Source organism: Kitasatospora sp. NPDC032150 (assembly GCF_055579945.1).
In genome coordinates, this window is record NZ_JBVIMH010000015.1 from 57672 (window position 1) to 171249 (window position 113578).

General features: G+C 72.0%; 98 protein-coding genes, 3 pseudogenes and 3 riboswitches (2 of these 104 only partly in view). Of the genes and pseudogenes, 44 read left to right on the forward strand and 57 right to left on the reverse strand.

Annotated elements, in window-relative coordinates; translation table 11 throughout:
• The 7 genes in view from ACZ5ON_RS19200 to ACZ5ON_RS19230 are tightly spaced (at most 48 nt apart) and all read right to left on the reverse strand, a layout consistent with a single transcriptional unit that may run on beyond the window.
• Window positions 1-625, reverse strand: the 5' portion of a protein-coding gene (locus tag ACZ5ON_RS19200) for a questin oxidase family protein (protein WP_465593590.1). The gene continues 578 nt to the left of window position 1, outside the view; 625 of the gene's 1203 nt are visible here — the first part of the coding sequence; it begins with the start codon at window positions 623-625; the stop codon falls past the left edge of the window.
• The gene (locus ACZ5ON_RS19205; protein ID WP_465593593.1) at window positions 618-1070 is read right to left on the reverse strand and encodes a DMT family transporter; all 453 of its coding nucleotides are present in this window, start codon (window positions 1068-1070) and stop codon (window positions 618-620) included. Before ACZ5ON_RS19205 ends, ACZ5ON_RS19200 begins: the two co-directional genes overlap by 8 nt.
• Before the next feature lie 3 nt (window positions 1071-1073).
• Window positions 1074-1562, reverse strand: a complete 489-nt coding sequence (locus ACZ5ON_RS19210; protein WP_465593596.1) for a DMT family transporter — start codon at window positions 1560-1562, stop codon at window positions 1074-1076.
• A gap of 16 nt (window positions 1563-1578) precedes the next feature.
• Entirely contained in the window at window positions 1579-2250 is a 672-nt protein-coding gene (locus ACZ5ON_RS19215) for an HAD family hydrolase (protein WP_465593599.1), read from the reverse strand.
• Window positions 2247-3242 carry a pseudouridine-5'-phosphate glycosidase gene (locus ACZ5ON_RS19220; RefSeq protein ID WP_465593601.1) on the reverse strand — a complete coding sequence of 332 codons (996 nt, stop codon included), beginning with the start codon at window positions 3240-3242 and terminating at the stop codon, window positions 2247-2249. The genes ACZ5ON_RS19215 and ACZ5ON_RS19220 overlap by 4 nt, the downstream gene beginning before the upstream one ends.
• A gap of 48 nt (window positions 3243-3290) precedes the next feature.
• On the reverse strand, window positions 3291-3515 hold the full coding sequence (locus ACZ5ON_RS19225; RefSeq protein ID WP_465593604.1) for a tautomerase family protein: 225 nt from the start codon (window positions 3513-3515) through the stop codon (window positions 3291-3293).
• Between the two features lie 18 nt (window positions 3516-3533).
• Window positions 3534-7448 carry an amino acid adenylation domain-containing protein gene (locus ACZ5ON_RS19230; RefSeq protein WP_465593607.1) on the reverse strand — a complete coding sequence of 1305 codons (3915 nt, stop codon included), beginning with the start codon at window positions 7446-7448 and terminating at the stop codon, window positions 3534-3536.
• A 707-nt stretch (window positions 7449-8155) separates the two neighbouring features.
• Between ACZ5ON_RS19230 and ACZ5ON_RS19235 the strand changes: the two genes are divergently transcribed.
• The gene (locus ACZ5ON_RS19235) at window positions 8156-8836 is read left to right on the forward strand and encodes a response regulator (protein ID WP_465593610.1); all 681 of its coding nucleotides are present in this window, start codon (window positions 8156-8158) and stop codon (window positions 8834-8836) included.
• A 162-nt stretch (window positions 8837-8998) separates the two neighbouring features.
• Here the strand turns inward: ACZ5ON_RS19235 and ACZ5ON_RS19240 are convergent, their stop codons facing one another.
• From ACZ5ON_RS19240 to ACZ5ON_RS19250, 3 genes are all read right to left on the reverse strand, one after another.
• Entirely contained in the window at window positions 8999-10453 is a 1455-nt protein-coding gene (locus ACZ5ON_RS19240) for a hypothetical protein (protein ID WP_465593613.1), read from the reverse strand.
• 399 nt (window positions 10454-10852) lie between these two features.
• Window positions 10853-11617 carry an anti-sigma factor family protein gene (locus tag ACZ5ON_RS19245; RefSeq protein ID WP_465593616.1) on the reverse strand — a complete coding sequence of 255 codons (765 nt, stop codon included), beginning with the start codon at window positions 11615-11617 and terminating at the stop codon, window positions 10853-10855.
• Entirely contained in the window at window positions 11614-12186 is a 573-nt protein-coding gene (locus ACZ5ON_RS19250) for a sigma factor-like helix-turn-helix DNA-binding protein (RefSeq protein ID WP_465593619.1), read from the reverse strand. The genes ACZ5ON_RS19245 and ACZ5ON_RS19250 overlap by 4 nt, the downstream gene beginning before the upstream one ends.
• Before the next feature lie 214 nt (window positions 12187-12400).
• On the opposite strand from ACZ5ON_RS19250, the gene ACZ5ON_RS19255 reads away from it, so the two are divergent.
• Window positions 12401-13288 (forward strand): oxygenase MpaB family protein, encoded by an 888-nt coding sequence (locus tag ACZ5ON_RS19255; protein WP_465593621.1) that lies wholly within the window; start codon window positions 12401-12403, stop codon window positions 13286-13288.
• A 65-nt stretch (window positions 13289-13353) separates the two neighbouring features.
• Here the strand turns inward: ACZ5ON_RS19255 and ACZ5ON_RS19260 are convergent, their stop codons facing one another.
• The 4 genes from ACZ5ON_RS19260 to ACZ5ON_RS19275 all read right to left on the reverse strand — a co-directional run bounded on the left by ACZ5ON_RS19260 (window position 13354) and on the right by ACZ5ON_RS19275 (window position 21496).
• Window positions 13354-16188, reverse strand: a complete 2835-nt coding sequence (locus ACZ5ON_RS19260) for a helix-turn-helix transcriptional regulator (protein WP_465593624.1) — start codon at window positions 16186-16188, stop codon at window positions 13354-13356.
• Window positions 16189-16248: 60 nt separating this feature from the next.
• Window positions 16249-16779, reverse strand: coding sequence for a sigma-70 family RNA polymerase sigma factor (locus tag ACZ5ON_RS19265; protein WP_465593627.1), 531 nt, complete (start codon window positions 16777-16779; stop codon window positions 16249-16251).
• A 388-nt stretch (window positions 16780-17167) separates the two neighbouring features.
• The gene (locus ACZ5ON_RS19270) at window positions 17168-19930 is read right to left on the reverse strand and encodes a helix-turn-helix transcriptional regulator (RefSeq protein WP_465593630.1); all 2763 of its coding nucleotides are present in this window, start codon (window positions 19928-19930) and stop codon (window positions 17168-17170) included.
• A 198-nt stretch (window positions 19931-20128) separates the two neighbouring features.
• Window positions 20129-21496 carry an FAD-binding oxidoreductase gene (locus ACZ5ON_RS19275; RefSeq protein ID WP_465593633.1) on the reverse strand — a complete coding sequence of 456 codons (1368 nt, stop codon included), beginning with the start codon at window positions 21494-21496 and terminating at the stop codon, window positions 20129-20131.
• Window positions 21497-22066: 570 nt separating this feature from the next.
• On the opposite strand from ACZ5ON_RS19275, the gene ACZ5ON_RS19280 reads away from it, so the two are divergent.
• Together ACZ5ON_RS19280 and ACZ5ON_RS19285 are read left to right on the forward strand one after the other, a co-directional pair.
• Window positions 22067-22588: a hypothetical protein gene (locus tag ACZ5ON_RS19280; RefSeq protein ID WP_465593636.1), complete on the forward strand. Its 522-nt coding sequence runs from the start codon at window positions 22067-22069 to the stop codon at window positions 22586-22588.
• Window positions 22589-22838: 250 nt separating this feature from the next.
• Complete coding sequence (locus tag ACZ5ON_RS19285; RefSeq protein ID WP_465593638.1) at window positions 22839-23411, forward strand: hypothetical protein; 573 nt, start codon at window positions 22839-22841, stop codon at window positions 23409-23411.
• A gap of 58 nt (window positions 23412-23469) precedes the next feature.
• On the opposite strand, the gene ACZ5ON_RS19290 is transcribed toward ACZ5ON_RS19285, so the two are convergent.
• From ACZ5ON_RS19290 to ACZ5ON_RS19310, 5 genes are all read right to left on the reverse strand, one after another.
• A complete protein-coding gene (locus ACZ5ON_RS19290; RefSeq protein WP_465593640.1) occupies window positions 23470-23817 on the reverse strand; it encodes a YidH family protein in 348 nt (115 codons plus the stop codon).
• 191 nt (window positions 23818-24008) lie between these two features.
• A complete protein-coding gene (locus ACZ5ON_RS19295; RefSeq protein WP_465593643.1) occupies window positions 24009-24683 on the reverse strand; it encodes a hypothetical protein in 675 nt (224 codons plus the stop codon).
• 69 nt (window positions 24684-24752) lie between these two features.
• Window positions 24753-25220 (reverse strand): hypothetical protein, encoded by a 468-nt coding sequence (locus tag ACZ5ON_RS19300; RefSeq protein WP_465593646.1) that lies wholly within the window; start codon window positions 25218-25220, stop codon window positions 24753-24755.
• Between the two features lie 670 nt (window positions 25221-25890).
• Window positions 25891-26403: a DUF6114 domain-containing protein gene (locus ACZ5ON_RS19305; RefSeq protein ID WP_465593875.1), complete on the reverse strand. Its 513-nt coding sequence runs from the start codon at window positions 26401-26403 to the stop codon at window positions 25891-25893.
• A gap of 599 nt (window positions 26404-27002) precedes the next feature.
• On the reverse strand, window positions 27003-29360 hold the full coding sequence (locus tag ACZ5ON_RS19310; protein WP_465593649.1) for an arylsulfatase: 2358 nt from the start codon (window positions 29358-29360) through the stop codon (window positions 27003-27005).
• 539 nt (window positions 29361-29899) lie between these two features.
• Between ACZ5ON_RS19310 and ACZ5ON_RS19315 the strand changes: the two genes are divergently transcribed.
• Both ACZ5ON_RS19315 and ACZ5ON_RS19320 read left to right on the forward strand, forming a co-directional pair.
• Window positions 29900-30847 (forward strand): formylglycine-generating enzyme family protein, encoded by a 948-nt coding sequence (locus ACZ5ON_RS19315; RefSeq protein WP_465593652.1) that lies wholly within the window; start codon window positions 29900-29902, stop codon window positions 30845-30847.
• Between the two features lie 15 nt (window positions 30848-30862).
• Complete coding sequence (locus ACZ5ON_RS19320; protein WP_465593655.1) at window positions 30863-31432, forward strand: nucleoside-triphosphatase; 570 nt, start codon at window positions 30863-30865, stop codon at window positions 31430-31432.
• Window positions 31433-31497: 65 nt separating this feature from the next.
• Here ACZ5ON_RS19320 and ACZ5ON_RS19325 read toward each other — a convergent pair whose 3' ends face one another.
• Both ACZ5ON_RS19325 and ACZ5ON_RS19330 read right to left on the reverse strand, forming a co-directional pair.
• The gene (locus ACZ5ON_RS19325; protein ID WP_465593658.1) at window positions 31498-32547 is read right to left on the reverse strand and encodes an adenosine kinase; all 1050 of its coding nucleotides are present in this window, start codon (window positions 32545-32547) and stop codon (window positions 31498-31500) included.
• 161 nt (window positions 32548-32708) lie between these two features.
• The gene (locus ACZ5ON_RS19330; RefSeq protein WP_465593660.1) at window positions 32709-32930 is read right to left on the reverse strand and encodes a hypothetical protein; all 222 of its coding nucleotides are present in this window, start codon (window positions 32928-32930) and stop codon (window positions 32709-32711) included.
• A 157-nt stretch (window positions 32931-33087) separates the two neighbouring features.
• Here ACZ5ON_RS19330 and ACZ5ON_RS19335 point away from each other — a divergent pair, with 157 nt between their 5' ends.
• Window positions 33088-33831 carry a Mut7-C RNAse domain-containing protein gene (locus ACZ5ON_RS19335; RefSeq protein ID WP_465593663.1) on the forward strand — a complete coding sequence of 248 codons (744 nt, stop codon included), beginning with the start codon at window positions 33088-33090 and terminating at the stop codon, window positions 33829-33831.
• Window positions 33832-33972: 141 nt separating this feature from the next.
• Here ACZ5ON_RS19335 and ACZ5ON_RS19340 read toward each other — a convergent pair whose 3' ends face one another.
• Together ACZ5ON_RS19340 and ACZ5ON_RS19345 are read right to left on the reverse strand one after the other, a co-directional pair.
• On the reverse strand, window positions 33973-34401 hold the full coding sequence (locus ACZ5ON_RS19340; protein WP_465593666.1) for a CBS domain-containing protein: 429 nt from the start codon (window positions 34399-34401) through the stop codon (window positions 33973-33975).
• The gene (locus tag ACZ5ON_RS19345; RefSeq protein WP_465593669.1) at window positions 34398-35564 is read right to left on the reverse strand and encodes a slipin family protein; all 1167 of its coding nucleotides are present in this window, start codon (window positions 35562-35564) and stop codon (window positions 34398-34400) included. Before ACZ5ON_RS19345 ends, ACZ5ON_RS19340 begins: the two co-directional genes overlap by 4 nt.
• Window positions 35565-35722: 158 nt before the next feature.
• On the opposite strand from ACZ5ON_RS19345, the gene ACZ5ON_RS19350 reads away from it, so the two are divergent.
• A complete protein-coding gene (locus tag ACZ5ON_RS19350) occupies window positions 35723-36496 on the forward strand; it encodes a uracil-DNA glycosylase (protein ID WP_465593672.1) in 774 nt (257 codons plus the stop codon).
• Window positions 36497-36540: 44 nt separating this feature from the next.
• On the opposite strand, the gene ACZ5ON_RS19355 is transcribed toward ACZ5ON_RS19350, so the two are convergent.
• The 3 genes from ACZ5ON_RS19355 to ACZ5ON_RS19365 form a co-directional block, all read right to left on the reverse strand.
• Window positions 36541-37467: a CHAD domain-containing protein gene (locus ACZ5ON_RS19355; RefSeq protein ID WP_465593675.1), complete on the reverse strand. Its 927-nt coding sequence runs from the start codon at window positions 37465-37467 to the stop codon at window positions 36541-36543.
• 115 nt (window positions 37468-37582) lie between these two features.
• Window positions 37583-37969, reverse strand: coding sequence for a hypothetical protein (locus ACZ5ON_RS19360; RefSeq protein WP_465593678.1), 387 nt, complete (start codon window positions 37967-37969; stop codon window positions 37583-37585).
• Window positions 37966-38184, reverse strand: coding sequence for a hypothetical protein (locus ACZ5ON_RS19365; RefSeq protein WP_465593680.1), 219 nt, complete (start codon window positions 38182-38184; stop codon window positions 37966-37968). Before ACZ5ON_RS19365 ends, ACZ5ON_RS19360 begins: the two co-directional genes overlap by 4 nt.
• 477 nt (window positions 38185-38661) lie before the next feature.
• On the opposite strand from ACZ5ON_RS19365, the gene ACZ5ON_RS19370 reads away from it, so the two are divergent.
• The 3 genes from ACZ5ON_RS19370 (at window position 38662) to aspS (ending at window position 42182) form a co-directional block, all read left to right on the forward strand.
• A complete protein-coding gene (locus ACZ5ON_RS19370) occupies window positions 38662-39294 on the forward strand; it encodes a hypothetical protein (protein WP_465593683.1) in 633 nt (210 codons plus the stop codon).
• Between the two features lie 194 nt (window positions 39295-39488).
• Window positions 39489-40316 carry a DsbA family protein gene (locus tag ACZ5ON_RS19375; protein ID WP_465593686.1) on the forward strand — a complete coding sequence of 276 codons (828 nt, stop codon included), beginning with the start codon at window positions 39489-39491 and terminating at the stop codon, window positions 40314-40316.
• Window positions 40317-40907: 591 nt separating this feature from the next.
• A complete protein-coding gene (gene aspS, locus ACZ5ON_RS19380) occupies window positions 40908-42182 on the forward strand; it encodes an aspartate--tRNA(Asn) ligase (protein WP_465593689.1) in 1275 nt (424 codons plus the stop codon).
• Window positions 42183-42225: 43 nt separating this feature from the next.
• On the opposite strand, the gene ACZ5ON_RS19385 is transcribed toward aspS, so the two are convergent.
• Together ACZ5ON_RS19385 and ACZ5ON_RS19390 are read right to left on the reverse strand one after the other, a co-directional pair.
• Entirely contained in the window at window positions 42226-42711 is a 486-nt protein-coding gene (locus tag ACZ5ON_RS19385) for a GNAT family N-acetyltransferase (protein WP_465593692.1), read from the reverse strand.
• Window positions 42712-42755: 44 nt separating this feature from the next.
• Window positions 42756-43205, reverse strand: coding sequence for an ankyrin repeat domain-containing protein (locus ACZ5ON_RS19390; protein WP_465593695.1), 450 nt, complete (start codon window positions 43203-43205; stop codon window positions 42756-42758).
• 310 nt (window positions 43206-43515) lie between these two features.
• Here ACZ5ON_RS19390 and ACZ5ON_RS19395 point away from each other — a divergent pair, with 310 nt between their 5' ends.
• The 3 genes from ACZ5ON_RS19395 to ACZ5ON_RS19405 all read left to right on the forward strand — a co-directional run bounded on the left by ACZ5ON_RS19395 (window position 43516) and on the right by ACZ5ON_RS19405 (window position 46050).
• Window positions 43516-43710, forward strand: coding sequence for a hypothetical protein (locus ACZ5ON_RS19395; protein WP_344634676.1), 195 nt, complete (start codon window positions 43516-43518; stop codon window positions 43708-43710).
• Window positions 43711-43805: 95 nt separating this feature from the next.
• The gene (locus tag ACZ5ON_RS19400) at window positions 43806-45434 is read left to right on the forward strand and encodes a P-loop NTPase family protein (protein ID WP_465593698.1); all 1629 of its coding nucleotides are present in this window, start codon (window positions 43806-43808) and stop codon (window positions 45432-45434) included.
• Between the two features lie 241 nt (window positions 45435-45675).
• Entirely contained in the window at window positions 45676-46050 is a 375-nt protein-coding gene (locus tag ACZ5ON_RS19405) for an RNA polymerase-binding protein RbpA (protein ID WP_465593701.1), read from the forward strand.
• A 179-nt stretch (window positions 46051-46229) separates the two neighbouring features.
• Here ACZ5ON_RS19405 and fxsA read toward each other — a convergent pair whose 3' ends face one another.
• The 4 genes from fxsA to ACZ5ON_RS19425 form a co-directional block, all read right to left on the reverse strand.
• Window positions 46230-46799, reverse strand: a complete 570-nt coding sequence (gene fxsA, locus ACZ5ON_RS19410; RefSeq protein WP_465593704.1) for an FxsA family membrane protein — start codon at window positions 46797-46799, stop codon at window positions 46230-46232.
• 85 nt (window positions 46800-46884) lie between these two features.
• Window positions 46885-48672, reverse strand: a complete 1788-nt coding sequence (gene lnt, locus ACZ5ON_RS19415; protein WP_465593707.1) for an apolipoprotein N-acyltransferase — start codon at window positions 48670-48672, stop codon at window positions 46885-46887.
• Between the two features lie 256 nt (window positions 48673-48928).
• On the reverse strand, window positions 48929-50530 hold the full coding sequence (locus ACZ5ON_RS19420) for an amidohydrolase (RefSeq protein WP_465593710.1): 1602 nt from the start codon (window positions 50528-50530) through the stop codon (window positions 48929-48931).
• A 50-nt stretch (window positions 50531-50580) separates the two neighbouring features.
• Entirely contained in the window at window positions 50581-51021 is a 441-nt protein-coding gene (locus ACZ5ON_RS19425) for an Lrp/AsnC family transcriptional regulator (protein WP_344634680.1), read from the reverse strand.
• 320 nt (window positions 51022-51341) lie between these two features.
• On the opposite strand from ACZ5ON_RS19425, the gene ACZ5ON_RS19430 reads away from it, so the two are divergent.
• On the forward strand, window positions 51342-51800 hold the full coding sequence (locus ACZ5ON_RS19430) for a hypothetical protein (protein WP_465593713.1): 459 nt from the start codon (window positions 51342-51344) through the stop codon (window positions 51798-51800).
• A gap of 199 nt (window positions 51801-51999) precedes the next feature.
• On the opposite strand, the gene ACZ5ON_RS19435 is transcribed toward ACZ5ON_RS19430, so the two are convergent.
• Complete coding sequence (locus tag ACZ5ON_RS19435) at window positions 52000-53160, reverse strand: acyl-CoA dehydrogenase family protein (protein ID WP_465593716.1); 1161 nt, start codon at window positions 53158-53160, stop codon at window positions 52000-52002.
• Window positions 53161-53344: 184 nt separating this feature from the next.
• Between ACZ5ON_RS19435 and ACZ5ON_RS19440 the strand changes: the two genes are divergently transcribed.
• The 3 genes and pseudogenes from ACZ5ON_RS19440 to ACZ5ON_RS19450 all read left to right on the forward strand — a co-directional run.
• A complete protein-coding gene (locus tag ACZ5ON_RS19440) occupies window positions 53345-54031 on the forward strand; it encodes a uridine kinase family protein (RefSeq protein ID WP_465593719.1) in 687 nt (228 codons plus the stop codon).
• A gap of 419 nt (window positions 54032-54450) precedes the next feature.
• On the forward strand, window positions 54451-56493 hold the full coding sequence (locus ACZ5ON_RS19445) for an AAA family ATPase (RefSeq protein ID WP_465593878.1): 2043 nt from the start codon (window positions 54451-54453) through the stop codon (window positions 56491-56493).
• A gap of 88 nt (window positions 56494-56581) precedes the next feature.
• Window positions 56582-56738 (forward strand): annotated as a pseudogene (locus tag ACZ5ON_RS19450) (oxidoreductase); the annotation flags it as partial.
• A 73-nt stretch (window positions 56739-56811) separates the two neighbouring features.
• On the opposite strand, the gene ACZ5ON_RS19455 reads toward ACZ5ON_RS19450, so the two are convergent.
• From ACZ5ON_RS19455 to ACZ5ON_RS19495, 9 genes are all read right to left on the reverse strand, one after another.
• Window positions 56812-57855 (reverse strand): hemolysin family protein, encoded by a 1044-nt coding sequence (locus tag ACZ5ON_RS19455; protein ID WP_465593722.1) that lies wholly within the window; start codon window positions 57853-57855, stop codon window positions 56812-56814.
• Window positions 57852-59183, reverse strand: a complete 1332-nt coding sequence (locus ACZ5ON_RS19460) for a hemolysin family protein (protein WP_465593725.1) — start codon at window positions 59181-59183, stop codon at window positions 57852-57854. Before ACZ5ON_RS19460 ends, ACZ5ON_RS19455 begins: the two co-directional genes overlap by 4 nt.
• Window positions 59184-59455: 272 nt before the next feature.
• Window positions 59456-59926, reverse strand: a complete 471-nt coding sequence (locus ACZ5ON_RS19465) for a PH domain-containing protein (protein ID WP_465593728.1) — start codon at window positions 59924-59926, stop codon at window positions 59456-59458.
• Between the two features lie 187 nt (window positions 59927-60113).
• Window positions 60114-60962, reverse strand: a complete 849-nt coding sequence (gene hisG / locus ACZ5ON_RS19470) for an ATP phosphoribosyltransferase (protein ID WP_465593732.1) — start codon at window positions 60960-60962, stop codon at window positions 60114-60116.
• A gap of 59 nt (window positions 60963-61021) precedes the next feature.
• Window positions 61022-61294: a phosphoribosyl-ATP diphosphatase gene (locus ACZ5ON_RS19475; RefSeq protein ID WP_344634688.1), complete on the reverse strand. Its 273-nt coding sequence runs from the start codon at window positions 61292-61294 to the stop codon at window positions 61022-61024.
• Between the two features lie 333 nt (window positions 61295-61627).
• Window positions 61628-62101 (reverse strand): 6,7-dimethyl-8-ribityllumazine synthase, encoded by a 474-nt coding sequence (ribH, locus tag ACZ5ON_RS19480; protein WP_344634689.1) that lies wholly within the window; start codon window positions 62099-62101, stop codon window positions 61628-61630.
• A 29-nt stretch (window positions 62102-62130) separates the two neighbouring features.
• Window positions 62131-63414 (reverse strand): bifunctional 3,4-dihydroxy-2-butanone-4-phosphate synthase/GTP cyclohydrolase II, encoded by a 1284-nt coding sequence (locus tag ACZ5ON_RS19485; RefSeq protein WP_465593736.1) that lies wholly within the window; start codon window positions 63412-63414, stop codon window positions 62131-62133.
• The gene (locus tag ACZ5ON_RS19490; RefSeq protein WP_465593739.1) at window positions 63411-64058 is read right to left on the reverse strand and encodes a nicotinamide mononucleotide transporter family protein; all 648 of its coding nucleotides are present in this window, start codon (window positions 64056-64058) and stop codon (window positions 63411-63413) included. Before ACZ5ON_RS19490 ends, ACZ5ON_RS19485 begins: the two co-directional genes overlap by 4 nt.
• Window positions 64055-64732, reverse strand: coding sequence for a riboflavin synthase (locus ACZ5ON_RS19495; RefSeq protein ID WP_465593742.1), 678 nt, complete (start codon window positions 64730-64732; stop codon window positions 64055-64057). The genes ACZ5ON_RS19490 and ACZ5ON_RS19495 overlap by 4 nt, the downstream gene beginning before the upstream one ends.
• 208 nt (window positions 64733-64940) lie before the next feature.
• Window positions 64941-65068, reverse strand: a riboswitch (FMN riboswitch).
• A 731-nt stretch (window positions 65069-65799) separates the two neighbouring features.
• On the opposite strand from ACZ5ON_RS19495, the gene ACZ5ON_RS19500 reads away from it, so the two are divergent.
• From ACZ5ON_RS19500 to ACZ5ON_RS19535, 8 genes are all read left to right on the forward strand, one after another.
• Window positions 65800-66048: an SCO4226 family nickel-binding protein gene (locus ACZ5ON_RS19500; RefSeq protein WP_465593745.1), complete on the forward strand. Its 249-nt coding sequence runs from the start codon at window positions 65800-65802 to the stop codon at window positions 66046-66048.
• 152 nt (window positions 66049-66200) lie between these two features.
• Window positions 66201-66866 (forward strand): MSMEG_1061 family FMN-dependent PPOX-type flavoprotein, encoded by a 666-nt coding sequence (locus tag ACZ5ON_RS19505; RefSeq protein WP_465593748.1) that lies wholly within the window; start codon window positions 66201-66203, stop codon window positions 66864-66866.
• Between the two features lie 812 nt (window positions 66867-67678).
• Window positions 67679-67984 (forward strand): urease subunit gamma, encoded by a 306-nt coding sequence (locus tag ACZ5ON_RS19510; RefSeq protein ID WP_465593751.1) that lies wholly within the window; start codon window positions 67679-67681, stop codon window positions 67982-67984.
• Between the two features lie 101 nt (window positions 67985-68085).
• Window positions 68086-68646 (forward strand): urease subunit beta, encoded by a 561-nt coding sequence (locus tag ACZ5ON_RS19515; protein WP_465593754.1) that lies wholly within the window; start codon window positions 68086-68088, stop codon window positions 68644-68646.
• Complete coding sequence (gene ureC, locus ACZ5ON_RS19520; RefSeq protein WP_465593757.1) at window positions 68646-70370, forward strand: urease subunit alpha; 1725 nt, start codon at window positions 68646-68648, stop codon at window positions 70368-70370. The genes ACZ5ON_RS19515 and ureC overlap by 1 nt, the downstream gene beginning before the upstream one ends.
• Window positions 70371-70435: 65 nt before the next feature.
• A complete protein-coding gene (locus ACZ5ON_RS19525) occupies window positions 70436-71122 on the forward strand; it encodes an urease accessory protein UreF (protein ID WP_465593881.1) in 687 nt (228 codons plus the stop codon).
• Window positions 71123-71155: 33 nt separating this feature from the next.
• On the forward strand, window positions 71156-71908 hold the full coding sequence (gene ureG, locus ACZ5ON_RS19530) for an urease accessory protein UreG (protein ID WP_465593760.1): 753 nt from the start codon (window positions 71156-71158) through the stop codon (window positions 71906-71908).
• Window positions 71905-72849: an urease accessory protein UreD gene (locus tag ACZ5ON_RS19535; RefSeq protein ID WP_465593763.1), complete on the forward strand. Its 945-nt coding sequence runs from the start codon at window positions 71905-71907 to the stop codon at window positions 72847-72849. The genes ureG and ACZ5ON_RS19535 overlap by 4 nt, the downstream gene beginning before the upstream one ends.
• A 4-nt stretch (window positions 72850-72853) precedes the next feature.
• Here the strand turns inward: ACZ5ON_RS19535 and ACZ5ON_RS19540 are convergent, their stop codons facing one another.
• The 3 genes from ACZ5ON_RS19540 to ACZ5ON_RS19550 form a co-directional block, all read right to left on the reverse strand.
• Entirely contained in the window at window positions 72854-74239 is a 1386-nt protein-coding gene (locus ACZ5ON_RS19540; RefSeq protein ID WP_465593766.1) for a uracil-xanthine permease family protein, read from the reverse strand.
• An 860-nt stretch (window positions 74240-75099) separates the two neighbouring features.
• Complete coding sequence (locus ACZ5ON_RS19545; RefSeq protein ID WP_465593769.1) at window positions 75100-77109, reverse strand: GTP-binding protein; 2010 nt, start codon at window positions 77107-77109, stop codon at window positions 75100-75102.
• Between the two features lie 270 nt (window positions 77110-77379).
• Window positions 77380-77763, reverse strand: coding sequence for a hypothetical protein (locus ACZ5ON_RS19550; RefSeq protein WP_465593772.1), 384 nt, complete (start codon window positions 77761-77763; stop codon window positions 77380-77382).
• Window positions 77764-78062: 299 nt separating this feature from the next.
• Here ACZ5ON_RS19550 and ACZ5ON_RS19555 point away from each other — a divergent pair, with 299 nt between their 5' ends.
• Window positions 78063-78746: a DUF5995 family protein gene (locus ACZ5ON_RS19555; protein ID WP_465593775.1), complete on the forward strand. Its 684-nt coding sequence runs from the start codon at window positions 78063-78065 to the stop codon at window positions 78744-78746.
• Window positions 78747-78815: 69 nt separating this feature from the next.
• On the opposite strand, the gene ACZ5ON_RS19560 is transcribed toward ACZ5ON_RS19555, so the two are convergent.
• Window positions 78816-80255 (reverse strand): GuaB1 family IMP dehydrogenase-related protein, encoded by a 1440-nt coding sequence (locus ACZ5ON_RS19560; protein WP_465593778.1) that lies wholly within the window; start codon window positions 80253-80255, stop codon window positions 78816-78818.
• A 495-nt stretch (window positions 80256-80750) separates the two neighbouring features.
• On the opposite strand from ACZ5ON_RS19560, the gene ACZ5ON_RS19565 reads away from it, so the two are divergent.
• Both ACZ5ON_RS19565 and ACZ5ON_RS19570 read left to right on the forward strand, forming a co-directional pair.
• Window positions 80751-81434, forward strand: a complete 684-nt coding sequence (locus ACZ5ON_RS19565; RefSeq protein ID WP_465593781.1) for a PadR family transcriptional regulator — start codon at window positions 80751-80753, stop codon at window positions 81432-81434.
• Window positions 81431-83050 (forward strand): MFS transporter, encoded by a 1620-nt coding sequence (locus tag ACZ5ON_RS19570; protein ID WP_465593784.1) that lies wholly within the window; start codon window positions 81431-81433, stop codon window positions 83048-83050. Before ACZ5ON_RS19565 ends, ACZ5ON_RS19570 begins: the two co-directional genes overlap by 4 nt.
• Window positions 83051-83340: 290 nt before the next feature.
• On the opposite strand, the gene ACZ5ON_RS19575 is transcribed toward ACZ5ON_RS19570, so the two are convergent.
• Entirely contained in the window at window positions 83341-85407 is a 2067-nt protein-coding gene (locus ACZ5ON_RS19575) for an N-acetylmuramoyl-L-alanine amidase (RefSeq protein WP_465593787.1), read from the reverse strand.
• Window positions 85408-85823: 416 nt separating this feature from the next.
• On the opposite strand from ACZ5ON_RS19575, the gene ACZ5ON_RS19580 reads away from it, so the two are divergent.
• The 4 genes from ACZ5ON_RS19580 (at window position 85824) to ACZ5ON_RS19595 (ending at window position 88591) form a co-directional block, all read left to right on the forward strand.
• Window positions 85824-86327 (forward strand): LURP-one-related/scramblase family protein, encoded by a 504-nt coding sequence (locus ACZ5ON_RS19580; RefSeq protein WP_465593790.1) that lies wholly within the window; start codon window positions 85824-85826, stop codon window positions 86325-86327.
• A 278-nt stretch (window positions 86328-86605) separates the two neighbouring features.
• Window positions 86606-87466, forward strand: a complete 861-nt coding sequence (locus ACZ5ON_RS19585; protein WP_465593793.1) for a polysaccharide deacetylase family protein — start codon at window positions 86606-86608, stop codon at window positions 87464-87466.
• 122 nt (window positions 87467-87588) lie between these two features.
• Window positions 87589-88032 (forward strand): large conductance mechanosensitive channel protein MscL, encoded by a 444-nt coding sequence (locus tag ACZ5ON_RS19590; protein WP_465593796.1) that lies wholly within the window; start codon window positions 87589-87591, stop codon window positions 88030-88032.
• Window positions 88033-88240: 208 nt separating this feature from the next.
• The gene (locus tag ACZ5ON_RS19595; protein WP_465593799.1) at window positions 88241-88591 is read left to right on the forward strand and encodes a hypothetical protein; all 351 of its coding nucleotides are present in this window, start codon (window positions 88241-88243) and stop codon (window positions 88589-88591) included.
• Window positions 88592-88663: 72 nt separating this feature from the next.
• Here ACZ5ON_RS19595 and ACZ5ON_RS19600 read toward each other — a convergent pair whose 3' ends face one another.
• Window positions 88664-89656, reverse strand: coding sequence for a GlxA family transcriptional regulator (locus tag ACZ5ON_RS19600; protein ID WP_465593802.1), 993 nt, complete (start codon window positions 89654-89656; stop codon window positions 88664-88666).
• A 52-nt stretch (window positions 89657-89708) separates the two neighbouring features.
• Here ACZ5ON_RS19600 and ACZ5ON_RS19605 point away from each other — a divergent pair, with 52 nt between their 5' ends.
• Window positions 89709-90122 carry a cupin domain-containing protein gene (locus ACZ5ON_RS19605; protein ID WP_465593805.1) on the forward strand — a complete coding sequence of 138 codons (414 nt, stop codon included), beginning with the start codon at window positions 89709-89711 and terminating at the stop codon, window positions 90120-90122.
• A 129-nt stretch (window positions 90123-90251) separates the two neighbouring features.
• Here ACZ5ON_RS19605 and ACZ5ON_RS19610 read toward each other — a convergent pair whose 3' ends face one another.
• The 3 genes from ACZ5ON_RS19610 to ACZ5ON_RS19620 all read right to left on the reverse strand — a co-directional run bounded on the left by ACZ5ON_RS19610 (window position 90252) and on the right by ACZ5ON_RS19620 (window position 92000).
• On the reverse strand, window positions 90252-90692 hold the full coding sequence (locus ACZ5ON_RS19610; RefSeq protein ID WP_465593808.1) for a MarR family winged helix-turn-helix transcriptional regulator: 441 nt from the start codon (window positions 90690-90692) through the stop codon (window positions 90252-90254).
• Between the two features lie 118 nt (window positions 90693-90810).
• Window positions 90811-91230: a DUF3037 domain-containing protein gene (locus tag ACZ5ON_RS19615; protein ID WP_465593811.1), complete on the reverse strand. Its 420-nt coding sequence runs from the start codon at window positions 91228-91230 to the stop codon at window positions 90811-90813.
• Window positions 91224-92000: a HipA family kinase gene (locus tag ACZ5ON_RS19620; RefSeq protein ID WP_465593813.1), complete on the reverse strand. Its 777-nt coding sequence runs from the start codon at window positions 91998-92000 to the stop codon at window positions 91224-91226. Before ACZ5ON_RS19620 ends, ACZ5ON_RS19615 begins: the two co-directional genes overlap by 7 nt.
• 241 nt (window positions 92001-92241) lie before the next feature.
• Between ACZ5ON_RS19620 and ACZ5ON_RS19625 the strand changes: the two genes are divergently transcribed.
• Window positions 92242-93600, forward strand: coding sequence for an NAD(P)/FAD-dependent oxidoreductase (locus tag ACZ5ON_RS19625; RefSeq protein WP_465593816.1), 1359 nt, complete (start codon window positions 92242-92244; stop codon window positions 93598-93600).
• Between the two features lie 156 nt (window positions 93601-93756).
• Complete coding sequence (locus tag ACZ5ON_RS19630) at window positions 93757-95202, forward strand: glycoside hydrolase family 47 protein (RefSeq protein WP_465593819.1); 1446 nt, start codon at window positions 93757-93759, stop codon at window positions 95200-95202.
• Window positions 95203-95212: 10 nt separating this feature from the next.
• Here the strand turns inward: ACZ5ON_RS19630 and ACZ5ON_RS19635 are convergent, their stop codons facing one another.
• Together ACZ5ON_RS19635 and ACZ5ON_RS19640 are read right to left on the reverse strand one after the other, a co-directional pair.
• Entirely contained in the window at window positions 95213-96382 is a 1170-nt protein-coding gene (locus ACZ5ON_RS19635; protein WP_465593822.1) for a GDSL-type esterase/lipase family protein, read from the reverse strand.
• Between the two features lie 238 nt (window positions 96383-96620).
• Window positions 96621-97958, reverse strand: a complete 1338-nt coding sequence (locus ACZ5ON_RS19640; protein WP_465593825.1) for an aminotransferase class I/II-fold pyridoxal phosphate-dependent enzyme — start codon at window positions 97956-97958, stop codon at window positions 96621-96623.
• 35 nt (window positions 97959-97993) lie between these two features.
• On the opposite strand from ACZ5ON_RS19640, the gene ACZ5ON_RS19645 reads away from it, so the two are divergent.
• The 3 genes from ACZ5ON_RS19645 (at window position 97994) to ACZ5ON_RS19655 (ending at window position 101136) form a co-directional block, all read left to right on the forward strand.
• Window positions 97994-98713, forward strand: coding sequence for a pyridoxamine 5'-phosphate oxidase family protein (locus tag ACZ5ON_RS19645; RefSeq protein ID WP_465593828.1), 720 nt, complete (start codon window positions 97994-97996; stop codon window positions 98711-98713).
• Between the two features lie 167 nt (window positions 98714-98880).
• Window positions 98881-100293 (forward strand): sugar porter family MFS transporter, encoded by a 1413-nt coding sequence (locus tag ACZ5ON_RS19650; protein ID WP_465593884.1) that lies wholly within the window; start codon window positions 98881-98883, stop codon window positions 100291-100293.
• Window positions 100294-100443: 150 nt separating this feature from the next.
• The gene (locus ACZ5ON_RS19655) at window positions 100444-101136 is read left to right on the forward strand and encodes a dienelactone hydrolase family protein (RefSeq protein WP_465593831.1); all 693 of its coding nucleotides are present in this window, start codon (window positions 100444-100446) and stop codon (window positions 101134-101136) included.
• 360 nt (window positions 101137-101496) lie between these two features.
• Here the strand turns inward: ACZ5ON_RS19655 and ACZ5ON_RS19660 are convergent, their stop codons facing one another.
• Both ACZ5ON_RS19660 and ACZ5ON_RS19665 read right to left on the reverse strand, forming a co-directional pair.
• The gene (locus ACZ5ON_RS19660) at window positions 101497-102291 is read right to left on the reverse strand and encodes a CPBP family intramembrane glutamic endopeptidase (RefSeq protein WP_465593834.1); all 795 of its coding nucleotides are present in this window, start codon (window positions 102289-102291) and stop codon (window positions 101497-101499) included.
• Window positions 102292-102501: 210 nt separating this feature from the next.
• Window positions 102502-104001, reverse strand: coding sequence for a glutamate-cysteine ligase family protein (locus tag ACZ5ON_RS19665; RefSeq protein WP_465593837.1), 1500 nt, complete (start codon window positions 103999-104001; stop codon window positions 102502-102504).
• Between the two features lie 361 nt (window positions 104002-104362).
• On the opposite strand from ACZ5ON_RS19665, the gene ACZ5ON_RS19670 reads away from it, so the two are divergent.
• Together ACZ5ON_RS19670 and ACZ5ON_RS19675 are read left to right on the forward strand one after the other, a co-directional pair.
• Window positions 104363-104962: a hypothetical protein gene (locus tag ACZ5ON_RS19670; RefSeq protein WP_465593840.1), complete on the forward strand. Its 600-nt coding sequence runs from the start codon at window positions 104363-104365 to the stop codon at window positions 104960-104962.
• 530 nt (window positions 104963-105492) lie between these two features.
• Entirely contained in the window at window positions 105493-105681 is a 189-nt protein-coding gene (locus ACZ5ON_RS19675) for a DUF5999 family protein (RefSeq protein WP_344634729.1), read from the forward strand.
• Window positions 105682-105875: 194 nt separating this feature from the next.
• Here the strand turns inward: ACZ5ON_RS19675 and gcvP are convergent, their stop codons facing one another.
• The gene (gene gcvP, locus ACZ5ON_RS19680; RefSeq protein ID WP_465593843.1) at window positions 105876-108749 is read right to left on the reverse strand and encodes an aminomethyl-transferring glycine dehydrogenase; all 2874 of its coding nucleotides are present in this window, start codon (window positions 108747-108749) and stop codon (window positions 105876-105878) included.
• A 104-nt stretch (window positions 108750-108853) separates the two neighbouring features.
• A riboswitch (glycine riboswitch) is annotated at window positions 108854-108984 on the reverse strand.
• A 1-nt stretch (window position 108985) separates the two neighbouring features.
• Window positions 108986-109093, reverse strand: a riboswitch (glycine riboswitch).
• A gap of 225 nt (window positions 109094-109318) precedes the next feature.
• Here gcvP and ACZ5ON_RS19685 point away from each other — a divergent pair.
• The 3 genes and pseudogenes from ACZ5ON_RS19685 to ACZ5ON_RS19695 form a co-directional block, all read left to right on the forward strand.
• Window positions 109319-109687: pseudogene (locus tag ACZ5ON_RS19685) on the forward strand (PRC-barrel domain-containing protein); the annotation flags it as partial.
• 369 nt (window positions 109688-110056) lie between these two features.
• Window positions 110057-110455, forward strand: a pseudogene (locus tag ACZ5ON_RS19690) (YsnF/AvaK domain-containing protein); the annotation flags it as partial.
• Between the two features lie 213 nt (window positions 110456-110668).
• Window positions 110669-112150 carry an MFS transporter gene (locus tag ACZ5ON_RS19695; protein WP_465593846.1) on the forward strand — a complete coding sequence of 494 codons (1482 nt, stop codon included), beginning with the start codon at window positions 110669-110671 and terminating at the stop codon, window positions 112148-112150.
• Between the two features lie 191 nt (window positions 112151-112341).
• Here the strand turns inward: ACZ5ON_RS19695 and ACZ5ON_RS19700 are convergent, their stop codons facing one another.
• A protein-coding gene (locus ACZ5ON_RS19700; protein WP_465593849.1) for a DNA polymerase IV crosses the window boundary here: on the reverse strand, window positions 112342-113578 show its 3' portion. 182 nt of this gene lie beyond the right edge of the window; the window shows 1237 of its 1419 coding nt (coding positions 183-1419); its start codon lies off the right edge, out of view; the stop codon is at window positions 112342-112344.

A 113578-nucleotide genomic window follows, 5' to 3' on the forward strand; every position in this document is an offset into this window, starting at 1 on the left:
CCGCGGCCAGACCGGCCTCCGTGTCGGTGGTAACCGCCCGGACCTGCTGCACCAGCGCCTCGCGGTCCTGCTCCCAGGCCCCGGCGATCCGGAGCAGGGAATCAGCCGCGGACTCGTCCCCGAACTCGCCGTCCGCAGGTGGGGTGAGCCGCTCCGGGTGGCAAGGGACGTATGAGTAGGCCATGTAGGCGAGGCCTTCGACGGTCATCCATCGGTGGCCCGCGTCCAGTGCCCAGCCCAGGTGGATGGTGGCGTGGGTGAAGGCACCGACCCAACCCGGGACCAGCTTCGGCAGGTACCGCCGCAGGAGTTCGTCGGCGCCCAGTTCCTTCTCCTGCCGGTCGAAGAAGTCGCTGTAGGAGCCGAAGCTGGTGCGCTGTCCGAGGTGCCGGTCCCAGTTGTCCTCGGTGATCTCGTACGTGGATGCCCGGGGCGGCTCGAGGCCGAAGCCGTACGTCGTCATCCTCGCGTAGTTCCGGTAGTACGCCTCGATCCTCTCCGACGGCGCCCCGAGACCGGCCAGTGCGACCACCGCGTGCTTGACGTGGTTGGAGAGGTGGCCGTTGAACTCGATGTGGTAGGTCCGATCGTCCAGGAGTCGGTCGATCAGCTCGGAATCAGTCATCTGTCTGGCCCTCCTTGCGGGCTGAACTCGATACGCGGGAAAGGTGGACGCCCAGCAGCACGATGACGACGCCCAGGCACCGCGGCGCGGAGGGGGCGGAGTGCTGGTTCAGGCAGTCGATCGCTACGGCGCAGATCATCTGACCGCTGATCACCAGCAGCGCGGCGTTCATCGCGCCGAGCCTGGGGAAGACATAACTGTTGACGGCCACGAAGAGCGTTCCGAAGAATCCGCCGAGACAGGCGGAGAACGGCACCGTGGAAACAGCGTTGAATCTCCAGGCACCCACCACGGCCGCCGCTGCCGTGAGGAAGAGGAAACCCACGATGTGGTTCCACAGCGAGGCCCGGAATGGGCCGACACCGGTGCCGAGCCGCCCGTTGATGGCGCGGCTGGTGCCGATGAGGATCCCGTTGAGGAAAGCCAGCAGGATGTACAGGATCACCGGTCACACCCCGCCGAAGATGATGAGCGAGCTTCCGGCGAGGACGCAGAGCACCACCAGGAAGTCCGCGACGGCGATTCGCCGCTTCGGGGTGTGGAACAGCCCGAAGCGGTCCGAGGCGATTCCGAAGAGCATCTGACCCGCCAGCATCAGGGCGATGCTGCCGGCCAGCGAGAGGCCGCCGTTCACCGTGATCGCGGCCAGGATCACGGTGAACGCGCCGGGGACGCCGCCCAGGTAGTACCAGAGCGGCGCCTTCGCACGCTGCTGCCCGCTCCGGTCCTCGGAACGCCCACCGGCTGCGGATCGACGGAAGACCCGTGTGGACAGTACGACGAGGATGAAGGCCGCCATGGCTCCCAGGCCGTGTGCCACCCAGGAGGCGAAGACCGGGTTGGTGTGCTTCGCCAGCAGGCTGTTGTAGTTGGTCATCAGCGCGAGGAGTACACCTCCCGCTATCGCCAGAAGCCGGTCTTTCGAACGTCCGATCACGACCGCCGTACCCCTGTCATCCGTCCGACAGGCCGTCGGATATGTACGTCACCACATCGTCGAAAGAACCGGTCATCCAGGTCGGACCGGCCGACCCCAACTCCTGTTCGCTGTGCACGCCGTAGGTGACCGCGATCGAGCGCATCCCGACCGCCCTGGCCATCAGCAGGTCGTGCGTGGTGTCCCCGACCATCACGGCGCGCTCGGACGGCACGCCCAGCCGCTCCAGGATCAGGTTCCCCACCTCGGGGTCCGGTTTGGGTCGCGTCACCTGGTCCGCACCGACCACCAGGCGGAACCGGTCCCGGAGCCCCGCCGCGGTCAGCAGCACCTCGGCGCTGGCGTGGAACTTGCTGGTCGCCACTGCCAGGGCGATTCCCCGCTCGTGCAGGGCGGTCAGGCCGTCCGCGACACCGGGGAAGACCAGTTCCTCGGCCCGGGGAAGGACGATCTCCCTGAACTGGATCTGGTACTGCTTCATGCCGAGTGCCACCAGCTCGTCGTCCGACGGGACTCCCAGGAGTCTGCTGAACGCCTGCTCCAGCGGAAGCCCGATGGTCGCTCGCACGGCCGAGGGCTCCCGGGCCGGGGCGTCCATGGCGGCGAAGGCGGCCGTGAAGGTCTCCACGATCGCGCGGGGAGTGTCGACCAGGGTTCCGTCCAGGTCGAAGAGGGCTGCGTGAGTCATCGCGATCCGTTCCGAGTCGGGGTGTGGTCACCGCGGGAGGCCGGTACGGCTTGCAGCCCCGCACGGTACTGCGCGTGTGCGACCGCGAGTCGGCCGGCCACCTCCGCCGTGGTGACCAGGACCGCCGTGTTGGCCTTGGCGCTCCTGCCCTCGGTCGCCCGGTCGACGGCGTGCATCAGGTACTTGGTGAGCGCGTTGCCTCTGACGCCCTCGCGCCCGGCGGCGGCCACGGCCTTCCCGATCACCGTGTCGACCTCTGCACTGTCGATCGCGTCCTCCTCCTTGGTGGGCGTGGTGATCAGCACCGAGCCGTTGTTGCCGAGCGCCCAGTGGTATTCGAGGGCGCCGGCGATCTCGGCCTCGTCGTCCAGGCGGTGCGGGCTGCGCAGGCCGCTGGTGCGGCAGTAGAACGCGGGGAAGTCATCGGAGCGGTAGGAGATCACCGGCACGCAGTGCGTCTCCAGGAACTCCATGGTCAGGCCCAGATCAAGGATGTTCTTGGCCCCGGCGCAGACGACCGCCACCTTGGAACGGGTGAACTGGATCAGGTCCGAGGAGATGTCCATGGTGGTCTCCGCCCCCCGGTGCACCCCGCCGATACCGGCCGAGGCGAAGAACGGGAGGTTCGCCAACTCCGCGGCCACCAGCGAGGATGCGACGGTGGTGGCCCCCGTTCCGCCTCTGGCCAGCACCACCGGCAGGTCCCGGCTGCTGACCTTGGGGATACCCGGGGTCGCCGCGAACCGCTCGATGTCCGTGTCCGTCATCCCCACCAGGATGCGGCCGTCCTCGATCCCGATCGTGGCCGGGACCGCGCCACCGGCCCGGACGGCCTCCTCGACCTTCCGCGCGGTGGCCGCGTTGTCCGGGTACGCCAGCCCGTGGGTGATGACGTTCGACTCCAGCGCCACCACCGCCCGTCCTTCGGCGATGGCCTGGGACACCTCCTCGCTGAACACCAGCGGGACGTCTCCATGGTGATTGCGGTGCATTCTCGCTCCTTGTTCCGCAGGGGATTACGTGGCAGATGGTGGCCGGGTTCAGTAGTCCGGCGTTTTGCGCAGCAGGTTCTTCCGGTTCACGATCTCCGGCAGATAGACCAGGTCGTTCCAGAGCTCCGGCTCGACCGGCTCCAGGGCGACGGAGATCACGCCCTCGTCGCAGCCGAGAGAAGCCTGCACCGCCCTGGTCACCGCGGCCACCAGCTCGGACGCCTGCTCCTCGCCGAGCGGCATCGGGAAGTACTTGATGTTCACGTGCGGCATGACGAAATCCCCCGGTCCTCAGTGGATCAACTGGCCTGCGGTGCCGAGGCGGTGACGGATGAGGTGCACCAACTCGTCAACGCCCGGGTTCCTGAGCAGGCCGTAGTGGTCCGCCGAGAGCTCGACGACCGTGGGCGCCTCGGCCGAATATCCGGCGCTGTTCTCGATGAACGAGTAGTCGTCGCCCCTGGCTTTGAAGACGGTCACCGGCGCACTGAGCCGCCGCTCGGCCAACTCGTGGAAGCTGTAGGTGAATTCGTACGTCTGGCGCACGATCGCGGTGATCCGCTTCACCAGCTCCAGGTCGAGGTTCCGGAAGTTCGCCGCGATGAAGGCGGCGAAGCTCTCCTCGTCCGCAGCCGCCCTCAGGCACTCGTCCAGGAGCGGACCGGTGATCGTACCGGCGAAGACCGAGAAGAGGATGGTCACGAAGGCACGGTTGCGGTAGCTCGGCTCGCTCCCGTGCACGGCCGCGTCCTCCCCCCGAACCCTCGGCGCGCCGGGAGCGATCAGGAAGAGGTGTTCCACCTTCTCACCGGCCTGCTCCAGCCGGTACGCCGCCTCGAAGGCGACCCGCGCGCCGAAGGAGTAGCCCCAGAGCGTGTAGGGGCCCTGCGGCTGGAGCCGCCTGATCGCCCTGATGTCCTCGGCGGCCATCTCCCTGATGGTGGGGTACGGGATCTCGCCCTGGCTGATCCCGTGTGCCTGCACCCCGTAGAAGGGTCGGTGGGTGCCGATACGGCCGGCCAGCAGCCGCAGGTTCATGGTGTAGCCACCGAGGCCCGGCCAACAGTAGACCGGGTTCCCGGCGCCCTCGGCCTGCAGCCGCACCAGGCGCGAGACGTGTTCGGTGTCCGCACCGTCGACCTTGAGCGCCAGCTTCTCGATGGTCGGGGAGTCGAACAGCACCTGCAGCGGAAGCGAGCTGCGGAACTCCCTGTTGATCCGGTTGACGAGCCCGACCGCGATCAGCGAGTTGCCGCCGGACGCGAAGAAGTCGTCCTGGACCGAGACGGCCTCCCGCTTCATCGCCTTCTGCCAGATGGCGGCGATCCGCTCCTCGGTCCGGGTCCGCGGTGCGACGAAGGGCCGGTCCAGGAGGCCCGAGTCCAGACGGTCGGAGGTCTCCAGCGCCTTGACGTCGACCTTCCCGTTGGCGGTGAGCGGGAGGCCGTCCAGCACGACGACCTGGTTCGGCACCATGTAGTCGGGCAGGAAGTTGACCAGGTCCTCCCGGATCATCTCCGCCGGGCCCTTCATGTGGACGGTGTCCTCCTTCATCCCCTCGCTCAGCAGCTGCCCGCTGCTCACCCGGCCGCCCACGAAGAAGTAGGAAGGGCCGGCCTCCAGGCCGAGGGAGCTCAGGATTCCGGTGATCCGCTTGGCCGACGGCAGGTCGTTCCCGGACTTCGAGCTGTACCCCGAGGACATGAAGCCGAGGCCGAAATCGTTCATCTGCAGGTGCTGGAGCTTCCGGCCGAGGTCGATGTAGCTCCTCCAGTCCTGGCTGGTCCGGCTGATGACGGTGATACCGATGCTCGACCGCTCGTAGACCTGCTGGTTGATCGCGATGACGTGCTTCTTCAGGATCAGTTCGTCCGATATCCGCTCCAACCGGCCGTCCTCGTAGCGGTACTGGCCGGCCGGCAGATCGGCGACCGCTCCCGGGTGTGCCTGGACGTAGATCTCCAGCGAGTCGTCCGACTCCGGCTCCGCGTACGGAACGATCTCGAACGTGCCCAGGTAGTAGTCCTCCTCGGCGCACTCCAGGCCGTCCTTGACGGCCGGCGTGAAGTCCCGGGCCCTGATCCCCAGGCCGTAGCCGGGGAGGATCTCCTCGAACAGGCCGACCATGTGGCCGGTCTCCATCTCGAGGACCTCCCGGATGTTGTTCCGGTAGACCGGTTCGATCGCCCGCTTCTTCCCGATGAAGTGGAGCCCGATCCGGGTCGCCGCCGCAGGGGCCGTCTCACGGATCAGCACCAGCTGGTGGTGCACCGGGTGGTAGTAGTAGCAGCCCGGCCGCACCTCGCCCATACCGCTCAACTCGACGTACAGCTGGGTCGCGTACAGCGAACCGGGCGAGGCGTAGGCGTACTTCGGCAGCAGCCGCTCGCTGCTGAGGTACTGGCCGAAGTAGCGCAGCACCTCCCCGAGTTCGGCGAGGTCCAGGGCCTCCAGGGGGCGGGGGCCGGTGCCGGTGACCTGCCGCGCGAGCAGCCGCAGCACATCCTCCCGCCGGACCTCTCCACCCTCGAAGAACCGGTAGGTCTTGCGTGCGAACACCCGCCGCCGCTGCTCCTCGGTCGCCTCCCGCCCGGGGAGGTCGACCACCGCTCTGCCAGTGAGCTCCTCCGGCTCCCGGCAGCCCGGGTCCGACAGCTGCGCCCTGACCTGGAGCCTGCTCTCCTTCGACTGGTGGTGGGCTCCGTGGTTGCCCTGGTCCATCAGAGCCGCTTCCTTCGGGCTCAACTCGACGCAGGCGACGAGGTTCTGGAATCCGGTGCGGGGGTCGTCCCTGACGAGTACGGCCGCGTTCTTGACCCAGTCGTGGGTCTCGATCGCCAGCCTGATCTCGTCCAGCTCGACCCGGAAGCCGCGCAGCTTCACCTGGTTGTCCGCGCGGCCGGCGAACTGGACGGTCCCGTCCGGGTTCCAGTACGCCAGGTCACCGGTCCGGTAGAGCCTGGCGTGTCGGCCTTCGGTGCAGAACGGGTTGTCGACGAACCGGTCCGCGGTCAGATCGGGCCGGTGCAGGTACCCGCGCGCGACCTGGACCCCGCTGATGTACAGCTCGCCGATCTCGCCCACGGCCACCGGATCGTGGGAGCTGTCGAGGATGTGGTACCGGGTGTTGAACACCGGAGCGCCGATCGAGATCGCCTGCGGACCGTCCTCGACGGTGCGGCGGTCGACGGTGTGGGCGGAGGCGTTGATGGTGCACTCGGTCGGCCCGTACAGATTGACCAGGTCGCACTCCGGCAGCTCCTGGAGACACTGCAGTGCGAGCGTCCTGGAAAGCGCCTCACCGCCGCTGAAGATCCGGGTGAGCGAGGTGCAGGTGTGCAACTCCTCGGTGTCGAGCAGTGCTTGGAGCAGCGTCGGCACGCACTGCAGAGCGGTCACCTGGTGCCGCGTGATGATCTTGATCAACTGCTCCGGATCCCGGTACACCCCGGGACCGCCCACCACGACCGTGGCGCCGCAGGCGGGGGCCAGGATCTCCCACTGGGCCGCGTCGAAGCTCATCGGGGTCTTCTGCAGCACCACGGTGCTCCGGTCGAGACCGTAGGCGGTCCTGAGCCAGTGCATCTGGTTGACGATGCTCCGGTGCTCGACCATCACGCCCTTCGGCTTTCCGGTGCTGCCGGAGGTGTAGATGACGTACGCCAGGTCGGCGGGGCTCGGGCCGGCCCACTCTCCTTGGGCCTGCAGCTCCGCTGTGATGCGTGGTCGTCCCCCGATCCGCAAGACGGTCCGGGCGAACTCCGCGACGTCATCCGGTGTGACGATCCTCGTTCCCGGCGGCGCCAGTTCCTCCAGACGCACCCTGAGCCGCTCCTGGGAGAAGACGACCTTGGTGCGGGCATCCTCGATCATGTAGCGCAGCCGCTCCTCCGGATACTCCGGCGACAGCGGCAGATAGGCACCGCCGGAGCCCAGAATCCCCCAGGCACCCACCATGAGTTCGAGTGACGGCTCGACGAACATGCCGACGCAGTCGTCCACGGCCACGCCCAGATGGCGCAGGTACGCGGCCAACTCCTCACTTTGAACGACCAGTTCGCCATAGGTGAGGCTCTCGTCCCGGTAGACCGCGGCAGTGCTGTCGGGGTGCTCCTGCGCCTGCTCCCGGAGCAGGTCGGGGAGCGACCTGTCGCGGGGAAACTCGTGTTCCGTGTCATTGGACTTCCGGGTGACCAGATTCTTCATTCTCGGCCCAATCGAGCGCACGTGTCCGAGCGCCGGTGTCGTTGTCGTCAGAAGGCGGTGCCGACTGTGGGGCACGCACGCGACGGGAGTTCTCACCGTTCGCCGCTCAGGCTATGGAGTGCCTGCGCAGGCGGGTTAGGACCTCCGGTACTCGGTTGCCGGGACGGTCCGCAGCAGGTCGGTACCGCGGGTACCGGGCGGGACGGGGCGATCCGGTCGCCACCCCTGGAGCCCGGATCCGTCCGGCCGCAGCGTCCGCCGGGGGGCGGGTGGTTGTCGTGCCGGCACCTGCGCACAGGATGTGCGGCGAGTGAACCTGTTCTCCCCCAGGGCCGTAAAGCGGGGCGGACCGACTGCCGGTCAGGCCGGTCAAGGCCGCCGGATGCTCTCCACGCCCGGCCTGGTGCGAAGGTGCCGGTGGCCGACCAGAGGAGCGGGAACGCGATGACCACAGGTCTGGCACACGGAAGCCGTCGGCCATTCGTCGGCGGCGTCGACACCACGCCGGGCATTCCTGTGCTCGACGTACTCGGCTCCCCGCTGCGCAGCGACCTGCGGGCCACGGGTGGGCTCCCCGCCCGCGGACCGGTCGAGCGGCCGTACCGGTCGCAGCCGCCCGAAGGTCCTCAGGGATGCGGCGGGTCACCCCTGGGGTGTCGTCGGTGTCACCGACGAGGTCATCGGAGTACGAGGGACGGTGGAACGGAATGACGGACTACAGGAAGCCGGCGGGGACGGCGGGACTGCAGGCGCTGGTCGTGGACCGGTGGCCGCTGTCGAGATGGGCGATCTCCGAACTGCTGCGGGGTGCCGGGCTGTTCGAGTCGGTGGCCGTCGCCGCCAGCACGGAGGGTGCCTGGCGGATGTGCCAGAGCCGCCGGCCTGACCTGGTGGTGACCGACTGCGATCTCCAGGCCTCGGGTGACGGGCTCCAGCTCGGACGGCGGTTGACGAGCCTGCCCTCCTCGCCTCAGGTAATGGTCTACGCCGAGCGCGACGCCGCCGACGTGATCATCGAGTGCCTCAAGGGCTCGGCCCACAGCTTCGTCCACCGCTCCGTCGAAACCCCGGTGCTGGTCGATGCCGTGGAGCGCCTGCTGGCCGGGCGCCCGGTCTGGCTCACCGGCCAGGAACAGCCGTCCGCCTCCCGGAAATGGCCGACGGCCGGTACCCGGACGGACGGCATGACCGTCCGCGAGCAGGAGGTACTCGGCCTCCTGCTCCGGCGCTACTCCAATGACGAGATCGCCCGTGAACTCCACCTGGCCAGGCAGACGGTGAAGAACTACGTCAGCACCGTGCTCCAGAAGCTGGACGTCTCCTCCCGTCGGGAGCTCTACGGCCGGGTGTGGCTCCCCACCGCCCAGGCCTTGGCGCCCGCAGGGTGAGCCCGCGGCGTCCTGGGCCTGACAAGTGACGTCAGGGCGAGCTCGGTCATCGCTGTCCTTCGACGGATGCTGGTCCGCCCCCGGCCGGCCGGGGAGCGATGCGTCCCGTCCCCCGCGACCAGCGGCCGCAGGGGGCGGGTCGCGCCTCGCACCGGGACCGGCTCAGCCGCCGAACCTGATCGACTCGATCTTCTTGTCGAACCCGATCGTGCCGAGGTCGGCGATGCTGCCGGTCACCACGGTCGAGGTGCCGGTGCAGTCGTGTCCGGTCCAGATCTTGACCGGGCCGCCGCTGAGGTCCAACGAGGAGGCCGAGTCGGGGATCGCGACGTTCTTGCAGCCGGGGCCGGTGAGGTTCTCCGAACCCTTGGGCTCGGTGAAGTTGGTGCCGGTGTCCAGCGTGACGACGCCGTTTCCGAGGCTGACCGGGGCGGCGGCCGACGACGCGGCGGCAGCGGCACTGGGCGTTGCGCTTGCGCCGCCGCTGCGGTCCGCGCCCGTGTCCGCCGAAGCCGCGCTCGACGGGGCAGCGCTGCCGCCGCCCGCCGGGGGGACCTTCGCGCCGTGCGGGGAGACCGCGAACCAGGTGCCGCCCACGCCCTCGCCGTTGGTCTGCCCCGGCGTGGTGTCCTTGCTGAAGCGGTAGACCGGCCAACCGCCGACGGTGACCTGGTGACTGCCGTCGGAGCGGGTCACCACGCCGATCTCGGAGGCCGGTACGCCGTCGACGAAGATCCGCGAGCCGGACTGGACCAGCACCGGCGGCCAGGTCGTCGCGCAGGCGCCGTCGCAGGAGGACTTCGACGGCTTCGCCGAGTCCTTGTCGAACCGGTAGAGCGTGAAGCCGGCGCCGTCGTGCACGATCGGGGTCAGACCGCCGGCCGAGCCGGCCGTCAGTTGCACCCACTTCATCGCGTCCGGGGAGTTGCGCGGACCGGTGTAGAGGTCACCGGTGTTCGGCGGCGCGTTGTTCTGCGCCGCGGTGCCGTTCCGGTAGTCGAGGCCGGTGTTGGCGTCGGCGCCCTGCGCGGACTCTCCGGCCTTTCCGCCTTCCGGCGTGACGCCGAACCAGGTCCCGCCCACGCCCTGGCCGTTGGTCTGGCCCGGCACGGTGTCCTTGCCGTACCGGTAGAGCGGCCAGCCGCCGAGCGTGACCTGCCAGGTCCCGTCGTCGCGCTTGACCACGCCGACGTCGGACTTCGACACGCCGTCCAGGAAGATCCGCGAGCCGGGCTGGACCAGCACCGGCGGCCAGGCTGCGGCGCAGGCGCCGTTGCAGGCCGACTTCGAGGGCTTCGCCGAGTCCTTGTCGAACCGGTAGAGCGTGAAACCCGCGCCGTTGCGGACCACCGGGTTGAGTGCCCCGGCCGCACCGGCGCTGAGCTGGACCCACTTCGTCGCTGCCGGGCTGCCGGCCGGACCGGTGGCGAAGTCGCCGGTGTCGGCGGGGGCGTTGTGCTCCTTTGCCGTGCCGGGCAGGTAGTCGAAGGGTGCAGCGGCCGTCGTGGCGTCGCCTGCGCTCGGCTTCGTCACCGTCCCGTCCGACGAACAGCCCGTCAGAGTGGCCAGGCCGGCCGCCAGTACGGCCGCGATTACCACCACGCGGGTTCGAGTCATATGCCATTCCCCAGTTCAGCGGGCCGCGTGCTGTCCGCGGCCGTTCGAGCTCAGATACGGGCGGTAGTGACGGAGTTCTCAATCGGATCCCGAATTGCCAGCGTGATGTGAATCACGGGCATCGGTGGTGAACCGCGGAGCCACGCCGTTCGTAAAGCCCGGCACCCGGCAGGTCCCGAGGCGGGCCGACGCGAAGGACAGCACGAGCAGCACCAGGTGGGGTTTCTCGTTCGACGACGGTCATTCAGGCGTAGGGCTGTGGAGTGGTGACGGTGAATCAGCAGGCCGTGCCGTGTGGTCGAGCCCGTACGAGGCAGTCGTGCGCGGACATCCGCGGGCACCGGCGACGGCGGAGGGGCCAGGCCCGACTGGACCGGGCCCTCCTTCGGGCGGGCGTCGCTAGACGGGGATCGACAGCAGCTGCCGCCCGTCCGCCGTCCGCACCTCGAAGTGGTCGAGCCGCCCACGGGACCACGAGGTGCCGCCGTGCACCACCAGGGCATCCGGGTGGCCGGGCACGCCGTAGCCGGCGGGCGGCACGGACCAGTTGGTCACCGTCTCCCGCTGGCCGCCCTTCGACACCGCGACCAGCGAGCAGGTGAGGGGGCCGCCGACCCCGCTCAGCTGGAGCGCGACATGGGTTCCCCACACCTTGTCCTCCAGCCCCACCGAACCGTAGACCCGAGTGGTGGGGTCGGCGGCCCGGTGCTGCTCGCCGGTCATCATCAGCATCACGGCGGGGCTCGGGGCGGGACTCACGGCGGGCGAGGCCTCCATGTGTCCGGAGCCCGCGCGCAGCGCGACGAACGGCAGCGCGACGACCAACGCGGCAGCGGCGGTGAGCACCGCCGCGAGACGCCAGCTGCGGCGGTGCCGCTCGCGGGCGAGGTCGGCCAACAGCCCGGTGAGCACGTCCTCGTCGGGGACGGCGGACGGTGCCCCGGCCGGATCCGGCGCGCCGCCGCGGCCCTCCTCGGCCTCGGCCTCCTCCAACGGCTGCCCGACCAGCGGGAGCAGCAGGTCCCGGACCTTCTGGAAGGCATCGGTCTCGCCCAGGCAGTAGTCGCAGGTCAGCAGGTGCTCCTCAAAGCGGTCCGCCTCCGCAGCGTCCAATCCGCCGAGCACATAGGCACCGAGTTCGGCACAGGCGGCACTCCGGTTCACGCCGACTCCTGTTCTTCGAGGGCGAGCGCGAGGCGGTGGAGCCCGTAGAAGACGCGGGACTTCACCGCCTGCGGTGGCAGGCCGAGCAGCTCGGCGGCCTGGTGGACGGTTCGGCCCTTGAGGAACGACTCGGTGATCGCCTCCCGGTGCTCCGCCGGGAGCGCGGCCAGGGCCTCGGCGATGGCCGGCCGCCGCGGCGTTCGGGCGGCGGGCACGGTCGGCCCGGCGGCGGGCTCCCGAGGGAGCGACACCAGCGCCACGAGGCCGGCCTCGGATGGTTCCGGCCGCGTGAGCGGGACCGGGTGCGGCCTCCGGCGCAGCAGAGACCTCCGCTGATTGGCGTTGACCGGGGCCGCCAGTCGGCTGACCTCCGCGGTCAGCCGCTCGCCGACCTCGCGTCCCTGCGCCACCGCGGGCTGGCGAACGACCGCCAGCAGCGCGAGGCGCAGCAGTTCCGCCGCCCGCGCCCGGTCGCCGTCGGCTACGGCAAGGGCATGCGGGTACACGGCGCCGGCGTGTCGGGCGTACAGCGCCTGCGCCAGGTGGCGCTCGTCCGGGCGGTTCGTCAATCTGGCCGTCCTCGTCCTCGCGGGCCCCGGCCGACGTCGCTAGCAACCGGGCACTGATGCATTACGAACGAGGACTGCGGCCGGTTCAGCGCTGCCCGGAATCCGCTGCTCGGCGCGACAGCTGCGACGACCGGAGGTGAACCCACGTCCGGGCCGACCCGTAAGGCATCACGCGCAGGAGGTCCCTGCCGAAGCAGACCAGCAAAGGCCGCCCATGATCACCTGTTCCGTCCCCCGCGATCCGGACACCCCTGATCCGGGGCTCTTCGGGCCGTCTTCGGTGACCTGGCACCTCCACGCGGACCCCGCGATGTGGATCGGCGGTATCAGCGCGCTCCATCTGCAGGCGCTGCACCCGGTCGCGGCGCTCGGCATCGTGCAGAACTCCTCCTTCGAGGACGATCCCTTCGGCCGGCTCAGGGGCACCGGCTCCTTCATCGTCGCGACGACCTGGGGCACCAGGGAACAGGCGGAGCGAGCAGGTGCCCGGGTCCGGGTCGTGCACGAGCGGCTGCGCATCCGCGACCCCGAGACCGGTGCGGTCCACCGGGTCGACGCCCCCGACCTGCTGCTCTGGGTGCACTGCGCGCTGGTCAGGTCCAACCTGCATGCGGTTCTGCGGGGCGGTCTGGACCTCTCGGCCCGGCAGGCGGATCGCTATGTCCGCGAGCAGCGACAGGTCGCGGTCCTGGTGGGCCTGGCACCCGGCGACGCCCCGGGGTCGGTGGCAGACCTGGAGGACTACCTTTGCGGTATGCGGCCCCTGCTGGCCGCCACCGCCGCGGCGATGGCGATCCACCGCTTCGTCGCGCGGCCGCCGCTCCACGGACTGCACCGGTCACTGCGCCCGGCCTGGACCGTGGCCTCGCGTCTGGGGTACTCGCTGATGCCGCCTTGGGCCCGCGAGCGCTACGGGCAGCCCGGCATACCGGCGCCGGTGGCGACCACGGCCCTGCGTGCCGCCCGGTCCGCGGCTTTTCTGATCCCCCGTGCGAAACGCCTCGATTTCCCCGTGCCCGTGCTGAGCCAGGCCGTCGCACGGCTGGGAAAGTCGAGCATCCCCTCCGGCCAGCGGCTGAGTGAACGGACCCGGCAGCCCTGAACCGGTCATGGTCCGCCTGGGCTGTCCCCGCAACCCGTGCGGGCATCTCCGCTTGCCTCCAGGCCCTACGACGGGACGCCCCGCCGGGTTGCCTCGCGGGCGACGTCGACCCGCGATCGTACCGTCAACTTCCCCAGGATGTGCGAGACATGGGTCTGCACGGTACGCGGCGAGAGCAGCAGCTCGGCGGCGATCTCCGGGTTCGACAGGCCCGCGGCGATCCGTTCGGCCACCCGGAGCTCGGTGGGAGTCAGGCTCTCCCAGCCCGAGGTCGCGCGCGCCCTCGGGCCACGGGCACCCCGGCGCACCCCGCAGGCGCGCAGCCGGGTCTCCGCCCGCCGGATGTCCCAACGCGCCCCCAGCCGGGTGTAGACCTCCACCGCCTCGTCCAGCCGGCGCTTCGCCTGTGCCGACTCGCCTTGCCTGGCCAGCAGTTCGGCCGCGTCCTCCAACGCCGTCCCGTGGCGCAGCGGACGGCCGTGCGCGGCATAGTACGCGGCGGCCGCCAGCGCCGGGGCCGGGTCGGCCGCGAGCAGGCCGCGACCGTAGGCGGCGACGTGCCGCCAGCGGTCGGACAGGTGCTCCTCGGCGAAGGGCGGCCGGAGCCCGGCCGCCTCCTCGGCCATCGCACGGTCGCCCAGGACGAGGGCCAACCGCACCATCACCGGTATCCACTCGGGGCCCTCGGTGACCTGGACCGCGGCGTCGGGATCGAGTACCGGTCGCAGGGTGGCCAGTGCCTCCTCCGGCCGTCCGGCCTGTTCGGCCGCGACCGCACGCGCCATGAGGAGCCAGTCGGCCACGCTGATCCCGGTCACCCCGTCGAGCGGTTGGTCGCGCATCGCCCTCAGGTGGACCTCGCAGCGGGCCCGGTCGTCCCGGTGAGCCGCCACCAGACCCGCCAGGCCGTGCCAGGAGCCCGCCACGACCCGGTAGGTGGGCTCTGCCAGGTACTCGACCTCCGCGAGGGCGTCATCCCACTCGCCCGCGACGAAGTGGTGGTCCGCGATGGCGATGGAGGAGCCCACGTGCGGGACGGGCATCCGCTCACGCGCCGCCTGGAGCCGGCCGATCTCCGCCTCCGCCTCGCCGGACCGGCCGAGGGACGACAGGACTTTGAGCCGCTGGGTCCTGAGGATCGCCTCGACCCGGACCAGCGCGCCGCCGGTGCAGTGCTCCAGGCCGCGGTCGGTCAGCACCAGAGCCTGGGCGTCATCGCCTCGGAACCGGCTCATTTCGACCAGTGTCCGGGTGGCGAACGCGATGGCGAAGTCGTCTCCGCTGCGCTCGCCGAGGGCGACTCCCGCTTCCGCGGCCGACGCCGCTTCGTCGGTATGCCCGGCCGCGTTCAGGTAGAGGGCGCTCTCCGCGTACAGCCGGGCCGCGCACCGCTCACCGAGTCCTTCGAGCTCCACCGCGACGCGCAGCACCTCCACCGACTCGCGGATCCCGTCGCTCAGCGAGCGCGTCCGGCTGATGGTCTCGGCGAGCAGCCAGGACGCCTCGGCGGCGGCTTCGGGTCCGGTGGACGGCCTGCTGGCGATGGCGCGGGCCATGGTCTCGGCCTCCGCGGCCCGCCCCGACCTCATCAGGGCCTCGACCAGCCTCAGCCGCAGGAACACCGCCGACTCGGTCGGCCCCGGACCGCGGAGTACCTGTTCCAGCAGCTGCGCCGCGGCCTGCGGGGAACGGTCGACCAGTGCCGCCGCGTTGTCGCGGACCCAGCCGCACGCCCAGGCGTCGGTTTCGAGCCCGTCGGCCTGCAGGAGGTGGGTGGCCACCGCGTCGAATTCCTCATCCGCCCGGGCCAGCGTCCGCGCGACCTGTCGGTGCATGGCGCCGCGCAGCGCGACGGGAATGGCCTCGGTGAAGACCTGCCAGATGAGGTGGTGCCGGAACGCCAGCCGGTCGTCGGCCGGTACCAGGATCTCCGCTGCCAACGCCTCGTCGATCAGCGGCAGCAGGTCGGTCGGCGAGCGGTCCAGGAGGGCGGAGAGATCGCCCGGCCGGAACTCCACACCCAGTACGGCTGCTGCCCGGAGCACCTCGCGCAGTCCGGGGGAGAGCCGCTGCATCCGATCGGTGAACGCCGCGGTCAGTGCGGGTACTTGGTGCCCGGGCAGGATCTCCAGTCCGTCGGAGCCGACCGTCAGGGCGTCCTGGCGGCGCAGCAGCGCCAGCAACTCGGTGGCGTAGAGCGGGTTTCCGCCAGTGCGTACCAGCTCCCGGCGGAGGGACGGCCCGGCAGAGGAGGCCAGCAGTTCGGCCGCGAGTTCGACCAGCTCCTCCTCGTCCAGCGGGCGTACGGGGAGGACCAGACCGTCGCAGCGCTCCAGCGCCCCGAGCAGCGGGTCGATCACCGCCTGGCCCGCTCCGGACCGGGCGGCGGCAGCCACCACGAGCGGCAACTGCTCGGCCTGGCAGGCCAGGCGGCCCCAGAGGGACGCCGATGCCTCGTCGGACCAGTGCAGGTCGTCAAGCACCAGGAGGACCGGCCCGAGGGTGCACCACCGTTCAACGATCTGGAACAGCCGTTCCGCGGCCGCCGGTACGGGATCCGCCGCTCCCCGCCCGGTGGCCATCAGCAACGCCATGACGGCGGCCCGGTCCCGGTCGAGCGACGGCCGGGCGGCCGCGGCCCGGTCGGGAGTGCCGAGGAGATCGAGGAAGGGCCACAGCGGAAACGACCGCTCCCATTCGCTGGCTTCGCCCCGGAGCACGGAGAAACCGCGTGCTCGGGCCTTTGCGGCGCAGTGGGCCAGGAGGGCCGACTTGCCGATCCCGGCCTCACCCAGCAACAGCACCCCTCGGCCGGTGCCCTCGGCAGCCGCCGAGAGCACTTCCTCGAGTCTGCGGGTCTCCGCCTCGCGGCCGATCAGGTGGGCGCTGCCATGCTTCATGATCCAAAAAATACCGGTACGAGAGGGCTCCCCGTCCCCTCGGTGCCGACGGGGGCCGGCTCAGGGCGCCAGGCCGTACTCCTCCAGCGCCAGGCGCAACGCGCGGATCGCGTAGAAGCAGCGGGACTTGACGGTCCCCGGGGGTACTCCCAGCAGCTCAGCGGCCTCGGGGACCGAACGGTGGCTGAAGTGGATCTCGGTGAGCACGGCACGGTGTGCGGGACTCAGCGAGGCCATCGCCTCCCGGACCGACCAGCTGGTGAGCAGCCGGTCGATCTCGTTCCCCAGTGCCTCCTCCCCGGCGACAGCCGCGAGGTCCGGCGTGCCGACCTCGGCCGGGCGGCTGCCGCGGGCCCGGAGGTGGTCGATGAGCAGGTTCCGCGCCACCCGGTACAGCCAGGGCAGCGGTGTCGCCTGACCACCTGTGAGGATCTCCGGATGGTGCAACGCACGGACGAACGTCTCCTGGGTCAGGTCCTCCGCCAGCTGCCGATCACCGAAGGTGCGCTTGGCGAGGTAGGCGTGCACAGCTCGGTGGTGCGCCGTCAGGAGCTGGTCGAAGTCGGCGTCTGACATCCGGGTGTGGCTCATGGTGGATCGATCCTCTGGTCGGGTGCTCGGGACGACCCTGACCGAGGTCGATGCGCGAAACATCCGCCAACTGGCGCTGGTTCCCGGAAACCCCTTCCACCGGCCTGTCTGTGCCGGGCGCAGAGGACGGAACGACCCGGTCGCCGCCCCTCACCATGGGGTTCTGCGGGCGGAGGCGGTTTGAGTGCTGCCCCGTACGACCACTCGGCCGGCTACCCGCCCGGACGATCCGTCCGACGGTCGCCCCCCTGCAGCGCGCCGACACTCAGCGGGAGAAGGACGGCTCGCCACCACCGGTCGGCTGGTCGAGGTGAGCACCGGGGCCGGTGCGGTCTCGGGCCGCCGGTGACCGCGCGCCGAGGGACGGAATACGGTAGCGCCGCCTCGTTCACAGGTCCCGGGCCCGCTCCGACGCGACCACCGCCAGTTCGACCCGGGACGACTTGCCGAGTTTGGCCAGGATCCGCGAGACGTGGGTCTGCACCGTCCGGCGGGACAAGTACATCCGGTCGCCGATCTGCGGGTTGGAGCACCCTTCGGCAATCAGCGCGATCACCGTCCGCTCGGTTGCGGTGAGCGACTCCCAACCCGTCCCCGGAGTGCTCGCGGACCGTCCGCCCGCCAGCCTCACGCCCTCGGTCCGGAGCCGCTCCTCGGCCCGGCGTGCGGGCCAGTCCGCCCCCAGTGCGCCGTAGACCTCCACCGCTCGGACGAGTTCCTCGCGGGCCTGCTTGCGCAGGCCGGTGCGCACCGACAGCAGCGCGGCGCTCTCATGGGCGATGCCCGCGTACAGCGGACGGTCCGCCTCCCGGAACAGCTCCGCCGCCTCGGCCGCCGAGGTCGGATCGCCCCCCGCCAGCCCGGAGCACAGCACGGCCACGGCCCTTCTGCTCGCGGTGGGCTGCGCGTCCGCGTCCTCCCGGGCGGAGGCGGCCAGCGAGTGGAGCCGGTCGCTCCGTCCGAGCGAGTGGGCCAGCCGCGCGGTGTCCGGGACGACGAAGTCGGCGACCGAGAACCTGCCCTGCTGGTCCGGCCGCCGATGGAACGACTCCAGCAGCAGGAACGCCCGCTCGGCAGCCCCCTCGGCCTCGCACAGCACGGCGTGCGCCCAGCGGTGGCAGTATCCGGTGACCGTCCCTCCGCGCAGGTCCGGTTCGTGGTCGCGGACGAAGTCGGTGTACTCGTCACGTCGACCCCGATGCACCTGAACGAGCGCGGCCGCCGCCCGCAGGTCGGGCCCGACCCCGTGGAAGTCGGGGACCTCCAGCCCGGTCTGCGCCTCGGTGAGCGCGGCCTCCCAATCTCCGCGAAGGAACTCCAACTGCGCGAGCGCGAGGTGGTACCAGGTCAAGAACGTGCCGCTCTCGTTGGTCCTCGCTCCGGCGCGGAAGGCCGTACGCGCCTCGGCCAACCGGTCGGTGCCGACCAGGCAGTAGCCGCGGATCAGGTGCGGGGCCATCTGCACGTCGGACCCCGGCTCCCCGCCCCCCACGGCGGCGAGCGCTTCATCGGCCAGGGCCAGCGCCTCCTCGGCGCGTCGGCCGACCAGCAGCACGGACGCGCGCAGGCACAGGCCGTAGGCCGTGGCATCGGCGTCGCCGCTCTCCCGTCCGATCGCGACCGCCCGGGATGCCCTCCGCTCGGCAGCGTCGTACTCGGCCCGGAGATAGCGGCACTGCGCGGCGAGCCCGTGGAAGCGCGCCGACTGGCCGGGTGTCAGGACGTCCGCGCGCTCCGCCGTACGGACGGTCTCCTCGCACTCCGTCAGCCTCCCCTGCCGGAAGTACGCCTGGGCCAGCCACCACCGGACCGTCCCCCGCCACCGCGAAGGCAGGACGGCAGAGGTCAGCAGCGACCGTGCCGCCTCCTCCGCCTCGGCGAACCGGCCCGCCCACAGCAGGGCCCGGACCAGGTCGACCTCCAGGTCACGCTCGGCCGTCTCCCCGGCGCCCCGCCGCAGCAGGTCGATGGCGAGCCCGGGCGCACGGGCAAGCAGCCGGTCGAGCTCGGCCCGCAGCCACGACAGGTCCTGCTCACCCAGCCGGGGGGCCATCAGCAGGTGCTCTGCCACCCGTTCCGCCGGCGCGTTGGCCTCGGCCAGTGAGCGCCCGATTCGCTGGTGGAGCGCCGCGCGGACGGCGGGTGGGTGGCTTTCCTCGACGGCACGGCGGACGAGTTCGTGACGGAACGCCAGCCCGGTGCCGTGCTCCTCCAGGACTCCGGCCGTGAGGGCCTCGGCCACCGGCTCCACCAGTTCGAACGCGGAGCGCTGCGCCACCACCGTCATCTCCCCCGCTGTGAAACCGTTGCCCAGCAGCGCGAGCGTGCCTACCAGCTCGCGGGTCGGGCCGCCCAGGGAGCCGATCCGGCGCAGAATCGCCGCCCTGAGCGAGGTGGGAACAGCCGGCCGGTCGCCGACCAGTTCCGCCACCGGGCCACACACTCTGATCTGCCCCGCGTCCAGCAGCCCCGAGACCAACTCCCGCGCGTACAGCGGATTCCCGGCGGCACCGGCGACGTGCTCGAGCAGCCGCCCGTCCGGCCGACCACCGGATTGCGCGGCCACGAGCCGGGCCACGTCGGGCTCGGCCAACGGGCCCAGGTCGACCACCGGCGCCCCGCGGTCCGTGAGTGCCGCCAGCAGTCGACCGGAGCCGCTGTCCTCCCCACAGGAGCGGCTGGTCAGCACGACGAGCAACGGCAGCTGCTCCAGCGAGCGGGTCAGGCGGTGGACGACCGCCAGACTCGCCGGGTCGGCCCAGTGCAGATCGTCCAGCAGCAGGGCCACCGGGCCCGCCGAACACCAGGCGTCGAACAGCGCCTGCAGAGCCTCGGCCACCAACGGCTCCCGACCGGCGGCCCCGGCAGATGCGTCCCCGCGGACCAGCACGCGGATCCGGACCACCTCCGGGCGCTCGGCCGCGCCCAGGCAGTCGACCACGGCAGCGAACGGCAGCCGCTCGTCGATCCCGTTGGCGGCACCTCGAAGTACGGTCATCCCGGCCTCGCGGCAGAGAGTCTCCGCCAGGTCCAGCAGCGTGGTCTTCCCGATCCCCGGCTCACCGCGGAACACCACCACCCGCCCGCGCCCGCCGGACACCTCCCGGACGAGCCCGTCGAGCCGTTCCCGTTCGCCCGCCCGCCCGAACACCCGCTTCCCCTCCCCGCCGATACCGCCGCTGACCAGCGGCGACGGGCCCGGCCACGATATCGGAGGACAACGCCGATCGACTTGGCGGCTGCCTGGCTGACCGACCCCCTGTGGGACCGATCCCCAGGACTGGCACGCCGTGCACCAGAAGGCGACGGGTGTGGATCGCGGCCGCGCCTCCGGCACCCGCTCGACCCGTCAGGGCCGGATGTTGTGGTTGACGTGGAAGAAGTTGTCCGGATCGTATGCGCGTTTGATCTCGGTCAGGCGGGTGTAGTTGTCGCGGTAGTCGTCCGTGACCCGTTCCTGGTCGTCGTCGGCCACGAAGTTGACATAGCCGCCCGCCGAGGAGTGTGGGGCGATCGCCCGGTAGTAGTCCTTCACCCAGGCCGTGTTGACCGCGTTCTCGGCCGGGTCCGGCCACATCCCGGCGATCACGGTCGCGAACGTGGCGTCGCGGTAGGAGAACGCGGTCTCCTCCGGGGCGATCCGGTGGCACGCGCCGTTGATCGGGTAGATGTGGCAGGCGCTGACCGACGGCACCTTCGGCCCGTGCGCGGCGTGGGCGGCGATCGCCTCGTCGGTCAGCCGGGCGGCGAAGGCCGACTTCCAGTAGTGCTGCAGGCCAGGCGGCAGCAGCTGGTCGAACATGGTCTGCAGCACCGGGTACGGCAGCGGTCCGACGGACTCGAAGGCCACCGGGGCGGCCTCCCGGAACGGCTGGACGGCCCGCTCGCCCTCCGCCATCGGTCCGCACCAGCAGACCACCACCGCGATCAAGGGGTCGCCGTGCCGTCCCTCCGGGATGAACGGCAGCGGCGGCGCGTTGTGGAAGGCGGGGAAGGCACCCAGCTGCTCCGGTGCGACGGCGATGTACTCGCGGTAGTGCTGCAGCACGGATTCCGTGTGCTCCAGCTCGAAGAACATCAGTCCGCCGAGCACCTCCGAGACCGGGCTGAGCCGGAACTCGAAGGAGGTGACCACGCCGAAGTTCCCGCTGCCGCCGCGGAGCGCCCAGAACAGGTCGGGGTGCTCGTGCCCGGTCACCATCAGGAACCGGCCGTCCGCCGTCACCACGTCCGCGGAGAGCAGGTTGTCGCAGGTCAGTCCCAGGTGGCGGGCCAGGTGGCCGAAGCCGCCGCCGAGGGTGAGCCCGCCCACGCCGGTGGTCGAGACGACCCCGCCGGTCACCCCGAGTCCGAAGGCGTGCGTCGCCGCGTCCAGATCGGCCAGTGTCGCGCCGCCTTCGACCCGTGCCGTCCGCCGTACCGGGTCCACCCGCGCCCCACGCATCGCCGACAGATCGGCCACCACGGCGTCGTCCCACGTCCCGTAGCCCGGCACGCTGTGGCCGCCACCGCGGATCGCCAGGTCGAACCCGTTCTCCCGGGCGAAGGCGACGGCGGCGAGCACGTCCCCGGCGTTCGCGCAGCGCACGACCGCCATCGGCTTCCTGTCGATCATGGCGTTGTAGACGCGGCGTGCCTCGTCGTACCTGGCGTCCCCCGGGGTGATCACCGAACCGTGCACCCGGCTCGTCAACTCTTTAACCGACTGCTTGCCCATGACGCTCTCTCCAGCCCTACGGAAGCCGTACGGAAGCCGTACGGAACCCGGCCGGCCGGATCACGCCACGGCCGACGGTCGGGTCGGCCCTCCTCCACGCTACGCCCGGCCCCGTGGCACTGCTCGCGGCCAGGACGCGGCCGCATCCGGGGCAGGCGTCCGGGTCGCCGGGTCTCGCGACCCGGCATCATCGCCCGGTGGCCCGTCACGTCGAGGCGGGTGGGGCGCCGCCGTTCCGAGGGCGGCGCCCCACCGCTCACCGGAAGTCGGTACTTCAGGCTGCGGTTTGCCGTTGCCCCCGGTCGAACAACGATCGCCAACTCCGCAGCGACGTACCGGTATCGCGTGGATGTCGCGCCATCGGGCAACCGCTGCTCTGCTCCGGGTTCGGCCCCCCTCGAGAGACAGGTCCTGGTGCCGTGCCGGTGCGGCGGGTCAAGTCACCGTGTTGAGCAGGACGTGGGGGGACGGAGGGCCTGTCATGCGCTTCGGGTTGCTGGGACCGCTGGAGGTCGTCACAGTATCGAGGCCATCGCGGAGCGCTGCGCGCACCTTCCGCTGGCGCTGTCGGTGGCTGCGGCGCGCGCGGCGTCGATGACCGCGGTCCCGCTGTCGGTGCTCGCCGACCAACTGGACGGCGGGGCGCTCGACATGCTCAGCGCCGGGGACGAGGTGAGCAGCGTCCGCAATGTCCTGTCGTGGTCGTACCTGAGGCTTCCGGAACCCGCCGCGCGCGTCTTCCGCTTCCTGGGCCTGCACCCCGGCCCGGAGATCACGGCGGCCGCCGCGGCGGCCCTGGCCGACCTCCCGTTGTCCGAAGTGGTGCCGCTCGTCGGCGAGTTGGCCGCGACGAACCTGGTGGCCGAGCGGGCCCCGGGGCGGTTCTCGATGCACGGCCTGCTGCAGGCCTTCGCGGCCGAGCTGCTGGCCGACGAGACCGACGAGCCGGTGCGAGCCGCCGCTGAGCACCGGCTCTACGACTACTACCTGCGTTGGGCGATCGCGGCGGACCGCAGCTACGTCGCGTTCCGCGCGGTCGACGCCGCGGGGCGCATCGGCGAGGTCCACCGCACCCTGGCCACCTGCGCATGAGGGCCGGGCGACCACCGACCGGTCGCACGACACTCGCGCGACCGGCCGGCCGTGGCCGCAACGGGCCGACCCACCTGCCTCACCTGCCCGGGGAATCTTCCGCGCACGCACGGTCCCGCGCCGCTCCCGCCTCGCAGGTCGCGCGGGACCGTGAAAGCCTGAAGTGAGTCAGGCAGGTGGACCCACACGCCTCGGCGCGAGGCGGGCGGCCGTCCACCGATCGTCCGTGTGCCACAACCGGGTTGCCCAAATGCCGTACCAAGCCCTGTACGCACTGGCCCTGGGCGTCGTGGTCTTCTGCGTCACGAACATCGACACCTGGGGACTGCTGGTCGCACTGTCCCTGGCCGACCGGCAGGTGCGCACCGGCCTGCTGACGGCGGCACTCCTCCTGGCCCTGGTCGTGACACTCGGCCTCGGGGCACTGGGCGGCCTGGCGGGCCGGCTGCTGACGCCCTCGGACCTGCGGCTACTCGGTGTCGTTCCAGTGGCGCTGGGCTTTCACGGCCTGCTCGGGAGAAGCGGTGCCGCCACACCTGGCGCGGTGCCGGCGAGCTGTCGTGATCTCGGGTGGTACTTCCTGCTGGTGCTGGCCACCGGCGCCGACAACGTGAGTGTGTTCGCCGTGGCGTTCGCACGGTTGACTCCCGGCGAGGCGGTACTGCTGGCTGCAGTGCAACTCGCCCTGGCACCGGCACTGGTCACGGTCGCGACCGGTGTCCGCGCCTGCTGCGGCCGCGGTCGGCTGGTGCGGAGGTGCCGGCCGTGGCTGTCGTCGGCGGTGCTCGTCCTCGTGGGAGCGACGGTCCTGGCGGCGGGCTGAGGCGCGGGGTGCGGACTGCGGACTGCGGTGCGCGGGGTACGGGCTGCGGGTCGGAGCGTCAGACCAGGACCACGACGGCGATCAGCGCGAGGAGGGTGACCACCGTGGCCGCGGTGACCACCGCGGATCGCGCCGGGGCGTAGACACCGGCCTCCAGCTGCTCCCCGACCGACCGGTAGCGGGCCGTGCCGTACCCGCTCACCAGCAGGCCGGCGAAGATCAGGATCACTCCGGAGACCACGGCGTGCAGCCCCCGGTGCGGGGCGAACTTGGCGACGGCCACACCGAGTGCGGCCACACTGATGCCGGTGCGCAGCCACGCCAGGTAGGTCCGCTCGTTGGCCAGGTGGTCCCGGGCGCGGCTACCGGTGTTCGGAGATGCGTCCTTGGGAATGTCGTGGCCCATCTGTCTCTCCTGTGCCTGCGCTGCGGCCCTGTGCCCGTGCTCTGGCGCACCACCGCCGTGACTCTCGGAAGAGAGAGCCTGACGGAGTGCGAGGATAGCGGCGCGTTCCCCCTCCTGGTGGCAGCCATGCGGACGTGGGTCCGGCCCCGGTGGCGGTGGCCCGCGGCTCCGCCCGGCCCGGCGGCGCGGGATCACGGAGTGTCACGTGCAACCGGGGACCGGCGGTCGGCCGTCAGCAGCAAGCAGCTGACGACCAGGATCCAGACCGGGAACACCAGCTCGGACCAGGGAACGACGCTGGCGAGGAACATCAGGTAGAACGCCGCGAGGTAGCCCAGCCAGGCGAGCCAACGGGGGAAGATGCCGAGTTTCCGGCCGATCGTCGTGGTGGAGACGGTGAACACGGCCGCCATCCGGGTGGAGTAGCTCGAGAGCATGGCGATCGTGAGGTGTCGCCCGTACTGCCAGGACGGTGGCGGGCCGGCTGTCCGGGACGGATCGGTGACGGCGAGCACGCTGTCGGCCGCCGAGGCGAGGACGAAGAGCATCGCCACGAACAGCAGTCCGCTCCCCAGGAACAGGGTGGCGAAGAACCTGTCCTCCGCCTTGCCGACGCGGTCGCGTACGACACCCATGAACCAGAGGAAGAACACCCCGGCGAACGGCACCAGGTTCAGCACCACCTGCAGGGTGTCCCGGTGCGCGGAGCCGGTGAGCCGACTGGCGCTCCCGGCCGGTCCGGCCGGGAGCGCGATGCGGATCAGCACGATCGCGGCTGCCAGGGCCAGCGCGCAGAGGACTCCGGCGATGCCCGCGGCGCGCGGTGTCCGCAGCGCCTTCTCCGGTGTCCCCTCGGCGGTTCGCATGGTGTCCTCCTCTGCCGGGTGCCGCCCACGGGCGTACCGGTCGGCGGGTCACTCAAGGGCGGTCCCGGATCAGGCCCGGTCCCCGTTCAGCCGCATGCCGGGAACGGCCAGGTCCGGGCCGACCAGCCGCGCCCGGCGGACGGCCACGTCCTCGAAGGTGAGCGTCCGCTCAGGTGAGTGCGGCGCCGAGGGGTCCGGACCGTAGAGCCACTGCGGAACGGCGTCCGGGGTGACCACCGCCGAGCGGTCCGCCGGGAGCGGGCCGTCGTCCAGGCCGGTGATCCTGCCGGAGAGCGACTCCGCGTACAGCGTCACCGAGCCGCCGGCCAGGGTGGAGGTGGTTCCGGGCCCGGCCCGCAGGTGCCGGGCCGAGCCGTCCTCGTCGATCGCCAGGTCGAGGTCGCCGATGTCCACGGACCGGGCGGCGAACTTCAGCATCCGCCGGGGCCCGGTCGGCGTGCCCACGGTCACCACGCTGAGCACGCTCTCGTGGAGCACCAGCCTGCGTGACTTCAGGCTCCACCGGGCCTCCGGCATCCCGGCGAGCTCTCCGTCCTTCGACGTGCCGGGTCTGACACTCCGCCCGGGGTCGGCGCTCTCCGACCGTGCGGGGGAAGCGGAGCTCCGGCCGGCGGTCGCGCTGCTTGCGGTACCGGTCGGCGTGGGAGAGCCGCACGCGGGACTCGGGATGCCCGTACCGGTCGCCCCGGGCCGACCCTGGCCGCCGGCACCGGCCGGCTCCGAGGCGCCCGACCTCGGCTCCTCCCGATGCCACGTGCCGCTCGACACCGAACCGCTCGACGCCGAACCACTCGACGCCGAGCCGCTCGACGCCGAGCCGCTCGCCTCCGGGGCCGCCGACGCGACGGGGGCGGCGGTGGGCGCCGGTGACCCTTCCGCGGTGGGGTCTGCGCCGCGCTGCGAGGGCACCGCCGGGCCAGGGGCACAGCCGTCCGCGTGGTACCCGTCGGCGGATCCGGACCGGGCGGCGACCGTGCCGCGCGGCGCCGGCTGTCCGGCGGCGGACAGTGCCTCGGGCGGAGCCATCGCGGCCATCAGCAGCGCCGCCGGTACCGCGGTCAGTGCCAGCACGCTCCCCACGGGTCGCCGCGATCGGCTGCACTGGCCGGCCACCGGCCGCGGGGCGGCGGCACCGGCGGCGCGCCGTGCGCCCGGCACCGCGTCCATCCGGCCGTCCCGGCTGCGGTCACTCCCCACCGTGTCCCCCGCTCACCAGGTTCGCGGGGGCCAGTCCCGCCGTCTCCACGTCGTGCCCCGCGAACCGCTCCACCGCGGTCACCGGTCCGGAACTCTCCCGTACCTCGTCCGGCGGAGCCCACGCGCACGCGAGCGAGCCGCCGATGAGCCCGGGGAGCATACCCAGCAGGAATCCGCCGAAGTTGGCGACCGGGACGGAGAGCAGCGCGAGCACGATCACCGCGACGCCGGCGAAGATCCGCACCTGCTGCTGGAGCCACAGGGTGGCGCCCAGCACGATGAGCAGGACCCCGATGAGCAGTGATCCCGCCCCGGCGGTGGTGGACAGTGCCATCGGCAGTCCGCCGAGGGAGAGGTGGACGTAGGGGAAGTACATGATCGGGACGCTCGCCGAGATGGTCAGCAGCCCGGCCCAGAAGGGGCGGGTGCCGCGCCAGGTCCGGAACCTTCGCCACGCTCCGGCGGCGCGGCCGGGCAGCCCGGACAGGTCATGGGTGGTCATGTTCCTCACGGGCTGACGGTGCGGGCCGCGGCAGCCGGCATGCTCGGCGCCAGCACACAGAGGAAGCGCTTCCAGCGGGTTCCGCCAAGGTCTCTGGGCATAGCCTTCTCTTCTCCTCGGGTGCCGAGGCATCCGTCGGCACGGAATCTCCGGCGGCACGCGGGCCGCTGGTCGTGCACTTCCGCGCAGAACCCTGGACCGGAAATTCCGGAGACCGCTTCGGATGACGGCCGGCGGCCGTGGCACTACGGGGAGCGGAATGACCAGGAGGGTGAACGACCGCGTAGTCGGTTGGCGACGGTCCGTCACGGCCGATCATGGGTTAATCGGTTTGGCCATGCAAGCGCTGGTGCCGAACCGGTGCCCCAGGCCACTCGGTCGGCCCATGTCGCACGGAGCGCGACGGGCGCGCCCGCGCGAATCGGCGTCCCTGCCCCTTTCGGTGGCCACTTCCCCGCGTCCGGACCACTGCCGGCGCCCCGGCCCGCTCAGCGGACGAGTGCCTCTGCCGACGCGGTGACGAGGAGTCGGAGGCTCCTCGTCACCGCTGGGCGGAGGCACTTGCCGGTCGCACGACCGCCGGTCGCGCCGGCATTCGGTCAGTCACGCGAGAGCATGGCGGCGGCTTCGCGTTCAAGGTCGACGTAAGCCTCGCCGCTGAGGTCGACGGCGACCCGCCTGAGGGTCCCTCCGGTGAACGCCCAGGGGGCGGTACCGGGGTAGTCGTCGGTGACGGGGTCGCCCCGGTCGCAGCCGATGTTGAGGCCCTCGCCCGCGATGCCGAACTTGCCGGGCTGGGTCCTGATGCTCCGTTCGCCGACCTTCCGTTCGCCGTAGTAGAGGCTGAGGGTGCCGCGGGCGACACCGGGGCCGTCCTCACCCTCCCGGTCGAACGAGGCCGCGAGAATCAGGTTCTCACCGGTCGGCAGGTCCTCGGTGGCACTGAGGTGCTGCATCTCCCTGCCGAGGAAGTTGTACACGTAGTGCAGCCGGTTGTCCTTGATGTAGAGGCTGTGCCCGCCGAAGCGGCTGCCCTGCGCGAACAGCACTCCGGACGCGCCCGGTGCGGACAGGTCGACCACGGCTCCGACCACGTACGAGCGGTTGCGGATGCTCGGGCTGGCCGACTCCGACACCTCCGAGCCACCGGGGCGGTACACGTAGCGGTTGCGCGGCGCCGTCATCTGGGGGCGCGGGGTGGTGAGGATCTCGACGGCGGAGCGGTCGTCGAGCGGGTACGCCTGGTTGGCGCCGGCCTCGTGGAACCACAGGCCGACGAGCTCCGCGAGCTTGCCCGGCTCCTGCTCGGCGAGGTCGTGCATCTCGGAGCGGTCCTGGTCGGTGTGGTACAGCTCCCAGGTGTCCTCGCTGAAGTGGCTCCAGCCGCTGATGGCGGGGTGGGTGGTGACGGCCTTCCAGCCGTCGTGCCAGATGCCGCGGGTGCCGAGCATCGAGTAGAACTGGGTGTGCTTGGCGGTCGGGATGTTCCCGGCGTCGAAGCTGTAGCGCATGCTGACGCCCTGGATGGGGTGCTGGGTGTAGCCCTTGACCGTCTCGGGTTGTTCGACGCCCAGGCAGTCCAGCAGGGTCGGCACGATGTCGATCGCGTGGTGGTACTGCTCCCGGATCTCACCGTGCGCCTTGATGCCGTTCGGCCAGGAGATGACGCACGGGTCGCAGATGCCGCCGTTGAACGAGTAGCGCTTCCACATCTTGAACGGGGCGTTGAAGGCCATCGCCCAGCCGTTCGGGTAGTGGTTGTAGGTCTTGGTGCTGCCCAGGTCGTCCAGCATGGCCATGTTCTGGGCCAGGTCGTCGGGCATGTTGTTGGCGATGTTGTTCTCGTTGACCGAGCCGTTGGGGCCGCCCTCGCCGCTGGCGCCGTTGTCGGAGACCACCACGATGACGGTGTTGTCCAGCTGCTCGATGTCCTCCAGATAGGCGAGCAGGCGACCGATCTGATCGTCGCAGTGCGAGAGGAAGCCCGCGTAGGTCTCGGCCATCCGGGCGAAGAGTCGCTTCTCGTCGTCGTTCAGGGAGTTCCACGGCCGGGTGTAGTCCAGGGGCGGGAACGGCTGTCCGTCCGGGCCGGTGCGGGTCTCGGGGGTACCGATCGGGTTGACGGGCGGCATCTCGGTGTTCTGCGGGAGCAGTCCCATCTCCTTCTGCCGTTCCAGGGTCTGCCTGCGGATCTCCTCGTACCCTGCGTCGAACCGGCCGCGGTAGCGCTCGATCCACTCCTTGGGCACCTGGTGCGGGGCGTGCGCGCAGCCGGGTGCGTAGTAGAGGAAGACCGGCCGGTCGGGGGTGATGGCCTTGACGTCGTCGATGTACTGGATGGCCTTGTCGGTGATGTCGACGCTGAAGTGGTAGCCCTCCTCCGGTGTGGCGGGCTGTTCGACGGGGTGGTTGTCGTGGACGAGGTTGGGGTAGTACTGGCTGGTCTCCGCACCGAGGAAGCCGTAGAAGCGCTCGAAGCCTCGGCCGAGCGGCCAGTCGCGTTTGGTGGAGGCCAGGTTCATCTCGTCCTCGGCGCACAGGTGCCACTTGCCGACCATGGCCGTGCTGAAGCCCTGGTCGACCAGCATCTCGGCGAGGGTGGCGCACTGCGGCGGGACGTGGCCGTTGGCGCCGGGGAAGCCGATCGCGGCCTCGCTGATGCACGCCATGCCGTTGACCGTGTGGTTGCGGCCAGTGAGCAGGCAGGAGCGGGTCGGCGAACAGAGCGCGGTGGTGTGCCACTGCGCGTAGCGCAGACCCTTCGCGGCGATCCTGTCGATGTTGGGCGTCTCGATCGGACCGCCGAAGCAGCCCATGGCGCCGTAGCCCACGTCGTCGAGCACGATGTAGATGACGTTCGGTGTGCCGGCTCTGGCCTTCGGCTGCTCGTACGGGCCCCAGTCCGGGATCGAGTCGCGGATGTCGGGGTTGACGACGCCTCGGAATCGCTTGGTCATGGAGGACGCCTCCTCGCACGCCGTCCGGCTCCGGCCCCACCGGCCGTGCGCCTCACGTGCGGTCAGGACGGCGACGGCCGGTGACCGCCGAGGTCCCCGGGCGGCCGAGTTGGGAAATTCACTTGACGCGCGGCACGGCCCGGGAGGCAGTCACCGACGGCCCGACCCCGCCTGAGGAGAACTGTCCCGTGCGCCGCGCGTACTCGTGCCGTCGGTCTCATACGGGCGTACTCGTCAGAACCTGCCGCAGACAGCACCGAATCACGCGGACCACCTCGTCCGTGCGCCGACGAGCGGCGTAGCACGCGGGTCCGGTGTGCGGTTGACCGTGTCCCAGCCTATGAGGCTGAAGGGGTGTCGGCAACGGCTGGCTCGGGACCGACCGGCAGTGGGGCCCGCGGCGGCGCGTGCCGGCAGGTCTTGACCCGGGGCGGCGTACCCGAGTTGCGGAAAGCGGTCGGGCACGGCAGACCGGTGGGTGGACCGGCCGTCGGCTCTCCGGCGGAAGAGCACGGCCCGAGACCCGCGGAGGACCGCCCATGACACCCGACACCCCTGCCTGCTGCACCCCGGGGCGTGACGGCGGCGCTCCGCGCCCACGTCCCGCCTCCTCGGCGGGGAGGAGCGGTGGGCCCGCCGGGCCGGGCACCGTCCGCCTGGACGGCGGCTGGTTCACCATGGGCAGCGAGGACGCGCTGGCCTACCGGCAGGACGGCGAGGGACCAGTACGACGCGTCCGCGTCAACCAGTTCTCCATCGCCGCGCGTTGCGTGACCAACGCGCAGTTCGGCGCCTTCGTCGAGGCCACCGGGCACGGCACCGACGCGGAGCGGTACGGGGCGTCGTTCGTCTTCGGCGGGCTGCTTCCCGACGACTTCCCGCCCACCCGGGCGGTGGCGGCCGCCCCGTGGTGGCGGGAGGTGCCCGGAGCCGACTGGCGGCACCCGGAGGGGCCGCGGTCGGACCTGGCGGGGCGCGCGGACCACCCGGTGGTCCATGCCTCCTGGTACGACGCCGTCGCGTACTGCGCCTGGTCCGGTCAGCGGCTGCCCACCGAGGCCGAGTGGGAGTACGCCGCACGCGGCGGTCTCGAGGGCCGGCCCTTCCCGTGGGGCGAGGAGCTGCGGCCCGGCGGCGAGCACCGGATGAACGTCTGGAACGGCGACTTCCCGACCCGCAACACCCTGGAGGACGGCTATCTCGGCACCTGTCCGGCGGGCGCCTTCCCGCCGAACGGCTACGGCCTGTACAACATGACCGGCAACGTCTGGGAGTGGACCGCCGACTGGTTCCACCCCACCTGGCACGCCACCGGGCCCCGGGAGAACCCCACCGGCCCGCCCACCGGCACCGCCCGTGCCCTGCGCGGCGGTTCCTACCTGTGCCACGCCTCCTACTGCCGCCGCTACCGGGTCAGTGCCAGGATGCCCAACACCCCCGAGACCTCCACCGGCAACATCGGCTTCCGCTGCGCGGGCCGGGTCTGAGCGGACGGTCCGACCATGGCTCGGCACACCGCGGGGGACGTCTCGGGCACGGGGCCCGGGACGGCGACGAGGATCCTGCTGGAGGGACGTCCCGGCATCGGCAAGACGACCGTTCTGCGCCGACTGGCCGCGCTGCTCCCCGCCCGTGGCGTCGTCGGCTTCACCAGCGAGGAGATCCGGCAGGGCGGCAGCCGGGTCGGTTTCGCGCTGGAGACGCTGGCGGGCCGGCGGGCGGTCCTCGCCCATGTCGGCCTTCCCGGGCCGCCCCGGGTCGGGCGGTACGGCGTCGACCTGGCCGTGCTGGAGCGGCTGGCCGTGCCGTGTCTGGAGCAGGCGGCGTCCACTCCCCGGCAGCTAGTGCTCATCGACGAGCTCGGGCGGATGGAGCTGGCCTGCCCGGCGTTCCGGGACGCCGTGCGGGCCCTGTTCGCGGCGGACACCGATGTGGTCGCCACCGTCCACTCGCACCACGATCCGTTCACCGACGCCCTCAAACGACGGGGCGACATCGAGGTCGTCCGGGTGACCTCGGCCAACCGGGCCTTCCTCGCGGAGGAGTTGGCGGTGCGGCTCGCCTGGCGGTGAGGACGCCAGGCCCAACGCCCTTGCGGTGCTGGGAAGTTCCACGTCGGTGACCTTGCAGCGTCAACTCAGGTGGGATTACGGTCATCCGCTCCGCCGTGGCACCGTTGACGATCGTCAGGTTGGGCCGCGACCGCGCCTGTTCCAGGCATCCGAGGGCCGCGTTCCACCGCCCCGGCCGGTTCGGCTCCGCCGGGCCGCTGTGCCGCCGGCGCTTCAGCCAACTCGGCTTCCCTGACGAGGAGTTCGTCCCGGCTGATGGCGTCCATCCGGGCGCCCGGCACGGTGCAGGCGTAGGCTCCGGCGATCGCGCCGTAGCGGCCGCACCGCTGCGGCGGCTCGCCGGCCAGCCAGCCGAAGAGGAAGCCCGAGGCGAAGGCGTCACCGGCGCCGTTGGAGTCCACCACCGCTCCGGGGGGCGCGACCGGCGGGATGTGCGTCAGCTCGCCGTCGGCCAGCAGGAACGCCCCGTCGGCCCCGGCGGTCGCGACCACCGTCCGCGCCCGGCCGCGCTCGACGATCTGCCGCATGGTCCGCTCCGGGTCCGCCAGGGCCGTGGTGGAGACGAAGACCAGGTCGGCCTGGTGGGCGAACGGCTCGTGGTACGGGTTGGCACCGTCCCAGTTGTGCAGGTCGGTCGAGATGGTCACCCCGGCCTCGCGCAGCACCGGAAGGGCGAAGGAGCACGGGTGGGTGATGGAGACGTGGGCGTGCCGGCTCACCGAAGCCAGGGCCCGGACCTTCTCCTCCGGCAGCCGGTCCGCCTCGTTCGAGCGGGTGTCGTCGTACAGCGACAGCCGCCGCCCGTCAGGGCCGACCAGGTTCACCGCGCGCTTGGTGCCGCCCGGCAGCGGGACCTCGGTGAGTGCGATCCCCCGGTCGCGGTGCAGCGTCCGGACCAGGTCGCCGTGGTGATCGTCGCCGATCATGTCGAGGTGGTGCGTGCGCAGGCCGAGGGCGCTCACGCCCACCGCGACGAAGTCCCCGGTCTGACCCGCCCGGGTCTCGATCCGGGGCACCATGTAGCCGTCGGCGAACGGAAGCGGCAGCTCGGGGACGTACACGATGGTGTCGACACCGGCACCTCCCAGGACGAGGACGTCGGTCTCAGTGCTCATCGGTGCTCCTCTCGGGTCTTGGGGCGGGACCGGAGTCGACCGTCCGGCTACCGGCGCTTGACGGCCCCGTGCGCCCCGGCCGGGCCGCGGACGCACGGAGCGCCGCGGCCGCTCGGCCCGTCACGATTCTCGGCCGACTGCCCGGCCGACCGGACGCAACGTCAACTACGGTCAACGACCGGTGAGTCAAGCAGGCGATCAATGGGTTGGCAAGAATTTGCAGAGGCTTCCCGCAAATCCTTGCAATGTTCGAAGAGCAGTTCACCGTAGAGCTCGGCGACGGCGCGGGGGCCCGGCTGGTCGGCGAGGGCACGGTCGGTGGTGCAGTCGGTGGCGACGCCGTACAGGCGTGCCAGTTCGGCCAGTTCGGCGGTGGGCGGCATCGTCGCGGCTCTCCGGTCGGTGGGGGTGACGGAGTGGCGAGGTGACGGAGTGGCGAGGTGACGGAGTGGCGAGGTGGCGGGGTGGGCGCCCTCCCACGGGGTACGGCCACCCGGAAACCACTGGCAGCACCCGGCGCTCCACTGGCATGCTGACCGCGTGGAGAGGCCGGAGATCTGGCTCAGGTTCGCCCCTGAGCTGCACATATTCATCGCCGTGGCGCACCGGGCAGAGCGGTCGCCGGTGCGCACCGACTGCGTCTCGACGCTCGGACACGTCGTGGAGTCCCTCGGGGTCCCGCTCACCGAGGTCGGTGCCCTCCTCGCGGACGGGCAGCCGGTGCCCACCTCGTACGTCCCCGGGGGCGGCGAGGAGGTCTCGGTGCATGCCGTGACCAGGCCGCAGCGGCTCGCGGGACCGCCCCGGTATCTGCTCGACGTCCATCTCGGCACCCTCGCCAGGCGGATGCGCCTGCTGGGGATCGACGCCGCGTACGAGAACCCGGACATCGGCGACGCGGCACTGGCCGCGCGCTCGGCCGCCGAGCAGCGGGTGCTGCTCTCCCGCGACCGGGGGCTGCTCAGGCGCCGGGAGATCTGGGCCGGCGCCTACGTCTACAGCCACCGCCCCGCCGACCAACTCCGGGACGTACTCTCCCGCTTCGCACCCGCCCTCGCTCCCTGGACCAGGTGCACGGCCTGCAACGGAACGCTCCGAACCGCCGCCAAGGAGTCGGTGCACCAGCAGTTGAAGGACGGCACCGAGCGCTCGTACGACACCTTCGCGCAGTGCACCGACTGCGGGCAGGCCTACTGGCGCGGCGCCCACCACGCCCGGCTGAACGCGATCGTCGACGAGGCGGTGCGCGAGTTCGGCGCGCAGTCACGGCCTGCCGCGAACTGACGGCCCGTCACGCAGGCCTTCCACCTTGGCAATCGGCGTCGGCATGCGCCTTCCCGGGCCGGGAGCGGACGGGAGCGGACGGGAGCGGACGGCGAACACCGCATGTCGCCGCCCGCTCGCGTCAGACCTGCGCCTGCCCGGTCACGTCTTCTCCGCGCACACCGCCGAGACGAACTCGGCCACCCGTTCCTGCGGCAGTCCCCGGGCGATGTCGGCCTCACTGATCATGCCGACCAGCTTGTGCTCGGGGTGGTTGATCACTGGCAGCCGGCGGATCCGGTGCTCCTCCATCACCTGCAGCACCTGCTCGACGTCGTCGTCCGCCTCCACCACCAGCGGCCGCCCCAGGGCGAGTTGACCGGCGGTGGTGCGTGCCGGATCCAGACCGTCGGCGACGCACCTCAGGACGATGTCGCGGTCGGTGATGATGCCCAGCAGCTTCTGGTTCTCGCCGCAGATCGGCAGCGCGCCGACATCGCGTTCCTTCATGATCCGGGCCGCCTCGGCGAGGGTCTCGTGTTCCCGGACACACTCGGCACCGGAGTGCATGATGTCTTTTGCGGTGGTCATTGTCCGGCCTCCTGCCGTGAGTGCACAGCCCCGTTACTCCATCGTGGTCCGGGCCCTCCGGCACCGCCACCGGGCTCGGCGCCCTCCCGCGCCGCCCGCTCCTCGTCGTCCTCCGCACCGGCCTGCCCCTGCTCGGCGGGCTCGGCGGGCTCGGCGGGCTCGGCGGGCTCGGCGGATCCGCCGGGCGTGCCGGATGTACCGGATCCGGCAGCTGCGGCGGCGTCAATGCGCGGCGAATCGATCGGGACGGCGTCGGGCATCGGAGAGCGCGCGAGCACCTCGTCCAACGACGGCAGTTCCAGTTGCTCCACCGCACGGGCCGCGGGCGGCGGCGCGGGCAACTCGGGCCCAACCGCCGCCGCGCCGCCGCCCTTCTCCTCCCCGCCCCCGGTTACGGTCCTCTCCCCGCGCCGGCTCGCGTTGTCCAGGAAGCGCAACAGCTCCACCGGGAAGGGCAGGACCAGGGTCGAGTTCTTCTCCGCCGCGACCTCGACCACGGTCTGCAGCAACCGCAGTTCCAACGCGGCCGGCGCCTCGCTCATGATGGTCGCGGCCTGGGACAACCGTGCCGAGGCCTGGTACTCGCCGTCCGCCGTGATGATGCGGGCCCGCCGCTCGCGCTCGGCCTCCGCCTGCCGGGACATCGACCGCTTCATCGACTCCGGCAGCGCCACATCCTTGATCTCCACCCGGTCGATCTGGATGCCCCAGCCGAGCGCCGGGCTGTCCAGCATCAGCTCCAGCCCCTGGTTGATCGGCTCGCGGTTGGCCAGCAGGTCGTCCAGCTCGCTCTTCCCGATGATCGAGCGCAGCGAGGTCTGCGCGACCTGGGAGATCGCGAACTTGTAGTCCTGGACGTTCACCGCCGCCCGCACCGGGTCGACCACCTTGAAGTAGACGACGGCGTCCACCCGCACCGTGACGTTGTCCCGGGTGATGCCCTCCTGCGCCGGGATCGGCATGGTGACGATCTGGACGTTCACCTTGCTCATCCGGTCCGCCACCGGCATCAGCACCACCAGCCCCGGCTGCCTGACGTGCTCCCGCACCTTGCCGAACCGGAACACCACACCGCGCTGGAACTGCTGCACGACCCGGATGCTGAGCCCCGCCCACACACCCAGCACACCGGCCGCGCCCAGAATCGCGTCAACGATGAGCATCGCCGTCACCTCGGCCTACCCGACTTAAGCGCTGGCCCATTCCACGCTACTCCGCCCAGGCCCCCGGCGATCACCGCTGCCCGCCGGCGAGCGCCCTCCGCCGGAGCGGTCGCCGCACTTCGTGCGAGCGGCCACCTCACTGTGCCTACGATTCGCCCATGACCGCCGCCCCGGCCCCGCCACCGTCCCCCCGCCACCCGGCGGACTCCATGCGCAACCTCGCCGAGCTGGACGCCGCGGTCACGCACTGCCGGGCCTGCCCGCGACTGGTCGAGTGGCGCGAGGAGGCGGCCCGGGTCAAACGCCGCGCCTACCAGGACTGGGAGTACTGGGGCCGCCCGATTCCCGGCTTCGGACCGCGCGACGCCGCCCTCGTCCTGGTCGGCCTCGCCCCTGCCGCGCACGGCGCCAACCGCACCGGCCGGATCTTCACCGGCGACCCCTCCGGCGACCTGCTCTACGCCGCCCTGCACGCCATCGGTCTGGCCTCGCGGCCGACCGCCGTCAGCCGCGACGACGGAATGGAACTGTACGGCGTCCGGATCACCGACCCGGTCCGCTGCGCGCCCCCGGACAACAGGCCGTCCGTGACCGAGCGGGACACCTGCCGGCCTTGGCTGGCCCGGGAGTTGGCCTTCCTCCGGCCGACCGTACGGTCCGTGGTCGCCCTCGGCGGCTTCGCCTGGCAGTCCCTGCTGCCCGCCCTGGCCCAGGCCGGCTGGGAGGTCCCCCGGCCGCGCCCGGTGTTCGGCCACGGCACCCGCGTCCTGCTCCCGGCCACCGACGGCGGCCCGCCGCTGGAGCTCTTCGGCTGCTACCACGTGAGCCCGCGCAACACCAACACCGGCCGCCTCACCACCGCCATGCTGCGCCAACTCCTCACCGACGCCGCCCACTCCGCCGGCCTCTCCACCAACCCCCCGCCGCGCTGACCGGGCGCGCCCCGCCGGACACGTGGGCTGCGGGCCGCGCGCCGCTACTTGAACCCCGGTGACTTCCGCGCCTCGCGCCACACCTCCGGCAGCCGCTCCCGCGCCCGTTCGGCCACCGCCAGCTGCCCGCCGTACAGCACCCCGTACCCGAACGCCTGCCCGGCCCCGGCCCCGGCGGCCAGCTCCCGCAGAGCGGCCCGCGCCACCACGCTGTCCTGGTGCGCCCCGAGCACCTCCTGCAGCGCCTTCATCCGTGCCGTGAACCGCTCCCCCTCCGGCCCGGCCGTCTCTCCCGCGTACCTGGCCCACTTCGCGGCCTTCCGCGCCTCGTGCAACGCGAGGTCGGTCTCCTCGCCGGGCACCGCCCGCCGGGCCGCCCTGAGCCTGGACGCGATCCGGCGCTGTTCCCGCTTCGCCACCTCCCCGATCGCCGGCAGCCCTGCGGCGGACGGCGGCCGCTCCGCCAACTCCCGCAGTGCGGCGAGCAGTGCGGCGTAACGCGGGCTGTCCAGCGCGGCCGGCACCGCGGGCCAGGCACGCCGGTGCCGCTCGCGCCACCAGCCCTCGAGCGCCGCCACCAGCACCTCCGGTTCGCACTCGGCCGGCAGCTCGCGGGCCCGGGCGATCAGCAGTTCACCGAGCACCTCGGTATCCCTGGCCGGTCCGAGGCAGTTGGCGAGCCAGCGCAGGTCCTCACCGGTCTCGGCGAGCCTGGGCCGGTAGGGGCGCAGCGCAGCGCGCAACCTCCTGCTGGCGACCCGCATCCGGTGGACGGCGTCCGGCGCGTTCGCCCGAACGTCGGGCTCGAGCCCGGCCAGCGCCTCGGTCTGCTCGGCGATCCGGGCATGCAGCAGGTGCCCCGCCGTCCGAACCGCCGTGCGCGGCATGCCGTCCGCCTTCTCCCGAGCCGCCAGCTCCTGCTGGGCTTCCAGGCTAAGCTGACCGGCCTGACGGCCGCCCGGCGGCGCCATGAGCGTGCGCCGGCGGTCACAGCCGGTTGATCCCTGCGCTCCGCACCCGGCGCGCGACGGGGCCCCGGCCCGGCGGCCGGGACCCCGTCGCGGCAGGCGCTTCAGGCGTCGAGGACTACGGCCGCAGCTGCACCGCGAGCGAGAGCGTGTAGCCGACGAGTGCGCCGAAGAAGGCCACGGCGGTGGCGTGCCGGGCGGTGAACGGGAGGGCGGCGAGTGACGGATAGAGCAGTACGGCGATCGCGGCGGCGCCGTCGGCGACGTACAGACCGGTCGGCGGGACCACGGAGGTGGTGCGCGCGGCCCAGCCGGTGGCCACCAGGAAGCCGGTGAGCAGCACGAAGCCGGAGAGCAGGCCCGCGCCGATGCTGGAGAGTGCGGGGTGCGGCGAGTCGTCCTCGCCGTCCGGGTCCGGGGCGGCACGCAGGCGCTGGGCGATGGCGAGGCTGCCGAGCGCGACGGTGGCGGCCGCGGCGGCGCCGATGATCGGGATGGGGTTCAACTGCGGCTCCGGATGACGGGGAACGAGTGCGCGACGGCCGCCAGCGCGGCCGGGAGGAGGACGGCGACCAGGACGACCGCCGTCCACACCGCCGGATCCAGGTGCGGCGCGGGGGCCGGTGGTGGCGGTACGGCCGCGGCGGTGGTCGCCACCGGGGCTGCCACCGGGGTCGGCAGAGCGCTGTACGTGGGGGCCGGTTCCGGTTCGGGCGGCACGGAGGGCTTGCGTACGTGCGGTACGGCTGCCGCCGTGCTCCTGGCCGGCTTCGGAGTGTGCGTGGGCGAAGGGTGGTGATGCGTCGGGCTCGGCGGCGCCGACGGCGCCGGCGGCGGAGCGGGTGTCGTCGGCGGCGAGGGAGGCGGAGGTGTCGGGTGCGGTGGCTCGGGCGGCGTCGGTGGAGGCGAGGTCGGCGGAGGCGTCGGGACCTCGGTCGGACAGTCGGGGGGATCGTCCATCGGCTGATTGTCGCTCCGTACCCGGCAGCCCGACAGCGGATCATCCGTCCATCGCCGGATCATCGCCCCCGCGAGTGATCGCACCCGAACTGGTCTGCGGACAAAGGTGCCTGACCTGCCAAGAACGTTCGACCGGGCCTCATCCACCCTGCAGACCACCCCCGCGCGCCCCCGGGCGCCCGCCCGCCCCGGGCGGCTTCGTCGGCGGCAGCACGCCCGTGAAATACTCCGAGCACCATGACTGACGGCCAGCCGACCAGAGCGCTGCGAGCGGCGGTGTTCACCGCGCTCGCCGTTCCGCTGTCCGCACTCGGCCAAGTCGTCATCACCGGGCGGCCGTTGCCGCTCAGCCTGGTGGCGGTGGCGACGGCGGCGGTCTTCGTGGCCGCGCTGCCCGCCTGTGGCGGCCAGCGGCGCTTCCTGCACATCTCGGCGGTCCTGGTACCGGTCGAACTGCTGCTGAACACCGCCTTCAACCTCGGCCAGGACGCCTGTGCCGCTCCCTCGCGCGGTGTCGATCTGCTGGTCTGCGGCGGGAGTTCGGTCAAGCAGTCGCTCCTCACCGCGGGCGCCCCGGGCACGGCGCAGGCGCTGGTCCTGGTGGTGCACCTGCTGCTCGCCTTCGCCGCCGCGCTCTGGCTGCGTCTCGGCGAGGCCGCCTTGCACGACCTCGCCGAGACGAGCCGCGCGCTCGGCGAACTGCTCACCGCTCCACTGCGGATGCTGCTGTTCGCGCCGCTGCCGAACTGCCCCGCCTCTCTCGCGCCCGCACCGCGGGCCCGGCACTCCCGCCTCCGGCGGGTGGCCGTGGTGCTCACCCCCGCACCCCGGCGCGGCCCGCCAGAGGCGGCGTTCGCCCTCGCCCACTGACGGCGTCCGCCGTTCCCGGGTCCCGGCCGGTCCGCCGGCCCGTATGACCCGCCGCGCGCAGATCTGACGGTCCGTCAGTTCTTTTGACCGCTTCCCCGACGGGCGGGCCCCGGCTTCGGCCGCCACGCACCGGTTCCGCGATCCCGCACGACCGGCGCCGCACCCTGCCCCTGCTCCCAGGAGTCGACCACCGCATGAGCACCCAGCAGTCCCAGCAGTCCGGCCGGCCCACCCCTCGCGAGCGCCTGCGCGAGGCCCAGCTGCGCGAGGCACGTACCGCCGCCGTCCGCCGCCGGGCGGTGATCGGCGGCTCGGTCGTCGGCGCCCTCGCCCTGGCCGCCGCGGCCACCCTCGCGGTCACCGCCGCGAGCGACGGCGTCGGCAGCCACGACGACAAGTCCGAGGCCATAGCGGCCCCCTCCACCGTCGCCACCCCCGCCAACACCTCGGGCCGCAACGGCACCGTGATCGTCTACGGCAAGACCGACGCCCCGCACACCCTCCAGGTGTTCGAGGACTTCCGCTGCCCGATCTGCAAGATCTTCGAGAACTCGACCGGCAAGGCCGTCCAGCAGCTGGCCGACGACGGTACGTACAAGATCGAGTACCACCTGGCCGCCTTCCTCGACGACAATCTCGGCGGACACGGCTCGAACACCGCGCTGGCCGCCGTCGGCGCCGCCCTCGACCAGGGCGGTCCCGAGAAGTTCAAGCAGTTCCACGACCTGCTGTACGCCAACCAGCCCGAGGAGCGGGTGGACGGCTTCGGCGACGTCAACCACATCCTCGAACTGGCCGGCCAGGTGCCGGGGCTGAAGACCGACGCGTTCACCAAGGCCGTCACCGAGGGCACCTTCCGCCCCTGGGCGAGCAAGGTCGCCGCCGACTTCAACAGCAGCGGTGTGCGCGGCACTCCGACCATCAAGCTCGACGGCAAGCCGCTGGAGCTCTTCGACTCCCAGGGCACCCCGATGACCGGCGAGCAGTTCACCGCCGTCGTCCGCCAGGCCGTCGGGAACTGACGCCCGCGCGGCGGTTCCGACCGCCCTGGACCGACCGTCGACAGGGAGCGCGGGTCGAGGAGGGGGCACATCCCCCAGCCTCCGGCCGGGGGCAACCCGTCCGGCCGAAGGCTGGGGGAAGGGAGCGCAGCGACGCTGCGCGCGACGAGGGACGTGCGCCCGAGGGCCCCTCGCCCCCAGCCTCCGGCCGGGGGGACCCCCGCCCGATGGCGGGCAAGGAGGAAGAGAGCGAGCCATCGGCACGCGACGCCGCGGGCCCTGTTGCCGGTCGGTCTCACGGCCTGCGTCCGGGAAAACGGTGTTGCGACCACCGGGCGTCGGCCGTAGCCTCTGCGACAACACGTCGAGGGAGACGAGTACCTCCGGGTCCGCGTGAGTGCAGAGAGCCGCCGGCAGCTGGGAAGGCGGCCTCGCGCCCCGGCGGGAAGACACTCCTGAGTGCGAGGAGGAAATGCCTCGCCGGCCGGCCCCCGTCACCGGGCCGCAACGAGGCCGCGGCCCCAGGGCTGCGGTGCAGGTGCGGTGGCACCGCGAGTCCCCCTTCTCGCCCGCACCCCGAAGGGATCATGACGACGCCCCTGGAGGGCAGCGATGATCCACCCTACGACCCGCGTCCTGGCCGCCGAACTGCCCGGCCACGTGGGAGAAGAAGTCGAGATCTCCGGCTGGCTGCACCGCCGCCGGGGGCTCAAGTCCGTGACCTTCCTGGTGATCCGGGACCGCTCGGGCCTCGCCCAGGTGGTGGCCGCACCCGGCGTGGACTTCCCCGAGGAGACCGTGCTCCGCATCCGGGCCACCGTCACCGCCAACCCCCAGGCTCCTGACGGCATCGAGCTCACCGCTCCCGAGATCACCGTGCTGTCCGGCCTCGCCGTCCCACCGCCGGTCAGCCTGTTCCGGCCGACCGTCCCGGCCGCCCTGCCGGTGATCCTGGACAGCGCCCCCGTCACCCTGCGGCATCCACGGCTGGCCGCCGTCCACCGGATCTCCGCCGCCTCGGTGGCCGGCTTCCGCGAAACCCTCGACGAACTCGGGTTCACCGAGATCCAGACTCCCAAGGTGGTCTCCTCGGCCACCGAGTCCGGCGCGAACGTCTTCAAGCTCGACTGGTTCGGCAGCACGGCGTACCTGGCGCAGTCCCCGCAGTTCTTCAAGCAGACCATGGTGGGCGTCTTCGAGCGGGTCTACGAGACCGGCCCGGTGTTCCGCGCCGAGCCCCACGACACCGCCCGCCACCTCGCCCAGTACACCAGCCTGGACGCCGAGTTGGGCTTCATCACCGACCACCGCGACGTGATGGCCGTGGTGCGCGAGGCGGTCGCCGGGATGACCGCCGCGGTCGCCGGACGCGCCGCCGGCGCGGTGGAGTCGCTGGCGGTGAAGCTGCCCGAGGTGCCCGCCGAGATCCCCCAGGTGCACTTCGCGGAGGCGATGCGGATGCTGGGGACGGACGAGCCCGACCTCGCCCCGGCGCACGAGCGGTGGCTCAGTGAGTGGGCGCTGCGGGAGCACGGCAGCGAGTTCCTCTTCGTGGTCGGCTACCCGATGGCCAAGCGCCCCTTCTACACCCACCCGGACCCGGCCAGGCCCGCCTACTCCAACAGCTTCGACCTGCTCTTCCGCGGTCTGGAACTGGTCACCGGCGGCCAGCGGCTGCACCGCCACGAGGACTACCTAGCCGCACTGGCCGCACGCGGCGAGCCGGTCGAGCCGTACGCGAGCTACCTGCAAGCCTTCGCCCACGGGATGCCCCCGCACGGCGGGTTCGCGCTCGGCCTCGAACGCTGGACGGCCCGGCTCACCGGCGCCGACAACGTACGCCGCACCACACTCTTCCCCCGCGACCTGCACCGTCTGACGCCCTGAGCGGATCGGCGAGGCCGGCCGCCGGAGTCTTTGGCGGCCGGCCTCAGCCGGCCTCGCGCACCAGCGGCTTGCCCATGCAGACGCTCTGCGGGTGCTCCTTGTAGACGCCGAACTTGGTGATCGCCTCGTACCCCTCGGAGGCGTACAGCGCCAGCGCCTCAGGCTGCTCGGTACCGCTCTCCAGGATCACGCGGGTGCGCCCTGCCTCGGCGGCGGTCCGCTCCAGGTGACGCAGCACCGCGCGGGCCAAGCCGCGCCCACGGGCCGCCGGCGTCACGTACATCCGCTTGAGTTCCGCATCACCGTCGCGCACCCCGGCGCCGTCCGTCTCCTTGGCCCGCCAGCCGCCGCAGGCGACCGGCTGCCCGTCGAGGTAGCCGACCACGAAGATCCCGGCCGGCGGCTCGAAGTGGTCCGGGTGCATGACGGTCACATCCGCGTCGCCGTAGCGGCGTACGTACTCCTGCTGGACCTCGTCGGACAGCCGTACGGCATCCGGGTGCCCGTAACCGGTGGTGCGTATCTCCATGACCGGCAAGCCTACGTCGCCGATACCGCCGGCCGGCGCCCGGGTCAGCGGCCCTCGAAGCGGGACACCAGCTCGTCCTTGCCGAACATCCGGGCGGTGTCCACGGCGGACGGGGCGCCTGCCCACGGGTCGGCGCCGCCGGCCAGCAGGGCGGCGATCACCTTCTCCTCGCCCTTGAAGACGGCTCCGGCCAGCGGGGTCTGGCCCCGGTCGTTGACCCGGTTCGGGTCGCCGTCGTGTGCCAGCAGCGCCTCGACGGTCTCCGCATGGCCGTGGTAGGCGGCGAGCATGATCAGCGTGTCGCCCCTGTCGTTGGCGAGGTCGGCGGGGGCACCGGCCCGGAGGTACCCCGCCAGCAGCGCCGTGTCGCCATTACGGGCGGCGTCGAAGAGCCTGCCCGCCAGCTCGATCACCTCGTCGTCCGGCACCTGCCCGGCCTGCCCGGCCTGCGGGTTCCGGGGAGTCTGGGGAGTCTGCGGAGCTGAGTCGGTCATGACGGCCTTTCGGATCCGGTGCGCAGTGTCGTACGCACCGTAGCGGATGACGCGTTAGTACGGATGTAACGCATCCGTTCGAGTGATTTTCTCCCGGTGGCCGCGCGCGGGAGACGGCGCACGGGGGACCTGAGAGAGCGGAATTCCGGTGCGGGCGACGGGCCGCACGTATACCTCCCACGCTCACCCGAGTGCCAGGTACACCCATTTGCCCCGTTCCGTCATCTATTACTTTTTGTCACGATTAGATCGCTTTCGGTAGCCCATTTTCTCTCCGTCCCCCGTCCCCCCTCACCGAGGAGCAGAACACGTGATCCTCTCGATTTCCGGCATCGTCCTGTTCGGCACCATCGCATTCCTCTTCTTCCGGCGGGACGGCCTCAAGGTCTCGCATGCGCTGGTCTGCGCCCTGTTCGGCTTCTACGTCGCGGGTTCCTCGATCGCCCCGAGCATCACGGCGGGCGGCGCGAGCCTGGCCACCCTGTTGAGCGGCCTCAAGTTCTGACCGGCCCCCCGCAGTCACGGCCCGGGCGCGGATCCCACCGCCCCCGGGCCTTGTCGACACCGTCCCGCTTGTGCCACCCGCCCGGGGAGTCAGGAATGTCCCTCACCCGCCATTTCAACCGAGGCCGCGATCTCGCCCGCTCGGCAAGCGACTGCGCCTCCGACATGTTCGCCCCGCTGACCGCGATCGGGCGCGGACTGCGCGTCCACGCCGCCTGGGCCAGGGGCCGGTGGGCGGCCACCCCCAAGGACCGCCGGGGCCCCACCCTGTTCCTGTCCGCAGCGATCCTGCTCGGCATCTACCTGCTGCCGCACGGTCCGCTGATCGCCGCGCTCGCCCTGATGGCCAGCTCCGCCTGGGCCGGCCGCGCCCCCAAGGCCGCCCCCGCCGAGCCCCGGCCGGACGTCGCCGACCTCAGACTGGCCGCCCTCTACGCCGCGTTGACCCCCTATCTGGGCGGGATGGACGAGCCCTCGCCCCTCTACAGCCTGGACGGCAACTACAAGTCCGCCTTCAGCGCCTGGGAGTTCGACGCCGAGGGCCGGATGACCGCGCTCGACCTGGCCTATCCGGCCTACTTCACCGACACCGAGCCGAGTGCCCGGGCCAAGATCGAGCAGGTCGTCCAGAGCAAGGCCGGTCGCGCCAGGGAGTACCGCTTCGACTGGGACGAGGAGTCCAACCGGCTGCGGATCACCGCCCTGGCGCCGCTGCCCACCGACATCGCCGCCCAGCACTTCGTCACCGCCCCGGGCGAGGTCGTGCTCGGCTTCACCGACGAGCTCGGCAGCCACCGGACCATCCCGGTGCACCAGGGCGGCGACACCGTCCAGCAGCCACCGGTGATCTGGCGGACCGGCCCGCGATCCGCCGAGCCGCACCTGCTGGCCCTCGGCGCGGCCGGCCAGGGCACGTCCACGCTGATCCGCTCGATCGCGCTCCAGGCGCTCCCGTACGGCGATCTGGTGCTGATCGACGGCGCGGGCACCGGTGAGCACGCCTGCCTGGTGAACCGCCCCGGCGTGTACACCGTGGAGACCAGCCTGCACGGCGCGCTGGCCGCGCTGGAGTGGGCCGCCAAGGAGACCGAGCGCCGGGTCGCCGCCCTCAGCACCGCCCGCCACCACGGCGTCACCCCGCCCGAGGACGTCAGCCGTCCCCTCTGGCTGTTACTCGACCACCCCACCGAGCTGAGCGAACTCGCCCACGCGGAGGGCCGCCCCGACCCGCAGGACCTGCTGGAGGTCCCGCTTCGCCAGGGCCGGGCCGCCCGGGTGACCGTGGTGATCGCCGACGACCTGGCGGCCCGCGACCGCATCTCCGCCACCATCCGGGCCACCACCAGGGCCCGCGTGGTACTCGGCCCGTCCGGCGCCGAGGCCGCCGAGGCGGCCCTCGGCGTCCCGCTGGACATCGCACCCGCCGCGCAGATGCCACCCGGACGCGGCTACGCCCGGATCGGCACGGCGCTGCCGGTACGGCTCCAGGTCCCGGCCACCGTGGACCCGCTGGACGAAGAGGCGTCGCCCCAGCTGCGGGACGCGGTGATCACCCTGCTGCCGCACCGGGACACCAGGACCGAGGCGGGTGCCGACGCGGAACCGGCTCCTGCCCAGCCTGCCGCGCAGGCTTCCGCGCCGGCCGAGGCGGCGGCTCGCGGCCCGGCGGTCGAGCTGACCAAGGACGCGGCGCCGGTGCGCCCGCGTACGGTCTGGCGAGCGTGAGCGGATAAACTCGGGCGGCCGCCACTGGGCTGAATTGCTAGCTGTGTGCACAATTGGTGACACTCTGGGTGATATTCGAGCCCAGATGTGACAAATCGGGCGGGGATGGGTACAAACAGGGGCGGCACGACAGGCGACGCATGTCCCGGGACGGGAATCTTCGTCGGCGGCCGAGCGTTGACCGAACGACGATGACAGCGACCACTAGTCCTGTGGGCCATAAGCCCGGGAGGCACGATTCATGAGCGAGCGAGCTCTCCGCGGCACGCGACTCGGGGCCACTAGCTACGAGACCGACCGTGGAATCGATCTGGCTCCCCGCCAGACCGTTGAGTACGCATGTCAGAACGGACACCGATTCGAGGTTCCTTTCTCCGTTGAGGCGGAGATTCCCTCGGTCTGGGAATGCCGTTTCTGCGGCCAGGAGGCAGTCCTGCTCGACGGCGATGAGCCGGAGGAGAAGAAGATCAAGCCGACGCGTACCCATTGGGACATGCTGATGGAGCGTCGCACGCGGGAAGAGCTGGAGGAGGTGCTGGCCGAGCGGCTGGCAGTGCTCCGCTCCGGCGGGATGAACCTCGCGGTTCACCCGCGTGACACCCGCAAGAGCGCGTGATCACACCCTCCGCCTCGGCGGAGGACTTCGAAGGGGCCCCGGGCAATCGCCCGGGGCCCCTTCGATTCGGCCCGAGTCAGTCGGCGGCGCACGCGAGGGTACGGGGCTGCTCGTGGATCCACCATCCCTTGACCCGCTGCCCGGCGGGCGCACCGCCTCGACCGGCCAGTGGGCTCCGGTCAGCCGGTGATCGGCGGGCGGTAGTCGGTGTCCGGGCCGGTGGGACCGGTCCGGGGATCGACAACCTCGCCCTGGACGACCTTGCCGTCCGGGCGGTGGATGCGCAGCTGCTCCTGGAGCCGCATGGCGTCCGCGAAGTGGCCCGCCCCCGGCCGTGCGGTGGAGCGCAGCGCCGTCCTGGCGAACCGGCGCCCGAGTGCGCGCCACATCGCCCTGGTGGGCGGCAGGAGCAGGGTCAGGCCGACCAGGTCGGACAGGAAGCCGGGCAGGATCAGCAGCAGTCCGGCCAGGACGGTCAGGCTCGTGCCGGTCTGGGGCTGCTGCGACTTGGGGTCGCGGCTCTGCGCGACGGCCGCCGAGAATGCCCTCAGCCCGGCCCGCTTGATCAGCGAACCGCCCAGGAAGGCCCCGGCCACCAGCAGGACCAGTACCGTGAACCAGCCGGCCGCGCTCGCGACGACCGTCAGCAGCCAGATCTCCAGCACCAGCCAGGCGGCGATCAGCAACGGCAGCCCCCGCCGCAGACGGCTGTGCGGGGCCGGACGGACCTGGGATGCTTGCTGGGTCACGGTACGAATCCACTCCAGCGCGGTGCTCCGCGCAGATCGGCAACCTAACGGGGGACGGCAGCCGCTGCTGCGTCCTCCACCTCGCTCAACGGTTCGACCTTGGCCGGTGTTCCGGCCGTCTCGCCGCCGCCGCGCCGCACGCCAGCAGGCCGGCGATGGAGAGCACCCACTCGGGCGCCGCACCCACCCGGTCGGCCACCGTCCGGCCGTCGAGCAGCGGCACGGTGGCGCTGAGTTCGGCCGGGGTGAGCTCCTGGGTGCGGCTCTCCACCGAGCCGTCCGGGGCGATGACCGCGCTGATCCCGCTGGTCGCGGCGATCAGGACCGCCCGGCCGTGTTCGACCGCGCGCAGCCGGGACATCGCCAGCTGCTGCTCGGGCTGCCCGCTCTTGGCGTACGTTGCGTTATTGGTCTGGACCACCAACACCCGGCCGCCGTCGTTGACGGTGTCTCGGACGATCTCGTCGTACGCGACCTCGAAGCAGATCACGTCGCCGATCCGAGCCGGGCCGAGCTGCATCACACCGTCGTGGGTACCCGGGTAGAAGTCCCGGGCCACCCGCTGCAGCCGGGTGATCACCTTGGAGAGTTCGGCGCGGAACGGCACGTACTCCCCGAACGGCACCGGGTGCTGCTTGACGTAGTAGTCGCCGGGGCCGTTCTTCGGGTCCCAGACGATGCCCTCGTTCTGGACGTGCTGGCTGTCCGGGCCGTCCACCAGGGCGCCGACCAGGGTCGGCACGCCGACGGCCTTCACGGCCCGGTCGATCCGGTCGTACGCCTCCGGGACCGCGAAGGGGTTGAGGTCGGAGGAGTTCTCCGGCCAGATCACCACGTCCGGGCGCTCGGCCCGGCCGGCGGCGACGTCGGCCGCGAAGCGCTCGGTGGCCGAGGCGTGGTTGTCGAGCACCATCATCGGGCGGCCGAGGAAGTCCATGCCGGGGTGCGCCACGTTGCCCTGGATGACGGCCACCTTGACGGTGTCGGCGGTGTGGGCACCGGTCGGCACCGGAACGAGGTATCCGGCGAGGACCGTCGCCGCGATGCCGGCTCCGGCCAGCACGGCGGCCCGAGCGGGGCGGGGGGCCATCCCGACGGCGGGGGCGGGGGCGTCCCCGGTGCCCGCGGGGGCGGCGGGGGCGGGGGCGTCCCCGGTGCCCGCGGGGGCGGCGCCATCGGGGGCGGCGCCATCGGGGGCGGCGTCAGCGGAGGCGGTACCAACTGCGGGATCACCGGGAGCGGCCCCCGGCGCCGGGCCGAGGCGGACGGCGGCGTACGCCAGCAGGGCACCCGCCAGGGCGACGGCGAAGGTCACCAGCGGGGCACCGCCGAGCGCGGCCAGCGGTGTGAACGGGCTCGCCGTGTTGGCGAAGGCCAGCCGGCCCCACGGGAAGCCGCCGAGCGGAAGCCGGTCACGCGCCCATTCCTCGGCCACCCAGAGGCAGGCCGTCCACAGCGGCCAGGTGCGCAGCCGGGAGGTGACGGCGAGGCCGGCGCCGAGCGCGACGAGGAACAGGGCCTCCAGGAAGGCGAGCCCGGCCATGGCGTCCAGGCCGATGACCCGCATCCAGTCGAGCAGCAGCAGGAAGAACGGGAACCCGAACGCGAGGCCCGTCCACGCTCCCTGGCGGGCCGTCCGCCCCCGGGTCAACAGGGAGAGGGCGGCCACGCCGGTGATGGACAGCGGCCAGAGGTCGAACGGCGGGAAGGCCAGGGCCAGCATCAGCCCGGCAGCCGCGGCCAGGGCGGTTCTGGGCAGGCCGGCCCGGATCCCGCTCCAGCGGCGGCCCAGCCGTCCCGGGCGCTGCTCGGGGACGACCGTGGCCGCCTCCGAGTCCGCCGTCGACTGGCCCTGGTTCTCGGGCAGTGCCACCTGCGCACCACCTCTCTGGCTGTGCCGTTCGCTCGCTCTGCGAGTGCCGTCTGGTCGACCGGGCCACTCGGTGCCGAGAGCCGTCGGAGAAAGGTACCCCGGACGGCTACCGGCCGTCCCTCAAGGGTGCCTGATCAGCGACGACATCCCCGCCGGCATGGCGCGGGGACCCGTTGGAGCGGCCGTGCGCCGTCGTAGCGGGCCCCGCGAGGTACGCGCCCCCGGTCGGTGCCCGGTCGGCCCGCCCTGCGACGGATCAGCGCTCGTGGACGGTCCGGCCGCGGACGACGGTGCGCAGGCAGGTCGGCAGCGGCACGCCCGGGGTGAGGTCCGGGAGTCCGGGGGTGCCGGAGCGGGGGTCGGTGGACCAGCCGGCGACCCGGTCGTCCGGGGCCTGCACGACCAGGTCGGTGACCTCCCAGATCGCGTAGCTGGCGACGGCGCCGGGTACCAGCACGCCGTCCTGGTCGCGGCCGAGCGCGCGCCAGCCGCCCCGGGTGTGTGCCGTGAACGCCGCGCGGACCGAGATCCGGTGCTCCGGGGTCTGGTGGAAGGCGGCCGCCCGTACCGTGCCCCAGGGGTCGAGCGGGGTGACCGGGGCGTCCGAGCCGAAGGCCAGCGGGACCCCGGCGCGCAGCATGGCGGCGAAGGGGTTGAGCCCGGCGGCCCGTTCAGCGCCGAGCCGCTGGACGTACATGCCGTCCGGACCGCCCCAGCAGGCGTCGAAGGCGGGCTGCACGGACGCGGTGAGGCCGAGCTCGGCGAAGGCGGCGATGGTCTTGTCGTCCAGCGCTTCGGCGTGCTCGACCCGGTGGCGCAGCGAGCGGACGCGGGCCAGGCCGACCCGGTCGGCCGCCGCCCGGACGCCGTCCAGGACGGTGGCCAGCGCGGCGTCCCCGATCGCGTGGAACCCGGCCTGGAGCCCGGCCTCGGTGCAGGTGGCGACGTGGTCGGCGACCTGTTCGGCCGTCAGGTAGGCGGTGCCGGTGTGCTCGGCGTCCGCGTACGGGGTGTTCAGGCAGGCGGTGTGCGAGCCGAGTGCGCCGTCCACGAAGAGGTCGCCGCCGGCGCCGACGGCTCCCAGCCGGCGGGCGGTCTCGATGCCGCCGAGTTCGCCCCAGTAACCGAAGACCTCCGGGCCCTCGCCCTCGGCCGCGAGGGCGAGCAGCGCGGCCAGGTCCTCGGCGGAGGAGATCTCCGGTCCGGCGCACTCGTGGACCGCGCCGATGCCCAGTTCGGCGGCCCGGCGCAGGGCGGCGCGCTGGGCGGCCCGGCGCTGCTCCGGCGTCAGGTGCGCGAGGGCCGCCTGTCGTACGGCGTGGTGGGCGTCGCGGGTCAGCGGCGCGGTGGGGTGGTGGCCGGGCAGCTCGGCGAGGCCCTCGGTCAGCTCCCGCAGGGCGGTACTGGCCAGGGCCGAGTGGACGTCGGTACGGGAGAGGTAGACCGCGGCGGTGCCGGCCGCGGCGTCCAGTTCGGCGAGCGTCGGCGGGCGGCCCTCGGGCCAGCCGCTCTCGTCCCAGCCGTGACCGAGCAGCACGCCGTCGTCCGCGGACCGGGCGAAGGCGGAGATCCGCTCCAGCGCCTCGGCCAGCGAAGGGCAGCCGGTGAGGTCCAGACCGGTCAGGGCCAGTCCCGCCGAGGTGGCGTGGACGTGGGCGTCCACGAAGGCGGGGGTGACCAGGGCGCCGGCCAGCTCCACCACCTCGTCGGCGGTCTCGGCGTACGCCTGGGCGGCGCCGTCGCTGCCGACCCAGGCGATGTGTTCCCCCTCGACCAGCATCGCGGTGGCGAACGGATCGGCAGGGCTGTAGACGGCGCCGCCGCGGAGGAGCACGGTCCGGTTGGTGCGTTCGGTCATGGGCCCAAGTCTGCACCCGACCGAATGCGGCCGGAGCGCCGGGGCGCGCCTCAGAGCCTCGGCGGGCGCGCCTCGTACGGGGTGGAGAGCACCACCGTGGTGCGGGTGGAGACCCCGGCGGCGCTGCGGATGCGGGCCAGCAGGTCCTCCAGGTCGCCGGGGGCGGCGACCCGCACCTTGAGGATGTAGTTCTCGTCGCCCGCGACGCTGTGGCACGCCTCGATCTCGGGCAGCGGGGCCAGCCGCTCCGGGGTGTCGTCGGGCGCGCTGGGGTCGAACGGTTTCACCGAGATGAAGGCGGTCAGCGCGAGGTCGACCGCGTCCGGGTCGATGATCGCCGTGTAGCCGCGGATGACACCGCGCTGCTCGAGCCGGCGCACGCGCTGGTGCACCGCCGAGGTGGACAGGCCGGTGGCCTTGCCCAGGTCCGTGTAGCTCATCCGGCCGTCTTGCAGGAGCAGCCGGACGATGCGCTGATCGAGATCCTCCACAAGGCGCAAACCTACTTCCCCTCGGGCCGGCTTGCCGACCCGGTGTGCACTCTTCCGTTTTCGGTGAGTGCTCGGACGCGCGCATTGCGGGGCCCGCACCCGATCTCCGGCGCCGTCGGCGAGCGCCACCGCAGTGCGACCGGCGTACGGGCCCCAGCAGACGCGGCGCATGAACGGGGCATGTGCCGCTGGAATGTGGCGAACGACACACCCCGTGCATCACAGTGCACCGCAGTGCAGGGTTATGGCGCTGTGACGCAGGGAAGGGCTGCTTGTGGCCAGGGCCGACGCGAGCCCGGCCCGATCCGAGGGGGATCAAGATGCTTGCTACTGACCAGCGCTCCCGCGCCGTGGAGGATGACGAACGCCTCGACCGCGACGCCGACTTCGACCTCGACCTCGCCGGGTCCGGGTTCCCGGGGGTCGACCCCGGCGACATGGACAGCTGGGAGATCGCCCGCGTGCACTGCCCCGCCTGCGACCGCCCGATCGCCCTGATCGGCGACGAGGAGCGGCTGCCGCAGCACGCCGTACTGCCGACCGCCTGGCACCCCTTCTCCCCCGCGCTCTGCCCCGGTTCGGGTGCACCCACCGAGGACCTGGCCGAGTGCGACGACCCGGCCGCCGACCAGGCCGCGCCCGGCGCCGAGGCCCTGCTGGCGCTGCCGGCCGAACTCGACTGGCGCACCCAGCCGTTCTCGCACGTGGGCGGGCCCGGGGCGGTGCCGCTGCGCCGGGTGCGGGTTCCGGCGCAGCGCGGGCGCCTGGTACGGCACTGACGCCTTCGCCTCGCGCCGGTGAACTCCCGCCGCACCGGGAGCACTTCGGGGGAGGGGTGAGCTTTTCAGGGGCGCGGGGACCGCGCGGCCGGCCCTCGATGGAAGTGGCCGGTCCGCGCGCGGTTCCCCGCGCCCCTGCTGCTTGCCGTCCGCCACGGGGAGTGGGATCCGCCGGCGGTTCCCACTCCCACGACAGGCCCTATCGGCTCAGGTGGCGGCCGATGACCAGGCGCTGGATCTGGTTGGTGCCCTCGACGATCTGGAGCACCTTGGCCTCGCGCATGTAGCGCTCGGCCGGGTAGTCCTGGGTGTAGCCGTAGCCGCCGAGGACCTGGACCGCGTCCGTGGTGACCCGCATCGCGGCGTCGGTGCAGAACAGCTTCGCCATCGCCGCCTCCTTGGAGAACGGCAGTCCCGCGTCGCGGCGGCGGGCGGCGGACAGGTAGAGCGCGCGGCCGGCCTCGATCTGGGTGGCCATGTCGGCCATCATGAAGGACAGCCCCTGGAAGTCGGCGATCGGGCGGCCGAACTGCTGCCGGGTGCCCGCGTAGTCGACGGCGAGGTCGAGCGCGGCCTGGGCGACGCCGATCGCACAGGCGGCGATGCCGAGCCGGCCGGAGTCCAGTGCGGACAGGGCGATCTGGAAGCCCTGGCCCTCCTCGCCGATCCGCCGCTCCCGGGCCACTCGGACGCCGTCGAAGTGCACCTGGGCGGTGGGCGAGCTGTTCATGCCCATCTTGTGCTCCGGCTGCGCCGCCGAGAGCCCGGCGCTGTCGGCCGGGACGAGCAGGCAGCTGATGCCCCGCGCACCGTCCTCACCGGTCCGCACCATGGTGCTGTAGAAGTCGGCGCGGCCGCCGTGCGTGATCCAGGCCTTGGTGCCGTTCACCACGTACTCGTCGCCATCCGCCTCGGCCCGGGTGCGCAGCGCGGCGGCGTCGGAGCCGGACTGCGGCTCGGAGAGGCAGTACGCGCCGAGCTGCTCGCCCCCGAGCATCCCGGGCAGCCAGCGCCTGCGCTGCTCCTCGGTGCCGAAGGTGGCCAGCCCGTAGCAGGAGAGGGTGTGCACGCTGACGCCGAGGCCGACCGCGAGCCAGCCGGCCGCGAGCTCCTCCAGGACCTGCAGGTAGACCTCGTACGGCTGCTCGCCGCCGCCGTAGCGCTCCTCGTACGGGAGGGAGAGCAGACCGGCCTCACCGAGGGTGCGGAAGACCTCGCGCGGGAACCGGCCGGCGGCCTCGTCCTCGGCGGCGCGGGGCTTGAGTTCGCGCTGGACCAGGTCCCTGGTGAGGCTCAGCAGCTCGCGGGCCTCGTCACTGGGGAGCTGGCGGTCGACGGGCTTGGCGGGAGCGGGGCTCATGACGGGCGGGCCTCCTCGGTCGGGGTGCCGGGCCCACGGGTGGTGGGGCACGGCACGGCAGGCGTGTCGGACCGGGCACCGGGTTGCGGTGAACGGTCGTTCACGGGCGTGGCGAAGTGAGTATGCCCGATACCGGCCTGTCCGTCACGACCTGCGGGAACGCACCGCCCGTAGAGTGGGGCGCATGGCTGTTCGGGACGGGAGTGCGGAGCTCGGCGACGGCCCGGCCGTTGCCGGGGCCGGTGTTCGGACTGCCGTCGCACCGGCGGGTCCGTCGGAGGACGACGGGGTTCCCGGACGGCTGGCGCGGCAGCTGCTCGCGCTGCCGCCGTCCTGCGGCCCGGTCCGACTGGTGGCCGTGGACGGCCACGCCGGGGCCGGGAAGACGACCTTCGCCGCCCACCTCGCCGCCGCGCTCGGCCGGGCGCCGGTGGTGCACCTGGACGATCTCGCCACCCACGCCGAGCCGTTCGGCTGGGTGGAGCGGCTGCGGACCGAGGTGCTGGAGCCGCTGGCGGCCGGGCGGACGGCCCGGCACCGCGCCTACGACTGGACGTTGCGGCGCTTCGCGGACTTCCGCACCGTGCCGCCCGCCCCGGTGGTGCTGATCGAGGGAGTCGGCGCCGGCCGGCGTGAACTGAGGCCGCTGCTGAGCCGGTTGATCTGGATGGAACTGGACGCGGCGGCCGCGAGGGCACGCGGGGAGCTGCGCGACGGACCGGAGTTGGCCGAATTCTGGGTCGGCTGGGCGACGGCCGAGCAGGCGCACTTCGCCGCGAACCCGAGCCGTCCGTACGCGGATCTGCGGGTGGACGGACTCACCGGCCGAGTCCTTTTCACTTCCCTTGGTGAGCCCTTGCCCAGTTTTTGACCCGGGGGGCCTTCACCCCGTAGGTTCTCACCGTCGCGAGCCGAATGGATCTCGCAACACCGGACGCGGCGCCTCCGGCTCGTTCCCCCGTGAGCCGGAGGCGTCGCGCTCCGCATCCGTCGCGCCACTCTCCCCACCTGCCGCGATCGACGCCGACCGTCGGGTTCCGGTCGGACTCCAACAACCCGGCGGGTACTGCGATTTGACACCGTGCGACACTCTTCCGGATCAGCCCCGCGCCGGTACGATTCGTGGCAGGCACGGTTGCGTGCCGGGGGCGTCGGCGTGGGCGGGCACCACCCTGGCCACGCCCCTCGGCCGCCGAGCCTCGGTGCACCGAGCGGGGGGCGTGAGTGACGGTGGAGAGTTCCAGTACGACCGGGCCGGACCGGCTCGCCGACCGCGCCTGGCTGCGGGCGATGGACGCCTACGCCGCAGGCGCCTATGTGAGGGCGGAGGAGGAGTTCCGCACCGCGGTACGGCTCGACCCCGGCATGGCGGACGCCTGGCTCGGGCTGCACGCTTTGCGCTGCGACACCTCGGGCGCCCTGCTGGCCATGCACCGCCATCAGGACCGCTTCGGCGAGCAGCGCAACAGGCACCAACGGCCGCTCAGTTCCTGGTACTGGCTGGGATGGTGGGTCCAGCCGGTGCTGGAGGACACTCGCGACCTGGCCCTGGCGCACGCCTCGCACTGGCTGGACGGCCGCCACCTGACCGAGCTAGACCGGGCGCTCACGGCTTGCCCGCCGCCCGACCGGGACCCGTCGGTGCGCTTCCTGCACGCCTGCCGCTCCTACCTGTTGAAGGACTGGGAGCAACTCATCCGCGACGCCGACCGGTTGCTGGACGACCCGATGCTCGGCATCGAGGCCGGGCTGTTCGCCGGCATGGCCAGGGTCCGCCTCGACATGTGCGCCCAGGCGCAGCGTCCGCTGGCCGCTTCACTGGCCCGCTGCCGCTCGGAGCAGCCGCAGCGCAAGGAGCTGCGGTACTGGCTGGCGCGGGCCTACGAGGGGGCCGGACGCAGCGCCGCGGCCCTGCCGCTGTATCGGGCGGTGCACCGGGCCGACCCGGCCTTCATGGACACGGCGGCCCGGCTGGCGGCGATCACCACCGAGGACGGGGTGGTCGAGGGCCTGCTCGGCGACGGCCGGGACGATTCCGCGCTTCCTGGTGAACTCGCCATCGCGGAGGCCGGCTTCGAGTCGGCCGGGGCGCCGGGCAGCGGGCCCGTGGCCGAGTTCGGACCGGACGGCGAGTACCAGCCCGGATACGGCCTTGCCGCCGGGTACGACGGCGGGAGCGGCTACGACCGCGGGAGCGGGTACGCCACGGGGGCCGGCTACGACGGGGAGTTCGCCGACGGCGACGGGTACGGTCCGGGCGACGGGTACGGCGGCGAGGGCGAGTTCGCCGCGGAGGCCGACTACCGGATCGGCGAGTCCGGTGCCGCTCCGGCCGCCACCGGGGCGCCGGTGCCCAAGGCGGCGCCCGAGCGCTCTGGCGCGGCGGCCGAATCCGCCCCCGGGCCGCCACCCAGAGGGGACGGCGGTGAGCGCGCCGCGCCGCCGGTCGGCTCCCCGCGCCGGGGCGGACTGCGCGGTCAGCAGGGGCTCGACGCGGCGCTCGGCGCGCTGGAGCAGATGGTCGGCCTGGAGCCGGTGAAGCGCCAGGTCCGGGCGCTGTCGGCGCAGTTGCGGATGTCGCGGCTGCGCACTGAGCAGGGCCTGCCGGTGCAGCCGCCGAAGCGCCACTTCGTCTTCTCCGGCCCGTCGGGCACCGGCAAGACCACCGTCGCCCGCATCCTCGGCCAGGTCTTCCACTCCCTCGGCCTGCTCTCCGGCGACCACCTGGTGGAGGCCCAACGGGCCGACCTGGTGGGCGAGTTCCTCGGCCAGACGGCGGTCAAGGCCAATGAACTGATCGACTCGGCGCTGGACGGCGTCCTCTTCATCGACGAGGCCTACAGCCTCTCCAACTCCGGCTACAGCAAGGGCGACGCGTACGGGGACGAGGCGCTCCAGGTGCTGCTGAAGCGGGCCGAGGACAACCGCGACCGCCTGGTGGTGATCCTGGCCGGCTATCCCGAGGGCATGAACCGGCTGCTGGCCACCAACCCCGGCCTCAACTCCCGCTTCACCACCCGGGTCGACTTCCCCAGCTACCGACCCGCCGAGCTCACCGCCATCGGGCGCGCCCTGGCCTCCTCCGGGGGCGACGGCTGGGACGCGGACGCCGCCGACGAACTCGCCAGCATCTGCGGCCATGTGGTGCAGGAGGACTGGATCGACGAGCTCGGCAACGGACGCTTCATCCGCACCCTGTACGAGAAGTCCTGCGCCTACCGCGACCTGCGGCTCTCCTCGCTCCGCTCCCTGCCCACCCGCGAGGACCTGGCCACCCTCCGCCTGCCCGATCTGCTCCAGGCCTACGGCGAACTGATCGACGGCCGCCGGTAGCCGGGGGTACGCGATCGCGGGACCGGCCGTCCAACACGACGTCCAAATGCCGCCGGAGATCCGCCTGTCGGCGCGGCAGCATCGTCACGCCGACCTGCAGCGGAGCCTCACCGCACTCGGCCGGTACGGGCAGCCCTGGGAGGTCGCCGCGACCGTGGCCCATCTCGCGGGAGACAGTGGCCCGTACATCACCGGCGCCGCCATCACCGCCGCCGTCGCCCGTGGACGGCGGCTTCGCTGCCTGAGCCTCGCGGGGGCGGCATTCCGCCGCCCCCGCGAGGCCGCCGACCGGAGGCTGCCACCGGCACGCCGTCGGCCTCAGGCGCGGGCCGTCTGGCGGTGGTCGGGGTCGTGCATCTCGCCGACCAGTTCCTCCAGGACGTCCTCCAGCGCGACCAGGCCGAGCCGGCGGCCCTCCTGGTCGACCACGGCGGCCAGGTGGGCGGCGGCCCTGCGCATGGCGCCGAGCGCGTCGTCCAGCGGCATGCCGGCGCGCAGCGCGGTCACCGGGCGCCAGAGGCGGGCCGGCAGCGGGGCCTCGGGGTCGTCCACGTCCAGGATGTCCTTGACGTGCAGGTAGCCGTGCAGGTCGCCCGCCTCGTCGATCACCGGGAAGCGGGAGAAACCCGTCTCCACCGCCAGCCGCTCTATCTCCAGCGCGGTCACCGAGGGGCCCACGGTGACCAGCTGGTCGGCCGGCAGCAGGACGTCGGTGACCGGTCGGCGACCGAGCTCCAGGGCGTCCTCCAGGCGCTCCTGGCGGCGTTCGTCCAGCAGTCCGGCCGCCCGGGAGTCGGCCAGCAGGTGGAGCAGCTGCTCGTCGGTGAAGACCGAGGCGACCTCGTCCTTGGGCTCGACCTTCACCAGGCGCAGCACGCCGTTGGCGAATGCGTTCAGCAGCCGGATGACCGGCCCGAGCCAGCGGGCGAGGCGGTTCAGCGGCGGGCCGAGCCAGAGCGCGGCCTTCTCCGGACCCGCGATCGCGATGTTCTTGGGGACCATCTCGCCGACCACCATGTGCAGGAAGACCACCAGCGCCAGCGCCAGCGCGTAGCCGACCGGGTGGACCAGCGACTCCGGCAGGCCGACGACGTGGAAGGGGCCTTCCAGCAGTCCGGCGATGGTCGGCTCGGCCAGCGCGCCGAGCAGCAGCGAGCAGACGGTGATGCCCAGTTGGGCGGCGGCCAGCATCGCGGAGACGTTGGAGAGCGCGTGCAGCACGGTGCGGGCGCGCTTGTCGCCCGCCTCGGCGAGCGGTTCGATCTGGCTGCGCCGGACCGAGATCACCGCGAACTCGGCGCCGACGAAGAAGCCGTTGCCGAGCAGGAGCAGCAGGGAGGCGACCAGTTGCAGGGCGGTCATCGGTCGGTCTCCTCGGCTTCCTCGTCAAGGCGGCGTTCGATCAGCACCCGGCTGGTGCGGTGCCGCTCGACCTCCAGCACGGTGAACCGCCAGCCGGGCAGGCTCGCGTGCTCGCCGGGGTCGGGCAGCTTGCCGAGCAGGTCGGCGAGCAGGCCGCCGAGCGTCTCGTACGGTCCGTCCGGGGCCTGCAGGCCGATGGCCTCCAGCTGGTCGAGCCGGGCGCGGCCGTCTGCCTCCCAGACCGGGTGGCCGTCGGCGGGCGGCAGTTGGCGCAGTTCGGGGATGTCCTCGGGGTCGTGCTCGTCCTGCACCTCGCCGACGATCTCCTCGACGATGTCCTCGATGGTGACCACGCCGGCCGTGCCGCCGTACTCGTCGACCACGATGGCCATCGGCTGCTGGCGGCGCAGCTGGTCGAGCAGGCGCTCGGCGGGCAGCGTCTCGGGGACCAGCAGCGGTGCCGAGGCCAGGTCGGCGACCCGTGTCCTGACGCGCTGGTCGGCGGGGACGGCGAGGGCGTCCTTGAGGGTGACGGTGCCGCTGACCTCGTCCAGGCTGTGCCCGTAGACGGGGAACCGGGACAGGCCGGTGGCCCGGGTGAGGTTGAGGACGTCGGCGGCGCTGGCGTCGCGCCGCAGGGCGACGACGTCCACGCGCGGGGTCATCACGCTCTCGGCGGTCAGTTCACTGAGGCCCAGGGTGCGGACGAACAGCCGGGCCGACTGCTCGTCCATCACTCCGGCCCTCGCGGAGTGCCGGGCGAGCGAGACCAGCTCGGCCGGGGTTCGGGCGTGGCCGAGCTCCTCCTGCGGCTCGATGCCGAGGGCCCGCACCATGCGGTCGGCGGAGCCGTTCAGGAAGCTGATCAGCGGACGGCAAACGGCCGAGAAGAGGCGCTGCGGTCCGACCACGGCGTACGCGACCTGGAGCGGCCGGGAGATCGCCCAGTTCTTGGGGACCAGTTCGCCGATCACCATCTGCAGCACGGTGGCCAGCACCATGCCGCCGGTGAGGGCGACGGTGGCCGCGGCGGCCCGGGGCAGTCCGACCCCGGTGAGCGAAGGGGTGAGCAGCGTGGAGAGCGCCGGTGCGGCGAGCATGCCGACCACCAGCGAGGTGACGGTGATGCCGAGCTGGGCGCCGGAGAGCTGGAAGGAGAGCTTGCGAAGGGCCTTCGCCAGACCGGCCGCCCTCCGGTCACCGGCCTTGGCGGCGCGTTCGACGCTGCCGCGGTCCACGGTGATCAGGGCGAACTCGGCGGCCACGAAGAGGCCGTTGGCGAGGATGAGCAGGAGGGCTGCGAACAGCAGCAGCCACGCGGTGATCACAGTGCCGCCCGCCTTCCGGGGGCCGGAAGTGAGGCGGCGCGGGTACTACCGGACGGATCGTCCATCGAGGGGAGGTGTCACTCCTCAGGTCATGGGGTTGAACGGCCCTGCCTTCGAAGGCCGTACGGCCGGAAGGCATGCGAAAGACCGGCGGGGCCTTTGCCCCGGCTTTACCAGCGTAGACGATACCGGGAGCAGGTTAAGGATCTTGCAGGGTGGTGCCCGCCCCGGCGGGTGGAAGCCACCTCCCCGGCAGGCTCCGGGCACTCTGCTCAGCGCGAGGTACCGCGCTCCTCGACCAGGTCGCGCAGTGCGCGGGCGGCGAGGACCGCCTGGTCCCGGCCGCCGGCGGGCTGGATGCCGACCGCGGCCAGCGCGGTGCCGTCCGCCAGGTCGAGGGTGACCCACGGGTCACCCTGGCGCAGGTTGACCCGGAGGATCTCGGCCCAGGCCAGTCGGCGGCTGCGGACGAAGTTGACCACCGTGACGCCCTGCTCGTCCGCGCTCACCCGGGGCCGGGCCAGCATCAGACCGACCCCGGCGAACAGCAGACCGCTGCAGACCATCGCCACCCGGTCGTTGAGCTGCCAGTTGTCGGGCATCGCGAAGGCGATCGCGGTGAAGAGCACCAGCAGTACCGAGCAGAGGGTGAGCAGCACGGCCCGGTTGCGGCGCGGCGCCCAGGTGACCGGGAGCGCGACGGACTCGACGGGCGTGGTGGCGGGCTGGGTGGAGGTGGTCACGGTGCTTCTCCCGAGTGCGGGCGGGGGTCCGGGGCCGGACCCCGCCCGATGGGTCGTCCAAGGACCGGCCGGCGACACGGCCCGCGGCGTCGCGTGCCCTGTTGCCGGCCGGTCCAACTCGATCAACTGGATCGAACGGCTGGGTCAGCCGACTCTACCGAGGCCTTATCCGTCGCGGGCGACGGGGTCAGAGGCGGCAGGCGTGGATGTTGGTGACCAGGATGGCGCGGGCGCCGATCCCCCAGAGGTCGTCCATGATCCGCTGGGCCTCCTTGCGGAGCACCATCGCCCGGACGGCCACCCAGCCCTCGGTGTGCAGCGGGGAGACGGTCGGCGACTCCAGGCCCGGGGTGAGCGCGACGGCGTCGCTGACCTTCTCGGCGCGGATGTCGTAGTCCATCAGCACGTAGCGGCGGGCCACCAGCACGCCCTGGAGGCGGCGCAGGAACTGCTCGACCGCCGGGTCCTCTCCGGCGCCCTCGGGCCGGATCACCACGGAGTCGGAGACCAGGATCGGCTCGCCGAACACCTCGAGGCCCGCGTTGCGCAGGCTGGTACCGGTCTCCACCACGTCGGCGATCACATCGGCGACACCCAGCTGGACGGCGGTCTCGACGGCACCGTCGAGCTTGGTGACGGTCGCCTTGACCCCCTGGTCGGCCAGGTGCTTCTCGACCAGGCCGGTGTACGAGGTGGCGATCCGCAGCCCTTCCAGGTCCCGGACGTCCTTCAGCCCGGCGCCGACCGGCTTGGCGAAGCGGAAGGTCGAGCCGGCGAAACCCAGCGCGAGCACCTCCTCCGCGTCCGCGCCCGAGTCCAGCAGCAGGTCGCGGCCGGTGACACCGACGTCAAGCCGGCCGGAGCCGACGTAGACGGCGATGTCGCGCGGGCGCAGGAAGAAGAACTCGACCTGGTTCTCCGGATCGACCAGCACCAGTTCCTTGGGGTCCTTGCGCTGCCGGTAGCCGGCCTCATGGAGCATCTCCGCCGCGGGACCCGAGAGCGAACCCTTGTTGGGGAGGGCGATGCGGAGCATGAGAGAGGAATCCTTCGCTGTGGAGGGGGCTGCGGTGCGTCGGGGTGGTCGGGATCGGTTCAGAGGTGGGCGTAGACGTCGTCGAGCGTCAGACCGCGGGCGACCATCATCACCTGAAGGTGGTAGAGGAGCTGCGAGATCTCCTCGGCGGTCCGCTCGTCGCTCTCGTGCTCGGCGGCCATCCAGACCTCGGCGGCCTCCTCCACGACCTTCTTGCCGATCGCATGGACGCCCTGCTGGACGAGCTGCGCGGTACGGGAGGACGAGGGGTCGCCGTTGGCGGCCTTCTGCTGGAGCTCGGTGAAGAGCTCCTCGAATGTCTTGGAAGCCATGATGAGCTCACCTTACGGCTTGCGGGCTGACCGACGGTAAACGGTCCGCAGCATGGACACTCCCATGGACTATCGCAGACGCACCCGCTCGTGGCCCTCAGGGACGCGAACCACCGCACGCACGGCCTCCCCCGCCCTGTGCCGGAGCCACCCGACCGGCCGCGCGACGGCCTCGCGACGACCTCCCGACGACCGAGGGCGCAGGGAGCCACGACCGTCGAGGTGATGACTCCCCGCGCCCTCGGAGGGTGCGGGTACGGGCAGCCGGGTATCCCCGGCGGTGCGGGGCCGGGCACGCGGACGTCCCGGCCCTCGATCGAGGGCGAGCCCCCGCTACGCGAGTCCGCGCAGCGTGACGGCGGTGGCGACCGCCGCCGTCACGGCCTCGTGGCCCTTGTCCTCGGCGGAGCCCTCCAAGCCCGCGCGGTCGATCGCCTGCTGCTCGTTGTCGCAGGTGAGGACGCCGAAGCCGACCGGGATACCGGTGTCGACGCTGACCTGGGTGAGGCCGAGGGTGGCGGCCTCGCAGACGTAGTCGAAGTGCGGGGTGCCGCCGCGGATGACCACGCCGAGGGCGATCACCGCGTCGAAGCCGCGCTCGGCCAGTCGCTTGGCGGCGACCGGGAGTTCGAAGGTGCCGGGAACGCGGATGACGGTGGGCTCCGCGATGCCCAGCTCCTTGAGCGCGCGGTGGGCACCGTCCAGCAGGCCGTTCATCACCTGCTCGTGCCACTGCGCGGCGACGACGGCGACCTTCAGGTCGGCGGCGTCATCGATGGTCAGTACGGGGGCTCCGTGGCCGCTCACGTTCGTATGTCCTTTGCTGGTCGGGAAGTTCAGGAGTTGATGTCGAGCCAGGGCAGCTCGTGGCCCATCCGGTCGCGCTTGGTGCGCAGGTAGGCGGTGTTGTGGGCACCCGGCTCGACGGCCACCGGCTGCCGGCCCTTGACGGTGAGGCCGTACTCGGTGAGTGCGGCGATCTTGTCGGGATTGTTGGTGAGCAGGGTCAGCGAGCGCGCCCCGAGGTCGGCGAGCATCTGGGCGCCGATGCTGTAGTCCCGGGCGTCGGCGGGCAGGCCGAGTTCGAGGTTGGCGTCGACGGTGTCCCGGCCCTGCTCCTGGAGTTCGTAGGCGCGCAGCTTGTGGGCGAGCCCGATACCCCGGCCCTCGTGGCCACGCAGGTAGAGCAGCACGCCGCGCCCAGCGGTGGCGATCTCCCGCAGCGAGGCCTGGAGTTGGGGTCCGCAGTCGCAGCGCAGCGAACCGAGCACATCACCGGTCAGGCACTCGGAGTGGACCCGCACCAGCAGGTCCTCGCCGTCCGGGACCCTGCCGTCGGCGCCGAGGCCGCCGGCGACCAGGGCGATGTGCTCGACGCCGTCCAGGGTGCCCTTGTAGCCGACGGCCGTGAAGTCGCCGTGCTCGGTGGGAAGGGCGGTGACGGCGGCGCGGGTCACGTGCAGTTCGGTGCGGCGGCGGTAGGCGATCAGGTCCTCGATGGAGATGATCGACAGACCGTGCCTGCGGGCGAAGGCGACCAGTTCGGGCAGCCGGGCCATGGTGCCGTCGTCGTTGACCACCTCGGCGATGGCGCCGGCGGGCGGGAGTCCGGCCAGCCGGGCGAGGTCCACCGCCGCCTCGGTGTGGCCGGGGCGGACCAGGACGCCGCCCTCGACCGCGCGCAGCGGGAAGACGTGTCCGGGCCGGGTGAGGTCGCCGGGCCCGGTGGCCTCGCTGGCGAGCAGCCGGACCGTCCGGGCCCGGTCGGCGGCCGAGATACCGGTGTCGACGCCGTCGCGGGCATCCACCGAGACCGCGTACGCGGTGCCCTTGCGGTCCTCGTTGACCTGGGTCATCGGCGGCAGCTTGAGCCGGTCGAGCTCGGCGCCGGTCATCGGCGCGCAGATCACGCCGGAGCTGTAGCGGATGGTGAAGGCCATCAGCTCGGGGGTGGCGGCCGAGGCGGCGAAGATGATGTCGCCCTCGTTCTCGCGGTCCTCGTCGTCGACCACGATCACCGGGCGGCCGAGCGCGATGTCGGTGATGGCGTGCTCGACCGGGTCGAGGGCGAGGCTGTCGTCCAGCAGCGGGTGGACGTCGTGGACGGGCTGGGTGGTCATGCCGTGGCTCCCTGGAGGACGGCCGTGCTCGCGGCACGGGGGATGCGGGTGCGCAGCCACCAGGCGCGCAGGCCGAGCAGCACCAGTACGAAGTAGATGACGTAGGTCAGACCGGAGAAGGTGTAGCCGCTGGAGAAGGCGAGCGGAACGCCGACCACGTCGACCGCGATCCAGGCGAGCCAGAACTCGACCCAGCCCCTGGCCTGCGCGTACATCGCGGCCAGCGTGCCGACGAAGATGTAGGCGTCCGCCCACGGGCTCCAGGACAGCTTGGGAAAGGCGAGGAACAGCTCGGCCAGGCCGACGGTGGCCAGCGCGGTGGCGCCGGCCAGCAGCGCGCGCTCCGTCCAGCTGGCGAAGCGGACCTCGATGTCACCGGTGTCGCGGCGGCCGCGCTGCCACTGGTACCAGCCCCAGAGGGCGGCGACGATCACGATGCCCTGCTTGCCGACCAGTCCGGCCAGGTGTCCGGACAGGTAGGCGGCGATCAGTACGACGCCGGAGAGCACCTGGACCGGCCAGGTCAGCATCGAGCGGCGCCAGCCGAGCGCGAGGGCGAGGAGTCCGAGCAGGTTGCCGGCCATGTCCGTCCACCTGACCGGCTGGCCGAGAACCGAGAAGGCGGTGTCGTTGAGCCAGTTCACGAGGCGTCCTCCGCGGTGGCCGGTACGGCGAGGGTGCTGGGCAGGGTGCGGGCGTCGAGGAGGCGCTCGACGTACTTGGCGAGGACGTCCACCTCGAGGTTGACCGGGTCGCCGATGCCCTTGGTGCCGAGGGTGGTGAGGGCGAGGGTGGCCGGGATGAGGCTGACGGTGAAGCTGTCGAGGGCGGCTTCGACCACGGTGAGGCTGACGCCGTCCACGGTGATCGAGCCCTTCTCGACCAGGTACCGGGTGATGCTCTGCGGCAGCGAGAAGCGCAGCACCTCCCAGCGGAGGTTGCCCTCGGCATCGCGTTCGCCCGGCTCGCGGGAGAGCAGGGTGCCGGTGGCGTCGACGTGGCCCTGGACGAGGTGTCCGCCGAGCCGGTCGCCCAGTGCCATGGCGCGCTCCAGGTTGACCCTGGAACCGGGCTTCAGGGCGCCGAGGCTGGAGCGATGGAGCGTCTCGGCCATCACGTCGGCACTGAACTCGCCGGTGGCAGCGGCCAGTTGCTCGGGGCTGTCGACCACGGTGAGGCAGACGCCGTTGACCGCGATGGAGTCGCCGTGCCGGGCTCCGGAACAGACCACCGGGCCGCACAGGCGGATTCGCGAGGAGTCGCCGAACTCCTCGATGGAGACGACCTCGCCGAGCTCTTCGATGATGCCGGTGAACACCCGGGTTCTCCTCGCGCTTGGGGCGCGGACTCCGGGGCGGCATGGGAGATGACACGGACAGCAACGCCCAGGGATGCCCGACCGGGCACTCCTGGATGTCGGGAGCGCTCCTCGGCACCGGCCGGGTACGACCGCTGCGAGGGGACGGAGTCCTCCCGGCACACCATCCGCGGCCCCTCGGGGGGAGCCACGGCACTGCTTGTCCGCCCGCGCACGCCTCCCATCCGGACTTTAACCGTCGGTCCAGGAATTTCACCTGGTCAACCGGCCGCTGGCTGCGGACGGGTCGCGGACTGTAACCGCCGGTTCGGATTTTCACCGACCCCGGAGTGCGCTGAACGTCACTGCTACTGCGGTCATTCTGCCACGCTCCCCGGCGGACGAGGAGAGGTACTCGCTGTGGCCTGGTTCACTTGGCCAGGTCGGCACCGGCGGGAATATCCCGCGCGCCGGCGGCAGATCGGACACCGCGACCCGCTGGGCGCGCAACTGGCCCGGCTACGGGGGGAACTGACCGTCCAGCGCAGGGCGCCGGCGGTCCGAGGAGTGCGCGGGCCCGCCCGCCGACCGCCAACCAGGTTGAGCGCGGAGGTGGTTGGGGCCATCGGCCGCCGACCTCCAGCCGGACGGCGAAGGAGCATCCGCCACGGGCATCCGCCGCGCGCGGCCGAGGCGGTGGCCGGTGCCGGCTCCGGCCAACGCCTCGGCCGCCGGTCGGGGTTGCACGGCCCGCGCAGCGGGTAACCCGCCAGATTGCGAGCCCGGTCGGCCTCGTCCAGCGGCGACACCCATCGTCGCCGGCGGCCACGGACCGGGCTCGACCACGTTGCGGACCGGCCCGCGGCGGCCCGTTCGGCGACGGCCGCTGCGGGCCGGCGCCGCGGGTCCAGCCCGTGCCGCGCCCCCGGAGGGCGGCCCGGCGGACGGCTCCGGGAACGACCCCTCCGCCTCCGCCAGCCGCACGCCCAGGCCTCTGGCGCCGCGCCTCCACCGGGGCGCACCCTGGTGGTATCCACGGCACCGGGCGGTGTCGACCCGGGCCACCGACCAGTGGAGGTGTGAGGGTGATGGCCACCTTCATGGACGTCCACCACGGGATGACCGGCATCACCGCCGAACAGCTCGCGGCCGTACACCGGGCCGACCTGGCGATCCAGGCCGAGGAGCACGTGCACTTCAAGCAGGCCTGGGCCGACCCCGAGACCGGCACCGTCTACTGCCTCTCCGACGCCCCGTCCAAGGAGGCCGTCCAGCGGGTGCACGAGCGCGCCGGACACCGGGCCGACGAGATCCACCACGTGTCGATCACGATCTGACCGACTCCGACCGACCCTGACCGACTCCGACCGGCACCACCAGCTCACCCGGTACGACGGGCCCGACCCGACCGGACGCCGCCGCACCCGGGAGCCCAGGAACGGCGAAAGTCCCTACCCGCCTTCCGGGTGCTCGACTAGATTGCCGATGCGTGACCACGACACCGCTGGCTCCGGGCCGGCTCTTCGACGCCCTGAGCACCGCCGCACTGCGGGACACCGCACAGCTGCGCGAGATCTACGAGCAGCCGAGCGAGCACGCCCGCCGGAAGCAGATGGACCACCTGCACGACAGCGCCCAGCAGCTGATCGGCTGCGCCTCGCTGGTGTTCATGGCCAGCGCCGGGGCGGACGGCCGGACCGACGTGACTCCGCGGGGAGGCCCGCCCGGGTTCGTCTCGGTGCTGGACGCGCACACCCTCGCCGTACCGGACGCGACCGGCAACAAGCGGCTGGACAGCCTGCACAACATCATCGAGACCGGACAGGTCGGCCTGCTGTTCGTCATCCCGGGCCGCGACAGCACCCTGCGGGTCAACGGGCGCGCCTGCGTCTCCACCGACCCGCAGCTACTGGCGCAGCTGACCGCCGTCGGCAAGCCGCCGCGCAGCGCCGTCGTGGTCGCGGTCGAGGAGGTGTACGGGCACTGCCCGAAGTCCTTCCTGCGGGCGGGCGCTTGGAAGCCCGAGAAGTGGCTCTCCCCCGACGCCGCACCCAGTTCGGCCCAGGTCACGCTCTCCCACCTGAGCGACCCGGAGCTGACGATCGAGATGATCGAGCAGTCCGAGCGCGAGGCGCTGCTGTACCGCTACGAGTGACGTCCACCCCAAGCGACTTCCGCCCCGAAGGCCCGGCGTTCCACACCCGTCGCCACCGGGCCTTCGCCACGACCGGGCTGACGGTCGCTCAGGGTGCACCGGCGCGAGAGCGGATGACCGAACGGAACGTCAGGCACCGCTTCCTGATGCCATGTTCAGCCCTTCGGCCCTTCGGCCCGTCGGCCACGGACGGCCGCCGGGGCGGTCGACTCGGTCAAACCTTGACCCCGAAGAGTTCAACATCTTGTCAACCCTTTCACTCTCCCGCCCCACCCACCACACGCCCGCCTGACCGCCAGCCCGGCCCCATCAGGGATTATTCCTTTCGGCAATCGATCAGCTACGCTACGTATCCGACATCGGTCACTTGCCTCCGTCCGGGTCAGGCGTACTGTTCCGATCCGGGAGCAGAGCACGAACGGACACCGCTCGAACCAGGCGGTGTCGGCGGGCGGGACGACGTTCTCGGGAGTTCCTGTGCAGGCTGCGGAGCAGGCGTCCGAAGGGGCGCCATCAGGGCTGGCCCCCGGGGCACGGACCACGGCGCCGCGCAGCCACCGGCCCCGACGCCGCTGCCCCGATCAGGTCGGCTCCCCCACGAACGGCGTGCCGACCTGATCCACCGGTACGGCGCACTCCGCTCCACCCGCTGACGAGGCTTCGCCGACGCCGCCGAAGCCCCGGCCATCGAGGCCCTGGCCGCCGAAACCCGGCTGACGAAGCCCGGCTGACCGAGTCCCGACCCGCAGGGCCTTCTCCCCGGCCGGTCCAGCACCGGACCTCCCCAGCCCTCCATCGAGAGAAGTGACGCCGTGAACCTCTCGCCCCGAGAGATCGACAAGCTCCACGTCTACGTGGTCGCCGACCTGGCCCGGCGCCGCCGCGACCGGGGCACCAAGCTCAACTACAGCGAGGCCGCCGCGCTCATCACCGAAGCCGTACTGGAGGCCGCCCGCGACGGGCGCACCGTGGCCGAGTGCACGGAGATCGGCCGCAAGGTCGTCACGGCCGACGAAGTCATGCCGGGCGTACGGGAGATGCTCGGCGTGCTCCAGGTCGAGACCGCCTTCGTGGACGGAACCAAGCTGGTCACCTGCCACGACCCGATCCACCCCTGACCGCACCGAGCCGCCCGGCCGCCCGCGCCGCACCACACCGTGCGGCGCCAGCGCCCCGGAGTTCGAGCCAACGCCCTTGCCGCACCGAGGAGTCAAGCAGGATGTCCGGGGGAGCCCAGTACCTCTACGGCGATGATCCGATCGAGATCAACGCGGGCCGGGCCACGGCCAGGCTCACCGTCGCCAACACCGGCGACCGGGCCGTGCAGATCGGCTCGCACTACCACTTCTTCGAGGCCAACCGCGCCCTGAGCTTCGACCGCGAGGCCGCTTACGGCATGCACCTGGACATCCCCTCCGGCACCGCCGTGCGCTTCGAACCCGGGGACACCCGCGAGGTCGATCTGTGCGCCTTCGGCGGCACTCGCCGCCTGGTCGGCTTCGCCGGGCTGGTGAACGGCGGCCTGACCGCGCCCGACACCCGCCGGACCGCCCTGCGCCGCGCGGCCGGTCGAGGCTTCCGTGACGCACCGGTGGGGGTACGGGCCGGAGTACCGGCTGACACGCCGGCGGCCGTGCCGACGATCCCGCTGCCGGAGGCTCCGATGACCGAACCGTCGGCCGTGCCGACCACCGCGCCGACGACCGATCCTGCGACCGCACCGGCGACGGTACCGCCGACCGCCTCGGCGAACGACGAGAACGAGGGGGCCGGGGCCTGATGGCGCTCCTGTCGCGCAAGCAGTACACCGACCTGTTCGGCCCGACCGTCGGCGACCGGTTCCACCTGGCCGACACCAACCTGCTGGTGGAGGTCGAGTACGACCACAACGCCGGTTCCTACGGCGACGAGGCCGTCTACGGCGGTGGCAAGGCCATCCGGGACGGGATGGCCCAGGACCCCGCCGCGCTGAACCGTGAGGGCGCGCTCGACCTGGTCATCACCAACGTGGTGGTGATGGACCCGGTGCTCGGCATCGTCAAGGGCGACATCGGCGTGAAGGACGGTCTGATCGCGGGCGTCGGCAAGGCCGGGAACCCGCATCTGCAGAACGGTGTCGACCCCGCGCTGGTGATCGGCCCCGGCACCGAGGTGGTCTCCGGCGAGCACCTGATCGCCACCGCCGGCGGGGTGGACACCCACATCCACTTCATCTCGCCGCAGCAGGCCCAGGAGGGCCTGTCCAACGGCATCACCACCTTCTTCGGCGGCGGCACCGGGCCGACCGACGGCACCAACGGCACCACCTGCACCCCGGGTCCGTGGAACATCCACCGGATGCTGGAGGCCGCCGAGGAGCTGCCGGTCAACGTGGGCCTGCTCGGCAAGGGCAACGGCAGCCTGCCCCAGGCACTGCGCGAGCAGGTCGAGGCGGGCGCCGCCGGTCTCAAGGTCCACGAGGACTGGGGCGCCACCCCCGCCGTGATCGACGAAGCGCTGCGGGTCGCCGACGAACACGACGTGCAACTCGCCATCCACACCGACACGTTGAACGAAGGCGGCTTCTTCGAGGACACCCTCTCGGCGATCGACGGGCGCACCATCCACACCTTCCACACCGAGGGCGCGGGCGGCGGCCACGCCCCCGACATCATGCGGGTCGCGGGTGAGCCCAACGTGCTGCCGTCCTCCACCAACCCGACCCTGCCGTACACCATCAACTCGGTGGACGAGCTGCTCGACATGGTGATGGTCTGCCACCACCTGTCCCGGGACGTCCCCGAGGACGTCTCCTTCGCCGACAGCCGGGTGCGCGCCGAGACCATCGCGGCCGAGACGGTGCTGCACGACCTCGGCGTGATCAGCGTCTTCTCCTCCGACTCCCAGGCCATGGGCCGGGTCGGCGAGTCCTTCGCCCGCGCCTTCCAGACCGCCCACCACTGCAAGGACAAGCGCGGCGCCCTGGCCGAGGACAGCTCGCGCAACGACAACGCGCGGGTACTGCGCTACCTGGCCAAGCTCACCGTCAACCCGGCGATCGCGGTCGGCGCCGCCGACGTGATCGGTTCGCTGGAGCCCGGCAAGCTGGCCGACATCGTGCTGTGGCCGATCCACTCGTTCGCCGCCAAGCCCAAGCTCGTCATCAAGGGCGGCATGGTCAACTGGGCGCTGATGGGCGACCCCAACGCCTCGCTGCCCACCCCGCAGCCGGTCTACTACCGCCCGATGTTCGGCGCGATGGGCCGCGCCCTGCAGCGCACCTCGGTGACCTTCATGTCCCAGGCGGCCGTCGCGGCGGGCGTCCCGGGCGAACTCGGCCTGCGGCGCCGGATCGAACCGGTGCGGCGCTGCCGTACGGTCGGCAAGCAGGACATGGTCCGCAACGACGCACTGCCGAGGATCGGGGTGGACCCGGAGACCTACAAGGTCACGCTGGACGGCGAGGTGGCCACCATCGAGCCGGCCGAGCGCCTCCCGCTCAGCCAACTGTTCTACATCGCCTGATCCGGCCGGCACGACGTGACACCGGTCGACAACTCCCAGTCAGGACCACCGGCTTGAACGAACCCATGCCGATCCCGGCGCTGCTGACCGGGCTCCAGCTCACCGACTCGGCCTTCCCCAGCGGCTACTACACCCTCTCCCACGGCCTGGAGGGCTTCCAGCAGTCGCGCGCGGTCTCGCCGCGCACCCTGCCCGCGCTGCTGCACGACCTGCTGCGGCACGGCGCAGGCCCGGCCGACGCGACCGCCCTCGCCCTCGCACACCGCGCGGTGTGCGCCGGCGACTGGGAGCAACTGGTGGCGGTCGAACGACGGCTGTACGCCACCAAGTTGGGCCGCGAGGCCCGGCAGGCCGCCGTCCGTACCGGGCGGCAGCTGCTGGACCTGGCCGGCGAGGTCTACGGCACACCGGAGATCGAGCGCTACCGGGAGCTGTACCGATCCGGCCGGGTGCACGGCTGCCAGCCGGTGGTCGCCGCCGCCGTGCACGCCGGCAACGGCGTGACGGCGCGGCAGGCGGTCACCTGCGAACTGTTCGCCTTCGCGGCCAGTTTCACCGGCGCCGCGCTGCGGCTGCGGCTCACCGACCACCGGCGGGCGCAGGTCGTGCTGCACGGCGCTGCCCCTGTGATCGAGCAGGCCGTCGAGGCCGCCCTGTGCCGCGAGTTGGCCGACCTCGGCGGCTGCACACCACTGGCCGACGTGATGGCGGGCCGGCACGAGCGCGCCGATGCCCGCCTGTTCGCCAGCTGAACCGACCTCCCCCACTCCCCCCTGAGGACTGCCATGCACGATCCCACGCAGGTACGCGGAACCCACCACCACGGCCACGACGACCTCGTCCGCCGCCTTGAGGACGGCGTGCTGCGGGTGGGCGTCGCCGGCCCGGTCGGTTCCGGCAAGACCGCGCTGATCGAGGCGCTGGTCCCGGTCCTGATCGGACGCGGCCGCACGCCCGCCGTGATCACCAACGACATCTACACCTCGGAGGACGCCGCACACGTCCGGCGCACCCTGGCCGGCGTACTGGACGCGGACCGGATCGTCGGCGTGGAGACCGGCGCCTGCCCGCACACCGCCGTCCGGGACGACCCGACGATGAACCAGGCCGCCGCCGACGAACTCCTCGAACGCTTCCCGGAGATCGATACCCTGCTCTTCGAGAGCGGCGGCGACAACCTCACCCTCACCTTCAGCCCCGCCCTGGTCGACCTGTTCCTGTTCGTCCTGGACACCGCCGAGGGTGACAAGATGCCGCGCAAGAAGGGCCCCGGCATCACCGAGTGCGAGCTGCTGGTCATCAACAAGACCGACATCGCCCGGTACGTGCGCTGCGACCTCATCAGGATGGAGGCGGATGCCCGGACGGTCCGGGAGGGCCGGCCGGTGGTCCTCACCAACGCGCTCACCGGCGAGGGCCTGGACGCCGTCGCCGACTTCCTCCTCGCCCACCCGCGGGCGAACGGCGCCGCGCCCCGGAGCGAGCGCGTCCCGCTCGCGCACACGGCGGCGAACGGCTCGGCGGCGGTCCCCGCATGACGGCGGCGCCCGCGCGGCTGGACCCCGCGCACTACGAACCCCGCCGGGTACCGGGCCGGCTGCTCGAACTCGCCGGCAGCCCGGACACCCTGGCCGCCGGGCGCCCCGGCAAGGTCGGCCTGCTCGAACTGCGCTACGCCAGGGTCGGGGAGCGCACCGAACTCGTCCACCGCTACCAGAAGTCCCCGCTGCAGATCATTCGGCCGCTCTACATCGACCCGCTGCGGCCCGATCTGCCGGTCACCTTCCTGATGTCCACCGGTGGCGGGATCGTCCAGGCCGACCGCAACCGCATCGACATCGACTGCGGTCCGGGCACCGCCGTGCACCTGACCACCCAGGCCGCCACCAAGGTGCACCGGATGGAGTTCGACCACGCCACCCAGCTCGTCAACCTGACGGCGCGGGCCGGGAGTTACGTCGAGTACCTGCCCGACCCGCTGATCCCCTACCGGGACGCCCGGCTGTACCAGCACACCGTGGTCACGGTCGACCCCGGCGCCACCGTCCTGCTCGGCGAGACCATCGCCGCCGGACGGCTCGCCAGGGGCGAGCGACACGCCTACCGGATGCTCTGCAGCGACCTGGAGATCCGGCGCCCCGACGGCGAGCCGCTGGCCGCGGACACCGTCCGGCTGGAGCCGGGCGAGGGCGGCGAGGGAGTCAACGGCCCTGCCGTGCTGGACGGTTACGACCTCATGTCGACCCTCTTCGCCGTCACCCCGCTCGCCCGCGCCGACACGGTCGCCGACACCCTGGAGGAGGCGCTGGGGTCCACCTCACTGACGTACGGGGTGAGCACCCTGCCCGGGGAGTGCGGCGCCTGGGTCCGCGTGATGTCCGACGACTCCCCCGCGCTCACCCGTGCCGTGCGCACCGTCTGGGACGCGCTGCGCCGACTGCTGATCGGCGTACCCGCCCCTGACCTGCGCAAGAGCTGACGCTCTACTGCTCCGGCGTGGTGCTGTCGTACTCGCTGGTGCCGGCGTCCAGCAGCGGGGTCTGCGGCTCCTTCATGTGCGCCGGGGCCATCGGGCGCAGCACGTGGTACCCGAGCAGCACCACCAAGGTGCCGAGGGCGATGCCGCTGAGCGAGAAGTTCTCGGTGATCTTCAGCGACACGTTGCCGATGCCGATGATCACGCCGGCCGCCACCGGGACCAGGTTCAGCGGGTTGGTCAGCTCCACCCGGTTGTGCACCCAGATCTGGGCGCCGAGCAGACCGATCATGCCGTACAGGACGACGGTGATCCCGCCGAGCACTCCGCCGGGGATGGCGGCGACCACTGCGCCGAACTTGGGGCAGAGGCCGAAGAGGATCGCGAAGCCGGCGGCGCACCAGTACGCGGCGGTGGAGTAGACCCGGGTCGCGGCCATCACGCCGATGTTCTCGGCGTAGGTGGTGGTGGCCGGGCCGCCGACGCTGGTGGAGATCATGGTGGCGGCGCCGTCCGCCATGATCGCCACGCCCATCCGGTCGTCCAGCGGATCACCGGTCATCTCGCCGACCGCCTTGACGTGTCCGGCGTTCTCGGCGATCAGCGCGACCACCACGGGCAGCGCCACCAGCACGGCGGAGGCGGAGAAGCTCGGGGTGTGCAGGGTCGGCAGGCCGATCCAGTCGGCCTTGCTCACGCCCGAGAGGTCGAGCCGCCAGTGGTCGCCCACCACCCCGGCGCCGTTGGCGGAGTGGATCTGCCCGAAGATCCGGTCGGAGACCCAGGAGAGCGCGTACCCGAACACCAGGCCGAGGAAGATCGCGATGCGCGACCAGAAACCGCGCAGCACCACCAGGGCGAGGCCGGTGAACAGCATGGTGAGCAGCGCGGTCCACTGGTCCTGCGGCCAGTACGTCCCGGCGGCGACGGGGGCCAGGTTGAAGCCGATCAGCATCACGACGGCGCCGGTGACGACCGGCGGCAGCACCGCGTGGATCACCTTGGCGCCCGCCGCCTGGACCACCGCGCCGCAGGCCGCCAGCACCGCACCGACCACCAGCAGCGCACCCGTCAGCGTCGCGGCGTCACCGCCCTGCGCCTTGATCACGGCGGCCACCCCGACGAACGACAGGCTGCTGCCGAGATAGCTGGGGATCCGCCCTCCGGTGACGAGCAGGAAGAAGATGGTCGCGACGCCGGAGACCATCACGGCCAGGTTGGGGTCCAGCCCCATCAGCACCGGCGCCACGAACGTCGCACCGAACATGGCCACCACGTGCTGTGCACCGAGTCCGATGGTGCGCCCCCAGCTGAGCCGCTCGTCCGGCTTCACCACCGCACCGGGCGCCGGGCTCCTTCCGTCGCCGTGCAGCCTCCAGCCGAAGCCCGCCATGGGTCACTCACTCTCCTTGTCGGCAATGGGAACGCCCATGCGGGCAGATCGGGCCAACAGCCGATCACACCACCGCGCCCTGATGCAAAAACCCGCCGCCGGACGGGTGGCCGCCCAGCCGGGTAGGGCAGCTCCGCCGCCAGCTGTCCGGTTCTTGACCTGGGCTGCCGGCAGCCGAGTTCGGCGGCCGGCAGCGGCCGAAGGGGCTACCGGTTTTGCGTCAGCACCCGGGCACCCGAACGGCTTTCGGCGCACGGCGAAGGCACTGCCACCGGTCACCTGTGCGCCGTCACCGCGTCACCTGCGCCGGAACACCTCCACCGGACGGCCCGGACGCCAGAGCCGGATCACGAGCTCTGTTGACGATGCATCAGTCCGCTGCTCCGACGGTGGACCGAGCATCCGGATCACTCCCACTAGGGGTTGGACCCCCCGACCCGTCCCCCGAGTCAGGGCCCGTGCCCACCCCAAGAGAACAGGGCGTCGCTCTCCCCCTCGACGGCGATCACCGGCCGCTCCGAACGGAGCAAGATCTTCCATGTCGCCCCGACCGCACCGGCAGAAACCAGAAGGACCCGCCACCGTGACCACCGCAGCCCCCGCCCTCGCCTCGCCCGCCATCGCCACCGCCGCCCGAGCGACGGGCCACCTGTCGGTGCTCGCCGGCATCGCCGCCAACCCTGGGTCTGCTGCCCCTCTACCGCCAGGCCAGCCGCCAGGCGTAACCACTCGGACGCCGACCACCGAACACCGGCCAGCGTGCCGCAGGCGCCGGGATCCCGGATCCCGGCGCCTGCGGCGCATCCGGCCCCCTCGCTTTCACAGCCTCGGTCCCCGGCCGAGGCACCGGGAGCCGGAGTTCACCCCGCCTGCCCGCCGCGCTGCGCGAGGTGCCTGAGGTACTCCGCGCGGTTGAGCGGGTTGCCGTCCGTCCGCCGGCCGGCCGAGTAGGCACCCGGCTGATGACCGGTGACGGCCCGGTCTGCGCCGGGGCGGGACCACCAGACACCTTCGCCGCCGGTGAGCGAAGCCAACTGCCGTTTGAAGACTGGCACTTGGCGCAGCGGAATGCTGCCCTGGAGCAGCCAGCCCTCCCCCTGGGCGGAGGACTGCCTGATCTCGGCCTCCAGTCCGACGAGCCGGGCGACGACCGGGTTGACGGCCTCGGCGGGGAGTTCCAACTCGTAGTCCTGGCAGGGCTCGTAGAGCCGGGTACCGGCCTGCGCGAGAGCCCTCATGAGGACCAGCGGGGTCAGGTTGCGGAAGTCGGTGGCGGTGCTGATCGGGCTCGCGAACCCGGACCGGGTCAGGGTGATGGTGCAGTCGGTCACCGGCCAGCCGTGGAGGCCCTGCTGGAGGCATTCGTGCACGGTGTCCTCGATGGCGCGGTGGAACGCGCGTGGCAGCGCGCCGAGTTCGGTCTCCCAGCGGAAGCTCACGGCGGAGCCTCGGCTCGCGGGTTCGACCCGCAGTCCGACGGTCGCGAAGAACTCGTTGCGCCCGCGCCGGTCGATCTCCTCGAACGCTTCGCCGTCGCTCGCCGGCCGCTCGACGTACCGGATCCGGGACGGCTCGAAGACGGCCTCGACCGCGAACTCCTCGCGCAGCCTGGCCGCGATCACCTCCCGCTGCACCTCGCCGTACAGCAGCAGCGACATCCGGCCGCCGGGCAGTACGCGGGCCTGGATCAGCGGGTCCTGCTCGGCGAGCGCGCTCAGGGCCTCGTGCAACCGGGGTGCGAGGTGGGGCCGCTCCGGCCGGACCACGACGTCGAGGGAGGGCGGGGTGAAGCCGGCCCGCTCCTCGCGCAGTTCCGACTCGCTCGGCGTGCCGAGCCGGTCGCCGACCCGGGTCTCGGCCAGGCCGCGCAGGCGCACGATGCTGCCGGCCACCGCCCTGGTCTCCGAGGACGCCGAGCCGACCACGGTCAGCTCGGTGACGCGGCCCTGGTACTGCCGGTACCGGCCGTCCGCCTCCCGCCGGTGCAGGGTGAGCCGGTCACCCCGGGCCACCGTCCCGGCGAACAGCCGCAGGCAGCAGATCTTCTCGCCGGCGCTGCCGCGTTCGATCGCGAAGACCGTGCCGCGCGGTGTGCCACCGAAGGGCTGCGGCAGGACCGGCAGCAGCCGGGTGATGCCCTCCAACAGGGTCGGAATGCCCTCACCGGTGCGGGCGGAGCCGAAGACCACCGGGTGCACGAGGCCCGCCGCGGTCTGCGCGGCGATACCCGCCCACAGTTCCTCGTGGGACGTCGGCCGGTCCAGGACGAGACGGGTCAGCAGCTCGTCGTCGTTCACGGAGAGCAGATCGGTGACCGCGGTGTGGAAGTCCGGGTCCGTGAGTGCGTACGGCCTGGTCCGGACGGCCGAAGTGCCGATGCCCGCAACCGTGTTGAGCGGGACGAGCCCGGGCGCGAGCCGCCGCCGGATGGCTGCCAGCAGCTCGTCGTGGCGGGCACCGGTGCGGTCGATCTTGTTGACGAAGATCAGTACGGGGATGCCCATCCTGCGCAGGGTGGCCATCAGTACCCGGCTCTGCGCCTGGACGCCCTCGACGGCGGACACCACCAGGACCACCGCGTCCAGGACCCGCAGGGCCCGTTCCACCTCGGCGATGAAGTCGACGTGGCCTGGGGTGTCGATCAGGTTGACCTGCAGGCGGCCGGCGGGGCCGGCGGTGGTGAAGGAGGCGACGGCGGAACGGATGGTGATACCGCGCTCGCGCTCGATGTCGCCGGTGTCCGTCTGGGTGGTTCCGGCGTCCACCGAACCGAGCCGGTCGATCGCTCCGGTCTCGAACAGCAGTCGCTCGGTCAGGCTGGTCTTACCGGCGTCGACGTGCGCCAGAATGCCGATGTTCAGGGTGGTCATGAGTGGCGGAATCCTCGGAAACGCTCGAAAGAACGGGGAGCTTGGGGTTTCCGAGAACCTGGCGCATCTCAATCTCCTGGCTGTGACGGCACGAACCTCGTCATCCTGTCACCGGGATCCGCCGCACGCACTCGAATTAACGCGGCGGGCCGCGACCGGACCAGCCCGGCGGACCACACCGGGCGTCGAGGGACCGCGGCGGGCCCGGTCGGGCCCCGGCGGCCGAGGCCCGACCGGGGCCCGCCGCTCAGTGCGCCGAGCACCCGCCGTTCAGTGACTGAGGCGGTGGTGGCCGAAGCGGTGGCGCCGGGTGGCCGGCGGCGACTTGTCGGCGCCCGGACCCTGCACCGCCCGGTCCACCTCCGTATCACCCGTCGGGCTCCGGCGGGCTTCCCGCGCGGCCCGCTTGTCGACCCGGCGCGCGACGGCGCGGCGGCGGTGCCTGCGGGCCCCCGACGAGGCCAGCATCCAGCCCAGCGCGAAGAGCAGGGTCAGCGCGATACCGGCGAGGAAGATCTCCAGGGCGTTCATGGTCGCGATGTGGTTGCCGAACAGCGTGATCGCGTAGTCGGAACCGGCCTGGAGATTCTGCGAGATCAGCAACGCGGCGAACGCGGCGCTCACGACGAGCAGCAGCAGTCCGAGGAGGAACATGGAGGGCCTCCCTTCGAGGGCTCACCTTGAGATATATGCCCTGAATAAGAAATTTGGACCCATTTGGCCAACCGCTGTTCGATGGTGACGCCCTGCATCCGAGCGGGCACCCATCGCACTCCGCCCGGATCCCTGCCTCCGGCACGCCCTCTGCGACACCGAGGCTCCCCCGACCACCACGCGGGCGGCCCGCTCGCCGCTCGCGCTCCACCGGCACCCGCCCGGCGGATTCCGCGCGGGCCGGGCGGGTGGCAACGTGAACGGCCGGGGGCTTCACCGGCGGAGGGCGGACGAGCACGATGGCAACCACCGACGTTCTGACTATCGATCAAGTAGTCGACCGGATGCGCGACTTGGCCGCGCGACTGCCCCAGGGGGACGGCATCGAGGTCTTCAACGCGATGTACCTGACGGTGACCGAACTGGTCAGGGACCGGCTGGCGTCGGCCTACTTCGACGACCCCGCGGGGATGGCCCGACTGGACGCCGTCTTCGCCGCCCGCTTCCTCTCCGCCGTCGACGCCGCCGAGTCGGGCGGCGTGCCGGAGGCCTGCTGGCGACCGCTGTTCGAACTGCGCGGCAACCCCGGCATCCATCCGATCCAGTTCGCACTGGCCGGGATGAACGCCCACATCGAGAACGACCTGCCGCTCTCCGTACTGGACTGCTGCCGGACCCTCGGCCTCCGGCCCGAGGACGCCGAGGCCGACTACCACCGCATCAACGACCTGCTCGCCGAGGTCGAGTCCCAGGTCCGCGAAGAACTGCTGCCCGGCCCCGAGCGGCTGCGGATCGCCGACCCGCTGCTGCACGTGATCGGCGTGTGGAGCATCGACCGTGCCCGGGACGCCGCCTGGGCCAGTGTCCTCGGCCTCTGGGAGCTGCGGCGCGCCCCGCTCGCGTACGAGGCCGTCACCACCGCACTGTCCGACTCGGTGGGCATGGTCAGCCGGGCCCTGCTGACCCCGCTCGACGCGCACTGAACGCGCCGTCGGCCGGCCTCCCGCGCACTGCGGGAGACCGGCCGACCGCCTACCGGCACCTGGGAGGCGTCACGCCCAGCTGGAGTGCAGCGGCTTGCCCTCTGCGTAGCCGGCCGCGCTCTGGACGCCCACGATCGCCTTCTCGCGGAACTCCTCCAGGCTGTTGGCACCCGCGTAGGTGCAGGCGCTTCGCACACCCGCGACGATCGAGTCGATCAGGTCCTCGACACCAGGACGGACCGGGTCGACGAACATCCGCGAGTGCGAGATGCCCTCCTCGAACAGGCCCTTGCGGGCACGGTCGTACGCCGACTCGCCCGAGGTCCGGTTGGTCACGGCGCGTGCGGAGGCCATGCCGAAGCTCTCCTTGTACTGGCGGCCGTCAGCGGCGGTCTGCAGGTCGCCCGGGGACTCCAGGGTGCCGGCGAACCAGGAACCGACCATCACATTGGACGCACCGGCGGCCAGCGCCATGGCGACGTCGCGCGGGTGGCGGACACCGCCGTCGGCCCAGACGTGCTTGCCGAGCTTGCGGGCCTCGGCCGCGCACTCCAGGACGGCGGAGAACTGCGGGCGGCCGACACCGGTCATCATCCGGGTGGTGCACATCGCGCCGGGGCCCACACCGACCTTGAGGATGTCCGCACCGGCCTCGACCAGGTCACGGACACCGGCGGCGGAGACCACGTTGCCCGCCACGACCGGGATCTTCGGGTCGAGCGCGCGCACCGCGCGCAGCGCGTTGATCATCGTCTCCTGGTGGCCGTGCGCGGTGTCCACCACCAGCACGTCCGCACCGGCGTCGATCAGTGCCTTCGCCTTGCCGGCCACATCGCCGTTGATGCCGACGGTCGCGGCGACCCGCAGCCTGCCCTCGGTGTCCACGGCCGGGGCGTAGAGGGTGGCGCGCAGCGCGCCCTTGCGGGTCAGGATGCCGACCAGCTTGCCCTCGGCGTCGACGACCGGCGCCAGCTTGCGGTGCCCCTCGTTCAGCTTGTCGAACGCGGCGCGCGGGTCGATGCCCTCGTCCAGCAGCAGCAGGTCGCGGGACATCACCTCGGACAGGCTGGTGAACCGGTCCACACCCTGGCAGTCGCCCTCGGTCACCACACCGACCGGCTTGCCGTCCTCGACCACGACCAGCGCGTTGTGCGCACGCTTGGGCAGCAGGGACAGCGCGTCCGCGACGGTGTGACCGGGGGCCAGGGTGAGCGCGGTGTCGTGCACCAGGTGGCGCTGCTTGACCCAGCCGATCACCTCGGCGATCACCTCGGTCGGAATGTCCTGCGGGATGGCCACCAGACCACCACGGCGGGCCACGGTCTCGGCCATCCGGCGACCTGCGATCGCGGTCATGTTCGCGACGACGAGCGGGATCGTGGTCCCCGTCCCGTCGTTCGAGGAGAGGTCGACACCCTGCCGGGAGCCCACGGCGGAACGGCTGGGGACCATGAAGACGTCGTCGTACGTGAGGTCGTACGCGGGCTTGAGGTCGTTCAGGAAGCGCATGAAAAGGGCTCTCTGGCTGGGAGAAGTTACACCTCGGGTGCGGCTGCGGATGTCCCGCGAGGGCGCACTCGGGCGCCCCGCACCCAACCGTCGAGTTTCACTCATACCCTGCTCGAAAGCCAGTTCACGCGTAAACGTTGAAGATCCACACAGCTGCCGCCAACCGGGCGGCGGGCCGACTTTGTAGGAAAATCCAAATGGCGCCCTGACTGCCGATGGTGTCGTTCCCGCCAGATCTCAGCCACGACGCACCCCGCCCGCCCCGGCCCCCGGCTCCCGGCCCCGGCGAATCAGGACAGCGCCCGGGCAGCTCCGGATCGCAGGCCGGCGCGCCCGCGGCCACCAGCACTCCCTTGCCGTACGGACGGCCGCCCCCGCTGAGCTCGATCATGGCCGAAAGCGTTCCCCCATCACTCTCGGACCAGTAACCAGAGCACTCCACTTCATATACTCCAACTGGAGTACCCCACTTGAGGTAGGTAGGAGGCAGGGAACGTGGCCGAACCAAGGGGACGCAAGCTCAATCTGCTGGCCATGGCGCTCCTCGAGGTGCTCGAGGAGCGGCCGGCTCACCCGTACGAAATCCACCAGACCATGCGTGACCGGCAGCGCAACCGGCTGGTCAAGCTCACCGTCGGCTCGCTGTACCACGCGGTGGACCGGCTGGAGCGGCTCGGCCTGATCGAGCCCGTGGGCACGGACCGGCAGGGCAGGCTGCCGGAGCGCACGGTGTACGCGATCACGCAGGAAGGCCGGGATGCGTTCGCCGACCGGCTGAAGGAGATGGTCTCCGCTCCCGCCGAGGAGTTCCCGGAGTTCCCGTTGGCTCTCGCCCTGCTGCACACGCTCGACAGGGAGACCGCGCTCGAGCGGCTGATCTGGCGGGCCGCGGCGCTGGAGGCACACATCGCCGGCGGCGAGGTGATGGCCACCCGGCTCACCGAGTTCGGTGTGGCCCCGATGTTCTCCGTCGACCTCGACTGGCAGCTCACCAGGGCCCGGGCCGAACTGAAGTGGATCAACGCTCTGGTGGCACGGCTGCGCAGCGGTGCACTGCCCTGGGACCGGAAGGCCGACGCCCCGCCGGTCCAGTTCGGCCCGGCCGCAGCCGAGGCCGGGAACACCGGCGCGTCGCCCGAAGACCAGGACGGAACCGGGAAGGGCATGGTGAGCCGATGAACCCCCGACGCGTCACACGGCCCTGGTTAGCACTCTTCGCCCTGTGCACCGGCCTGTTCATGATCCTGCTCGACAGCACGATCGTGAACATCGCGGTCCCCGGCATGATGTCCGACCTGGGGACGGGTCTCGACCAGATCCTGTGGATCGTCAACGGCTACACGCTGGCCTACGCCGTACCGCTCATCCTGGCCGGGCGCCTGGGCGACCGCTTCGGACGCAAACGGCTGTACGTCATCGGGCTGGTGGTCTTCACCCTCGCCTCCGCCCTCTGCGGCCTGTCCGACACCGGCGGAGAGCTGATCGCGGCCCGCGCGGCACAGGGTGTCGGTGGCGCGCTGATGAACCCCCAGACGCTGGCCTTCATAACGGTTCTGTTCCCACCGGAGAAGCGGGGTGCGGCGTTCGGGGCGTGGAGCGGGGTCGCCGGGGTGTCGACGATCGCCGGTCCACTACTCGGTGGACTGATCGTGGAGAAGCTCAGCTGGGAGTGGATCTTCTTCGTCAACGTACCCGTCGGTGTCATCGGTCTGGTGCTCGCCCTGCTCGTGGTGCCCGAGTCGCGCAATGCGAGTGCCCAGCGGCTCGATCCCCTGGGCATCGTGCTGGTCAGCACCGGGTTGTTCGCCGTTATCTACGCGCTCCAGGAAGGCAGCCGCTACGACTGGGGCGTGATCGCGGGTCCGCTGTCCGTACCGGTCCTGCTGGTGGCCGGCGTCGTGCTGGTCGCTGCGTTCCTACTGGTGCAGCAGCGGTCCCCGGAGCCGATGGTGCCGCTCACGCTGTTCGCCGACCGGAACTTCTCGATCGTCAACGTGGTCGCCACGGCAGTGGGTTTCGGCATGGTGGCACTGCTGCCCGTGACGCTCTTCCTGCAGGACGTGCTGGGCCTGAGTGCCCTGGAATGCGGCCTGGTAACCGCCCCCGCATCGGTGTGCGCCGCGGTGATCGCGCCCTTCGCCGGGTTCAGAGCTGACCGAACGGGCGGCAAATACCTGCTCGTCACGGGCCTGTTGGCCTTCTGCGCCGGGATCGGCGGCAGTGCGCTGCTCGCCGCGCCGAACATGCGCGTGTGGTTGATGGTGCCCGCGGTGATCGTCCTTGGCGTTGCCATGGGGCTGCTGTTCTCCACGATGACCACCGTGGCCCTACGCGATGTCCGACCAGAGCTGTCCGGCGCCGCCTCCGCGGTGTTCAACACCACACGGCAACTCGGCCAGGCGCTGGGCACCGCCGCCGTGGGCGCGCTGTTGCAGGCGGCACTTCGCACCTCGACCCATCGGGAAGCCGCCACCACCGCGGAAAGCCTGCCCGTGTCGGTACGCGAGCAGTTCGTCGACAGCTTCACGGCCGTCAGCGCCGACAGCCCGGCCCGCACGGTCGACGCCCCCGCCGGACTGCCGACGTCGCTCGCGGCGCAGTGGCACCAACTGAGCGTGGGAGTGCTCGGCCACGGCTTCGTCACTGCCATGCGTTGGACCCTGCTACTGCCCATCGCGCTGCTGCTGATCGCTGCCGTCTGCAGCTTCGGCCTCCGCCGCACCCGGAAGGCATCCCGGACTGTTTCCCCCGACGCCGCACGGCTGACTGAGACCAGCCATCGGCCCGCTGGATAGATCGCGACTCCGAAGGGTGGTGCTTCGGCACCGAGCGACGACCCCCGGGGCGACGGTCCGCACCGCCGCCGAGCATGCCACCGGCACGAATGTCATCGGCCATCCGCGGCAGGCGAGTTCTGCGAGGACCGATCGCTCACGCCCGCCAACAGAACGATCAACGGCGTGGTTGGATCGCGTTCGACGCCATCACCGATCGCCGCTCCGGCCCGGGCGCCCAGAGGTGGGCGGTCAGCACGGAGTCCCCGCGACCGTCCGGCCGCGGGGACTCTCGCAGATCTGACGGTATGTCAGGACTTCGTGCTCTGGCCGGTGTTGCCGCCGGCCGTGACGGCCGTGCCGACCTGGACGTCGGAGGCCTTCAGGTAGGCGATCCGGTGGTTGTAGCGGATCGGGTAGTAGGTGTCGTTGCCCACCACCAGAGTCCAGTCGTTCGGCGCGCTGTTGTCGATGGTGTGCGAGTAGAAGAAGTCCGACTGCACCGGCGTGTCACTGCCGGCGACGTAGGACTGACCCGCCGGGACGGTGGCGGTCAGCGGCACCACGGACTGCGGGGCGATCCCCGGGTAGGGCGTGTACGCGGCGGCCTCGGGGTAGTTGCGACCGTACACCGGGATCGAGGCCTGGCCCGGCTTGGCGGTCAGCACGGTCCGGCCCGGCCGGTTGTCGGCACCGCCGGTCTGCCCGGACGGGTTGTAGAACCAGGCCTTCTGGCCGTCGTACCAGATGGCGGTCCAGTCGCCCTGGAGATCCGCGACGACGTAGCTGGTGCCGTACACGGCCTTGTCGTGCCAGTCGGAGGCCTGGGTGGTACCGGCGTTGATCAGCGGGGCGTTCGGGTCCGGCTGGGTACGCAGGTAGACGAAGTTCTCCGGCCGGTCGGCCGTTCCGGTCACCGGGGGCTGGTTGGTGGCGTCGAACGCGGGCGAGATGGTGACCACGCCGCCGACCGTGAGCGGACCGCCGAGGTTCGCGCAGACGGGGGCACCCAGCAGGTCCATGTAGTGCGACCAGTCCCAGAAGGTGCCCGGGTCCCAGTGCATACCGGCGACGTACGACTGGATCGGGCCGGGCACGTCGTCGTGGCCGATGATGTGGTCGCGGTCCAGCGGGATGTCATAGCGGGCGGCCAGGTGGCGCACCAGGGCGGCAGAGGACTGGTAGAGCTGCTCCGAGTACCAGGTCGGGCGGTCGGTGGGGAGGGCGTATCCCTCGTGCTCGATCCCGATGCTGTGCATGTTGAGGGACTTGTTCCCGGCGTGCCAGGCGATGTCCTTGGTGTGCACCAGCTGGGTGACGTGCCCGTCCGAGGACCGGACGATGTAGTGCGCGCTGTCCTGGTTGGCCGGGTTCTGGAAGAGCCCGATGGACGCGTCGAAGCCGCCCTCGGTGTCGTGGATGACGATGTACTGGATCTTGTCGCCGTCGTCCGGGCGGTTCGCCTTGCTGTAGTTGCCGAACGAGGTGAGGTCGCTCGGGTTGGTCAGCGCGTAGGCGGCGGGCTTGAAGTCGCAGTCAAGCTCGAAGGGGCACTCGGGGGTGGTGTCGTCCGCGGCCGGGGCCGCGGCTGCCCGCATCGCGGCGGCCGGACGGCCCGCCTTGAGCGGAGCCGGGCGGTCCGCCTTGAGCGAGGGGGTCGCGGCGAGGACGACCGACTGGCCGTCGGCCGTGTGCCGGGAGACGCCCGTGCGGATCGTGCCGAACACGCGGTCGGCGAAGGCGTCGACGCTCGCCGCGTCGCCGGCCTGGCTGAACCTGGCCACCGCCTGGTACCAGGCGCCGGGGTCGGTGGAGGCGGGCTTCCCGGCCTCCTTCTGGTACTGCGCCAGCAGGGCCGCGCCGCCGCGCACGCTCTGGGCCGCATCCCGCTTGAGGTCGCCGGCCGGGCGGTGGATCAGCTTGGCGGCCGCGTCCAGGGTGTGCAGTGCGGGGCCGTCCTGGACCTTGGGTCGCGCCGTCGCGCCCGTGGCCGGCTTCGGCTCCGCGCCGTCGCCCCGGCCGTCGGTCTCGGGGCCCGGGCCCTTGGCGAGCGCGGCGTTGACGGCGGCCGCGTCGACCTCGGTCAGGCCCATCACGTTGTAGTTGCCGGTGGTGCTGGGCGCGCCCTGGTGCGAGTCCCAGCGGGTCTGCTGGTACGAGACGGCCAGCAGCACGCCGACCGGAACGTGGAACTCGGCGGCCGCGGAGTCGAACTGGCGCTGCAGTGTGTCCTCGGCCGGCGTGGCGCCGGATGCCGGGACGGCACCGGCGGTCATACCCGTGACCAGTGCCAGGCCGGTCGCGGAGGCGGCGACTGCGGTGGTGAGGCGCGGCAGGCCCCGCGTGGCTCGGTGGGCGTGCCGAATTGGGGATATCAACGGAGTCCGCTGTCCCTTTCATAATGGAATCGGTGAGAACCGCCCTCATCGCCGGACCTGGACCGCCCGGGTCAGCGGGGCGGTCGAGCCCGGGTCCGACCAGGGCGGTGCAGACGTTAACACCTGATCGGCCGTCAGCGCTCACCGCTTTGCGGTCGGACGGCACGTCAGGCACCTGCGGGAAGTACGGATTCCACCCCGTCACAGCCGGGCAGGCCCGGGTGCGGAGCCGGCTCCGCTCCGGCCGATGCCACCCCCGGGCCGGTACCGGCCTGCCGATGGCCTGCTGATGGCCCGCTCCGTCGCGGCTCCGTCGCCGCTCCGTCGCCGACCTGTCATCGACCCGTCTCGGGCCCCCCGTTACGCTCTGGCCGACACCACGCCGCCGAGCGGCGGCGACACTGACGGGGGTTCGGATGCGCTACCTCATACGCGACCGCATGTTCGCCTTCCACGAAGAGGCGTGGATCGAGACCGAGCACCGGGAGAAGCTCTACAAGGTCAACCGGCGGTTCCTGCGGCTGCGCACCACCTTCGACTTCGTGGACCCCCACGGGGAGAAGGTGGCGAGCATCACCAGGAAGGCCTTCACCCTGCACCACACCATCCTGGTCAAGCAGGACGGCGCGGTGGTCGCCCGGATCAGCAAGCGGGCCTTCCGGATCTTCAGCGACCGGTTCAAGGTCCGGCTGCGGGACGGCCGGCGGCTGCGGATAGTCGGCAACCTGTGGGACCACGAGTTCGACATCCAGCACCGTGGCACCACCCTGGCGCACATCTCCCGGCGCTGGTTCACCATCCGGGACGCCTACGCGGTCGATGTGCTGAGCCCCGAGGACAGCACCCTGCTGGTCGTCCTCGCGGTGTGCGTGGACCACATCATCCAGGACCGCAAGGGGGAGCAGCTCACCAATCTCTGACGCCGGTGGCGGCTGCTTGACCGACGCCCCCAGACCCGGCTCGCTGTCTCCGGAGCCCCACCGGTATCGCGCCGTTTCCCCTGTTCAACCGGCATTCGGCAAGAGAGGTCAAAGACCTGCCCAAGAGATCGGAGCGCCGGAACCGGCCCGACCCGGTGCACGTCGGTTGAGGCGGGGAGCGGCGGATCGACCACGGCACGACGCCGTCGCGCCCCCGGCACACCGAGGCCGGACGGGGTCACCCGTCCCGGCGAACCACCTGAGGGAGGGGCGTCACCATGGCAGAGCAGCGCGCGGAGCAGCCGGGCGATCAGAGCGGGCTGTCCCGGCGGCGGCTGATCAGGCTGACGGCCGCCGGCGCGGCGGTCTTCGGGGCGGGCGGCGCGCTGACGGCCTGCGGCAGTTCGTCCGGCAACGTCGCCCCGGCGCCGCCACCGCCGTCGGAAAGCCCTTCAGACGGCTTCTCCCCGGCCGCTGCGACCGAGCCCCCGAACGTCTCCGACCTGCCGAACCCCTCGTCCTCGCCGGTGGCGGTACGCACCAAGCCGGTCTTCAAGGTGCACGACCTGCTGCCGAGCGCTCCGTCGAACGCGGTCGCGCTGACCCTCGACGACGGTCCGAGCCGGATGTACACCCCGGAGGTGCTGCAGCTGCTGCGCAAGTACGACGTCCGGGCGACGTTCTCGGTGGTCGGCATCGAGGCCCACGCCGACAAGGACCTCATCCGGCGGATCGCCGCGGACGGGCACACCATCGCCAACCACACGATGACCCATCCCCAGCCGTTCTCCCGGCGCAGCGCGGCTCAGATCCAGCAGCAGATCGCGGACACCCAGTCCGTCATCGTGGACGCCGGGGCCCCCGAGCCGAAGCTCTTCCGCTCCCCCGGTGGCGACTGGTCCGCCGACGTGTTCGCCGCGGTCGCCAAGTACGGGATGACGCCGATCGACTGGGACGTGGACCCGAGGGACTGGGCCCGCCCCGGCACCAAGACGATCACCGAGAAGTTGCTGGCCGCCAAGCCGGGCGACATACTGCTCTGCCACGACGGCGGCGGCAACCGCTCGCAGACCGTCGACGCGCTGCGCACCGTACTGCCCGCCCTCAAGGCCAAGGGCTACACCTTCGTCACCCTCTGACGGTCCACCGTCCGTCCCCCGGTCGGCACCGCTCCGGTTGCGGACCGGGGCCGGATCGGCTCGCCTGGTTCTGGGTGCTCTTGGCGCCCCGGGGCAACCGGCGGAGCGGACGAGGAGCGGCGATGTTCAAGGGTTTCAAGAACTTCCTGATGCGCGGTGACGTCGTCGTCGTGTCGGTGGGGCTGATCGTCGCGCTGGCGTTCAGCACCCTGATCAAGGCGTTCACGGACAACGTCATCACCCCGCTCGTCACCCGGGCCCAGGGCGGCCATTCGACCGCGCTGGGCTGGCAGTTGGGCGCGCCCGGGAACAAGGCGACCTACGTCGACATCGGCGCGTTCATCTCCGCCGTGATCTACTTCGTCATCTTCATGGCGGTGGTCTACTTCCTGATCATCGTCCCGTACCGGGCCTTCCAGCGCCGCCGGGGAATCACCGTCTTCGGTGCACCCGTACCGGCCAAGACCTGTCCTGCCTGTCTCGCCGACGACATCCCGGCGGCCGCCTCCAAGTGCCGCTACTGCGGCACCGAGCAGCCCCCGGCTCCCGGCCGGACCAGCTCCTGAAACCGGCGGGCACCCGTCCGAGGACGCTGCGCCGAGCGGCGGACACCTCCGGCGGCAGGAGCGGCGGCCACTTCCGACGCGAAATCGTCCGATTACCGACTCTTCGTTCACGGCCGGCATGCCGTAGGTTCGGGCCGCCGACAACATCCGACCCCGTCGAAGGAACCAACTCGCCCGGGGCGAACCGAAGATGAGGTATCGCATGTCCATGTCTCGACGTAGCACGCCAGGTGCGGCCGCAAGGGTGCTGGCCGCAGCCGGGCTCGCACTGTCCCTGCTCGGACTGGGAGCCTCGCCGGCCGCCGCACAGGCCAGGCCGCACTCCCTGGACAACACCTGGGCCTGTTCGATCCCGAACGGATACATCTACGACCAGGTGCAGAGCCTGATCGGCGCCTGCGGTGCGTCCGGCTTCGCCATCCGCTACCACCTGCGGGTTCCGGCCGACGGGCTGTGGGCGTGCGAGGTGCCGCCGGGGTTCACCTACGACCAGGCCCAGCGCCTCATCGGCATCTGCAGCACGTCCGGTTTCGCCTACCGCTACCACCTGCGCGGCTGACCGCCGGCGGCCCGCCTCCACGCACCGCGGGGCGGGAGCCCCCTGCCGCCTGCCGCGGGAGCACCGGACGGCTCACCCGGCCCCCGCACCGTACCGGCGCCGGTACGCCAGGGGCGTGAGCCCGGTGCCGCGACGCATCACCACGCGCAGATTGGCGGCGGTACCGAGCCCGCTGCGCCGCGCCACCGTCTCCAGACGCGACTCGCCCCGCTCGATCAGCCGGCAGGCCAGGGTGAGCCGCTCCCCCGTCAACCACGCCAGCGGTGTGGTGCCCAGTTGCGCGCGGAAGCGGCGGTGCAGCGTCGCCGGACTGACCGAGGCGCGTGCCGCCAGTTCGGCCACGGTGAGCGGTGAGTCCAGTCGCTCCTGGGCCCAGGCCAGCACCGGGGCCAGGGACTCGTCCGGCAGGTCGGGCACCGGGCGTTCCACGAACTGCCGCTGCCCGCCGTCCCGGTGGGCGGCGAACACCAGCCGCCGGCTCACCGAGTTGGCGACCTCCGCTCCGTGGTCCCGGCGGACGATGTGCAGCCCGAGGTCGAGGGCGGCCGCGCTCCCCGCGGCGGTGAGAATGTCGCCGTCGTCCACGAACAGGACGTCCGCCTCCAGCCTGACGGCCGGGAAGCGGGCTCGGAAGGAATCCGCCCACTGCCAGTGCGCGGCGGCCGTGCGCCCGTCCAGAACCCCGGCCTCGGCCAGCGTGAAAGCACCGCTGCAGAAGCCGACCAGGCGCGCGCCGCGCTGATGCGCCCGCCGCACGGCATCGAGCACGGCCGGCCGGCGCGGCACCTCGACGTCGGGGCGGTTGGGGACGATCAGGGTGTCCGCGGAGTCGGCCGCGGCGAGGTCGGCGACCCCGGTGAGGGTGAAGAAGCCGTCCCGCATCCGCGTGCGCGGCTCGGCCGAGCAGAGCCGGAAGTCGTAGAGATCGCGGCCGAGTTCGGGCCTGCGCAGGCCGAACACCTCGGTCGCGCAGCCGAGTTCGAAGGGGTTCGAGTTCTCGTCCACGATCACGACGACCCGGTGCGGGCCCGGCGAGCGGAGCCCGTGCGAGGATCCTTTCGACATGTGCAATTCCTAGCACTCACACCAGCCCCGCGGGGCGGGCCAGGATTTCCCCATGAGCGACGAACCCATCGACCGCAAGGAACCCATCGACCTCGGCAGGGCCCTGGCCTCCTTCGACGCCCTGTGGAGCCCCCGCATCGTCACCCGTGTCAACGACTACGACGTCCGCGTCGCCAAGGTCCGGGGTGAACACCTCTGGCACGTCCACGAGGACACCGACGAGTTCTTCCTGGTGCTCGAAGGGGAGTTGGACATCGCTCTGCGCGAGCCCGCCGGGGAGCGCACGGTCCGGCTTCCCCGGGGCGCGGTCTTCACCGTTCCCCGGGGCACGGAGCACAAGCCGTCCGCTCCCGACGGCGCCGCGATCCTGCTCTTCGAGCCCACCGGGACACCGACGGTCGGAGACCGGCACGACGAGATCCCCGACCACGTCGACGCGACGACCGGACACCCGCTCGGGTCCTGAGGGGCGATCAGGCGCACCCGGCCACCGCACGCGCCGCGCCGCAGGACGGCCACGACGGGCCTCGGGGGCGACGGGAGTTGCGGGAGCAGCACCCGGGCCGCCGTCCCCGCCGAACCGGCGGACCGCCCGTTACTGACCGGAGAGCAGCGGGAGCACCTGGCGGCAGAGCGCGTCCAGGGCGACCCGCTGCTCGTCGTCCAGGCTGGCGAAGGCGGCGCGGGCGCGGCTCATGTCCTCGCGGATCTGGCCCAGCACCTCGCGCCCCTGCTCGGTGATCGCGACGATCTTCACCCGCCGGTCGGCGACCGCCGCCTCGCGCTGCGCCAGCCCCAGCGCCTCCAGCCGGTCCACGATCCCGGTGACGTTGGAGGCGTCACAACCGAGCCGGCCGGCCAGCGCCCGCATCGGCACCGGCTCCTGCACCGACTTCAGCGCCTTGGCCTGCGAGGAGTTGAGGCCGTGGCGCGCGGCGGCGGCCGCGAAGTCGTGGAAGTAGGCGGTGCCTACGGCAGCCACCACCTCCATCAGGTCGGCGGTGGTCGGTACGGTGCTGGTCGCTGTGGAGCCCATGGTGGTCAGGGTACGCACACTTGCTTCAGTTACTCCAGCTTTGACCATCATAAGCGACTCTCCGCAATCAAACCGTTCCCTGGCGCATCCGGCCGGGCCCCTTCCAGGGCGATCGCCCTCAGAGCACCAGCTGCTCGAACAGACGCCGCAGCTCCGCCTCCGGATCCGCGGTCAGCCCGGTGTGCACCGGCCCCGGCTGGACGATCGCACTGCGCGGTGCGGTCAGCCACCGGAACCGCTGCCCGGGGTTGTCCTCCCCGGCCGGGCCGGCCTTCGGTCCGCCCTCGCAGACGGCCTCGATGCCACGCAGCGCCCGCCGGACCCCGGCCACGTCCGCGACCGGGTCCAGCGCGAGCAGCCGCCCCTGATCGAGGTGGGTGCGGGCGCCCAGGTGCGCGGTGTGACGGCAGTAGAGCAGCACGCCGATGTTGACGCACTCGCCACGCTCCACCCGCGGCACGGCGCGGATCACCGCGTACTCGTAGTCGTGCAGTTCCACGCCCACGCCCTGCTCCCCGTCACTCGTCCCGTTCAGCATGATCCGGCCTCCTCGGCACCGGGCAGGGTCGGCAGCCAGCCCCGCGGTCCGGCCAGCCGGGCGGTCAGCCGCTCCTGGTAGGCGTCCCGGACGGCCTGGGTGTCGGCGAAGCCGGGCTCGTCCGTCAGCCACTCCTCCGGGATCGACGCGACGGCCGCCGGCAGCGCCTTCTCGGCGAGTGCCGCCAGCTCCTCGTCAACGGCCTTCAGGTCCCCGGCGGAGCGCAGCAGGGCGTGGTCCGAGGCGTCGTACGGCTTGCCGGGCCAGGCGGCCGAGCTCGCCCAGTGGTGCTGGAAGATCAGGCTGGCACCGTGGTCGATGAGCCGCAGGCCGCCGGTGGCCATCAGCAGGTTGGGGTTGCGCCAGGAGCGGTCCACATTGCCGATCAGGGCGTCGAACCAGAGCACCCGCGCGGCCAGGTCCGGGTCCACCTCGAAGCAGAGCGGGTCGAAGTTGAGCGCGCCGCTGACGAAGGCCATTCCGAGGTTGACGCCGCCGCTGGCGCGCATCTGGTCCTGGATCTGCGGTTCGGGCTCGCTGCGGGCCAGCACCGGGTCCAGGTCGATCCGTACCAGCTCGGGCACCGGCAGCCCGAGGCGCCGGCCCAGTTCGCCGGCCAGTACCTCGGCGATCAGCGCCTTCCGTCCCTGGGCCGCGCCGGACCACTTGAGCACGTAGAGCCGATGGTCATCGGCCTCGACCAGGCCCGGCATCGAGCCGCCTTCTCGCAGTGGCGTCACATAGCGGACCGCCGTCACCTCGGAGAGCATCCCGCCAGCCTACCGACCCGTCAGCCGTCCTCCGCCCGCCGCCGGGCCCGTCGCCGCGGCCGCGGCGGTTTCCCGCGCGCACGGGGTCCTGCGCGAGCCCGGGTGTCCCCTCGCCTCGGCCGCGGCGTTTCCCCCTCCCGGGCCCGCTGCGGTGGCAGGCACCAAACGACCGTGCGACCGTGGCGAACAGTTGTCAGAGTTGTCCTGATACCGCTCGGACCCGGCAGGCAGGGGATGGACGATGGAGCGACCTCGGATCCTGATAGTCGGCGGCGGTTTCGCCGGTCTTGAGTGCGCACGCCGCCTGGAACACAAGCTGGCGGCCTCGGAGGCGGAGATCTCCCTGGTCACGCCGTTCAGCTACCAGCTCTACCTGCCGCTGCTGCCGCACGTTGCGGCCGGGGTGCTCACCCCCCAGTCAGTCGCCGTCTCGCTGCGCCGCAGCCTGCACCGCACCCACATCATCCCCGGTGGCGTGATCGGGGTGGACCCGGCGGCCAAGGTGTGCGTGATCCGGAAGATCACCGACGAGGTGATCGCGCTCAGGTACGACTACCTGGTCCTGGCGCCCGGCAGCATCACCCGGTCCTTCGACATCCCCGGACTGACGGCCTACGCGCGCGGGATGAAGACCCTCGCCGAGGCCGCCTACATCCGCGACCACGTGATCTCCCAGCTCGACCTCGCCTCGACCACCCTGGACCAGCGCGAACGGGAGTCCCGGCTGCAGTTCGTGGTGGTCGGCGGCGGCTACGCGGGCACCGAGACGGCCGCCTGCCTCCAGCGTCTGACCACCGCCGCGACCAGGCGCTACCCCCGGCTGGACCCCGCAACGATCAAGTGGCATCTGATCGACATCGCCCCGAAACTGATGCCCGAGCTGGGAGACAAGCTGGGCAACGCCGCGCTCCAGATCCTGCGGGCCCGCGGGATCGAGGTCTCGCTCGGCGTCTCGGTGGCCGAAGTCGGCGCGGAGACGGTGAAGTTCACCGACGGACGGGTGCTGCCCTGTCGCACCCTGATCTGGACCGCCGGGGTCGCCGCCAGCCCGCTGATCGGGACGCTGGACGCCGAGACGGTACGCGGCCGGATCGCGGTCACCGCCGAGATGCGGGTGCCGCAGTTCGACTCCGTGTTCGCGCTCGGTGACGCCGCCGCCGTGCCGGACCTGTCCAAGGGCGACGGCGCGGTCTGTCCTCCCACCGCCCAGCACTCCGCCCGCCAGGGCCGCCGGGTGGCCGACAACCTGGTCGCCGCACTGCACAACGAGCCGCTGCAGCCCTACTATCACAGGGATCTCGGCCTGGTGGTCGACCTCGGTGGCAAGGACGCGGTCTCCAAGCCGATCGGTGTTGAACTCAAGGGCGTACCGGCCCAGTTGGTGGCCCGCGGCTACCACATCATGGCGATGCGTACCAACGTGGCCAAGTTCCGGGTCGGCGCCAACTGGCTGTTGAACGCCACCGCGGGCGACGACTTCGTCCGGACGGGCTTCCTGGCCCGCCAACCCGCCCGGCTGCGCGACTTCGAGTACACCGACGCGTACCTGTCCAGGGACCAGGTCCGCCAGCACGCCCAGTCGCTGCTGGCCAAGGGCTGAACACCAGCCGGCACCGCCCGAGGAGGACCATCCGTACGAGTGAAACCGGCGTACCGGCCTGACACCGGCGCTCCCGGGCTGACCTGCGCGGGAGCGCCGACACGCGGACGGAGTCCTGGGCGGCCGCGGCCCGCCGGGCCACTAGCGTCCTGCGGCATGCGATCTGCCCCGTTGCCCCGCCGCCGCACCGTGCTCGGCGCCGCCGCCATGGCCACCACGAGCGCCGCTCTCCCCCACCCCGCCCGCGCCGCCGCGACCGGAACGGACCGGGTGCCCGCAGCCCGCGCCGCCGCCGGTCTGCCGTCCGACGCCGCGATCGCCCGGCAGATCCGCGCCGAGTACCTGCACAGCTGGGAGGGCTACAAGCTGGCGGCCTGGGGCTACGACGAGGTCCGGCCGCTCTCCGGCGGACGGAACGACTTCTTCGCCCGGGGTCACACCTTCGGCCTGTCCATCGTCGAGGCGCTGGACACCCTGTGGCTGATGGAGCAGGACCAGGAGGTGGAGCTGGCCGCCGACTGGATCGAAGCGCACTTCGACCCGGCCGTCGACGCCGAAGTGCAGGTCTTCGAGGCGGTGATCCGGCTCGTCGGCGGCCTGCTAGCGGGCCATCTGTGCACCGGGCGGCCCGCTCTGCTGGCGCGCTGCCGGGAGCTGGCCGACCGGCTGCTGCCCGCCTTCACCCGCTCCCCCTCCCAGCTCCCCTACCGCTACGTCAATCTGCGCACCGGAGCGGTCTCCGGCTCGGTCAGCCCGCTGGCCGAGGTCGGCACCAACCTGGTGGAGTTCGGCGTGCTGAGCCGGCTCACCGGCGACGACCGCTACTGGAGCGCGGCCAAGAAGGCCGCCCGCGCGGTGATCGCCCGGCGCTCCTCGCTGGGCCTCCTCGGCACCGCGCTGGACGTCGAGTCGGGCCGCTGGACGGACACCCACGCGATCGAGCCGAACCCACCGGTGGACTCCTTCTACGAGTACCTCTGGGCCGGCGGCGAGCTGTTCGACGACGCCGAGCTGCGCGCCTGGTACCGGGTGCTGACCAACGCCGTGCTCAAGTACCAGGCAGACCGGAGGGACGGCCGACTCTGGTTCCGCCAGGTGGACTTCAGCACGGGCAGGACCACCGGCCACGACCAGTCCGAGCTCGCCGCGTTCTATGCCGGCCTCCTCGGCAAGGGCGGCGACCTGGACGCCGGCCAGGCCTACTACCGCTCCTGGACCACCCTGCTGGACCAGTACGGGCTGCTGCCCGAGCAGGTGGACTACGCCGCCGGCCAGGTCCGCAGTGCCCGCAACGACCTGCGGCCCGAGTACGCCAACTCCGCCTTCGACCTCTGGCGGCTGACCGGCGCGGACGAGTACCGGCAGACCGCCTACCGCTACTTCCAGGCGGTACGGGCCGAACAGCGGGTGTCGGGCGGCTACACGGTCGCCGAGGACGTCACCGCCTCGCCGGTGCGCCTCGGCGACCTGACGCCCGGGTACTGGTTCGCGGAGAACCTCAAGTACCTCTATCTGATGTTCGCGGCGGCGCCGCGCTTCGACTACCGCACCGGCCTGCTGTCGACCGAGGGGAAGCTGGTGCGCGGCGCCGTCCGCTCCTGAACCCCTGCCGTTACCTGGCGGTCAGGTACATTCCGGAGGCGTCCTGGCCCGGGGTGTTGTCGCAGGCGTAGTCGCCGCTGGGCCGCGCGTAGAGCAGGGCGAGGCAGCGGCCCAGGGCGAGCTGGCCGTAGTAGTTCGGGTGCATCGACTCCTGGGTGGCTCCCTGCGGGGTGCTCAGTCCGGCGTCCACGAAGCGGGCCCACTCGCTGGTGGTCGCGGAGGGCGTGTTGTCCGGCGCGGCCAGGCTGTCGGACTTCGAGCAGACCTCCCGGCCCTGCAGGGTGTCGCGCAGGTCGAGGAACTGCACGCCCTTGCTCGCGGCGACCTGGGCCAGCGCATCGGAGACCTGAGCGGTCATCGAGTCCCTGGCCCAGTCGGCGTCGGTGTCCCAGAACGGGCAGCCGCCGGTGTTCGCCCGGGTCCAGCCGCTCTCGGGGTAGCGCATCTCGCTGCTGCGCGGGATCGGCGACGGGTACGACTGCAGCACCAGCCGGTAGTCGCCGTCGGCGTAGCCGGCCGCCCGCATCACGGCCCGGATCTCGTCGATCGACTTGCCCACGCCCGCCATCGCGTCCGGCATCGCCGAGTCGACGGCGGCCTGCTCGCCGTCGCGGCAGGAGGAGCCCCAGATCAGGTAGTCCTCCGCGCAGGACGTGATCACGTTGGCGAAGCCGAGGTCGTTGCCGCCGATCGAGAGGGTGATCAGCTTGACGTTGTTCTCGGCGGCGACGGCGGCCAACTGGTCGGCCTGCGGCGCCTCGCCCTTGAGCGACTGGCCGCCGGCGGCCGCTCGGAAGATGTTCGCGGTGGTGGCGCCGGAGCAGGCGAGGTCGATCTGGTTCTGGGCGATCCGCGCGGTGCGGATCTCGGCGCTGTCGGATCGGTCGCAGCCGCTCGCGAAGGTGCTGCCGTAGACCCGGGTGGCGTCGTAGCCGCTGCCGGTCCAGGCCCGATCGGTGCCGTCCCGGCTGCCGCCGGTGCCGTCGCTGCTGCCCTGCCAGCGGCCGGCTTCGCCGGAGATGTAGCTGTCCCCCATCGAGACGCTCACGGTGGGGCCGGTGGCAGCCTCGGCCGGGGTGACCAGGCCCGGCAGCGGCACGGCGAGGGCCGCCGCTGACAGCACGGTGGCCAGTCGTCTGGTGGTGCGGGAACGTTCGGTCGTACGGAGAGAGTTGAGCACGGCGGAACTCCTGCGGAAGGCCTCCCGTACGTGGGGACGGGAGGCGCTGACGTGAGGGTGTGCCGCCGGCCGGGGGCGCCCAAAATGTGGCATGCCCACGGTTGTTACCGCTAGGTATCTGAAGTGACTTTCTTCTGGCCGTCAGACATACGCATCTATCGGACGTCGAACTCCGGTGATCGGACGCCGTATTGACGCATTGTCAGGCAAATCGGAGACGGCTCACGCCGCAGCCGGTTCAGGTCGACCGCGACCGCCCGCCCGACGAGTGCAGGACGCCCGCCAGGTCGGATGCCAGCCTCGGCGCCCGAGCTTCCTCCAGGCCCGCGATGGTGATCCGGATCCCGGGCGGGGACTGCATCCGGAACCGCGCGCCGGGCGCGACCGCCCAGCCCGACTGAAGCAGCGCCGCGACCACCCCGGACTCATCCGGCACCGGCACCCAGACGTTGAGCCCGCTCGCACCGTGCGCCTCGATCCCGTGCGCCGCCAGCGCGGCCAGCAGCGCCTCGCGGCGCGCCCGGTACACCGCGGCCACCGTCCCGGCCGGCGCGGCGTCGGCGCGCCACAGCTCGGCCACGGTGCGCTGGAGCAGCAGGCTGACCCAGCCCGCGTCCAGCCGCTGGCGCCCCAACACCAGGTCGATCGTCTCCGGATCGCCGATGGCCAGCGCGATCCGCAGATCGGGGCCGTACGCCTTGCTGGCCGAACGCACCACGGCCCAGTGGGCGGCGGTGCCCCCGACCAGCGGCCGATAGGGCAGGTCGACCATGCCGTGGCCGTGGTCGTCCTCGATCAGCAGCGCGTCCGGGTGCCCGGCCAGCACGGCCCGCAGGTCGGCGGCCCGCCGCTCGGTGAGTGCGGCCCCGGTCGGGTTCTGCGCCCGAACGGTGAGGATCACCGCCCGGGCGCCCGCGGCCAGCGCCGCGGCGAGCGAGTCGGGCAGCGGCCCCTCGTCATCCAGCCGCACGGGCACGGGCCGCAGCCCGAGCGCGGGCAGCAGGTCGAGCAGGCTCCCCCAGCCCGGGTCCTCGGTGGCGACCAGGTCACCGGGGCGCAGCCGGCTGGTGAGAATGCGTTCGATCGCGTCCAGCGAGCCGGAACAGACGGCGAGCGGGCCGCCTGGGACGCCGTCGGCGCGGAACGCCGCGCCGGCCAGGTCGAGCAGCCCGGGGTCGGCGGCGGGATGGCCGTACAGGACGGGGTCACGGTCGCCCTGGGCGGCCGCTACGGCGACCGCCGGCGCGAGGGCGGGGAGCAGCGCGGTGTCGGGATTGCCGCTGGAGAGGTCGGTGGCGCCGGGTGGGACGGGGATGCGGATCTGGTCGCGCGGGGTGGTGACGGGCCTGGGCCGGACCCGGCTGCCCTTGCGTCCGGCGGTCTCGATCACGCCCCGGTCGCGCAGCAGCCGGTAGGCGGCGGCCACGGTGTTGGGGTTCACGCCCAGTTCGCCGGCCAGGTCGCGCAGCGGCGGCAGGGCGGCTCCCGGGGCCAACTCGCCGGCGCCGACCGCGCGTTCGATGTCAGCCGCGATGTCACTGGCACGACGACCTTTGATCCGATAGTCTCCTAGCACAAAAACAATTATGCACTAGTACATCGGGGAATGTCATGTCGGACAGCACGACCGCCGCCACGGATACCACGCACGTGTCCGCCACCACGGACGCCACGCACCCGACTGGCGGCGCGTACACCCGCAACGAGCGCACCACGCCGACCCGCTACCGCGACCGGGCCACCTGGGAGCGGGAGGCCATCCACGCGATCCTGGACAGCTCGTACCTCTGCCACCTGGGCTTCGTGGCGGACGGCGCCCCGGTGGTACTGCCGACCGTCTACGCCCGGGTCGGCGACCGGCTCTATGTGCACGGCTCGACGGGCAGCCGTCCGATGCGCGGCGCCGGGGCCGACGAGGGGCTGCCGGTCTGCGTCACGGTGACCCAGGTGGACGGCCTGGTGCTGACCAAGTCCGCGTTCAACCACTCGGTCAACTTCCGTTCGGTGGTGGCCCACGGCATCGCCCATCAGGTGACCGACCCCGAGGAGCTGGCGATCGCCCTGGACGCGCTGGTGGACCAGGTGGTGCCGGGCCGCTCGGGCGACGTCCGCCGGGCGAACGCCAAGGAGCTGGCCGCGACGGCTGTGGTGCGCCTGGTCCTGGACGAGGTCTCGGCCAAGACCCGCGACGACGGCGCCAACGACGACGAGGCGGACCTGGACCTGCCGCACTGGTCCGGCGTCGTCCCGGTGCGCACGGCGTACGGCACCCCGCTGCCGCACTCCCCGGCCACCGGGCCGCTGCCCGGCTACCTGCGCGACCTCGGCTGACCGGCACCGGCGCAGCGCAGCGGCTGCCCGGCCCGGGGGTGACGGCGGTTCGGTCGGTTCACCCTGAGGGTCGCACAGCGCGCCGTCGATGTGCCCGGCTGCTGAAATGAGCGTGGAGCTGTTCCATCCGGCCGCACGGGCGGACCGCCGAACCCCGGGAGCCCGTCCTGTCCAGTACCACTCCCACCCACCACAGCGACCAGGCCCATCTGGGCTACGTCGTCTTCATCTCGGCGGCGGCCGCGATGGGCGGCTTCCTGTTCGGGTACGACAGCGCGGTCATCAACGGTGCGGTGACGGGCATCCAGAGGCACTTCAGGGTGGGCAACGGCGAGACCGCCTTCGTGGTGGCCGTCGCACTGCTCGGCTCGGCGCTCGGCGCGGTGATCGCCGGCCGGCTGGCCGACCATCTCGGCCGGGTCAGGACGATGCTGCTGGCCGCCTTCCTGTTCGCGGTCAGCGGAGTCGGCTCGATGTTCCCGCCCTCGATCGAACTGCTGGGCTTCTGGCGGGTGGTCGGCGGCATCGCGATCGGCATCGCCTCGGTCATCGCCCCCACCTACATCGCCGAGGTCGCCCCGACCGCGTACCGGGGACGGCTGGCCTCCTTCCAGCAGCTGGCCATCGTGCTCGGCATCACCGTCTCCCAACTGGCCAACTGGGCCCTGAACCAGGCTGCCGGAGGCGAGTCCACCGGGCACCTGGCCGGGATCCAGGCCTGGCAGTGGATGCTCGGCGTGGAGACCATCCCGGCACTGGTTTACGGCTTGATGGCGCTGGCCATCCCCGAGTCCCCGCGCTATCTGGTCGCCGACCGCCGGGAGGACAAGGCCCGCGCGGTGCTGCTGGAGGTGGAGGGCCCGGGCGTCGACCTGGACGCCCGGGTGGCGGAGATCCGCGCGGTCCTGGCGTCCGCGCACAAGCCCCGGCCGAAGGACCTGACGGGCGGCCGGTTCGGCCTGCTGCCGATCGTCTGGGTCGGCATCGGCGCCTCGGTGTTCCAGCAGTTCGTCGGCATCAACGTGATCTTCTACTATTCGTCGTTCCTGTGGCAGTCGGTCGGCATCAACGAGAGCAACTCGCTGCTGATCAGCCTCTCCACCTCGATCATCAACGTGCTCGGCACCGTGATCGCGATGGCGCTGGTGGACCGGATCGGCCGCAAGCCACTGGCGCTGGCCGGTTCGACGGGCATGGCGCTCTCGCTCGCCACCGCGGCCTGGGCCTTCTCCCACCGGGTCGGGAAAGGCTCCACCGCGACTCTCGAAAGCACCTACGCCACAACGGCGTTGGCCGCCGCCCACGTCTTCGTGCTGTGCTTCGCCTTCTCCTGGGGCGTGGTGGTCTGGGTGCTGCTCGGCGAGATGTTCCCCAACCGGATCCGGGCGCTGGCCCTGTCGGTCGCCGCCTCGGCCCAGTGGATCGCCAACTGGGCCATCACCGTGACCTTCCCGACCCTCTCCGACTGGAACCTGTCGGCGACGTACGTCATCTACACCTGCTTCGCGCTGCTCTCCATCCCCTTCGTGGCCTACTGCATCAGGGAGACCAAGGGCCGCCCCCTGGAGGAGATGGGCTGACCCCGGTCCGGCCGGACGGCCCTCCGCTCACCCGATCGGCCCGGGCCGGGTACCTGGCCAAGCCCCACCCCTGCATTGCATCATGCTGCCCGGGCCCAACCAGCGCCCGCTGCCCGCCGCTCACGCGGCCCACCCGACGGAGTCCAGGCCATGGGCGGTTCCCGCCAGAACGTCACCTTTCCCAGCAACGGGCGGACGGCACACGGCTATCTCGCCCTGCCACCCCGGGGAGTCGGGCCTGGACTGGTGGTGGTCCAGGAGTGGTGGGGACTGACCTCTCAACTGGCCGACACCGTGGACCGGTTCGCCGCCGAAGGCTTCGTCGCCCTGGCCCCGGACCTGTACGGCGGCGAGACCACCCACGACAAGGTCGAGGCCGCCCGGCTGCTGCGGCAGCTGCCGGTCGAGCAGGCCGTCCGCGACCTGCGCGGCGCGGTGGACTTCCTGCTGGAGCACCCGCAGGTGGTCGGCGACTCGATCGGCGCGGTCGGCTTCTGCATGGGCGGCGGCTTCGCCCTGGTACTGGCCGCGCAGGAGGGCGACCGGATCGCGGCCGTGGTGCCGTTCTACGGTCTGCCGAAGGACCCGGACTACGACTACCGGGGCCTGACCGCCCATGTGCTCGGACACTACGGCGAGCGGGACCGCTCGATCCCGGTGGCCGCCGTGGACGAGGCCGCGATCCGGATCGGCGAGGCCACCGACCGCCGGCCGGAGATCCACTTCTACCCCGCAGGCCACGCCTTCATGAACGAGGAGAACCTGCTGGGCACCTACGACGCCCTCCAGACCAGGATCGCCTGGCAGCGCACGCTCAGCTTCCTCTGGGGCCATCTCGGATAGCGCCCGGGGCGCCGGTCCCTCCGGAGCCGTCTCGCGCTCGTTCCGGCCCCTCCCGACCGGCCCGTCCTGGCGCACGAACTCCGCGAGGACCGGCGGGAGTTCACCGGCACCGCTGACTGCAGGTCGTGGTGCTCCGGTTCTCGGTGGAGCTGATCCGCACCACTGCGGTCGGGAGCGCGTGCGTCCCGGCCGCGCGTCCCGCCCCCGCATCAACTCTCCACGCCTGGTGGGTCGTCGAAGGGATCACACGGTCCCGGTCAAGCCCCACCACGCTGGCGTGAGCATGGCACATTGTCAACAACGGGTAGAGCAAACGGCCCTCACGGTCGAACTCCCCCTTCGGCCACGCCCGAACGGGTGTCACGCCGTGGGCAGCCAGCTCACGTGCCCGGCCAGCAGCGCGTACCCGACGAAGGCGACGGTGTCGATCAGCGCGTGCGCCACCACCAGCGGCATCACCCGGCCCCAGCGCCGGTACAGCAGGCAGAAGACCACACCCATCACCATGTTGCCGATCAGCCCGCCGAGGCCCTGGTAGAGGTGGTAGGAGCCGCGCAGCACCGCACTGGCCGCGATCATCGCGGGCAGCCCCCAGTCGAGCCGGCCCAGCCGGCGCAGCAGGTACCCGACGACGATCACCTCCTCCAGGACGGCGTTCTGCCAGGCGGAGGCCACCAGCACGGGGATCCGCCACCAGACGTCCGGCAGTCCGGACGGCGCGACCGTCAGATTGGCCCCGACCGCCTGCGAACCGAGGTAGAGCAGCAGTCCGGAACCGCCGATCGCGGCGGCGACGGCCGCGCCCCGTCCGAGGTCGCCGAGCTTGTGGCGTAGGTCGAAGCCCAGCTGCCGCAGCGAGCTTCCCTCCCGGACCAGCAGGTAGCCGACCAGCGCGACCGGCATCAGCCCGCGCAGGACGTAGTACACCTGCCAGACGAGGTCGAGCCACGGTCGGCCGGGCGCGTGTGAACCGTTGAGCATCGCGACCTGGCGGCCGAGCGCGATCGGCTGGGTGAGCGACCCGAGAAAGCTGATCAACGCGCTGAGCCCGCTGGCGCCGAGCGAGAGACCGAGCACGATCAGCAACTCGACCACCAGCAGTCGGCGGGAGGGCGCGGCGGTCCCGGGTTCGGGCTCGGTCGAAACGGTGGTCACCAGGGCTCTCCAGCACGCAGCTTCGGCCCGACGACCGGTCCTGCCGCCGGGCCGATCATCCTCCCATACCAACCTCTGAACACCGGGCTGCCCGCCGAGGGCGCTTCTCGGCCACGGCGAACCGCACGACCAGCCGGGCACCCCTCCATCCGGGGCGCCCAGTCATCCGGCGCTCACCGCCCGGCCCGCGCGCCCCGCGCGGCGAACGCGCTACCCAACCGGCCAGGTGTGTACCGGCTCCCCCGCCCGCGAGTACTCCATGTACCGCCGCGTCATGGCCGCCAGCGCCGCCGCCCGGTCCATCCCGTACTGCTCGCGCAACCGGTGCACCGTGGCGCTCTGCCAGACCGCCCCGTTCATCCGGCGCAGGCAGCGCTGCTCGATGATGCCGAGGTAGCGGTCCCGGTCGCCCGCCGCCACCCCCCACTCGGCCAGCCCTTGGTACGCCAGCGGGAGCAGCTCGCCCAGCACCAGTTCGGTGGCCGCGACCGGGACGGTACCGCGTGCCCCCCGCCCGCTCTTCGGCCACTGCAGGACGGCCTCGATGCCGTGCCGGGCGGCGTTGTGGAAGTTCTCGTCCGCCTGGGCGAAGGCGAGCCTGGTCCAGATCGGCCTCGGCTGCTCGGCGAGCACCCGCACCAGGCCGTAGAAGAAGGCCGCGTTCGCCAGCGTGTCGGCGACCGTCGGACCGGCCGGCAGGCAGCGGTTCTCCACCCGCAGGTGTGGGACGCCGTCGGCGACGTCGTACACCGGCCGGTTCCAGCGGTAGATGGTGCCGTTGTGCAGACGCATCTCGTTGAGCCTGGGGATGCCTCCGGAGGCCAGCACCTTGACCGGGTCCTCGTCGTAACAGACCGGGAGCAGCGCCGGGAAGTACCGCTGGTTCTCGGCGAAGAGGTCCAGCGCGGAATCGACCCAGCGCTCCCCGAACCAGGTGATCGGGCGTACGCCCTGCGCCTTGAGCTCGGCCGAACGGGTGTCGCAGGCCTGCTGGAAGAGCACCGGCCTGGTCTCGCGCCACAGCTCCCGGCCGAACAGGAACGGGGAGTTGGCCCCGAGGGCGACCTGCGCGGCGGAGAAGGCCTGCGCTGCGTTCCAGACCGAGGCGAAGCGCTCGGGAGTGACCTGGAGGTGCAGCTGGAGCGAGGTGGCGGCGGCCTCGGCGACCATCGACACCGACTCGATCGACAGGTGCTCCACGCCCTGGATGTCGAGCGCGATGTCCTCGCCCCTGGCGGCCAGGATCTGGTCGCTGAGCAGGGTGTAGCGGTCGTTGTGCGACATGTGGTCCAGACCGGTGTGGTCCAGGTCGAGGGTCGGCAGGATGCCGACCATCACGATCCGTGCCCCGACCTCCGCGGCCTTGCGGTCGGCGTACCGCAGGCAGGTGTCGAGCTCCTCGCGCAGGTCCTCCAGGACGTGGCCGGTCAGCCGGTGCGGCGCGATGTTGACCTCGATGTTGAACTGGCCGAGCTCGGTCTGGAAGTCGCTGGAGGCGATCGAGCCGAGTACCTCCTCGTTGTACATCAGCGGCCTGCCCTGCTCGTCGGCCAGGTTGAGCTCGATCTCCAGGCCCATCATGGCCTTGGGGCGGTCGAAGCGCTCGTCCCGCAGCATCCGCTCCAGTGCGTCCATGCAGGACTGCAGCTTCCGGCGGTAAAGCTGCCGGTCGGCCAGCTCCGCCCGAGTCGCCACGACCTTCTCGCCCATGGGTGCCCCTTCACCTTTGGTCGATCCTTCGGCCGATCGTTCCTGCATCATGCCCCGCCGGAAGATCGATAGCCGCTCACCCGAACAGGTTGACGATAGAGGGTTTCTGACGAACAGTCAGCCATATCCCAGCTTGCCATGGGGCACGGAACGTGATATGAAGGTCACCCTGCGCACCTGTTCGAGTAGAATTCGCACTGCGCTTCCAGCCGGTGCCATGCCGCTCCGAATCTCATCGTCGGCAGGTTCCGCGCCCGCACCGCGATCATGCCCAACCGGACACGGCCCAGGTCCCGTCACACCAACGCCACGCCGGTATGCCGCACTCGCACGCCGATCTAGCACGGAGAGGCGACCCGCCATGACCATGCAGACGCCCCAGCCCCCGCCCAGCGCCCTGCGCGCGGTCCTCGCCGCGCTCGACTCCGAGACCGCGCTGTGCCAGCCCGCCGCCGGCGCGCTGCGCGACGCCGCCGGCCCGCTGCTGCCCTCCCATCCGCTCGCGGTGCACGTCCTGGAGGGACCCGGCGCCGGGCTCGCCACGGCCAGGCGCACCGGGTGGCGCTTCCTGATCAAGCGTGGCTCAGCGGCGGTCCCGGCGGAGCCCGCGGCCGAGGTCGCGGCGGCGGCCGAAGTGGTCGAGACGGCGGACGGCCACGCCTTCTCGCACTTCACCGCAGGACCGTACCTGGACTCCACGGTCCGGGCGCTGCGCCAGGCCTGGCAACTCGCCCAGTCCTCGCGGTCCCGGCACCAGCCGCGACTGCTGTCGATGCCCGGCCACTACGCCACCGCGCTGTGGCTGCACCATCCGGAGGCCGGCCCGGCCACCGACCTGTTGATCCCGCTGGCGCCCGCCCCCTGCGGGGTGACCGCGCACCGGGTCTACCCCGCGCTCGAACTGCTGGCGATGCTGGAGCGCGCCGCGGTCCCCGCGCGGCTGGCCGCCGGGATCTCCTGAGGCGGATCACCCGGACGGGCCATCCGGACCTGACTCGGTCGAGTCAGCATCCGAGTGGCCCGTTCGGCCGTCCCGGCCGGGCTCCGCCGCCTGAACGGGTGATGTAGCGAAGCCAGTTGTGGCGCATGTCACCAAATCGCTGCGCGATCGGCTCGCGATGCCGACACTGGGAATCAGGTGGGAAGGGCAGCAGTCCTACCCACCGACGCGCCGGTTCACACATGAGCCGGGGCCGGCAGGAGATCCGACCGGCGGGGCGGACGCCCGGGACCGACCGGCAACAGGGAACGCGGGGGAAGGAGCGAGCCGAGAGCCGAGTCCGAACGTGCATCGCGGGCCTGCCGCCGACTTCGCCGGCGGGCACAGCGGTCGACTCCTCCGGCGGACGGAGCAACGACCCGCGACGAGGATGTACGCCCGGGCCGCGACTGTCGGTGCGCGTTCACCACGGGCCTCGTTACCGGCCGGTCCGATGGGGGTGGCCGCGCCGGCGGGAGCGGATCGTCGTGAGCGAAGCGAGGGTACGAGTCATGTGCCAGCACCGTCCTGAGTGCCCGTCAGCGGAGTCCGCCGACCGTGAGGCGGCCGTCCCGGTGGCCCGCCACCCCGAGCAGGGGTGGAGCCTGCTCTGCAACGGCGTCCTGATCTTCGATGACACCGGCGAGCTGCTGCCCGACGGGCAGGTGATCGCACCGCACCGGCCCCTGGCCGCGGCCTGAGCAACCCCGGAGAACGGCGCGGGGGCCCTTTTGGGGAAATTCCTCCTCAGGGGACCCCACTTTTTTTTTCCTCCACCCCACCCCCCCCCCCCCCCCCCCCCCCCCCCCTCCCCCCCCCCAACCCCCCCCGACACACCCCCCCCCCCCCCCCCACCCCCCCCCCCCCCCACCCCCCCCCCCCGCTGCTGTTCGACTCAGACGCCGTACTCGTCCAGCGGCGGGCAGGAGCAGACCAGGTTGCGGTCGCCGTACGCGCCGTCGATCCGGCTCACCGGCGGCCAGTACTTGTCGGCCGGGTTGACGCCCGCCGGGAAGACCGCCTCCTGCCGGGTGTACGGGTGCGCCCAGTCACCGGCCAGGTTGGCGGCGGTGTGCGGGGCGTTCCGCAGCGGGTTGTCGTCGGCGGCCCACTCGCCCGAGCCGACCTTGTCGATCTCCGCACGGATCTCGATCATCGCCTCGCAGAAGCGGTCGATCTCGCCCAGGTCCTCGGACTCGGTGGGCTCGATCATCAACGTGCCGGCCACCGGGAAGGACATGGTCGGGGCGTGGAAGCCGTAGTCGATCAGGCGCTTGGCGACGTCGTCCACCGTCACGCCCGTCTCCTTGGTGAGCGGACGCAGGTCGATGATGCACTCGTGCGCGACCAGGCCGCCGGGACCGGTGTAGAGCACCGGGAAGTGCGGGGCCAAGCGCTTGGCGATGTAGTTGGCGTTCAGCACCGCGACCTGGGTGGCGCGCTTGAGGCCCTCGCCGCCCATCAGCCGGACGTACGTCCAGGAGATCGGCAGGATCGCGGCCGAACCCCACGGCGCGGCCGAGATCGGGCCGACACCGGTGGCCGGGCCGGCCTCCGCCTGCAGCGGGTGGTTCGGCAGGTACGGTGCCAGGTGCGCGCGCACCGCGACCGGTCCGACGCCCGGGCCGCCGCCACCGTGCGGGATGCAGAAGGTCTTGTGCAGGTTCAGGTGCGACACGTCCGCGCCGAACTTGCCCGGCTTGGCCAGGCCGACCAGGGCGTTGAGGTTGGCGCCGTCCACGTACACCTGACCGCCGGCCTCGTGCACCATGCCGCAGATCTCGGTGATCTGGGTCTCGTACACACCGTGGGTGGAGGGGTAGGTCACCATCAGCACGGAGAGCTGGTCGCGGTGCTGCTCGATCTTGGCCTTGAGGTCCTCGACGTCCACGTCGCCGTCGGTCAGGGTCTTGACCACGACCACGCGCATCCCGGCCATCACGGCCGAGGCCGCGTTGGTGCCGTGCGCGGAGGACGGGATCAGGCAGACGTCGCGCTGGGTGTCGCCGTTGGCGCGGTGGTAGGCGCGCACCGCCAGCAGACCGGCCAGCTCGCCCTGGGAGCCGGCGTTCGGCTGGATGGAGACGGCGTCGTAGCCGGTCACCTCGACCAGCTGCTGCTCCAGCTGGCGGATCAGGGTGAGGAAGCCCTCCGCCTGGTCCACCGGGGCGAACGGGTGCAGCTGGCCGAACTCCGGCCAGGTCACCGGCTCCATCTCGGTGGTGGCGTTGAGCTTCATGGTGCACGAGCCCAGCGGGATCATGCCGCGATCCAGCGCGTAGTCCCGGTCGGAGAGGCGGCGCAGGTAGCGCAGCATCGCGGTCTCCGAGCGGTGGTCGTGGAAGACCGGGTGGGTGAGGTACTCGTCCTCGCGCAGCAGCGCGGCGGGCAGCGCCTCGGCGTTCTCGTCCAGCTCTACGCCCTCGATGCCGAAGGCGGCGAGGACGGCGGCCAGGTGCTCCCGGGTGGTGGTTTCGTCGCAGGAGATCGACACGGTGTCGGCATCGGACTGGTACAGGTTGACGCCACCCGCCCGGGCGGCGTCCACGACCGCGGCGGCCCGGCCCGGGACGCGGGCGGTGACGGTGTCGAAGAACTCGCCGTGCAGCAGCTCGACCCCGCCGGCCTTCAGCCCCCCTGCCAGCGCGGCGGCGTAGCGGTGGGTGCGGCGGGCGATGTCGGCGAGGCCGTCGGGGCCGTGGTAGACGGCGTACATGGAGGCCATCACGGCCAGCAGCACCTGGGCGGTGCAGATGTTGCTGGTGGCCTTCTCGCGGCGGATGTGCTGCTCGCGGGTCTGCAGCGCCAGCCGGTAGGCGCGGTTGCCGTCGGCGTCCACCGAGACACCGACCAGGCGGCCGGGCAGGTTGCGGGCGTACTCGGCACGGACGGCCAGGTAGCCGGCGTGCGGGCCGCCGAAGCCCATCGGCACACCGAAGCGCTGCGAGGTGCCGCAGGCGATGTCGGCGCCGAGCGAGCCCGGGGACTTCAGCAGGGTGAGGGCCAGCAGGTCGGCGGCGACGGCGACGATCGCGCCCAGGCCGTGCGCCTGCTCGATCACCGGGGCGAGGTCGCGGACCACACCGGTGGCACCGGGGTACTGGAGCAGCACACCGAAGACGCCGCGCTCGGCGATCTCGGCCGGGATGCCGTCCGACAGGTCGGCGACGACCACCTCGACGCCGGTCGGCACCGCACGGGTGTTGATCACCGCGACGGTCTGCGGCAGGGTCTCGGCGTCGACCAGGAAGACACCGCCCTTGACCTTGGTGACCCGGCGGGCCAGTGCCATCGCCTCGGCGGCGGCGGTGCCCTCGTCCAGCAGCGAGGAGCCGGAGGTGGCGAGCCCGGTCAGGTCGGAGACCAGGGTCTGGAAGTTGAGCAGCGCCTCCAGGCGGCCCTGGGAGATCTCCGGCTGGTACGGGGTGTAGGCGGTGTACCAGGCCGGGTTCTCCAGCACGTTGCGCAGGATCACCGGCGGGGTGAACGTGCCGTAGTAGCCGAGACCGATCATCGGCTGCAGGACCCGGTTGCGCGAGGCCAGTTCACGCAGCTCGGCGAGCACCTGGGCCTCGCTGCGACCGGCGGGCAGGCCGAGCGCGGTGAGGCTGCGGATGGCCTCCGGCACGGCGGCGTCGGACAGCTCGTCCAGCGAGCCGTAGCCCACCTGCGCCAGCATCTTGTCCTGGGCGGCGGTGTCGGGGCCGATGTGGCGGGTCTCGAAGGGGCTGGCCTGCTCAAGCTCGGCGAGCGTCGGCTGGGCGTTCATGGGGGTCGAGGCCTCCTGGTCGCGGACCGGCGGGGGGTGCACACGCCGTTGGGCTCCGCCGCTGTGGGAGCGGTGGTCCGATGTGCGTGTGAACCCGACAGGCCTCCCCCTCTGTCATCGGGACCTGAGAGCTTCGCCGCGCGGGAGGCCCGGGGGCATCCATCGGCTTGCACCGTCGGTGAGGGTGGTGCCGCCGGCTCCCGCGCCAACAGCCCTGCCCTGCTTTCCAGAGTGACCTAGCCCACACGGTACGGATGCCTGAGAGATTCCGGGGAGGGTTTGCTCCTTCGGCGCCCCACTTCCCGCAGTTCAACGGGGGTTGGGGACTCTCCCGAGCGGGCTCGGCGGTCGCGCCCAGGGTACCAGCGGAAACCCCGCGGATCACCGGTCGGTCGGGAGCGATCGGGCGGAACACCGACGGCCCCGGACAGCCCAACGCCCTCCCGTACGGCTGCCTTCGGGTAGCCGCTGTCCGACTTGATGGCTTTTCGTGTGAAGTGGCGGTCGGACAGCTCCTCCAAGCCACCCACCAGACGGGATTCCCCCAGGAGCACGTAGTGGAGGACGGCGTGCAGACCGACATCGATCCGCGGGACCTGATCGGCCACAAGGCGGTCGACCGGAACGGTGACAAGATCGGCACGGTCGACGAGGTCTATCTCGACGACGCGACGGGTGAACCCGAGTGGGCCGCGGTGCGAACCGGGATCTTCGGCCGGGATGCCTTCGTCCCGCTGACCACCAGTGAGTTCTCGGGCGACGAACTCCGGGTCCCCTACGACAAATCACTGATCAAGGAATCGCCCGACTTCGGCGTCGGGCAGCACCTCTCGCCCGCACAGGAGCTGCAGCTCTACCGCTACTACGGCCTGGACGCGGGCACCCCCTCGCCGGCGCCCGCGAACCGCACCCCGAAGACCGCCGACCGGGACTTCGGCTCCGTCGGGTCGACCGGACCGCGCCCGCCCGCCACCCAGCCCACGCCCGCGGCAGCCGCCGCACCCGCCACACCCCCGGTGCCCTCCGCACCCGCCACACCCCCGGTGCCCTCCGCACCCGCCGCTCCCGCGGCGCCCGCCACCGAGGAGCGCGCGACCGCCGCCTTCACCCCGCCGACTCCGGCTCCGGCTCCAAGCCCGACGCCGCCGCCTGCCACGCCGCCGGCCGACCACGTCAAGGGCCCCACCGTGGTGGACCGGCCCGCCCTCAGAACCACCGGGTCCAACGGACGGACCGTGCACGCCCCCACCCCGGACCGGGCGGCCGCCCCGGGCGCGCCGGCCGGGCCCGTCGAGATCACCTGCCGCGAGGAGCGCCTCGACATCAGCACCGAGTGGCACGTCCTCGGCACCGCACGGCTGCGCAAGTACGTGACCACCGAGTCCGTGGAGCGCCGGGTACAGCTCGCCCGGGAGCGGGTTCGGGTCGAGCGCGTGCCGGTGACCGAGTCCGAGCGGGCCGCGCTGAGCGACCAGGAGCTCGCCGACGCGGTCGAGGAGGTGACGCTGCGCGAGGAGCGGCCGGTGGTGCGCAAGTACCTGGCGCCGGTCGAGCGGGTGCGCCTGGTGGTCGAGCGGTACACCGAGGAGCAGGTGATCCGCGAGGAGCTGCGCCGGGAGCAGGTCGAGGTGTACGACAGCACCACCCCGGGCGCGACGCCCGCCACCCCGCCGCCCGCCCGCCCCGAACAGCTGCGCCACGCCTGACCCGTCGCTCCGCCACCAGCCCCGGCCCCAGCCCCAGCACCGGCACCGGCACCGGCACCGGCACCGGACGAAACGGAGCCGGGGCGACCGGTTTGCCTAATTTTCAACAGTAGATATTTGACAGGCTTAACTATCCATGTGCATCGTTACTTCAGTTCGTTGACTTTCGCCCTTGGCCACAACCGCCGAGGGGCCTGAACTGGAGGAAGAACCGTGAGTGAGGCACCACAGCCCGGCTCCACGGCCGAGAAGCCGAGCAGCGCACGGGTGCTACCCGCTCTGATCCTGGCGATGCTGGCGTTCAGCGTGGTGCAGACCGCGGTCGTCCCGATCCTGCCGTCGCTGGCCAAGGAGCTGCACACCGCCGGCTCCAACATCACCTGGCTGATGACGGCCAACCTGCTCTCCGCCGCCGTGCTGACCCCGCTGCTGGGCCGCTTCGGCGACCTGCGCGGCCGCAAGCCGATGCTGCTGATCTCGCTGGCCGGCCTGGTCGCCGGTTCCGCCCTCGCGGTCGGCACCCACTCCTTCACCTGGCTCGTCGTCGCCCGCGTCCTGCAGGGCGCCGGCGGTGGAGTGCTCCCGCTGGCGATCAGCATCGTCCGTGACGAGCTCCCCCGGGAGAAGGTCACCGGCGGCGTCGCCGCGATCTCCGCCTCGATGGGCGTCGGCTCGGGCCTCGGCCTGGTCGCCACCGGCCTGCTGCTGGAGCACTGGAGCTACAAGTCCATCTTCTGGATGGGCCTGATCTTCGGCTTGATCGCGGTCGCCCTGGTCGCCCTGCGCGTCCCCAAGGACCCGGTCGTCGACAAGGACGGCGGCGCCGACCCGCTCGGCGCGCTCACACTGGCCGGGTGGCTCTGCGCCCTGCTGGTCGCCGTCAGCCAGGGCAACCACTGGGGCTGGACCTCCACCAAGACCCTGGGCCTGTTCGCCGTCGCCGCCGTGGTCGCCCTGATCTGGATCGCCATCGAGGTCAAGGTCAGCCACCCGCTGGTGGACATGAAGATGATGTCCCGCCCGGCCGTCGCCTTCACCAACATCTCCGGCCTGCTCATCGGCTTCGGGATGTACGGCTCCTTCATGGTGATCAGCAACTTCGCCCAGACGCCCACGAAGTTCGCCCACTACGGCTTCACCGCCACCGTGCTGCACGCCGGTGTGATGCTGCTGCCCTCCGCCATCGGCTCGATGGTCGCCGCCCCGGTCGGCGCCCTGCTGATCGCCCGCAGCGGCCCGCGTCTGCCGCTGGTCCTCGGCGGAGCGCTCGGCGCCGTCTCGATGGCCTACCTGGCCGTCCGCCACAGCGCCGAGGGTGACATCTACCTCGCCTCCGCCGTCTTCGGCCTCGGCGTCGGCCTCGCCTACGCCGCGATGCCCGCCTACATCAACGGCGCCGTCCCGGCCGAGCAGAGCGGTATCGCCAACGGCATGAACGCCGTGCTGCGCACCGTCGGCGGCGCCATCGGTACCGCCGTGATGGGCGCGATCCTGACCGGTGACACCATGAAGTTCCCGATCCCGCTGCCGATCCAGCTGCCCACGCTGGACGCCTACAAGCACGCGTTCTGGGTCGCCGCCGCGATGTGCCTGGTGGCCGCCGTGGTGCCGTTCGCGATCCGGCGCATCAAGCCCGCCACCGCCGTTCCGGTGGCGAGCGGCTCCGAGTCGGAGCTGGTCAAGACCGGCGTCTGACGAGGCGCCCGCCCTCGCGCTCAGGGACAGGGCGCGAGGGGACTGGGCCCCGGCGGGCGGTGAGGGCATCGCGACCCGCCCAGGGCCCGGCCCGACAGGTGGCCCCGTACCCGGATGTCTCCGGGTACGGGGCCACAGCGTTTCCACGTACCTGCTGAAACGTTTCATCACCCATCGGCACGGACCTACGGCTACTGCCGCAACGGAAGCGGCTCCGCGGGCTCCAGCTCCGGATCGTCGATCGCGAACGTCCTGACCCGCCCCGGCGGGCTGTAGGGCGTCTCGAACCGTACAGTGACTCGGCCGACCCCGCTGCCCTGGACCCACCCCGGGCCGTACTCGGCGTGCGTCACGTCCTGCCCCGGCAGCCAGCGCCGCCCGGTAGGCGGCACGGCGTCCTTCGCCGGCACCTCGCCAGGTTCGAGCTCCGAAGGCTCCTCCGTCGCGTCGGCGGCTTCCCCTGCCTCGGCCGTCGCCCGTGCCCTAGCCGCCGCCTGCACCTGCGCCTGCGCCGCAGCCTGGGCGAAGAGGTCCTCCTGGGTGAAGTCGGCCAGCTGGGACACCCCGACCCCGAGCAGCCGCACCCCGCCGGTGATGTCCACCTGCATCGCCAATCGCCGGGCCGTCTCGGCGATCACCGCCTCGTCGTCGGTCGGCGCCCGCAGGGTCTCGGACCTGGTCAGGGTCGAGAAGTCGAACCGCCGGACCTTCAGCACCACCGTCCGGCCCGAGCGTCCCGCCGCCCGCAGGCGCTGGACGCAGCGCGCCGTCAGCACCTCCACCTGGCGCAGGATGACGTCCCGGTCGGCCAGATCCACCTCGAAGGTGTCCTCCACCGAAACCGACTTCGCGTCCCGGTCCGGCACCACCGCGCGCTCGTCCAGCCCCATGGACGTCGCGTACAGCCCTGCCCCGTGCGCCCGGCCGAGCAACTGGACCAGCTCCTCCTCGCCAGCCTCCGCCAGATCGGCCACCGTCGCCAGGCCCACCCGCCGCAGCACCTGCTCGGTGGCCGGGCCGACCCCGGGCAGCGCCCGGACCGGCAGCGGACTCAGCACCGCCCGTTCGGATCCGATCCCGATCAGCACCAGGCCGTCCGGCTTGGCCTGCTCCGAGGCGATCTTCGCCATCAGCTTCGAGCCGGCCGCACCCACCGAACCGGTCAGCGCCGTCCGAGCATGGATGTCCGCGCGCAGGTCCTCCGCGATCGCCCGCACCAGCTGGGCCCCCTCCTGCGGTCCGGCGTCGGCCAGAGCCGGACCGTACGGCCCGGCCTCCAGATCCACGAACGCCTCGTCCAGGCTGAGCGGCTCCACCAGCGGCGACAGCTCCCTCAGCAGGCCCATCACGATCTCGCTCACCTGCCGGTACGCCTGGAAGCGCCCGGCCAGGAAGGCCGCGTTCGGACACAGCCGCCGGGCCTGGGCC

Coding starts and splice junctions, on each gene's coding strand:
- ACZ5ON_RS19610 (WP_465593808.1), bottom strand. CDS start 90,692: ATGGGCTCCACAGCGACCAGCACCGTACCGACCACCGCCGACCTGATG.
- ACZ5ON_RS19385 (WP_465593692.1), bottom strand. CDS start 42,711: ATGGAGATACGCACCACCGGTTACGGGCACCCGGATGCCGTACGGCTG.
- ACZ5ON_RS19285 (WP_465593638.1), top strand. CDS start 22,839: ATGCCGTACCAAGCCCTGTACGCACTGGCCCTGGGCGTCGTGGTCTTC.
- ACZ5ON_RS19370 (WP_465593683.1), top strand. CDS start 38,662: ATGACTGACGGCCAGCCGACCAGAGCGCTGCGAGCGGCGGTGTTCACC.
- ACZ5ON_RS19225 (WP_465593604.1), bottom strand. CDS start 3,515: ATGCCGCACGTGAACATCAAGTACTTCCCGATGCCGCTCGGCGAGGAG.
- ACZ5ON_RS19330 (WP_465593660.1), bottom strand. CDS start 32,930: ATGCCGCCCACCGCCGAACTGGCCGAACTGGCACGCCTGTACGGCGTC.
- ACZ5ON_RS19265 (WP_465593627.1), bottom strand. CDS start 16,779: ATGAGCCACACCCGGATGTCAGACGCCGACTTCGACCAGCTCCTGACG.
- ACZ5ON_RS19570 (WP_465593784.1), top strand. CDS start 81,431: ATGAACCCCCGACGCGTCACACGGCCCTGGTTAGCACTCTTCGCCCTG.
- ACZ5ON_RS19580 (WP_465593790.1), top strand. CDS start 85,824: ATGCGCTACCTCATACGCGACCGCATGTTCGCCTTCCACGAAGAGGCG.
- ACZ5ON_RS19235 (WP_465593610.1), top strand. CDS start 8,156: ATGACGGACTACAGGAAGCCGGCGGGGACGGCGGGACTGCAGGCGCTG.
- ACZ5ON_RS19485 (WP_465593736.1), bottom strand. CDS start 63,414: ATGACCACCCAGCCCGTCCACGACGTCCACCCGCTGCTGGACGACAGC.
- ACZ5ON_RS19405 (WP_465593701.1), top strand. CDS start 45,676: ATGAGCGAGCGAGCTCTCCGCGGCACGCGACTCGGGGCCACTAGCTAC.
- ACZ5ON_RS19220 (WP_465593601.1), bottom strand. CDS start 3,242: ATGCACCGCAATCACCATGGAGACGTCCCGCTGGTGTTCAGCGAGGAG.
- ACZ5ON_RS19665 (WP_465593837.1), bottom strand. CDS start 104,001: ATGGGCGAGAAGGTCGTGGCGACTCGGGCGGAGCTGGCCGACCGGCAG.
- ACZ5ON_RS19675 (WP_344634729.1), top strand. CDS start 105,493: ATGTGCCAGCACCGTCCTGAGTGCCCGTCAGCGGAGTCCGCCGACCGT.
- ACZ5ON_RS19320 (WP_465593655.1), top strand. CDS start 30,863: ATGGCTCGGCACACCGCGGGGGACGTCTCGGGCACGGGGCCCGGGACG.
- ACZ5ON_RS19545 (WP_465593769.1), bottom strand. CDS start 77,109: ATGACCACCCTGAACATCGGCATTCTGGCGCACGTCGACGCCGGTAAG.
- ACZ5ON_RS19215 (WP_465593599.1), bottom strand. CDS start 2,250: ATGACTCACGCAGCCCTCTTCGACCTGGACGGAACCCTGGTCGACACT.
- ACZ5ON_RS19310 (WP_465593649.1), bottom strand. CDS start 29,360: ATGACCAAGCGATTCCGAGGCGTCGTCAACCCCGACATCCGCGACTCG.
- gcvP (WP_465593843.1), bottom strand. CDS start 108,749: ATGAACGCCCAGCCGACGCTCGCCGAGCTTGAGCAGGCCAGCCCCTTC.
- ACZ5ON_RS19605 (WP_465593805.1), top strand. CDS start 89,709: ATGAGCGACGAACCCATCGACCGCAAGGAACCCATCGACCTCGGCAGG.
- ACZ5ON_RS19275 (WP_465593633.1), bottom strand. CDS start 21,496: ATGGGCAAGCAGTCGGTTAAAGAGTTGACGAGCCGGGTGCACGGTTCG.
- ureG (WP_465593760.1), top strand. CDS start 71,156: ATGCACGATCCCACGCAGGTACGCGGAACCCACCACCACGGCCACGAC.
- ACZ5ON_RS19315 (WP_465593652.1), top strand. CDS start 29,900: ATGACACCCGACACCCCTGCCTGCTGCACCCCGGGGCGTGACGGCGGC.
- ACZ5ON_RS19230 (WP_465593607.1), bottom strand. CDS start 7,448: ATGAAGAATCTGGTCACCCGGAAGTCCAATGACACGGAACACGAGTTT.
- ACZ5ON_RS19345 (WP_465593669.1), bottom strand. CDS start 35,564: ATGCTCATCGTTGACGCGATTCTGGGCGCGGCCGGTGTGCTGGGTGTG.
- ACZ5ON_RS19355 (WP_465593675.1), bottom strand. CDS start 37,467: ATGGCGCCGCCGGGCGGCCGTCAGGCCGGTCAGCTTAGCCTGGAAGCC.
- ACZ5ON_RS19420 (WP_465593710.1), bottom strand. CDS start 50,530: ATGACCGAACGCACCAACCGGACCGTGCTCCTCCGCGGCGGCGCCGTC.
- ACZ5ON_RS19290 (WP_465593640.1), bottom strand. CDS start 23,817: ATGGGCCACGACATTCCCAAGGACGCATCTCCGAACACCGGTAGCCGC.
- hisG (WP_465593732.1), bottom strand. CDS start 60,962: ATGCTCCGCATCGCCCTCCCCAACAAGGGTTCGCTCTCGGGTCCCGCG.
- ACZ5ON_RS19555 (WP_465593775.1), top strand. CDS start 78,063: ATGGCAACCACCGACGTTCTGACTATCGATCAAGTAGTCGACCGGATG.
- ACZ5ON_RS19625 (WP_465593816.1), top strand. CDS start 92,242: ATGGAGCGACCTCGGATCCTGATAGTCGGCGGCGGTTTCGCCGGTCTT.
- ACZ5ON_RS19435 (WP_465593716.1), bottom strand. CDS start 53,160: ATGAGCCCCGCTCCCGCCAAGCCCGTCGACCGCCAGCTCCCCAGTGAC.
- ACZ5ON_RS19595 (WP_465593799.1), top strand. CDS start 88,241: ATGTCTCGACGTAGCACGCCAGGTGCGGCCGCAAGGGTGCTGGCCGCA.
- ACZ5ON_RS19455 (WP_465593722.1), bottom strand. CDS start 57,855: ATGACCGCCCTGCAACTGGTCGCCTCCCTGCTGCTCCTGCTCGGCAAC.
- ACZ5ON_RS19350 (WP_465593672.1), top strand. CDS start 35,723: ATGACCGCCGCCCCGGCCCCGCCACCGTCCCCCCGCCACCCGGCGGAC.
- ACZ5ON_RS19585 (WP_465593793.1), top strand. CDS start 86,606: ATGGCAGAGCAGCGCGCGGAGCAGCCGGGCGATCAGAGCGGGCTGTCC.
- ACZ5ON_RS19340 (WP_465593666.1), bottom strand. CDS start 34,401: ATGACCACCGCAAAAGACATCATGCACTCCGGTGCCGAGTGTGTCCGG.
- ACZ5ON_RS19400 (WP_465593698.1), top strand. CDS start 43,806: ATGTCCCTCACCCGCCATTTCAACCGAGGCCGCGATCTCGCCCGCTCG.
- aspS (WP_465593689.1), top strand. CDS start 40,908: ATGATCCACCCTACGACCCGCGTCCTGGCCGCCGAACTGCCCGGCCAC.
- ureC (WP_465593757.1), top strand. CDS start 68,646: ATGGCGCTCCTGTCGCGCAAGCAGTACACCGACCTGTTCGGCCCGACC.
- ACZ5ON_RS19515 (WP_465593754.1), top strand. CDS start 68,086: ATGTCCGGGGGAGCCCAGTACCTCTACGGCGATGATCCGATCGAGATC.
- ACZ5ON_RS19375 (WP_465593686.1), top strand. CDS start 39,489: ATGAGCACCCAGCAGTCCCAGCAGTCCGGCCGGCCCACCCCTCGCGAG.
- ACZ5ON_RS19445 (WP_465593878.1), top strand. CDS start 54,451: ATGGACGCCTACGCCGCAGGCGCCTATGTGAGGGCGGAGGAGGAGTTC.
- ACZ5ON_RS19305 (WP_465593875.1), bottom strand. CDS start 26,403: ATGACCACCCATGACCTGTCCGGGCTGCCCGGCCGCGCCGCCGGAGCG.
- ACZ5ON_RS19670 (WP_465593840.1), top strand. CDS start 104,363: ATGACCATGCAGACGCCCCAGCCCCCGCCCAGCGCCCTGCGCGCGGTC.
- ACZ5ON_RS19390 (WP_465593695.1), bottom strand. CDS start 43,205: ATGACCGACTCAGCTCCGCAGACTCCCCAGACTCCCCGGAACCCGCAG.
- ACZ5ON_RS19295 (WP_465593643.1), bottom strand. CDS start 24,683: ATGCGAACCGCCGAGGGGACACCGGAGAAGGCGCTGCGGACACCGCGC.
- ACZ5ON_RS19440 (WP_465593719.1), top strand. CDS start 53,345: ATGGCTGTTCGGGACGGGAGTGCGGAGCTCGGCGACGGCCCGGCCGTT.
- ACZ5ON_RS19620 (WP_465593813.1), bottom strand. CDS start 92,000: ATGCTCTCCGAGGTGACGGCGGTCCGCTATGTGACGCCACTGCGAGAA.
- ACZ5ON_RS19535 (WP_465593763.1), top strand. CDS start 71,905: ATGACGGCGGCGCCCGCGCGGCTGGACCCCGCGCACTACGAACCCCGC.
- ACZ5ON_RS19255 (WP_465593621.1), top strand. CDS start 12,401: ATGATCACCTGTTCCGTCCCCCGCGATCCGGACACCCCTGATCCGGGG.
- ACZ5ON_RS19615 (WP_465593811.1), bottom strand. CDS start 91,230: ATGCTGAACGGGACGAGTGACGGGGAGCAGGGCGTGGGCGTGGAACTG.
- ACZ5ON_RS19550 (WP_465593772.1), bottom strand. CDS start 77,763: ATGTTCCTCCTCGGACTGCTGCTGCTCGTCGTGAGCGCCGCGTTCGCC.
- ACZ5ON_RS19630 (WP_465593819.1), top strand. CDS start 93,757: ATGCGATCTGCCCCGTTGCCCCGCCGCCGCACCGTGCTCGGCGCCGCC.
- ACZ5ON_RS19325 (WP_465593658.1), bottom strand. CDS start 32,547: ATGAGCACTGAGACCGACGTCCTCGTCCTGGGAGGTGCCGGTGTCGAC.
- ACZ5ON_RS19590 (WP_465593796.1), top strand. CDS start 87,589: ATGTTCAAGGGTTTCAAGAACTTCCTGATGCGCGGTGACGTCGTCGTC.
- ACZ5ON_RS19540 (WP_465593766.1), bottom strand. CDS start 74,239: ATGGCGGGCTTCGGCTGGAGGCTGCACGGCGACGGAAGGAGCCCGGCG.
- ACZ5ON_RS19475 (WP_344634688.1), bottom strand. CDS start 61,294: ATGGCTTCCAAGACATTCGAGGAGCTCTTCACCGAGCTCCAGCAGAAG.
- ACZ5ON_RS19300 (WP_465593646.1), bottom strand. CDS start 25,220: ATGCCGGAGGCCCGGTGGAGCCTGAAGTCACGCAGGCTGGTGCTCCAC.
- ACZ5ON_RS19500 (WP_465593745.1), top strand. CDS start 65,800: ATGGCCACCTTCATGGACGTCCACCACGGGATGACCGGCATCACCGCC.
- ACZ5ON_RS19525 (WP_465593881.1), top strand. CDS start 70,436: ATGCCGATCCCGGCGCTGCTGACCGGGCTCCAGCTCACCGACTCGGCC.
- ACZ5ON_RS19240 (WP_465593613.1), bottom strand. CDS start 10,453: ATGACTCGAACCCGCGTGGTGGTAATCGCGGCCGTACTGGCGGCCGGC.
- ACZ5ON_RS19260 (WP_465593624.1), bottom strand. CDS start 16,188: ATGAAGCATGGCAGCGCCCACCTGATCGGCCGCGAGGCGGAGACCCGC.
- ACZ5ON_RS19600 (WP_465593802.1), bottom strand. CDS start 89,656: ATGTCGAAAGGATCCTCGCACGGGCTCCGCTCGCCGGGCCCGCACCGG.
- ACZ5ON_RS19645 (WP_465593828.1), top strand. CDS start 97,994: ATGTCGGACAGCACGACCGCCGCCACGGATACCACGCACGTGTCCGCC.
- ACZ5ON_RS19655 (WP_465593831.1), top strand. CDS start 100,444: ATGGGCGGTTCCCGCCAGAACGTCACCTTTCCCAGCAACGGGCGGACG.
- ACZ5ON_RS19430 (WP_465593713.1), top strand. CDS start 51,342: ATGCTTGCTACTGACCAGCGCTCCCGCGCCGTGGAGGATGACGAACGC.
- ACZ5ON_RS19560 (WP_465593778.1), bottom strand. CDS start 80,255: ATGCGCTTCCTGAACGACCTCAAGCCCGCGTACGACCTCACGTACGAC.